Source organism: Mucilaginibacter sp. NFR10 (genome assembly GCF_900100445.1).
Classification (GTDB): Bacteria; Bacteroidota; Bacteroidia; order Sphingobacteriales; family Sphingobacteriaceae; genus Mucilaginibacter; species Mucilaginibacter rubeus.
The window spans coordinates 1-115,343 of sequence record NZ_FMTV01000006.1; the positions used below are offsets into that span (position 1 = coordinate 1).

General features: G+C 42.6%; 103 protein-coding genes, 1 tRNA gene and 1 riboswitch. Of the genes, 60 read left to right on the top strand and 44 right to left on the bottom strand.

Annotated features, from left to right (window positions below; all coding sequences use genetic code 11):
• The first annotated feature begins 333 nt into the window (after nucleotides 1-333).
• Nucleotides 334-1,452, top strand: a complete 1,119-nt coding sequence (dinB, locus tag BLP33_RS19015; RefSeq protein WP_090532825.1) for a DNA polymerase IV — start codon at nucleotides 334-336, stop codon at nucleotides 1,450-1,452.
• Nucleotides 1,453-2,251: 799 nt separating this feature from the next.
• On the opposite strand, the gene BLP33_RS19020 is transcribed toward dinB, so the two are convergent.
• Nucleotides 2,252-4,081 (bottom strand): FAD-dependent oxidoreductase, encoded by a 1,830-nt coding sequence (locus tag BLP33_RS19020; RefSeq protein ID WP_090532078.1) that lies wholly within the window; start codon nucleotides 4,079-4,081, stop codon nucleotides 2,252-2,254.
• A gap of 90 nt (nucleotides 4,082-4,171) precedes the next feature.
• Between BLP33_RS19020 and BLP33_RS19025 the strand changes: the two genes are divergently transcribed.
• Nucleotides 4,172-4,708, top strand: a complete 537-nt coding sequence (locus BLP33_RS19025) for a YfiT family bacillithiol transferase (protein WP_090532080.1) — start codon at nucleotides 4,172-4,174, stop codon at nucleotides 4,706-4,708.
• A gap of 325 nt (nucleotides 4,709-5,033) precedes the next feature.
• On the opposite strand, the gene BLP33_RS19030 is transcribed toward BLP33_RS19025, so the two are convergent.
• The 3 genes from BLP33_RS19030 to BLP33_RS19040 form a co-directional block, all read right to left on the bottom strand.
• Nucleotides 5,034-6,125: an acyl-CoA dehydrogenase family protein gene (locus tag BLP33_RS19030; RefSeq protein WP_090532082.1), complete on the bottom strand. Its 1,092-nt coding sequence runs from the start codon at nucleotides 6,123-6,125 to the stop codon at nucleotides 5,034-5,036.
• Nucleotides 6,126-6,448: 323 nt separating this feature from the next.
• A complete protein-coding gene (gene pnuC, locus BLP33_RS19035; protein ID WP_090532084.1) occupies nucleotides 6,449-7,081 on the bottom strand; it encodes a nicotinamide riboside transporter PnuC in 633 nt (210 codons plus the stop codon).
• 69 nt (nucleotides 7,082-7,150) lie between these two features.
• The gene (locus BLP33_RS19040; RefSeq protein ID WP_354484617.1) at nucleotides 7,151-9,604 is read right to left on the bottom strand and encodes a TonB-dependent receptor; all 2,454 of its coding nucleotides are present in this window, start codon (nucleotides 9,602-9,604) and stop codon (nucleotides 7,151-7,153) included.
• A gap of 60 nt (nucleotides 9,605-9,664) precedes the next feature.
• Nucleotides 9,665-9,883: riboswitch (TPP riboswitch) on the bottom strand.
• Between the two features lie 190 nt (nucleotides 9,884-10,073).
• Here BLP33_RS19040 and aspS point away from each other — a divergent pair.
• The 6 genes from aspS to BLP33_RS19070 all read left to right on the top strand — a co-directional run bounded on the left by aspS (nucleotide 10,074) and on the right by BLP33_RS19070 (nucleotide 15,766).
• Complete coding sequence (aspS, locus tag BLP33_RS19045) at nucleotides 10,074-11,819, top strand: aspartate--tRNA ligase (RefSeq protein WP_090532086.1); 1,746 nt, start codon at nucleotides 10,074-10,076, stop codon at nucleotides 11,817-11,819.
• Nucleotides 11,820-11,882: 63 nt separating this feature from the next.
• Nucleotides 11,883-12,347, top strand: coding sequence for an FKBP-type peptidyl-prolyl cis-trans isomerase (locus BLP33_RS19050; RefSeq protein WP_090532088.1), 465 nt, complete (start codon nucleotides 11,883-11,885; stop codon nucleotides 12,345-12,347).
• A gap of 79 nt (nucleotides 12,348-12,426) precedes the next feature.
• Nucleotides 12,427-12,882 (top strand): FKBP-type peptidyl-prolyl cis-trans isomerase, encoded by a 456-nt coding sequence (locus tag BLP33_RS19055; protein ID WP_090532090.1) that lies wholly within the window; start codon nucleotides 12,427-12,429, stop codon nucleotides 12,880-12,882.
• Between the two features lie 207 nt (nucleotides 12,883-13,089).
• On the top strand, nucleotides 13,090-13,689 hold the full coding sequence (locus tag BLP33_RS19060; protein ID WP_208057661.1) for a MiaE family protein: 600 nt from the start codon (nucleotides 13,090-13,092) through the stop codon (nucleotides 13,687-13,689).
• A gap of 373 nt (nucleotides 13,690-14,062) precedes the next feature.
• Entirely contained in the window at nucleotides 14,063-14,764 is a 702-nt protein-coding gene (locus BLP33_RS19065) for a LytR/AlgR family response regulator transcription factor (RefSeq protein WP_090532092.1), read from the top strand.
• Nucleotides 14,765-14,824: 60 nt separating this feature from the next.
• On the top strand, nucleotides 14,825-15,766 hold the full coding sequence (locus BLP33_RS19070) for an acyltransferase family protein (RefSeq protein ID WP_090532094.1): 942 nt from the start codon (nucleotides 14,825-14,827) through the stop codon (nucleotides 15,764-15,766).
• 517 nt (nucleotides 15,767-16,283) lie between these two features.
• Here BLP33_RS19070 and BLP33_RS19080 read toward each other — a convergent pair.
• Nucleotides 16,284-17,894, bottom strand: a complete 1,611-nt coding sequence (locus BLP33_RS19080; RefSeq protein WP_090532099.1) for an FAD-dependent oxidoreductase — start codon at nucleotides 17,892-17,894, stop codon at nucleotides 16,284-16,286.
• Nucleotides 17,891-18,607 carry an SAM-dependent methyltransferase gene (locus tag BLP33_RS19085; RefSeq protein WP_090532101.1) on the bottom strand — a complete coding sequence of 239 codons (717 nt, stop codon included), beginning with the start codon at nucleotides 18,605-18,607 and terminating at the stop codon, nucleotides 17,891-17,893. Before BLP33_RS19085 ends, BLP33_RS19080 begins: the two co-directional genes overlap by 4 nt.
• A gap of 54 nt (nucleotides 18,608-18,661) precedes the next feature.
• On the opposite strand from BLP33_RS19085, the gene BLP33_RS19090 reads away from it, so the two are divergent.
• The 6 genes from BLP33_RS19090 (at nucleotide 18,662) to BLP33_RS19110 (ending at nucleotide 25,734) form a co-directional block, all read left to right on the top strand.
• Nucleotides 18,662-19,378 carry a hypothetical protein gene (locus BLP33_RS19090; protein ID WP_090532103.1) on the top strand — a complete coding sequence of 239 codons (717 nt, stop codon included), beginning with the start codon at nucleotides 18,662-18,664 and terminating at the stop codon, nucleotides 19,376-19,378.
• Between the two features lie 439 nt (nucleotides 19,379-19,817).
• Entirely contained in the window at nucleotides 19,818-21,722 is a 1,905-nt protein-coding gene (locus BLP33_RS19095) for a glycoside hydrolase family 97 protein (RefSeq protein WP_090532105.1), read from the top strand.
• Between the two features lie 21 nt (nucleotides 21,723-21,743).
• A complete protein-coding gene (locus tag BLP33_RS19100; RefSeq protein WP_090532107.1) occupies nucleotides 21,744-22,667 on the top strand; it encodes an ROK family protein in 924 nt (307 codons plus the stop codon).
• A gap of 13 nt (nucleotides 22,668-22,680) precedes the next feature.
• Nucleotides 22,681-23,913: an L-fucose:H+ symporter permease gene (fucP, locus tag BLP33_RS19105; RefSeq protein WP_090532109.1), complete on the top strand. Its 1,233-nt coding sequence runs from the start codon at nucleotides 22,681-22,683 to the stop codon at nucleotides 23,911-23,913.
• Complete coding sequence (locus tag BLP33_RS27495) at nucleotides 23,913-24,077, top strand: hypothetical protein (RefSeq protein WP_175490065.1); 165 nt, start codon at nucleotides 23,913-23,915, stop codon at nucleotides 24,075-24,077. The genes fucP and BLP33_RS27495 overlap by 1 nt, the downstream gene beginning before the upstream one ends.
• A 4-nt stretch (nucleotides 24,078-24,081) precedes the next feature.
• On the top strand, nucleotides 24,082-25,734 hold the full coding sequence (locus tag BLP33_RS19110) for a hypothetical protein (RefSeq protein ID WP_217633191.1): 1,653 nt from the start codon (nucleotides 24,082-24,084) through the stop codon (nucleotides 25,732-25,734).
• A 212-nt stretch (nucleotides 25,735-25,946) separates the two neighbouring features.
• Here BLP33_RS19110 and BLP33_RS19115 read toward each other — a convergent pair whose 3' ends face one another.
• A complete protein-coding gene (locus BLP33_RS19115; RefSeq protein WP_090532112.1) occupies nucleotides 25,947-27,926 on the bottom strand; it encodes an alpha-ketoacid dehydrogenase subunit alpha/beta in 1,980 nt (659 codons plus the stop codon).
• A gap of 59 nt (nucleotides 27,927-27,985) precedes the next feature.
• On the opposite strand from BLP33_RS19115, the gene BLP33_RS19120 reads away from it, so the two are divergent.
• Complete coding sequence (locus tag BLP33_RS19120) at nucleotides 27,986-28,837, top strand: DUF4198 domain-containing protein (protein WP_090532114.1); 852 nt, start codon at nucleotides 27,986-27,988, stop codon at nucleotides 28,835-28,837.
• A 106-nt stretch (nucleotides 28,838-28,943) separates the two neighbouring features.
• On the opposite strand, the gene rsmA is transcribed toward BLP33_RS19120, so the two are convergent.
• Nucleotides 28,944-29,723 carry a 16S rRNA (adenine(1518)-N(6)/adenine(1519)-N(6))-dimethyltransferase RsmA gene (gene rsmA / locus BLP33_RS19125; protein WP_090532116.1) on the bottom strand — a complete coding sequence of 260 codons (780 nt, stop codon included), beginning with the start codon at nucleotides 29,721-29,723 and terminating at the stop codon, nucleotides 28,944-28,946.
• A gap of 272 nt (nucleotides 29,724-29,995) precedes the next feature.
• Here rsmA and pdxA point away from each other — a divergent pair, with 272 nt between their 5' ends.
• Together pdxA and BLP33_RS19135 are read left to right on the top strand one after the other, a co-directional pair.
• The gene (gene pdxA, locus BLP33_RS19130) at nucleotides 29,996-31,051 is read left to right on the top strand and encodes a 4-hydroxythreonine-4-phosphate dehydrogenase PdxA (protein ID WP_090532117.1); all 1,056 of its coding nucleotides are present in this window, start codon (nucleotides 29,996-29,998) and stop codon (nucleotides 31,049-31,051) included.
• Between the two features lie 82 nt (nucleotides 31,052-31,133).
• Nucleotides 31,134-32,321 carry a DUF5009 domain-containing protein gene (locus tag BLP33_RS19135; RefSeq protein ID WP_090532119.1) on the top strand — a complete coding sequence of 396 codons (1,188 nt, stop codon included), beginning with the start codon at nucleotides 31,134-31,136 and terminating at the stop codon, nucleotides 32,319-32,321.
• Nucleotides 32,322-32,331: 10 nt separating this feature from the next.
• Here the strand turns inward: BLP33_RS19135 and BLP33_RS19140 are convergent, their stop codons facing one another.
• Nucleotides 32,332-34,239, bottom strand: a complete 1,908-nt coding sequence (locus BLP33_RS19140) for a DUF4153 domain-containing protein (RefSeq protein ID WP_090532121.1) — start codon at nucleotides 34,237-34,239, stop codon at nucleotides 32,332-32,334.
• Between the two features lie 188 nt (nucleotides 34,240-34,427).
• Here BLP33_RS19140 and BLP33_RS19145 point away from each other — a divergent pair, with 188 nt between their 5' ends.
• Together BLP33_RS19145 and BLP33_RS19150 are read left to right on the top strand one after the other, a co-directional pair.
• Entirely contained in the window at nucleotides 34,428-35,411 is a 984-nt protein-coding gene (locus BLP33_RS19145; RefSeq protein WP_090532123.1) for a pyruvate dehydrogenase complex E1 component subunit beta, read from the top strand.
• 168 nt (nucleotides 35,412-35,579) lie between these two features.
• Nucleotides 35,580-36,068: a hypothetical protein gene (locus BLP33_RS19150; protein WP_090532125.1), complete on the top strand. Its 489-nt coding sequence runs from the start codon at nucleotides 35,580-35,582 to the stop codon at nucleotides 36,066-36,068.
• 86 nt (nucleotides 36,069-36,154) lie between these two features.
• On the opposite strand, the gene BLP33_RS19155 is transcribed toward BLP33_RS19150, so the two are convergent.
• On the bottom strand, nucleotides 36,155-36,811 hold the full coding sequence (locus tag BLP33_RS19155; protein ID WP_090532127.1) for a metal-dependent transcriptional regulator: 657 nt from the start codon (nucleotides 36,809-36,811) through the stop codon (nucleotides 36,155-36,157).
• Nucleotides 36,812-36,948: 137 nt separating this feature from the next.
• Between BLP33_RS19155 and BLP33_RS19160 the strand changes: the two genes are divergently transcribed.
• Complete coding sequence (locus tag BLP33_RS19160; protein WP_090532129.1) at nucleotides 36,949-37,386, top strand: DUF5990 family protein; 438 nt, start codon at nucleotides 36,949-36,951, stop codon at nucleotides 37,384-37,386.
• 87 nt (nucleotides 37,387-37,473) lie between these two features.
• Here BLP33_RS19160 and BLP33_RS19165 read toward each other — a convergent pair whose 3' ends face one another.
• The 5 genes from BLP33_RS19165 to BLP33_RS19185 form a co-directional block, all read right to left on the bottom strand.
• On the bottom strand, nucleotides 37,474-38,016 hold the full coding sequence (locus BLP33_RS19165) for a hypothetical protein (protein WP_217633192.1): 543 nt from the start codon (nucleotides 38,014-38,016) through the stop codon (nucleotides 37,474-37,476).
• Nucleotides 38,017-38,389: 373 nt separating this feature from the next.
• The gene (locus BLP33_RS19170) at nucleotides 38,390-39,265 is read right to left on the bottom strand and encodes an OmpA/MotB family protein (protein WP_090532131.1); all 876 of its coding nucleotides are present in this window, start codon (nucleotides 39,263-39,265) and stop codon (nucleotides 38,390-38,392) included.
• A 252-nt stretch (nucleotides 39,266-39,517) separates the two neighbouring features.
• A complete protein-coding gene (locus BLP33_RS19175; protein WP_090532132.1) occupies nucleotides 39,518-40,024 on the bottom strand; it encodes a hypothetical protein in 507 nt (168 codons plus the stop codon).
• A gap of 127 nt (nucleotides 40,025-40,151) precedes the next feature.
• Complete coding sequence (locus tag BLP33_RS19180) at nucleotides 40,152-41,900, bottom strand: S41 family peptidase (RefSeq protein ID WP_090532833.1); 1,749 nt, start codon at nucleotides 41,898-41,900, stop codon at nucleotides 40,152-40,154.
• Between the two features lie 66 nt (nucleotides 41,901-41,966).
• On the bottom strand, nucleotides 41,967-42,182 hold the full coding sequence (locus tag BLP33_RS19185; protein ID WP_090532134.1) for a hypothetical protein: 216 nt from the start codon (nucleotides 42,180-42,182) through the stop codon (nucleotides 41,967-41,969).
• Nucleotides 42,183-42,374: 192 nt separating this feature from the next.
• Here BLP33_RS19185 and BLP33_RS19190 point away from each other — a divergent pair, with 192 nt between their 5' ends.
• Nucleotides 42,375-42,947 (top strand): porin family protein, encoded by a 573-nt coding sequence (locus BLP33_RS19190; protein ID WP_090532136.1) that lies wholly within the window; start codon nucleotides 42,375-42,377, stop codon nucleotides 42,945-42,947.
• A gap of 155 nt (nucleotides 42,948-43,102) precedes the next feature.
• On the opposite strand, the gene BLP33_RS19195 is transcribed toward BLP33_RS19190, so the two are convergent.
• Nucleotides 43,103-46,525, bottom strand: a complete 3,423-nt coding sequence (locus tag BLP33_RS19195) for a ThuA domain-containing protein (protein WP_090532138.1) — start codon at nucleotides 46,523-46,525, stop codon at nucleotides 43,103-43,105.
• A 583-nt stretch (nucleotides 46,526-47,108) separates the two neighbouring features.
• Nucleotides 47,109-47,220: transfer RNA gene (locus BLP33_RS27500), tRNA-Asp, on the bottom strand.
• Nucleotides 47,221-47,371: 151 nt separating this feature from the next.
• On the opposite strand from BLP33_RS27500, the gene BLP33_RS19200 reads away from it, so the two are divergent.
• Entirely contained in the window at nucleotides 47,372-47,848 is a 477-nt protein-coding gene (locus tag BLP33_RS19200) for an Lrp/AsnC ligand binding domain-containing protein (protein ID WP_090532141.1), read from the top strand.
• Nucleotides 47,849-47,981: 133 nt separating this feature from the next.
• On the opposite strand, the gene BLP33_RS19205 is transcribed toward BLP33_RS19200, so the two are convergent.
• On the bottom strand, nucleotides 47,982-49,427 hold the full coding sequence (locus BLP33_RS19205) for a glycoside hydrolase (RefSeq protein WP_175490066.1): 1,446 nt from the start codon (nucleotides 49,425-49,427) through the stop codon (nucleotides 47,982-47,984).
• A 411-nt stretch (nucleotides 49,428-49,838) separates the two neighbouring features.
• On the opposite strand from BLP33_RS19205, the gene BLP33_RS19210 reads away from it, so the two are divergent.
• The 10 genes from BLP33_RS19210 (at nucleotide 49,839) to BLP33_RS19255 (ending at nucleotide 58,529) form a co-directional block, all read left to right on the top strand.
• Nucleotides 49,839-50,777, top strand: coding sequence for an FAD:protein FMN transferase (locus BLP33_RS19210; RefSeq protein ID WP_090532145.1), 939 nt, complete (start codon nucleotides 49,839-49,841; stop codon nucleotides 50,775-50,777).
• A 185-nt stretch (nucleotides 50,778-50,962) separates the two neighbouring features.
• On the top strand, nucleotides 50,963-51,304 hold the full coding sequence (locus BLP33_RS19215) for a hypothetical protein (protein WP_090532147.1): 342 nt from the start codon (nucleotides 50,963-50,965) through the stop codon (nucleotides 51,302-51,304).
• Complete coding sequence (locus BLP33_RS19220) at nucleotides 51,294-52,202, top strand: hypothetical protein (protein ID WP_139160022.1); 909 nt, start codon at nucleotides 51,294-51,296, stop codon at nucleotides 52,200-52,202. The genes BLP33_RS19215 and BLP33_RS19220 overlap by 11 nt, the downstream gene beginning before the upstream one ends.
• Before the next feature lie 9 nt (nucleotides 52,203-52,211).
• Nucleotides 52,212-52,895 (top strand): response regulator transcription factor, encoded by a 684-nt coding sequence (locus BLP33_RS19225; protein ID WP_090532151.1) that lies wholly within the window; start codon nucleotides 52,212-52,214, stop codon nucleotides 52,893-52,895.
• 4 nt (nucleotides 52,896-52,899) lie between these two features.
• Nucleotides 52,900-54,234 (top strand): sensor histidine kinase, encoded by a 1,335-nt coding sequence (locus BLP33_RS19230; RefSeq protein ID WP_090532153.1) that lies wholly within the window; start codon nucleotides 52,900-52,902, stop codon nucleotides 54,232-54,234.
• A gap of 256 nt (nucleotides 54,235-54,490) precedes the next feature.
• Nucleotides 54,491-55,171 carry a YiaD family glycine zipper/OmpA-like lipoprotein gene (locus BLP33_RS19235; RefSeq protein WP_090532155.1) on the top strand — a complete coding sequence of 227 codons (681 nt, stop codon included), beginning with the start codon at nucleotides 54,491-54,493 and terminating at the stop codon, nucleotides 55,169-55,171.
• Nucleotides 55,172-55,341: 170 nt separating this feature from the next.
• Entirely contained in the window at nucleotides 55,342-55,731 is a 390-nt protein-coding gene (locus tag BLP33_RS19240; RefSeq protein ID WP_090532157.1) for an HYC_CC_PP family protein, read from the top strand.
• A 69-nt stretch (nucleotides 55,732-55,800) separates the two neighbouring features.
• Complete coding sequence (locus BLP33_RS19245; RefSeq protein ID WP_090532159.1) at nucleotides 55,801-56,301, top strand: heavy-metal-associated domain-containing protein; 501 nt, start codon at nucleotides 55,801-55,803, stop codon at nucleotides 56,299-56,301.
• 24 nt (nucleotides 56,302-56,325) lie between these two features.
• Nucleotides 56,326-57,126, top strand: a complete 801-nt coding sequence (locus BLP33_RS19250; RefSeq protein WP_090532161.1) for a hypothetical protein — start codon at nucleotides 56,326-56,328, stop codon at nucleotides 57,124-57,126.
• Nucleotides 57,127-57,137: 11 nt separating this feature from the next.
• Nucleotides 57,138-58,529 carry a hypothetical protein gene (locus BLP33_RS19255; RefSeq protein WP_090532163.1) on the top strand — a complete coding sequence of 464 codons (1,392 nt, stop codon included), beginning with the start codon at nucleotides 57,138-57,140 and terminating at the stop codon, nucleotides 58,527-58,529.
• Nucleotides 58,530-58,700: 171 nt separating this feature from the next.
• Here BLP33_RS19255 and BLP33_RS19260 read toward each other — a convergent pair whose 3' ends face one another.
• The gene (locus BLP33_RS19260) at nucleotides 58,701-59,618 is read right to left on the bottom strand and encodes a hypothetical protein (protein ID WP_090532165.1); all 918 of its coding nucleotides are present in this window, start codon (nucleotides 59,616-59,618) and stop codon (nucleotides 58,701-58,703) included.
• Between the two features lie 337 nt (nucleotides 59,619-59,955).
• Here BLP33_RS19260 and BLP33_RS19265 point away from each other — a divergent pair, with 337 nt between their 5' ends.
• Nucleotides 59,956-61,518, top strand: a complete 1,563-nt coding sequence (locus BLP33_RS19265) for a glycoside hydrolase family 10-like protein (protein ID WP_090532167.1) — start codon at nucleotides 59,956-59,958, stop codon at nucleotides 61,516-61,518.
• Nucleotides 61,519-61,675: 157 nt separating this feature from the next.
• Here the strand turns inward: BLP33_RS19265 and BLP33_RS19270 are convergent, their stop codons facing one another.
• The 3 genes from BLP33_RS19270 to BLP33_RS19280 form a co-directional block, all read right to left on the bottom strand.
• A complete protein-coding gene (locus BLP33_RS19270; protein WP_090532169.1) occupies nucleotides 61,676-62,464 on the bottom strand; it encodes a DUF1835 domain-containing protein in 789 nt (262 codons plus the stop codon).
• Nucleotides 62,465-62,574: 110 nt separating this feature from the next.
• Entirely contained in the window at nucleotides 62,575-63,081 is a 507-nt protein-coding gene (locus tag BLP33_RS19275) for a Cif family virulence factor (protein ID WP_112656106.1), read from the bottom strand.
• A 129-nt stretch (nucleotides 63,082-63,210) separates the two neighbouring features.
• Entirely contained in the window at nucleotides 63,211-64,509 is a 1,299-nt protein-coding gene (locus BLP33_RS19280; RefSeq protein ID WP_090532173.1) for an amidohydrolase, read from the bottom strand.
• A 628-nt stretch (nucleotides 64,510-65,137) separates the two neighbouring features.
• Between BLP33_RS19280 and BLP33_RS19290 the strand changes: the two genes are divergently transcribed.
• Nucleotides 65,138-65,545 carry a DoxX family protein gene (locus BLP33_RS19290; RefSeq protein ID WP_090532177.1) on the top strand — a complete coding sequence of 136 codons (408 nt, stop codon included), beginning with the start codon at nucleotides 65,138-65,140 and terminating at the stop codon, nucleotides 65,543-65,545.
• Between the two features lie 155 nt (nucleotides 65,546-65,700).
• Nucleotides 65,701-66,513, top strand: coding sequence for a hypothetical protein (locus BLP33_RS19300; RefSeq protein ID WP_139160023.1), 813 nt, complete (start codon nucleotides 65,701-65,703; stop codon nucleotides 66,511-66,513).
• A gap of 78 nt (nucleotides 66,514-66,591) precedes the next feature.
• Here the strand turns inward: BLP33_RS19300 and BLP33_RS19305 are convergent, their stop codons facing one another.
• From BLP33_RS19305 to BLP33_RS19320, 4 genes are all read right to left on the bottom strand, one after another.
• Nucleotides 66,592-67,566 (bottom strand): hypothetical protein, encoded by a 975-nt coding sequence (locus BLP33_RS19305; protein ID WP_090532182.1) that lies wholly within the window; start codon nucleotides 67,564-67,566, stop codon nucleotides 66,592-66,594.
• Nucleotides 67,567-67,694: 128 nt separating this feature from the next.
• Nucleotides 67,695-68,723: a DUF1735 domain-containing protein gene (locus BLP33_RS19310; RefSeq protein ID WP_090532184.1), complete on the bottom strand. Its 1,029-nt coding sequence runs from the start codon at nucleotides 68,721-68,723 to the stop codon at nucleotides 67,695-67,697.
• A gap of 23 nt (nucleotides 68,724-68,746) precedes the next feature.
• The gene (locus BLP33_RS19315) at nucleotides 68,747-70,246 is read right to left on the bottom strand and encodes a SusD/RagB family nutrient-binding outer membrane lipoprotein (RefSeq protein ID WP_090532186.1); all 1,500 of its coding nucleotides are present in this window, start codon (nucleotides 70,244-70,246) and stop codon (nucleotides 68,747-68,749) included.
• Nucleotides 70,247-70,257: 11 nt separating this feature from the next.
• Nucleotides 70,258-73,419, bottom strand: a complete 3,162-nt coding sequence (locus BLP33_RS19320; RefSeq protein WP_090532188.1) for a SusC/RagA family TonB-linked outer membrane protein — start codon at nucleotides 73,417-73,419, stop codon at nucleotides 70,258-70,260.
• Between the two features lie 183 nt (nucleotides 73,420-73,602).
• On the opposite strand from BLP33_RS19320, the gene BLP33_RS19325 reads away from it, so the two are divergent.
• The 3 genes from BLP33_RS19325 (at nucleotide 73,603) to BLP33_RS19340 (ending at nucleotide 78,625) form a co-directional block, all read left to right on the top strand.
• A complete protein-coding gene (locus BLP33_RS19325; protein WP_090532189.1) occupies nucleotides 73,603-73,935 on the top strand; it encodes a PadR family transcriptional regulator in 333 nt (110 codons plus the stop codon).
• A 25-nt stretch (nucleotides 73,936-73,960) separates the two neighbouring features.
• Nucleotides 73,961-75,643, top strand: a complete 1,683-nt coding sequence (locus BLP33_RS19330) for a PspC domain-containing protein (RefSeq protein WP_090532191.1) — start codon at nucleotides 73,961-73,963, stop codon at nucleotides 75,641-75,643.
• 534 nt (nucleotides 75,644-76,177) lie between these two features.
• Entirely contained in the window at nucleotides 76,178-78,625 is a 2,448-nt protein-coding gene (locus tag BLP33_RS19340) for an outer membrane beta-barrel family protein (RefSeq protein ID WP_090532194.1), read from the top strand.
• Between the two features lie 134 nt (nucleotides 78,626-78,759).
• Here the strand turns inward: BLP33_RS19340 and BLP33_RS19345 are convergent, their stop codons facing one another.
• Entirely contained in the window at nucleotides 78,760-81,267 is a 2,508-nt protein-coding gene (locus tag BLP33_RS19345) for a M14 metallopeptidase family protein (protein ID WP_090532196.1), read from the bottom strand.
• A gap of 236 nt (nucleotides 81,268-81,503) precedes the next feature.
• Between BLP33_RS19345 and recQ the strand changes: the two genes are divergently transcribed.
• Nucleotides 81,504-83,681: a DNA helicase RecQ gene (recQ, locus tag BLP33_RS19350; protein WP_090532197.1), complete on the top strand. Its 2,178-nt coding sequence runs from the start codon at nucleotides 81,504-81,506 to the stop codon at nucleotides 83,679-83,681.
• A gap of 173 nt (nucleotides 83,682-83,854) precedes the next feature.
• Nucleotides 83,855-85,210: a UDP-N-acetylmuramoyl-tripeptide--D-alanyl-D-alanine ligase gene (murF, locus tag BLP33_RS19355; RefSeq protein WP_090532199.1), complete on the top strand. Its 1,356-nt coding sequence runs from the start codon at nucleotides 83,855-83,857 to the stop codon at nucleotides 85,208-85,210.
• 208 nt (nucleotides 85,211-85,418) lie between these two features.
• Here murF and BLP33_RS19360 read toward each other — a convergent pair whose 3' ends face one another.
• The 4 genes from BLP33_RS19360 to BLP33_RS19375 all read right to left on the bottom strand — a co-directional run bounded on the left by BLP33_RS19360 (nucleotide 85,419) and on the right by BLP33_RS19375 (nucleotide 90,002).
• On the bottom strand, nucleotides 85,419-87,779 hold the full coding sequence (locus BLP33_RS19360) for an ABC transporter permease (RefSeq protein WP_090532835.1): 2,361 nt from the start codon (nucleotides 87,777-87,779) through the stop codon (nucleotides 85,419-85,421).
• Nucleotides 87,780-87,943: 164 nt separating this feature from the next.
• A complete protein-coding gene (locus BLP33_RS19365) occupies nucleotides 87,944-88,219 on the bottom strand; it encodes a hypothetical protein (protein ID WP_090532201.1) in 276 nt (91 codons plus the stop codon).
• Between the two features lie 4 nt (nucleotides 88,220-88,223).
• Nucleotides 88,224-89,015 (bottom strand): SDR family NAD(P)-dependent oxidoreductase, encoded by a 792-nt coding sequence (locus BLP33_RS19370; RefSeq protein WP_090532203.1) that lies wholly within the window; start codon nucleotides 89,013-89,015, stop codon nucleotides 88,224-88,226.
• A 3-nt stretch (nucleotides 89,016-89,018) separates the two neighbouring features.
• Entirely contained in the window at nucleotides 89,019-90,002 is a 984-nt protein-coding gene (locus BLP33_RS19375; RefSeq protein ID WP_090532204.1) for an NAD-dependent epimerase/dehydratase family protein, read from the bottom strand.
• 130 nt (nucleotides 90,003-90,132) lie between these two features.
• Between BLP33_RS19375 and BLP33_RS19380 the strand changes: the two genes are divergently transcribed.
• From BLP33_RS19380 to BLP33_RS19395, 4 genes are all read left to right on the top strand, one after another.
• The gene (locus tag BLP33_RS19380) at nucleotides 90,133-90,495 is read left to right on the top strand and encodes a TM2 domain-containing protein (RefSeq protein ID WP_090532206.1); all 363 of its coding nucleotides are present in this window, start codon (nucleotides 90,133-90,135) and stop codon (nucleotides 90,493-90,495) included.
• 32 nt (nucleotides 90,496-90,527) lie between these two features.
• On the top strand, nucleotides 90,528-91,625 hold the full coding sequence (locus BLP33_RS19385; protein WP_090532208.1) for a Nif3-like dinuclear metal center hexameric protein: 1,098 nt from the start codon (nucleotides 90,528-90,530) through the stop codon (nucleotides 91,623-91,625).
• On the top strand, nucleotides 91,625-92,368 hold the full coding sequence (locus tag BLP33_RS19390) for a zinc ribbon domain-containing protein (RefSeq protein WP_090532210.1): 744 nt from the start codon (nucleotides 91,625-91,627) through the stop codon (nucleotides 92,366-92,368). The genes BLP33_RS19385 and BLP33_RS19390 overlap by 1 nt, the downstream gene beginning before the upstream one ends.
• Before the next feature lie 82 nt (nucleotides 92,369-92,450).
• Complete coding sequence (locus BLP33_RS19395) at nucleotides 92,451-92,834, top strand: ribosomal maturation YjgA family protein (RefSeq protein WP_090532212.1); 384 nt, start codon at nucleotides 92,451-92,453, stop codon at nucleotides 92,832-92,834.
• Here the strand turns inward: BLP33_RS19395 and BLP33_RS27890 are convergent.
• From BLP33_RS27890 to BLP33_RS19430, 6 genes are all read right to left on the bottom strand, one after another.
• On the bottom strand, nucleotides 92,815-93,108 hold the full coding sequence (locus tag BLP33_RS27890; protein ID WP_175490067.1) for a PIN domain-containing protein: 294 nt from the start codon (nucleotides 93,106-93,108) through the stop codon (nucleotides 92,815-92,817). The genes BLP33_RS19395 and BLP33_RS27890 overlap by 20 nt on opposite strands.
• Nucleotides 93,109-93,147: 39 nt before the next feature.
• Nucleotides 93,148-93,333: a hypothetical protein gene (locus tag BLP33_RS19405; RefSeq protein ID WP_090532215.1), complete on the bottom strand. Its 186-nt coding sequence runs from the start codon at nucleotides 93,331-93,333 to the stop codon at nucleotides 93,148-93,150.
• A gap of 48 nt (nucleotides 93,334-93,381) precedes the next feature.
• A complete protein-coding gene (locus tag BLP33_RS19410) occupies nucleotides 93,382-94,452 on the bottom strand; it encodes a PA0069 family radical SAM protein (RefSeq protein ID WP_090532217.1) in 1,071 nt (356 codons plus the stop codon).
• 29 nt (nucleotides 94,453-94,481) lie between these two features.
• Nucleotides 94,482-95,123, bottom strand: a complete 642-nt coding sequence (locus BLP33_RS19415) for a response regulator transcription factor (RefSeq protein ID WP_090532219.1) — start codon at nucleotides 95,121-95,123, stop codon at nucleotides 94,482-94,484.
• Nucleotides 95,089-95,919 (bottom strand): sensor histidine kinase, encoded by an 831-nt coding sequence (locus BLP33_RS19420; protein WP_090532220.1) that lies wholly within the window; start codon nucleotides 95,917-95,919, stop codon nucleotides 95,089-95,091. Before BLP33_RS19420 ends, BLP33_RS19415 begins: the two co-directional genes overlap by 35 nt.
• A 673-nt stretch (nucleotides 95,920-96,592) precedes the next feature.
• On the bottom strand, nucleotides 96,593-96,964 hold the full coding sequence (locus tag BLP33_RS19430; RefSeq protein ID WP_090532224.1) for a hypothetical protein: 372 nt from the start codon (nucleotides 96,962-96,964) through the stop codon (nucleotides 96,593-96,595).
• Nucleotides 96,965-97,112: 148 nt separating this feature from the next.
• On the opposite strand from BLP33_RS19430, the gene BLP33_RS19435 reads away from it, so the two are divergent.
• Nucleotides 97,113-98,198 (top strand): metallophosphoesterase, encoded by a 1,086-nt coding sequence (locus tag BLP33_RS19435; protein ID WP_090532226.1) that lies wholly within the window; start codon nucleotides 97,113-97,115, stop codon nucleotides 98,196-98,198.
• 116 nt (nucleotides 98,199-98,314) lie between these two features.
• Here the strand turns inward: BLP33_RS19435 and BLP33_RS19440 are convergent, their stop codons facing one another.
• From BLP33_RS19440 to rsfS, 3 genes are all read right to left on the bottom strand, one after another.
• Nucleotides 98,315-98,953: a LutC/YkgG family protein gene (locus BLP33_RS19440; RefSeq protein ID WP_090532228.1), complete on the bottom strand. Its 639-nt coding sequence runs from the start codon at nucleotides 98,951-98,953 to the stop codon at nucleotides 98,315-98,317.
• 56 nt (nucleotides 98,954-99,009) lie between these two features.
• A complete protein-coding gene (gene ftsH / locus BLP33_RS19445; RefSeq protein WP_090532230.1) occupies nucleotides 99,010-101,121 on the bottom strand; it encodes an ATP-dependent zinc metalloprotease FtsH in 2,112 nt (703 codons plus the stop codon).
• A 90-nt stretch (nucleotides 101,122-101,211) separates the two neighbouring features.
• Nucleotides 101,212-101,586 (bottom strand): ribosome silencing factor, encoded by a 375-nt coding sequence (gene rsfS, locus BLP33_RS19450; RefSeq protein WP_090532232.1) that lies wholly within the window; start codon nucleotides 101,584-101,586, stop codon nucleotides 101,212-101,214.
• A 47-nt stretch (nucleotides 101,587-101,633) separates the two neighbouring features.
• Between rsfS and BLP33_RS19455 the strand changes: the two genes are divergently transcribed.
• From BLP33_RS19455 to pfkA, 4 genes are all read left to right on the top strand, one after another.
• On the top strand, nucleotides 101,634-102,407 hold the full coding sequence (locus BLP33_RS19455; protein WP_090532234.1) for a biotin--[acetyl-CoA-carboxylase] ligase: 774 nt from the start codon (nucleotides 101,634-101,636) through the stop codon (nucleotides 102,405-102,407).
• Nucleotides 102,408-102,423: 16 nt separating this feature from the next.
• Nucleotides 102,424-102,876, top strand: coding sequence for a protein-disulfide reductase DsbD domain-containing protein (locus tag BLP33_RS19460; protein ID WP_090532236.1), 453 nt, complete (start codon nucleotides 102,424-102,426; stop codon nucleotides 102,874-102,876).
• Between the two features lie 23 nt (nucleotides 102,877-102,899).
• The gene (locus tag BLP33_RS19465; RefSeq protein ID WP_090532238.1) at nucleotides 102,900-104,657 is read left to right on the top strand and encodes a protein-disulfide reductase DsbD family protein; all 1,758 of its coding nucleotides are present in this window, start codon (nucleotides 102,900-102,902) and stop codon (nucleotides 104,655-104,657) included.
• 145 nt (nucleotides 104,658-104,802) lie between these two features.
• Nucleotides 104,803-105,780, top strand: a complete 978-nt coding sequence (pfkA, locus tag BLP33_RS19470; protein WP_090532241.1) for a 6-phosphofructokinase — start codon at nucleotides 104,803-104,805, stop codon at nucleotides 105,778-105,780.
• 55 nt (nucleotides 105,781-105,835) lie between these two features.
• On the opposite strand, the gene BLP33_RS19475 is transcribed toward pfkA, so the two are convergent.
• On the bottom strand, nucleotides 105,836-107,188 hold the full coding sequence (locus BLP33_RS19475) for a PAS domain S-box protein (protein WP_139160024.1): 1,353 nt from the start codon (nucleotides 107,186-107,188) through the stop codon (nucleotides 105,836-105,838).
• A gap of 54 nt (nucleotides 107,189-107,242) precedes the next feature.
• Nucleotides 107,243-107,779, bottom strand: coding sequence for a 5' nucleotidase, NT5C type (locus tag BLP33_RS19480; protein WP_090532244.1), 537 nt, complete (start codon nucleotides 107,777-107,779; stop codon nucleotides 107,243-107,245).
• Nucleotides 107,780-108,010: 231 nt separating this feature from the next.
• On the opposite strand from BLP33_RS19480, the gene BLP33_RS19485 reads away from it, so the two are divergent.
• The 8 genes from BLP33_RS19485 to trmD all read left to right on the top strand — a co-directional run bounded on the left by BLP33_RS19485 (nucleotide 108,011) and on the right by trmD (nucleotide 112,093).
• A complete protein-coding gene (locus BLP33_RS19485) occupies nucleotides 108,011-108,532 on the top strand; it encodes a 30S ribosomal protein S16 (RefSeq protein WP_090532249.1) in 522 nt (173 codons plus the stop codon).
• Nucleotides 108,533-108,655: 123 nt separating this feature from the next.
• Entirely contained in the window at nucleotides 108,656-109,183 is a 528-nt protein-coding gene (gene rimM / locus BLP33_RS19490; protein WP_090532251.1) for a ribosome maturation factor RimM, read from the top strand.
• A 154-nt stretch (nucleotides 109,184-109,337) separates the two neighbouring features.
• Nucleotides 109,338-109,772 carry a hypothetical protein gene (locus tag BLP33_RS19495; protein WP_090532254.1) on the top strand — a complete coding sequence of 145 codons (435 nt, stop codon included), beginning with the start codon at nucleotides 109,338-109,340 and terminating at the stop codon, nucleotides 109,770-109,772.
• A gap of 68 nt (nucleotides 109,773-109,840) precedes the next feature.
• Nucleotides 109,841-110,278 (top strand): hypothetical protein, encoded by a 438-nt coding sequence (locus BLP33_RS19500; protein WP_090532257.1) that lies wholly within the window; start codon nucleotides 109,841-109,843, stop codon nucleotides 110,276-110,278.
• Nucleotides 110,275-110,475, top strand: a complete 201-nt coding sequence (locus BLP33_RS19505; RefSeq protein ID WP_090532259.1) for a helix-turn-helix transcriptional regulator — start codon at nucleotides 110,275-110,277, stop codon at nucleotides 110,473-110,475. Before BLP33_RS19500 ends, BLP33_RS19505 begins: the two co-directional genes overlap by 4 nt.
• Before the next feature lie 16 nt (nucleotides 110,476-110,491).
• Nucleotides 110,492-110,881, top strand: a complete 390-nt coding sequence (locus tag BLP33_RS19510) for a VOC family protein (protein ID WP_090532262.1) — start codon at nucleotides 110,492-110,494, stop codon at nucleotides 110,879-110,881.
• A gap of 52 nt (nucleotides 110,882-110,933) precedes the next feature.
• Nucleotides 110,934-111,305 carry a VOC family protein gene (locus BLP33_RS19515; protein ID WP_090532264.1) on the top strand — a complete coding sequence of 124 codons (372 nt, stop codon included), beginning with the start codon at nucleotides 110,934-110,936 and terminating at the stop codon, nucleotides 111,303-111,305.
• A gap of 107 nt (nucleotides 111,306-111,412) precedes the next feature.
• Nucleotides 111,413-112,093 (top strand): tRNA (guanosine(37)-N1)-methyltransferase TrmD, encoded by a 681-nt coding sequence (trmD, locus tag BLP33_RS19520; RefSeq protein ID WP_090532266.1) that lies wholly within the window; start codon nucleotides 111,413-111,415, stop codon nucleotides 112,091-112,093.
• Here the strand turns inward: trmD and BLP33_RS19525 are convergent.
• Nucleotides 112,090-113,385: a hypothetical protein gene (locus BLP33_RS19525; protein WP_139160025.1), complete on the bottom strand. Its 1,296-nt coding sequence runs from the start codon at nucleotides 113,383-113,385 to the stop codon at nucleotides 112,090-112,092. The genes trmD and BLP33_RS19525 overlap by 4 nt on opposite strands.
• A 153-nt stretch (nucleotides 113,386-113,538) precedes the next feature.
• On the opposite strand from BLP33_RS19525, the gene BLP33_RS19530 reads away from it, so the two are divergent.
• Genes BLP33_RS19530 through BLP33_RS19540 form a run of 3 tightly spaced genes read left to right on the top strand, consistent with a single transcriptional unit; the run spans nucleotide 113,539 to nucleotide 114,892 of the window.
• A complete protein-coding gene (locus tag BLP33_RS19530; protein WP_090532270.1) occupies nucleotides 113,539-114,105 on the top strand; it encodes an RNA polymerase sigma factor in 567 nt (188 codons plus the stop codon).
• A gap of 44 nt (nucleotides 114,106-114,149) precedes the next feature.
• Nucleotides 114,150-114,641: a hypothetical protein gene (locus BLP33_RS19535; protein ID WP_139160026.1), complete on the top strand. Its 492-nt coding sequence runs from the start codon at nucleotides 114,150-114,152 to the stop codon at nucleotides 114,639-114,641.
• 5 nt (nucleotides 114,642-114,646) lie between these two features.
• Nucleotides 114,647-114,892: a hypothetical protein gene (locus tag BLP33_RS19540; protein ID WP_090532274.1), complete on the top strand. Its 246-nt coding sequence runs from the start codon at nucleotides 114,647-114,649 to the stop codon at nucleotides 114,890-114,892.
• 15 nt (nucleotides 114,893-114,907) lie between these two features.
• Here the strand turns inward: BLP33_RS19540 and BLP33_RS19545 are convergent, their stop codons facing one another.
• A complete protein-coding gene (locus BLP33_RS19545) occupies nucleotides 114,908-115,324 on the bottom strand; it encodes a hypothetical protein (RefSeq protein ID WP_090532277.1) in 417 nt (138 codons plus the stop codon).
• Between the last annotated feature and the right edge of the window lie 19 nt (nucleotides 115,325-115,343).

The window sequence follows — 115,343 nt, forward strand, 5'->3', positions numbered from 1 at the left end:
TTTTTTTGAGATTGAGGGCAGAACGTAGTTTGCCCGTAAAGGCAAACTTTATGTATTTTTGCTCTCATAGTTTTATTTCTATTTTTTTGAAAGGCAGACCGGTGAAGGGTTCTGCCTTTCTTTTTATTTACACCTAAAGATAGCATTTAATATATTGATTATCAAATAATTATAATTTTCCTGTTTTGGACCTTCCTTTTTTCTGCTCTTTAAGCGGTTTATAAAATGGAAGCTGTTCGAGCATATCCAGCCACTTTCTGCTCAATCCCCACAATTGCAGCCTTAGCTCAATTGCAGCAAACCTGCAACCCGCCTATATTTGTTCTTATCACCATGACCGAGCAATCACCCAATACCCATCGTAAAATTATCCATATTGATATGGATGCGTTTTACGCGTCGGTTGAGCAGCGGGATTTTCCGGAATACCGGGGTAAACCTTTGGTGGTGGGCGGTTTGCCCGAAGGCCGGGGAGGTGTGGTGGCTACCGCCAGTTACGAGGCCCGAAAATTTGGCATCCGTTCGGCAATGTCATCGAAAAAGGCATTACAGCTTTGCCCGCATGCTTTGTTTGTAAGGCCAAGGTTTAATGTATACCGGGAGGTATCACAGCATATCCGGGAGATCTTTAGCCGTTATACCGACCTGATAGAACCGCTCTCTTTAGATGAAGCTTTCCTGGATGTAACCAACGATAAGCAGGACATCGGCTCAGCCATTGAAATAGCCAAACTTATCAAACAGGCTATTAAGGACGAACTGCAGCTCACCGCATCGGCAGGAGTGTCTATCAATAAATTTGTAGCCAAAATAGCATCTGACATCAATAAGCCCGATGGCCTGAAGTTTATCGGACCATCAAGCATCGAAAACTTTATGGAGCAGCTGCCCGTCGAAAAATTCTTTGGTGTAGGTAAGGTGACCGCTCAAAAAATGAAACAGATGGGCCTGCACACCGGAGCCGATCTGAAACGAATGGAAGAAAGTGACCTTGTAAAACACTTTGGCAAGGTTGGCAAATTTTACTACCAGATAGTGCGCGGCATTGATAACCGCGAAGTGCAACCCCACCGCGAAACCAAATCACTGGGCGCCGAAGATACTTTCGCTTATGACCTGACAACTCTTGAGGAAATGGAGGCTGAACTGGATAAAATAGCGATCACGGTACATAACCGGCTGCTTAAATATGAATTGAAAGGCCGCACCATTACCCTCAAGGTAAAATACCACGATTTTAAACAGATCACCCGCAATCAATCCTTCCCCACACCGGTAAACGATCTGGAAACAATCAGCCATACGGCCAAACAATTGATGGCTGCCACAGGTGTTGATGATGTAAAAGTGCGGCTGTTGGGCATTTCGCTTTCAAACTTTGGCGAATTGCCGGTTAAGCAGCGGGATGATAAAGAGCTTGGGCCGGGAGATCAGTTGGAATTGGAGTTATAAAAACTTGGTTCTGCAGGGGCATGTTAACGATTGCCGAGACAGGTTTATCATTACCTGTTTTTTGTCATGAGTAGCGTTTAAATCCGGCGGGCTCTCAAAGCGAAATGACAAAAGAGGGCCTGTCACCCTGAGCCTGTCGAAGGGTCGCGCACAGAGGCCCAGCCCGCTATGCTTCGACAGGCTACCCATGACATAATAAATAAAGAATGTTCCCGTCAGCAGGTAAGCTTCGGATGAAAGCGGGCAGAACAATGGTGACCTTGAGCGCTGGAAGGGGCATAGCAAGTTTTTGCAGAAGCATTGGGAAAGCGCGAGCGTAGCGGGCAAAATAATTGCAGCCCGTGGTTCTGCCCGTTTTGCAGGGCAAAGGCCGGCGCGACGGGTTGTGGGGTGGGTGAGCGCAAAGAAGCCTATCTGCTGACTTGACTTTTTGGATACTTTTGTGTCAAGACAAAAGTATCTGGCCCCGCGCGGCCAAGAGCGCGACGATGTAAGTTCAATACCACTAAGCACCTTGTCTGCCTATAAGAGATTGCTTCGTAACTCAGCAATGACGTGGAGGAGATGTCATTGCTCCTTCAGAATCCAACGGATTTAAATCACTCAGCATGACACCCGTTTTTAATCATGTCACCCCTACTGCCCGAAGTCTTTGACTTTGGACCATTATATTTGTAGTTTGTAACTACAGGAAATGTTTTGGGTTCTGTCGTCTCAGACTGCAGGCATACTTAATTCGAAGTCAGAGACTTCGAACAGCACTTCTCTTTTTAGGTCAAAATGATATTTTAAATGATCGTCAATTCACCATCCTCCCCGCAATATCCACCGACCGCGCAAAAGGATTAAAAAACCTGTTGGCCAGTATAGCAAATTCACGACGGGTTACCGGCCGTTTCATATCAAAAGCAGAACTGAATTTATATTGATCTTTCCAGACCTTTTGCATGGCAATCTCCAAAGTATGCGGATCGGTTAGCGTAGTTTCGCTGATAAACGATAATAGGTTTCCTACCGTGAACACCGGGCCGGGCTTCTCTTTATTGAACCATAAAAAGCCCCGAGTATAAATCTCTTCCAGCGTTGGTTTGATTTCGGCTGTGGCAACTAAGGAATCAGGCTGAAATAACAAACGCGCGGTATTGCCATCTGCTTTTTGTACACCTTTTAATAACCCTGAAGCTCCTATCTGTTGCATGGCCCGGAAATACGGGTCGGTTGGTTTAATATCGGCAAAGGGCATGATCCAGGCTTTAAAGTCGAGCAGCTCGCCCTGGATTATCCGCACATTTAAGTTTTGCGTAGTGGTTTTAAAAAAGGCGCAATAGGCTGCGGTTGCACCGGCACCCTGTCCAATGGCCATTTGTACGGATGGGTACATGGTACTGGCATTTACCAGGTGCGTTACCGACATGGCTTTTTCCGTTACCAGTAAATTATCCAGATCTTTCAATACGATAGCTCCTAACGGCACTCCATAAGCAGGGAAAGGCGGGTAAATAACTTTCGGAGCATTGGCATCTGTATAATGCTGCCCCGGCGAGGCATCGCCAACGGCAATGGCTGTACGGTAAAGTTTTGATTCGCGGTCGTAAGGTTTGTACACATCATCCAGCATCATCCTCACCAAACCTTTTGTCGCGCGACCTGCCTCGCGCAAATATGGAAGATATGGCAAATGATCGGGGGTAGTAAAGTCTTCGTCCAAACCGAGGTTTTTGTAGCCCAGTTCGGTTTGCAGATAGTAGATCAATCCTAAAGTATGCAAGCGTGCTTTGGCATAAAAAGCTTCCCGGTTTTCCGGCTTTAAATTATCAGGGGCAACTGGGAACTGGTTTCCGCATTCGGCCCATTTGATCATGTATTTATCATTGGGCAGCCTGCCATCATCAAGCATTTTTTTAATATTCTTACCCTTAAGGCAAGTGTACGCCGCGGCATCATAGCCTTCGGGCCTGGCAATGGTCTTATCTGCCGCGGCACCAAAATCTTTCAAAATAACAATCCAGCTAAGGTCCTGCAACTGTGCCGATTCATTATCAGGCGCCAGGGCTTCGTTAGTTTGCTTTTTAGCCTCAAAACCATAAACGTAGGTTTCGCCTGCTTTGGCGGCCACATCACCGGTTTCGGTAGCATCAATAACTACTTTAGCTTTTACGGTAGCGGTTTTCCCGTCGAGGGTGATAGTTACATCCCAACCGGTGCCATCTCTTTTAATGCCTGTAAATGGGGTATTTAGTTTTACAGTGAGGTTTTTTACCGTATCGGTTATTTTTTTGAGGATAGCGGCCCCGGTATATGGTTCAAATCTTAGCGTAGCATTGTAAGCCGTATCATAACCCGGGGTTTTGCTATAAAAATCCCGCACCCTGCGCCTGAACTCGCCCCAGATGCCTGTTGGTAAATTGCGGTTACCTTCAACTATGCTCATCCCGCCAGCTGTCATGCTGCCGCCAAGCCAGGGGCTTTGTTCAACTAGCATGGTTTTCAGTTTGCTTCGTGCACCTTGTATTGCGGCTGCTGTTCCGCTTGCGCTTCCGCCTACAACTAATATGTCGGTTTTAATGGTTTGCGCAAAGGATAGCGTACAGTTAAAAACTAAAAGTACCGCCAGTAACTTTTTTATCATTAGTTAAATTAACAATCTACAGAACGCTAAAATAGGCCAAAAGCTTGTGGTAGTATAAAATAATGCCTAATTTAAATTTTTTTAACATTTATGATGACAGACGAACAAATGAAATACCCTATTGGGAAGTTTGCGCCCCCGGCTTCATACACTACCGAAGATATGCGCGGCTGGATTGAAGATATTGCTACCCTGCCGGGGAAGCTGCGTCATGCAATTGCCGGCCTTAATTACCAGGAACTGGATACGCCATACCGCACCGGCGGCTGGACACTACGCCAGGTGATTCACCATTTGGCCGATAGCCACATGAATTCCATTACCCGCTTTAAGCTTGCCCTTACTGAAAATAACCCAACTATAAAGCCATATGAAGAGGCCGACTGGGCATTGCTGCCAGATTACCGCCTGCCGGTTGAGCCATCATTAAAAATGCTGGAAGGCATCCATCAGCATTTTGTAGCCCTGTTTGAAAGTTTCACCGAAAACGAATGGGCACGCACATTTGTACATCCGGCCTCGGGCGAAACGATATCGCTGAAAAAAGGACTGGCCCTGTACGCATGGCACAGCAACCACCATTTGGCACATGTAACCGAAACGGTGAAGAAGTTTGCGAAGGTTTGATTTGAGGTGAAAGGATAAAGGTAAAAGGCGAAAGGTGTGTTTTACCGGAATCAAGTTTATGTTCCCTCAGGGTCTCTCTGCGAGAGGCTCTGAAGGGACGTTATGACGTAAATGTAAGTTATTGATTATCGGATGCGTTTTTTAATTGATTTATAAATATGGGCGTTGCCTGCGGCCCGGGCTGTACGCTCATACTGCACAAGGCCTTAGCCACAGGCCGGTATCCGCTCCCATCCCTAACGCAGCTCCATGCACCATCTTTAAATAAATTTCAAACGTCATTCCGATTTTTTACGGGGTTACGAACGAGCTAACTGAATATCTTTTAATCAATCGATTCAAAGGTTAACAGCGAATGCTGACCTGCGGTATGCAGGTCCCGCCATACCTGGTTAATTTCCGTATCGGGGTTGGCGGCAGATAAACCACAGTAGGTATAAAGCCTATCCACACTTTCGCGCGAAACTTTGGCCAGCTTCCGGCTCATTAAACTTACTTCCGGTAAGCCATTATTATCATCCGAGTCAAAGTTGTTCCATGAGTTATCAACAACCTCGTAAAATTCCGCACGGATTTCATTGAGTAAGGTGGTTTGATCGGCCAGTAATTGTTTAATGTATCTTTTTTGAGGGTTGGTTAAACGCGGGTTTTTCATCCGTTCATCAAACGCCGGTCCGCAGAGGTCAAGAAAATGAACAGCTAATCCCGAAAGGTTAGCGGCCAGCGTTGCTTCGGCTAATTGCAGAAAGGGGTAGCGATATAAAGGTTCGTTTACAACCGTATACTGCGGGTCGATCTTAAAACAACGATTTTTATCAACGTACAGGTCTTTTACTTCATAGGCATCACTTCCGGTGGCCATCATGCCAACGTACCTCCAGGCCGGTAAAACGCGTACATCTTTTTTATCAAAAATAAAAGGTAATATCAGTGGCTCACCATCATCATTCAAAACAGTTTCATCGCCTTTTTTAATGATGCAATTTGCAGTGATATGTGTGGCATGATGTGCACCGCTGGCATATTTCCAGGTACCGTTGATGATATAGCCATCTCCGCTAATGGTAGCTGTACCTGTTGATGCACCGCTACCTGCCAGGCACAATTGCGGATTGGTCATGATCTCTGCAGCTAAAGCCGGATCCAGAAATCCACCAAACCAACCTGCACCGGCACAAAGGGTCACAACCCAACCCAAACTGCCATTGGCCCAGGCCAAACTTTCTTCCAGTCGTACCATTTGCGGCAAGGCCAATTGCAAACCGGAATAAGCTTTCGGCACTAAAAATTTAAACCAGCCCTGTTCATAAATAAGCGCCAGCTGATCGGGCTGCAGCTTGCCGGCCTGCTCAGCTGCAGGAGCTGCTTTCCGGATGATATCTACCCATTCGGGTTTTAAATTTTGTGATGGATGCATTTTTTATTTAGCTTAAAGCTGAAAGCAAAAGGCTTAAAGCGTAACAGACAATACTCAATTTACCATCAGGATAACAAAAGATACTGACAGTATTTTGTCAGTGTTCAATTTTTGAAAAACGGGTGTTCAATGATTCGGCTCCTTAAAAACACAAAGTACTGATTACCAGAACCAAGGCGTTCAATTTGATTAAAATTGAATTTTAATCAATTCGTAAAGCATTGGTTATCAACCATGTTTATTTTTCAAAAAACGCCGGGTGTTTACACTTTTTAAAATTGAACACCTGGTACAACCTGGCCATTGAACATTCTTCCTAACCTCTAATCTCCAACCACCAACCGCTCTGCCTCGACTTGTTTCTTCCATTCAAAATAGCCCCATATCGCTATAATAAACAGGAAGATGGTGAGCATGGCAAACATAGGCAGCTTTTTGTAAAACAGAAGCGGCACCGCGAAGAAGTTGGAAATGTTCAAAAAAATCCAATTCTCCATTTTACGGCGTGCCAGCAACCACATACCTGCCCAGGCGGTAGAGGATACCAAAGCATCCCAGCCGGGCACGTTTGACGGTGTAAAATACTTAGCAGGTAGGTTTTTGATCATGTAATAAAATACCACCCCACCCACAATGCTGATCGCCAAACTTATTATCCATTCATTTTTGGTGGAGTAGGTAATTTTTACCGGAGGCTCGTTACGCTTCTTTATCCAGTAGATCCAGCCATAAACGCTCATTACAATGTAGTAGCCGTTCAGTACCGATTCGGCATATAAATGAACTTCCATCAGCAGAAATATCGAGATGGCCGTACCCAATATTCCTGCCGGGTACAACAATATGTTATTTACGCGGGCCAGCAGCACCTCGGTAACACCCAGCGCAACAGCAAGCCATTGCAGCCAGGTAGTTTCCTTTATTTGTTCAATGAACAGGTCGAGCCAGTGTTGCATATCCTAATTTTCAATTCGTGAAATTCGATCCAATTCGTAAAATTTGTTTCGATATAAAATTAGTGCCCATTAAAATCCCAGACTCAACGATGCCATAAAGTTCCGGGGCGCCTGCGGGAAGTAATAGTTGTAGTTAATTACATGTCCTCCTTCAATATCCGGGTAGGTAGCCCCATTATTTTCATACTTCTCGCTGAAGATATTATTAACCTGCAAGCCTATAGTTATGTTTTTAACTGAGCGAACACTGAAGCTGTACCTCAGCCTCACATCGTTCACAAAAAAGCTGTTCAGCAAACGGTTGGCGGCATAAGGATTAGCGGCATTATCGGGTGCTATGCCAAAACCTTCGGGATTATGGTTCATGGTATTATCTAAATATTGCTTACCCACATATTTGCTGATGAAGGCAATTTCTCCGCCTTTAACAGGACTGTAACTGATTACGCTTGAACCTGTGAAAGACGGCGAATAGGCAATATCTGTTTTGGCAAAAGTTTCTTCAACCAGCGAGCCATCGTCATAATTAGAGAAAAACTGGTGATAGTTTTTAATCTTGTTAGTACTGAGCGTTGCGGTAGCGCTCCAGTTTAACTGATCAGTGATTTTCACTTTTCCGCTGAATTCCAAACCCGCGCGGTAGCTGTCCTTTACGTTGGTACGCACCGGGCTGCCTACATCATTCAATGAGCCGGTTAATACCAGTTGATTTTTATATAGCATGTAGAAACCATTCAACTCCCCGCTAAAAACAGGTGAGCTGAAGCGGTAGCCGGCCTCAAAATCTTTCAGGTTTTCTGGTTTCGGCCGGTTTTGCGGAGGCGAGTCGACATAATCATCGCGGTTGGGCTCATGGTTGCCCACCGCAAAGGAGGCATACACATTACTGTGCTCATTAAACTGGTAAGTAACACCTGCTTTAGGGTTAAAGAAGTTTAACTGCGCTGTTTGCTGCGCATTGTTAAGGTTTTTGTCGATACCGAAGAACGAATAATTAATGTGGCGGTATTGCATATCGGCATACAACAAAAATTTATCTACATGCCATTCGGCACGGCCAAAAATGTTAAAATCTTTCTTTTTGGCATCATCCCGATAGTATTGATAGTTAGGACCAACGCCTATACTTTCTTCGGCAGAAATAATATTACCATAATGCGCACCTTTATATTCATTGTAGGCGCCACCAAGATTGAAGTTCAGTTTGGTAGTAGGCTGATATTTTAAGGCATAAGTAACACCATAAAAATCATTATTAAGCCACAGCCTGCGAACAAGATTAGTGGTTGAAATAGTATCGGTACCATAAATAACAGGTGATAAACCATAATTACTTACCGCATCACCTTTCCTGTACTCTTCGTAATAACCTTCGCCATGAGTGTAATGCAGGGCCCCGCTGAACGACAGTTTATCCGAAAACTTTTTATCGTACAGTAACTGGTAATGGTTTTGCAGGTAATCGTCAACCTGGTCTTTATAAAAGGTTCCGTTACCCATATCTCCCAATTCGTTATAAGTGCGGTTATCCGGGCGGGTATCATCACCTATTACATAATCGGCCACGCCGTTCCAGGCCTGGTAGGTACGCTCATGGCCCGAGAATACATTAAGCCTCAAGGTGCTGTTATCACCATAGTAAGCACCGCTCACAAAAAAAGATTTCAGACGGGATGATGCACGGGCGATGTACCCATCAGATCGAATGCGCGATAACCTCCCGTCGATACTAAACCTGCCGCCAAGCAGACCTGTCCCTACACTTACGGTGTTTTTTAGTGAACCGTATGAACCTGCTGAGTTATCGAGCTGAGCATAGGCGGTGTCCCTGCGGGTAGCGGTTTGTACATTGATACTACCGCCAAAGGCACCTGCGCCATTGGTTGAAGTACCCACACCACGCTGGATTTGCAGGGTGTTGATAGATGATGCAAAATCGGGCAGATCGACAAAATATGCGCCCTGGCTTTCAGCATCATTTAAAGGAATGCCGTTAACGGTTACGTTAATACGCGATGCGTCCGACCCGCGGATCCGGATCCCTGTATAACCTATACCTGTACCTGCATCCGAGTTGATTACCACTGATGGCGTTTGATTTAACAAATAAGGCAGGTCCTGACCAAAGTTGTTTTTTTCGAGATCTTTTTTGCTGAGGTTAGTGAATGCTGTAGGTGAGTTTTTACCTGCACGGGTAGCTGTTACAGTAACCTCATCAGCAGTAAATGTACTGCCGCCCAATAAAAAGTTGATTGATTGATTAGCAGCAAGTGTAACACTTTTGGTTAAAGGTTGATAGCCGATATAGCTGACTTTAACGGTATAATTGCCTTTTTTCAGATCGTTAAAACTATACTTACCTGCAGCGTCTGTAATAGTGCTTTGCTGCGGGTTTAAAATAGTGATAGTTGCGCCGGGCAATGCTTCGCCGGATTGATTGGTTACTTTCCCCGAAATGGAAAGCTGGGCCGATGCCATAACAGGCAACAACAGGGCCATAACAGCCACAAATAAATTTTTCAAAATGTTGTAACAAAAATTGAGTTAAACCATCTGCGCGCCAGGGTAACGCGGCAGTACACTTAACTTATTTACCTTTATCCCTCCGCCGGCATTATCCGGATCAGGTGTGGGGGGAAGTCGTGAGCCGGAAGTCGTTAGTCCAAAGTCGCTTTGACTTAAGGCTTAAAACTTAGTACTTATTGACTTACTCCCTGGGTATGATCTCAGCCCGTCTTTCAGTTTGGTAAAACAATCTGCAGTTTGTTTTGCAACCAAAGCAAGGCACCCCTTGAGAATTATTGAGGCAAAGATAGGATTTAAGTCCGAAAGTCAATGGTCAGGAAGTCCGAAAGCTGAATATCTGCACTCAAAAGCCAGTAAGCCTATAGATTATGCAGAAAGAATACTGTTACTTTCGGACTTTCCGACTTTCGGACTTCCAGACTTCCAACTAAAACCCTACTTTTGCAGACTTTTATAAAACATTGTTATGCTTAGAACTCATACCTGCGGCGAATTAAATATCAGCCATTTAGGCCAAACCGTTACTTTATGCGGTTGGGTACAAAAATCGCGCGATTTGGGCGGTACCACTTTTATCGATGTGCGCGACCGTTATGGTTTAACCCAATTGATATTTAACACAGATACAGATGCTACCCTGCGCGAAAAAAGCCGCGGGCTTGGTCGTGAGTTTGTGATCAAAGTTACCGGTGATGTAATTGAACGGGCCAGCAAGAATACCAAAATCCCAACCGGCGAAATTGAAATTGCCGTTACTGATATTGAAGTGCTTAATGCCGCCAAGCTGCCGCCGTTCCTGATTGAGGACGAAACCGATGGCGGCGAGGAACTGCGTGCCAAATATCGCTACCTCGACCTGCGCCGTAACCCTATCCGCAACAACCTGGTACTTCGCCATAAGATGGCGCAGGAAGTGCGTAAATATTTAGATAAGCTTGATTTCATCGAAGTTGAAACCCCGGTACTGATCAAATCGACTCCAGAAGGCGCGCGTGACTTTGTGGTGCCAAGCCGCATGAACGCAGGTGAATTTTACGCCCTCCCGCAATCGCCCCAAACTTTTAAGCAATTATTGATGGTAAGCGGCTTTGACCGTTATTTCCAGATCGTAAAATGTTTCAGGGATGAGGACTTACGTGCCGACCGCCAACCTGAATTTACGCAGATCGACTGTGAACTTTCATTTGTAAGCCAGGAAGATATTCTGAATATATTTGAAGGCCTTACCCGTCACCTGTTCAAAACTGTAAAAGGTATTGATTTGGTTGAACTGCCGCGCATGTTGTATTCAGATGCTATGCGTTTATACGGATCTGACAAACCCGACCTGCGGTTTGGGATGGAGTTTGTTGAGCTGAATGACATTGTTAAAGGCAAAGGATTTAGCATTTTTGACAATGCAGAACTGGTTGTTGGCGTCAACGCCAAAGGCTGCGCAGGTTATACCCGTAAACAGGTTGATGAGCTTACCGAGTGGTTAAAACGCCCGCAAATCGGTGTAACCGGCATGATATACTGCCGTTACAATGAGGATGGTACTCTGAAGTCATCAGTCGATAAATTCTATAATGAAGATGAGCTGACCAACTGGGCCGCTGCTTTCAATGCCGAAAAAGGCGATTTAATGCTGATCCTGGCCGGTGGTGCCGATAAAGTACGCAAACAACTGAATGAGCTACGTTTGGAAATGGGCAACCGTTTAGGCCTGCGCGATAAAAATACTTTTGCACCACTATGGGTTGTTGACTTCCCGTTGCTGGAGTGGGACGAAGAAAGTGGCCGTTATCATGCTATGCACCATCCGTTCACCTCGCCAAAACCCGAAGACATTGCCATGCTGGATACCGAACCGGGAGCTGTACGTGCCAATGCTTATGATTTGGTGATCAACGGTACCGAAATTGGTGGTGGCTCTATCCGGATCCACGACCGCGGCTTGCAATCATTGATGTTCAAGCACCTTGGTTTCTCGCCGGAGGAAGCACAAAAACAGTTTGGCTTTTTGATGGATGCTTTTGAATATGGAGCACCTCCGCATGGTGGTATTGCTTTTGGTTTCGATCGTTTGGCATCGATATTTGCAGGTTTGGATTCAATTCGCGATGTGATCGCATTTCCTAAAAATAATTCGGGCCGCGATGTGATGATCGATTCACCATCAACCATTGCCGAAGCACAAATGACCGAACTAAAAATAAAAACAACGGTTTAACCAACCCAAAACATACACTGAGCCTCCTTTATTGCAAAGGGGGCTTTTATTTGGCCAACCCTCATGAAAAAATACGTTCTATTGCTAAGCGCGGTTATTATTACACTGATGATGTCATGTGATAACTCAGCGAAATTAAACCGTGCTAAACAAGCCCAAACAGATGATTCGCTGATACGCGTTTACCTGAAGGCCAACCCGCAGATCAAAGTGCAGAAACACCCCTCCGGTATTTATTACCAGGTTTTATCCGAAGGCAAGGGGAGAAATCCTAACGAAAATTCGTTGGTCACTGTAAATTATACCGCAGCGCTGTTAAATGATATGGTGGTTGATAAAGCAAGCGGTTTTTCAAGCTCGTTAGACCGTTTGATTAAAGGCTGGCAAATAGGCATCCCGTTGGTAAAAGCGGGCGGCACCGTATTGCTCATTGTACCCTCGGGCCTCGCCTATGGTGCCAATGGCGTAGGCCGCATCCCCGAAAATTCGGTATTGGTGTTCACCGTCGATTTAACAGAATTTAACTAATCTTCCCAAAATAAGTTCAATTATTGTAGCGTTCTGTAGCTTTTGCGCGTCAAATTAATCCAAACAGAACTATTAACTAATGAAGAAATTTCTATTATTCGTATTCGCCCCATTGGTGATCCTCACCTCGTGCTCAAAAGACAAATTCGATGCCTCAAAACAGGCAGCCACGGATGATGCCGCTATTAAAGCTTATATCGGTACTGACACTGCTTTTCATACTACTGCTGATGGCTCTGGTGTTTATTACAAGATAGTAATCCAGGGAACAGGTGCAAATCCAACCATTAAATCGACTGTTAAAGTAACTTATACCGGCAAACTATTGGATGGAACTACATTTGACTCGGGCACCATTAACCAAAGCCTGCAGGGCCTTATCAAGGGTTGGCAATCGGGCCTGCCGTATGTAAAAACCGGCGGTCGGATTATTTTGGTGATCCCCTCAAGAGAAGGCTACGGCAATAGTGCGGCCGGAAGCATCCCCGCAAATTCGGTTTTGGTATTTACAATTGATCTGCTTAGTTTTAGTTGATTTAACTAATGCTATAGAAAAACCTTGCTGGTATGGTTTTTACTGCCGGCATGATGTGCTAAACACGGCAACCGGTACTCATACCGGATCAAGCGCCAATAACGAAGGCTATCCCATAAAGATGGTCTTCATTTTTTAATTTCCACGGTAAAAATACCTTTTACCTTTCGCCTTTAACCTTTCACCTCCAAAAACTATCTTTGTACTGTGAGTGAGAAAACCATCCTAAAACTGCAGTTGCCTACCGATCCGCTTTGGGTTAAAAACGTGGTAGAGAGCAATATTGAAGAAATTTTGACCGATCATGCTTTTTGTGAACAAAAGGCTGCCAGCAATGCCATTACCCTTATTGTTCAAAACCCAAACCTGAGCGAATTGGTACAGGAAATGGCCCTGCTGGTGCAGGAAGAAATGGATCATTTTAAACGCGTACATGATATTATATTGGAACGCGGTTATATTCTCGGCCGCGAGCGGAAGGACAACTATGTGAACGAGCTCAGAAAATTTATCATCACCGGCGGAGGCCGCGAAGCCCAGCTAATTGACAGGCTGCTGTTTTCGGCCATGATAGAGGCCAGGAGCTGCGAACGCTTCAAAGTGCTGTCCGAAAATATTAATGATGAACAACTGGCAACTTTTTACCACGAACTAATGGTAAGCGAAGCAACCCACTACTCTATGTTTATTCGGCTGGCCAAAAAATACGCTGAAGAAATTGATGTTGAAGCCCGCTGGAAACAATTTCTGGAGTATGAAGCCCAGGTAATTCAGAACTACGGTAAAGGTGAAACTATTCATGGGTAAGTTTTGAGTCTGAATCGAAGCTTTGACGTGTTGACCTGTACGCTTTACTTACTACTTAAACTACAGACTTTTAAGTTAAGACTGTTCATGGCCTTTCCGCTGTTTTTTTAAATACCCGGGGCCAGTGCAAATATGGCGTAAGCAAGCGCGAACCTGCTGCTATTGATATTAGAATTAATATTAATGAGCGCAATATTTCATTTTACTGCAAAAACCGGGTTTTTGGTTTACGGAAAAGTGATTACCAGCATACCGGCATCGGCATAAACAACACCAAACAGCGCCTGGACATTGATATCCTGGCAGGCATTTGTTCAATATAAGCAGCCTGAATAATGAGTATATTGTTCAACTTACTTTACAAACTTAAATTATGGTGCTTAAATGTATAGCCATTGATGATGAACCGCTGGCCTTAAGGCTTATAAGCGAATATGTATCACGCTTCCCGGCATTGCAAATGGTTAATACTTTTGAAGATGCTATAACCGGCGCCGAATTTTTAAAAAACACCCCAATAGATCTTCTTTTTGTTGATATCAACATGCCCGATGTTACCGGCATTGACCTTGTGCGCTCTTTGCAGACTAAACCCATGGTAATATTTACTACCGCCTATAAAAAGTTTGCGTATGAGGGTTTTGAACTGGAAGCGATTGATTATATTTTAAAACCGATAGATATTAAACGCTTCACCAAAGCTGTTGAAAAGGCGTTTGATTACTACAAGTACAAAAACAAGCCCACCGACGACGAAACTGACGAAAGCCTGTATGTATACTCCGAATACCGCATGGTTAAAATAGATCTGGATACTATTGAATATATTGAAAGTATGGAGGATTATATCAAGATCCATATCACTAATGATAAAACCATCCTTACGCTGATACCCATGAAAAAGGTATTGGAGAAATTGCCCTCCGCCAAATTTCAGCGCATTCACCGCAGCTATATCGTACCTGTCAACAAGATCCGGTCTATTCAAAATCGTAAGGTGCGGCTTACAAATGTTGAGCTGCCGGTAAGCGAAAGCTATAATGATTTTGCACGCAACTGGTCGAAACAGAAGTAAAATGAATGCAATTATCATGATTGGCTTATCAATAACAATTAATCAACTGGCTTTTATATAATGACTTTAACAGAGAATAAAACCAGGCAACATATCCAGCAGGTTGATTATATCAGGGCAATAGCTTCATTGGCGGTAGCTTTGTTTCATCTTGGCGGCAAATCATTACCCGGCCTGCACTACGGCTGGCTGGGCGTTCAAATGTTTTTCCTGTTGTCAGGCTTTATAATTTGCTGGGCTATTCCTGAAAATTATAGCTGGGCCTTATTCCCCAAGTACATTTTAAAAAGAATAGCACGCATTGAGCCGCCTTACATAGCCTCCATATTATTAACCATTTTGGCCGGGTATTTATTAAACACAAATTATCGGCCCGATATCAGTAACATATTAACCCACTTAGCTTATATCAACAATTTTACTGGTCGCCCATACCTAAACCCCGTTTACTGGACGCTGGGGATTGAGTTGCAATATTACCTGTTCATCGGCGTTTTCTTTCCAATTATTATAAAAAAATGGGGCGCCATCTCCCTGCCCCTGATTTGCTTATTGCCTTTATTTATACCCGTACCCGGATCAACACTGTTAAACGTTTTTCCTTTTTTTGCTCTTGGGATATTATATTACCTGTACCTGACAGGTAAAAAGGGGGTAGCTGAGGTTTTGATATATGGCGTAGCTGTAACTGCCATTGGTTTATATGGTGCGGGGTGGCTTCCTATGGCTGCCGGCCTTCTGGCACTTGTCCTTTTAATACTGCCGTTAAAACGCTATCCGGTTATTGCGTTTTTTTCCAAAATCTCTTTTTCGCTATACCTTACCCATGATGTTGTTGGGAGCAGTCTTGTAGCTTTTATGGGTATGCACCTGCCAAAAACATTTGGATTCAGGGCGTTTGAATTTTTAACAGGCATTGCTGTGAGTATCAGTTTTGCTTACCTGTTTTATCGCCTGGTGGAGCTGCCCTGTTTACGGTTATCCAAACGGATCAGATACTGATTAACTGGTTATTTACAGGCGTTTAAACTATTTTCCACTCCTTTTACATTCACCAATACAAAAGCGCTATTCATCGATACATTATTGATAAAAACCGGCTTTGCCCCCATATTTATATCATAAACCAATTATAACCCCATAAATGGTTTATTAATACCCCTTTTCATAATAGTTGCGATAGTAGCGTCTGTATGTTAGTAGTTACATGCAGGCGCTTTTTTAAAAACAGTATTCCGTTGGAAGCAAAAAAGTTACTCCCCCTAATCAGCCTTTTTTTTTTCTTTTTATCAGTTCGCAAAACAAACGCGCAAAGCCTTGGCGATCCTGTGGTGAGCATTACCGAGATATTCCGTCAGGAATATATTACTATATAATAGATTTAAAGAATTGGAATTTAATGAGCGGCTGGGTGATGGTGGTTTATTAGTCCATGGCCAATAGTCGATAGTCCATGGTAAATGTGACAGAAATGAGGCTTTGACTTCTACAGGTGACTTTTAACTTCAAGAGCTATGGACTATTGACCATCGTCTATGGACTTCATCCCCGCTACATTCAGCAAATAATTATCCATCATATCAATATCCACCACATCATTTAAAAAACCGATATGCATATCCGGGCGTATGATGAGGGCTTTCTTTTGGTTTTCTTTGATGGCGAAAGCATCGAAAATGTGTTGATTTTTTGTTGAAGGCGGCAGGTAAAAAAAGTTGAGACTGGCCCCATAGTTTTGGGTTATCCATTTGGCGATGGTAAACAGGTCGAGCTCTTTGAGCTTGCCTAAACAGATGAGCGTAAAACCCGGTTTACTGCACCATTCATGCAGGTCGGTTTCCACCTCCCGTTTTTCGTCGAACACTTTGAGATAAGGAAGCCTGTCGCCTGCTTTGATCTGGCTGGCATGGCTTAAGTTAAGGTTTATGGCGCTATCGCGATAGGAGATACCGGTTTGCGATACCCGTTTAAAAAAGGCTTCGCGAAGGCTGGGCTTCCTCCATACCCATTTTAAAACAACAGGCAGCAAATATTTCTTTAATAAGTTAATGAACCAGTTACGCGACAGGATCATTTTAAAGATCCGGTCGGTAGTATTGAGCAATTCTTTTGCTACAGGCATCCTTTCCTGCGCATAGCTATCTAACACCGATACCTTAAGCTGGTTATTAACCACACCTGCCAGTTTCCAGGCCAGGTTATAGGCGTCCTGCAAACCGGTATTCATCCCCTGGCCGCCAACCGGCGAGTGGATATGCGCGGCATCGCCAATTAAAAAGCAGCGCTGCTTCCTGAATTTATCGGCCATGCGGTGATGCAGGCGGTAGGTAGTGAACCAGTTGGTATGTTCAACAATGATCTGTTGTTGGGTTACATCCCGCAAATGCGGTAACACCTCTTCAATTTGAAGCTCGTCTTTTTTATCAAACTCATCGGGCAGGTTGCCTACCACACGATAGCTCCGTTCATCGGGCATGGGGAAAAAGCCCGCGAAACCTTTTTTTGAGAGGAACAGGTTAACCTTATCGCCAAAGTCGGAGTCTATTTTTATATCGGCCAAATAAAATTGGTGCTGGTAGGTATCCCCATTAAAAGGAATATTCAGTTGCTTGCGCACAGTGCTATGGGCACCATCTGCCGCAACCAGCCAATCGCAGGTAATGGTTTCTTTATCCTCGCCGCTTTGCAGTTTCAGTGTTACCTTATCAGCATCCTGGCTTAGTGACAGCAACGATGTGTTCCAGTATACCGGGCAGCAGTTGAGGGTAATAAAATCCAGCAATAACCGCTCGTTTTTGCTCTGCGGGTACATCTGGATAAATGGAAAAGCCGTTTGCATTTCGCCAACATTGGCAAGCGAAAGACTGGCAACCTCTTCACCGTCCTGGTTAAACTGTACACCTCCTCCCCGTTTACCATCATTGAGCACTTTATCGACAATGCCCATCTGCCGATAAATCTCCATAGACCGTGCCTGAACTGCAAGCGCCTTTGAATGGGTGGTTGGTCCCTGCTTGCTATCAACAATTACCGGCTGCACACCATAGCGCAAAAGCTGGGCGGCCATCATCAAACCTGACGGACCGGCGCCTACTATTACAACCGGGGTATGCTGCTGGCTTATGGTCATTTATTGCCGTGATAGAGTAAAAAGATGGTTGGGCGCTTGTGCAGGTCAGGCACTTTCTTTTGCCATTCGGCAATGGTTTTAGTTTGCACAAACTCAGTTGCGGAGGTCAGGTCGCGGGCTATACAAAGCTTGGTTTTGGGATTGCCTGTTTTCAGGATCTCCTCAAGCATGGGGTTATTGCGGAAAGGTGTTTCGATAAATAGCTGGGTTTGATCAAGCTTTATGGCTGTGCTTTCCAGCTCTTTGATCTTTTTAGCACGAAGCACTTTATCAATAGGCAGATAGCCGTGAAATGCAAAACTTTGTCCGCTGAAGCCTGAAGCCATCAGCGCCAGCAAAATAGAACTTGGGCCAACCAGGGGTACAACCTTAATGCCCATGCGGTGGGCTTTATCCACAATCTCGGCACCGGGATCAGCAACACCGGGACAGCCGGCTTCACTCATCAAACCCACATCATTACCTGCTTGCAGGCCTTTAAAAAAGTCAGCCTTACCCATGTCGCGGTTATGCTTGCCATAATCATGGATCAAAAGCTCGCTTTGCGGGGTTTTCAAGCCGGCCTCTTTTAAAAAGCGACGGGCGGTTTTTTCATTCTCCACGATGTACTCCTTGATACTGTTTATGGTATCAGTAAGGTATGGTGTAAATGATTTTGCAGCCGCGTCATCGGCCAGCGGTACGGGAATTAAATAAAGGGTTCCATAGGGCATATTGCAAAGTTGGTGTTTTTTGTTTAATTTAAGCTATCAAAAGGAGGCTGAAAAATGAGGCAATTAGGCGCAAACTGGTTTATTGAAGGTCATATTGATTTTGAATACAAAAAATATATCCTGTTAAGCTACCTGCAGGAAATTAACAGTCACTTTGATAACAGCCGGTTATATCCCAACCTGGCCGACCTGATATTTCATTATAACAACCTCATCGATTTTAAAAAGAATAAATCGCTGTTACAGCAGGCTTTTCCGCAACGCTTAACACAGGCTGATATCGACGCCGTAAAGCTTACCTATCAAAAGATCATTATGGATGATCAAAGCATGCAGGAGATAGAGCAGATCATTACCTATGCCTTAGGCAAAATGGACCCGGCTATAAAAACCGGCAGGGACATTTATGATTTTGTAGAAAGCCATGTGAATATTGATCCGGTGGGCATTATCCCTTTAATGCCCTATCACGGTTATTTTTCGTTACAGAATGGCAAAGAACGCACCAACCGGGTCTACGAGTACCAGATCACTATTTTTGAAGGTAAGGATGATAAATACCGGGGCATTAACGTAGCTTTTGTTGATGCCTACGAACAAAGTATCACCAATACCCCCGAAAGTATTAAACTGCATCTCATAAACCGGAACAAGTTTATGCCCAACCCCGCGGTTTACTATGTACACAGCGATATCACTTTTCCGCTTGAGCAAACACTGCTGCCGGTGGCCAAAAGAAGCCTGGTGAAGTATATTTCGAATGCTGCGTAAGTGCTTATCAAATTATTTTTATTCAGGAAGCAAGGGTGGCACTGTTGCCTATTACGTTTACCTATCGGGCAAACCCTGAATCGCGCATGAAACAACGCTCCTCCCGGTTAGGCTTTTGCAACGTTGAAGAGCTTATGGCAAGCCCGGGCATTTAAGATGAGAGTTTGATGAACTCTCCGGAAGGAGAATCATACCCTGGGCCGAAAATTCAACCATGAAGGCTGCCAACGGGCGGTTAAAAGTGGCCGGTTCAATTGGCACATACTCGCACATGTCAGGCTCTCACTTTTTTAGCTCCTATTTATCTACCCTTACCTATCTGTAATATACTATCTCTCAAGAAGATCGGAATCAACTTTATAATTATTACTGCTAATTGCTTTTCATATGATTATAAATCGTGAAATTATTTGTCTTACCTGGATAAATACTATCTGACATGAAAAAAAACGCAATAATATTGATTACCGGTTTATGGTTAAGCTGCTTTATCAGTGTGGTTCGGGGACAGGGAATAAAAGATTCTGTACTTAGCCTTCGGTCGCCGGATAAAAATATAACATTCAGGTTTCGTCAAAAAGTTGAGGCCGGGAAACGTGCCATGTACTATAGCGTGGATTATAAAAACAAACCGGTAATTCTGCAGTCGGTTCTCGATCTGCAACTGGATAATGACCTTTCAGAAAAAGCAATGGCGCTGAAGGTAGATCAGCATAGAAACTGGTGCGAAAACCTGTTGATCACCGGCGTTGATTCATCCCGGCATGATACCACATGGGCACCAGTTACCGGAGAGCGGGCTATGATCCGGGATCATTACAACGCAATCAATATTACGCTGGTAAAGGATGACAATCCCATTTATGTAATGCAGGTGCAGGTAAGGGTTTATAACGAGGGGGTTGCATTCCGGTATTATTTCCCCGAAAACCCTAAAGGAACCTACTACAACATCACTGCGGAAAACACCGAGTTTCACCTGCCTGAAGGCACCCAGGCCTGGTTTGCCAATTGGGCACAAGCGCCGTATTACAAACTGTCGCTAAAAAACTGGCCCGGCGAAAGCGAACGGCCGTTAACCATCGAATTGCCTAACGGCCTTTTTGCAGCGCTGGGGGAAGCACAACTAATTGATTATGCACGCACTAAATTTAAGCTGAGTGCCGATAAACCATCCACCCTGGTAACCTCTATGTTTGGCGGGGCGCAGCTTATCTCGCCGGTAGGCACGCCATGGCGGGCAATCATGATAGCTGAAAAACCGGGCGACCTGATTGAACATAATTACATGATGTTAAATCTTAATGAGCCATCGGCAATAGCCAACACTAATTGGATTAAACCCGGTAAAATCATGCGGGTAATGGCCATGACAACAAATGATGCAAAAACCAATATTGATTTCGCGGTAAAGCATAACCTGCAATATATTCTGTTTGATTGGAAATGGTACGGACCGGCATTTAGCTTTAGCTCGGATGCTACCAAGGTTGCTATACCTGATTTTGACCTGCCTGGTATAATCAAATATGGCAATGATAAGGGTGTTGGTGTTTGGTTATATGTTAATCAGCAGGGTTTATTAGCCCAAAGTGATAGTTTATTTGCTATTTATCATAAATGGGGTGTAAAAGGCGTAAAATTTGGTTTTGTGCAGCAGGGCTCGCACCGCTGGACAACCTGGGTGGAAAAAGCAATTCAACAGGCGGCCGCTGCCCAGATCATGGTAAATATTCATGACGACTGGCGGCCAACCGGCGAGCAGCGTACCTGGCCAAACCTGATGTCGGCCGAAGGGATCCGTGGCAACGAGGAAATGCCCGATGCTACGCACAATACCGTGCTGCCTTTTACGCGGTATATTGCCGGAGCAGCCGATTATACCTTCTGTTATTTTGATAAACGTATTAAAACTACCCATGCCCATCAATTGGCGCTGGCAGCAATTTACTACAGCCCGCTGCAAACGCTGTATTGGTATGATAAGCCTTCGGCGGCGCATAATGAGCCCGAGCTGGAATTTTGGGACAAAATCCCAACCATATGGGACGAAACGAAAATAGTGCAGGGAACACCGGGCGAATACATTTCTACAGCCCGCAGGAGCGGAAAAGATTGGTTTGTAGGTACTGTCACCAACAATGATGCACGTGAAATCAAACTTGACCTAAGTTTTTTAGAACCCGGTAAAAAGTATAAAGCGACTATTTATAGCGATGACTCATCGGTTAACACTGAAACGCATGTTAGGGTCAGCAGTAAAACTGTTAATAGTAAAACAGTATTAAAATTTGCCCTGCTGCCATCGGGCGGCGAGGCGGTTTATCTTACTCCCGAAAAATAATCCATAATATATATAGCATACATGAGCCAACAGCGTAAAAATAATTATGTAATCAGTGCAGATATCGGCGGTACGCATATTACGGCAGCGGTCGTTGATCTGGAAAAAAAGATGATCATTGAAGATACCCGTACCAGGTTAACTGTGGACTCGCTTGGAACGGCAACTGAAATACTTAAAACCTGGGCGGAAGCATTAACACAGGCTTATGAAAAATTCGGATCTCCGGCTCAGCAGGTTGCCCTGGCCATGCCTGGTCCATTTGATTATGAAAATGGGATTTCACTGATCAAAGACCTGCATAAGTATGAGGCCATTTATGGTTTAAATATTAAGTTATACCTGTCTGAAGAGCTCAGGATAGATGCTGCAGATATCCTGTTCCGAAATGATGCCGAAGCATTTTTACAAGGGGAAGTTGTGGCGGGAGCAGGCACCGGCTCCCGTAAGGTTCTTGGGCTTACGCTGGGCACAGGGTTTGGTTCAGCTTTGTGCGTTGATGGTATTGTGAACGATTTAAACCTGGGCGGCGAACCTTATAAAGATAGCATTGCAGATGATTATTTCTCTACAAGATGGTTCTTACGGCGATATCATGAAACAACCGGACTGTCCGCTACCGGAGTGAGCTCGTTGATATCAATGTCCAAACACAGCGCTGTAGTCAGGAACATCTTTGATGAGTTTACGGTCAACCTGTCTTTATTCCTTCGGGATATTATCCAAACCGAAGGTCCTGATGTAATTGTTATCGGTGGCAATATTGCAAAAGCGTCGGGCATGTTTCTGGATGAACTTACCGCCAGGTTAACAGCATATGCTGAAAGTTTAAAAATAAAATTAGCTTTATTGGGAGAAGACGCGGCGCTGATGGGTGCTGCTGCGGCTTTTGATAGCAGGCGGGGACTTAATATCTTATTTAACGCCAATCATCCGGGTAATTAATTTTAATAACAATATGACCAATAAACCAGCTTTTACCGAGAAAAAATTCATCGTAACCTTTGTATTTGTAACCTCACTATTTTTAATGTGGGGCTTACTGCATTCCATGAGCGATATCCTGAACAAGCATTTTCAAAATGTGCTTAATCTCTCCAAATCCCAATCCGGCTTAATCCAGTTCTCCGTGTTTGGGGCTTATTTTATTATGAGTATCCCCGCAGGATATTTTTTAAAGAAGTTTGGCTATAAACCGGGCGTAATCCTGGGACTGATTTTATTTGCCTCGGGCTTATTCCTGTTTGTGCCTGCGGCCAACGCGGCTTCATTTACTTTTTTCAGGATAGCTTTATTTATTATGGGCTGTGGTATGGCTACTTTAGAAACTGTTGCGCATCCATTTGCGGCTGCCCTGGGCGATCAGCGCCGGAGCGACCAGCGGGTAAATTTTGCGCAAACCTTTAATGCATTGGGTACTATGATTGGTCCCGGTATTGGCACGTATTTTTTATTCGGACCTAAAGCTATCCACACAACCGACCTAAGCTCAGTAAAAGCGCTGTATGTGGCCATCGGCTGCGTGATTATACTTATAGCAGTTGCTTTTATGTTTTTGAAAATTCCGGTTTTAACAGATCCGCATGCAGAAACTTCGGCCGTCGATCCTGATGTGGTTAATGTAGACGTGGAGCCATCAAAAAAACTATATCAGCATTCGCATTTCGTATGGGCAGTTGCGGCACAGTTTTTTAACGTGGCGGCGCAAGCCGGCACATGGGCATATTTTATCAACTACGGTGTGGATATTATGCATTTCAGTAATAAAAAGGCCGGCTACTTTATGATTATTTTTATGGGGATGATGGCACTGGGGCGTATTGTGGGCACTTCGTTAATGACCTATATCGCACCCAATAAATTATTAGCGGCATTTGCCTGCGGCAGCATCTTAATGTGCCTGATAGTTGCACAGAGCCTGGGCTGGACGTCATACATCGCCCTGCTCATGATCAACTTCTTTTTTAGCATTATGTTCCCCACCATTTTTAGTTTGGGGATCAAAAACCTGGGCAGTCATACACAACAGGCTTCATCTTTTATAGCGATGGGGGTAGTGGGCGGCGCGGTATTTCCAATGATAATGGGGCAGATAGCCAATCATAGTGTCGCTCACGCTTATTACCTTCCGATCATCTGCTACGCGGTGATCTTTTTATTCGGCGCTAAATTTTATAAAGTTAAACACTAATGAAAAGTGCCCGGAGAAACATATCAACCCACATATTGCCTGCACACCATACTATCACACTCAATAATGTAACGATAAAAGCCGAGCCGGTAAACCAGGGCTTCAATAAACAATGGTGTTTTAATATGCCGGCAAGCGCCGATGCTGAAATTGTATTGAATTAAAATTATGAGAAGGTATTGTCTCTATTTTATTTTTTTAAGCTCGCTGATGTTGGTAGATCTGCCGGTAGCACAAGCGGCTGTTTGGCAATGGTCGGTGGCGGTTAAGCCTGCTGGTACCAAGCGGGATCCGTCAAGGGCTTTTTTATGGATATCGCCGAATTGTAAGCAAGTGAAGGCGGTCATATTCGCCCAGAACAATATGGAGGAGCAATCCATATTGGAAGATCCTCAATTCAGAAAGGAAATGGGCAAGTTGGGTGTTGCGGAGATTTGGGTTAGCCCGGCTTTCAATCTTAAGTTTTTGTTTAATGCGGGCGCCGGAGATCAGTTTAACACGTTGATCAATGACCTCGCTGATATTTCAGGTTATAGCGAATTGAAAACAGCGCCGGTGATCCCTATCGGGCATTCGGCAGCGGCAAGCGCACCTTATTATTTTGGTGCATGGAACCCTTCGCGTACGCTTGCTTGCATCTCGGTAAGCGGGCAATGGCCATATGTAAGAAACGTTTTTGCTCCCGATATCTGGCGTAAAGATCAAAGCCTGGACTATATCCCTTGTTTGGAAACAATGGGCGAATACGAAGCTGCCAACACCTGGAGCGATGAGGGATTAAAAGAAAGACAGGAACATCCGTTGCTGCCGTTGAGTATGCTATCCAACCCTGCACAAGGGCATTTCGCTGCCACGCTTGAAAAAACCGGTTACCTGGCCTTCTACATTAAAAAAGCCATGCAGTACCGCTTGCCAAAAAATGTACCGCCGGGTACTGTTCCGAAATTGATTGATATCGATCCGACAAAAACCGGCTGGCTGGTTGATAAATGGCGTTATAATGAATTGCCCGCTGCGGATGCAGCACCTGTAGGAAGGTATAAGGGGGATGCTTCAAAAGCCTTTTGGTATTTTGATGAAGAAACAGCTCGGGCAACAATAACCTACCAGGCAAAACATCGCAATCAAAAACCACAGCTCATAGGTTGTGTACAGCATGGCGGGGTGGTTGAACAGCGTAGTACGCACCAGCAGGTAAACCTGAAATTTGAACCTGAAGCCGATGGCATCACTTTTAAACTCCATGCTGCATTTTATGATACGGTACCCGGGGGCAGTCCCCGCTTACCTGTTTGGGCTGGCATGCCGGTTGGTTCCGCTATAGGGCATGCTGCCGGGAATATTCCTATTGCTATTAACCGCATTACAGGCCCGGTTATCAAGATAAATGATTCCACTTTCAGATTGAGCCCGCAGGCCGGTTTTTGGGAGAACCCGCATAGTTATGAGTTGTGGTTTGCTGCTACCCATCCTGGAGATGCTGAGTATAAACCGGCCGTACAGCAATCACAAATGCTTGTGCCACCACACAATACAGCGGGGAAGGAGCAGCATATTACATTTTTTCCGGTCCCCAACCAAAAGGCACATGCAAAGGGAATAAAATTGGATGCCAGCTCAGATGCACAGGTGTCTGTGGGGTTTTATGTATTAGAAGGCCCGGCGGAGCTATCAGGCAATACATTAAATATTACAGCTATTCCGCCGAGAAGCCGTTTCCCGGTAAAAGTTACCGTGGTAGCCTGGCAATATGGTAATAGCCATGAGCCTAAACTGCAAACGGCAATGCCCGTTGAACAATCCTTTTTTATTGAAAAATAATTGAAACACTTTTAATATTAACCGTAGTTATGCTTCTTCTAAAAACTCAATGTGTTTCACCTAAAAGGCAATGAAATAAGCAGTATAGTCTTTTATTATACCCGAATTGATCGCCAATAATCAGTTAAGATCAAGAGTTAACGAAATATTTAACGGTGCTGCCCAGCGCTACATGAAACCTAAAGGAATAGAAGTATAGCTCGGGGGCCCTGCTAATAAGCCAGCAGCCGTTCCATGCTTTCTTCCAATCGCGCCTTGGCCAAAAACTGATCTTCCAAAGCTTTGTTCATGGGGATGGCTGTATCGAGGCTACCACAACGCATTACGGGGGCATCAAGATATTTAAAGCAATGTTCGGCCAAATGGGCCGCAATTTCGGCGCCGAAACCATTGGTGAGTGTATCTTCATGCAAAATCAGCACCCGGCCTGTTTTTTTAACACTGGTTTCCACCGCTTCCTGATCCCAGGGTTGCAGACTGCGCAGGTCGATGATCTCTATGGATTGATCGGGATGTTTGTCTGCATACTCCAATGCCCAGTGTACACCAAGACCAAATGTAATTATACTGGCCTTTTCGCCTTGCTTAATCATATTAGCCTTGCCTATCTCTATCATTACATCATTATCGGGCACATCGGCGCTGATACTGCGGTACAGGTATTTGTGTTCGAAATAAATTACCGGGTTAGGATCGTCAATGGCAGCAAGCAGCAGCGCTTTGGCATCTGCCGGGAAAGCCGGATAAACCACTTTTAAGCCAGGAGTTTTGGTAAACCAGGCTTCATTGCTTTGCGAGTGGAAGGGGCCTGCCCCGGTACCTGCACCCGCGGGCATCCGTATTACCACATCAACGCCCTGCCCCCAGCGATAATGCGTTTTTGCCAGGTTATTAATAACCTGGTTAAAGCCACAGGTAACAAAATCTGCAAATTGCATTTCAACAACGGCTTTGTAGCCGTTAAGGGCAAGCCCCATGCCTGCACCAACAATTGCCGATTCGCAAATGGGGGTGTTACGTACACGGGCCTTACCAAACTCCTCAACAAAGCCCCGGGTAATTTTAAATGCGCCGCCGTATTCGGCAATGTCCTGTCCCATGATCACCAGGTTGGGGTGTTTGTGCATAGCTTGTTTAAGCCCGTCGCTAATGGCATCTATATAGCGCTTACTGGCAACCGGCGATGATTTTGGCTGTACAGCAGGAAAGCTGTAAGGCTTGTACATATCCTGCACCTCGGTGGCCACATCCGGTATAATATCTGTTTCGGCATAAGCCTTTTCAATTTCGGTTTCAATAAGGGCGGCGAACTCCTTACGGATAACAGAGATCATGTCTTTAAACAAAACCCCTTCGGTAATCAGGTACTTTTCAAAGTTTGTAACCGGGTCCTTTCCTGCCCACCACTCAAATAAATTAGTGGGAACATATTTGGTGCCTGATGCTTCCTCATGGCCACGCATCCTGAAGGTCATACATTCCAGCAAAACAGGGCGCGGATTTTCACGAATAGCTTTATTAAGTGAGGTTATGGTGTTATAAACTTCAAGCAGGTTATTGCCGTCAATACGGCGGCCTTCAATACCGTAGCCTACGGCTTTATCAACCAGTTCGCGGCAATTATATTGTTCGTTGGTTGGGGTTGAAAGGGCATAGCCATTATTTTCGATCAGAAATATTACCGGCAGTTTCCAAACAGAAGCTATGTTAAGTGCTTCGTGAAAGTCCCCTTCACTGGTGGCACCCTCGCCGGTAAAAACGAGGGTTGATTTTTTTTTAGCCGATAATACATCCGCTAAGGCAATGCCATCGGCCAGGGCAAGCTGCGGACCGAGATGGGATATCATCCCAATGATCTTATACTCCTGGGTACCGAAGTGGAAGGAGCGGTCACGCCCTTTAGTAAAGCCCGAGGGTTTGCCCTGCCATTGCGCCATTAACCGCGACAAAGGGATATTTCTCGATGTAAAAACACCGAGGTTGCGGTGCATAGGCAAAATATATTCGTCGGCATTCATAGCAAGGGCGCTGCCAACTGCTATGGCTTCCTGGCCAATACCCGAAAACCATTTGCCAATGCGGCCCTGCCTCAGCAGGATCAGCATCTTCTCTTCAACCATGCGCGGAAACAGCATTTTTTTATAAAATTCCAGCAAAGTATCATTATCGAGGTTTTTCCTGTCAAAAATCATAACGTAAAACTACTGAAGTTTTTAAAACTTTGTATGTTTGGTGATACTATCCAAAAACTATGAAGCGCACCTCTATTTTCATCATTATATTACTGCTCATGATCGGCTTTGCGGCCAGTTCGCAGGATTTTTTCTTATTGCCACATAATTTTTACGTTCACAAAGGCGATAAGCTTAACCTGCATTTGTTGAGCGGCAACGAGTTTAAACCCGAAAATGAATTTAAACTTGCCACAGCAAAGGCAACTAAATTTATGCTGTATGAAGGCTCAAAGAAAACGGACCTTTCAAAAGTCAGTAACTCTGCCGATAGCAGTCTGCTTGTCTATGAGCTGCAAAACTCCGGTCTTGCACTTTTTGAACTGGTAAGGGATGATGAAACAGAATCGGAAAGGAATAAATTTATCAGGGCGCTTGAAAGTGAAGGCCTCGATAAAATGGCCGAAGAAGCCCGGGCCAGTAGTCAGCAATACTTTGTTGAAAAGTATCACCAGTCAAGCAAAACCCTTATTTCTGTTGATAAAGCTAACGGTAAGGACTTTGATAAACCCCTGGGTGAGGAATATGAAATTGTAATACAACAAAACCCCTATAAATCAAGCTATGGCGATGATGTTACCGCCCAGGTGCTTTTTAGAGGTAAACCTATGAAGGATGCTGTGGTGATGCAATATGTACGTACTTTGAACGGCACCATCGTTCCGCAAAAATTATTGAGCGACAGCAATGGCCTGGTATTTTTTAAACTGAGCCGTGAGGGGGTATATATGGTCAGCTCAACCCATGTTGAACCATCGCAGGATAAAAAAGCCGACTATGAAAACTGGAGCACTACTTTCACCTTTGCCTTCAGCAATACCGATGACGTACCAAATTCATACAGGGAGTTTGGATTTGGAAATAAGCATTGATTTTTTAGCAGCAGTTGCAGGTTTAGTAGCGGGTTAAAAATATGGCGACATCATTGTGAGTCTTCCCTTTTTGGGGGAGATTTAGAGGGCGCAAAACCTTAATTACCTATCTGCTCGCTGAAACCGCGTTAGTAAGTTTAACAAAATCCTCCACACTCAATCTTTCCGCACGCAGGTCGAGGACAGGCTCATCAGTCAATTTTTCTTTGTTGATGAGTGATGATATGGCGTTGCGCAGGGTTTTGCGGCGCTGATTAAACCCGGCTTTTACAATTTGCCAAAACAGTTTCTCGTCGCAATCAAGTGTTTGTTTATCGTTGCGTGTAAGCCTGATCACTGCCGAAAGCACCTTGGGCGGAGGATTAAATACACCGGCCTTCACCGTAAACAGGTATTCCACTTTATAATAGGCTTGTAAAAACACGCTGAGTATACCATATTCCTTGCTGCCTGGTTTGGCGGCACAGCGTTCAGCAACCTCTTTCTGGAACATGCCCACTACCTCAACCACCTGCTGGCGGTTGTCAAGCACCTTAAAAAGTATTTGCGATGAGATGTTATAGGGGAAATTACCGATAATGGCAAAGTTTTCGGGAAAAATGCTTTTAAAATCAAGCTCCAAAAAATCGGCATTGATAAGGCGGGCACCTAATTGCGGGTATTTTTTTTTCAGAAAATCGTACGATTCGGTATCAATATCAATGAGTGATGTTTCGTACTCGCTTTTTTGCAGCAGGAAATCAGACAGTACTCCCATGCCCGGTCCCACCTCAAGCACATGGCCGAAACGCCCTTCGGGTTTCAGGCTGTCCACTATCTTTGCTGCTATGTTTTTATCAGTAAGAAAATGTTGCCCTAAATGTTTTTTTGCCCTTACCAATGTCATTATTAATCAAATATTTGAGCAAATTAAATCATATTTGTGCTTTTATCAGGAACTATAAGCTTAAAATCTTTTATTTGCAGGTGTAAAGATAGGTTAAAGGCGAAAGGTTAAAGGTAAAAGGTTTGCCTAAGTTGAAGGTTAAAGGCGAAAGGCAAAAGGCAAAAGGTCGTTTAGCTTTATAAACCATTAATAATCATCACTGTTAAAATATTGAAATCACCGCTTAAAAAAATCGGTGAAATCATAAAACTCAGTGAAATCATAAAAAAATAATGAGCGATAAATTAAAAATTGGAATCAGCATTGGCGATGTAAACGGCATCGGTTTAGAGATAATTATTAAAACTTTGGCCGATAGTAAGATTTATGATTATTGTACGCCTATTGTTTACGGGCATACCAAAGTGGCTTCGTTCCACCGCCGTGCAACCCAGGTTAATGAGCTTAATTTTTTGGTGATCAATGATCCTTCACAAACTCATTTCCGCAAACCTAACATGATCAACTGTTGGGAAGAGGATGTAAAGATTGATATCGGGCAGGTTACGGAAGCAGGAGGCAAGTACGCTTTTAAATCATTGGAGCGCGCTGTTTATGACCTGAAGGAAGGTTATATAGATGCATTGGTTACCGCTCCTATTAACAAGGATAATATACAGAACGATAAATTCCACTTTCCCGGCCATACCGAATATTTACAGCAATACGATGGTGCTGCCGAATCGCTGATGTTTTTAGTGAGCGATACTTTACGCGTTGGCGTGGTTACAGGTCATATCCCGGTATCAAAAATTGCCGAAAGCATTACCGCCGAAAAAATATTGGCCAAACTGAAGCTAATGAACCATAGTTTGCAAAATGATTTCTGGGTGCGCAAGCCAAAAATAGCCGTATTGGGGCTTAACCCCCACGCCGGCGATAACGGCCTCATCGGCAGCGAAGAAAAAGATATCATTATACCTGCTATTGAAGAAGCCCGCTCAAATAATATACTGGCATTTGGCCCATACTCGGCCGATGGTTTTTTTGCCAATGGCACTTACCTGCAGTTCGATGCTGTACTGGCTATGTATCACGACCAGGGCCTGATCCCTTTTAAACAGATCGCCTTTGAAACAGGTGTTAATTTTACAGCCGGGCTAAACTTTGTGCGCACCTCGCCCGATCACGGAACTGCGTATGATATAGCAGGAAAAAACCAGGCTTCTGAGGTCTCCTTCCGCGAAGCGCTGTTTACAGCTATCCACATTGTCAAAAACCGCAGGGAAGGACTCGAACTTAATGAAAATCCACTTTTATTCAGCAAGCTAAGCCGCGACAGAGATTAAAAAAGCCTTGTAATAGTAATGTTTCAATTTAATTACCGTTAAATTAAAACATTTACGCTGCTTGTTGCATTTACATGACTGAATGAATAATTTTCTTAGCCGCATACGTTCAATAGATGCATTCCGCGCTGTAACAATGTTCCTCATGATATTTGTGAATGACCTGGATGGCATTCCGAATACCCCAACATGGCTTAAACACGCGGGCTCAAATGTTGATGCGCTGGGTTTGGCAGATACTATTTTCCCCGCGTTTTTATTTATAGTCGGGCTTTCAATTCCCTTTGCTTTTCAAAACAGGTTAAAGCAGGGCGACAATTTCAAGCTACTATCACGGATAGTGAGCCGCTCGTTCGCGCTCATTTTTATAGGTTTCTTTCATGCCAACATGGAAACCTACAATGAAGCTACCACCCTGTTACCCAAACCCGTTTGGGAAAGCCTGGTTACATTCAGCTTCTTCTTTATTTTTTTAGATTACGGTAAGGATACGTCAGCCACTAAACGCTATATGCTGCAGGGCTTCGGTATATTGTTACTTGCAGGCATGGCGTTGCTATATCGTACCAGCGACCCTGGGCATACCTGGCTTCACTTTACCTGGTGGGGTATTTTAGGCCTGATAGGCTGGTCATACATGCTTTGCGCACTTATCTATTACTATTCCGACGGGCATTTATGGGTACAGCTGGCGGCCTGGATGTTCTTCATTTTCTTTAACCTGGATGTGCACTTCGGCTTTCTCGATTTTATCGACAAGCTGCAGGGCTATATCTGGATTGCGGGTAATGGCGCCATGCAATCGTTCACAATGGCAGGGGTATTTATTTCTGTATTGTACATGCGCCTCAAGGCCAATAACGAAATGAAGATGCTTTGGGTGGCCATGATCCTGATTGCAATAATTTTGTTTAACCTTGGTTTTATAGTGCGGTATTTCAGCGGCGGCATCTCTAAAGAGCGCGATACCCCTTCATGGGTGCTTATTTGTACCGGGATAAGTTTGGTGGTGTATGCCTTTTTTATTTTCCTGGTTGATGTTAAAAACAAATACAACTGGTTTAAGGTGATAGAGCCCGCCGGTACCAATACTTTTACCTGTTATATAGTTCCCTTCCTGTTTTACCCTATATATGAAATGAGCAGGATTGGCTATCCCGAATACCTGAGCCAGGGCACCGGGGGCTTAATCAAATGTATTGTATTTGCTTTTGTAATGGTATGGCTTACGGGTTTGTTGGATAAGATTAATATTAGGATTAAGATATAAGCAGACAGTTTTACTTTATTTTGATGAGATACTGCCCTCTTCCGCCTCTTATAATAGGGCCGCCTTTCTTAGGAAGATCAAAGTAGATCTCATTAAACTGAAATGTCACAGTATAGGCCGGCGTTTCTTTTGTTATTCGTATTAAGTTTCCTGGTAGTTCATATTTCCGTGAGGTCTCTGAATCTTCTTTTACAAAATAGGTTTTCATCTTCGTCGTATCGGCAACTATCTTATTTACGACATCAAGAGGATCGAATTTAAATGTCTCATTATTGAGCCCTAATGTATAGATGAATTTTGATGTGCGAATATTAGCGGTTTGAGTTGAAATAATCTTTATCCCATTAAAATTATAAACAACGCTATCAGCCGTACGATCATTTGCGAAAACAATATCATAGCCGGTTACAACCGTGATGTAATTTTTTTGTGTAAAAACATAGCCTATCTGCCCGTCCGTTACCATTTCACTTTCAAAGTAAAGATAATCGGTAAAGCGATTGAGGCCAAGTTGTTTCTTTGCCCATTGGTATTTTAGTGTGCGTAAGCCTTCCCTGTCAACAAGAAGGTTATCATAGTCGTTTTTTTGTTTAGCTAAAGAATCGCTAACTATGCTGAGATTTTTATTAAAATAAGGTTGCAGGCCCATAAGGTCATAATGGTAAATGAAATAATTGAGCCTGCTTGCGCCAAGACTTCCCTCCAGCATGTCGATTTTCATACCGTCAACAGGCACCAGTTTACCTTCTTTAAATCCATTATGCTTTTTAAAAAATTTAATCACCATACCCCTTTGCGAATACATACTCATGGTAAACGCGCTTTGTGGCCCGTAGATACTAAGCAGGGTTAGCATGCAGAGTGAGATGGGAATGATCTTAATATTCTGTTTTTTAAACAGTAAAAAATAAAGCGAGATGAACAGCAGCCACAAAGCAAGTGCTATCAAAAAATACCTGAATTCGGTAACGCCATAGCTAAATACCCTTGTGCCAACGGCAACAAACAGCAATATCTGCAATGGGATTAATAAAAAGTAAAAGCTGCGGGTATAGGTTTTGAGCCATTTGTTTTCGTTTTGCTCGCGGATGGGGTATACCAACAGGAGCGATAATATGCCAAATACGGCATAACCTAATATCAGGTTTGATACAAGGCCTTTGGGCAGCTTCCATTCAATGAGTATTTTGATTTCATAAGCCAGTAAAATGAGCACATATACTGTTGATAGCGGGATGAGTACATATTGGGTGAAGATCTTTAGGCCTTTGGGGTAGCTTTCATCTTCATTAAGCGCGCGAGTGTTTGTTGGTACTCCCGCTAAAAAGAAGGTAGTAGTGAACATCCCTGTGATCCATACCCATAAAATCTGATAAGTATCCCACTCAAACTTAAAATTAAACAGAAAGTTGGTAGCTCCTATTGCTGCGGCCAGCCCAGCAAACAATACTACGCCATACAGCATACATGCCAAAAAGCGTAAAAAAAGAGTTTTATTAAACTGCCAAAATCCTCGTATCTGGCCTTTGCCGGTAAAGGCAGCAAAAGAAACCATTAAATGAAAAGCCAGGCTAAGCAAAAAGAACCGGGTATAATCTGCCTGTCGTTCGGGGGGATTAATAATAAATATGAACAGTACAGCTATCACAGCCGCTGCAATTTTTGCTAATACTATTTTGGTTGTTTTCCATCCTTTGCTTTGCGTGTACAGCGTAGCTGAAAGACTAAGCAGGAAACCAAGGTTGGCTATCATGATAGTGCGCATGCACCAGTTTTCGCTTATACGGTTAAGGTGATTAAGTTCGATCTCTATAGTAGCTGCTATGGTGCCAGCTAAGGCAAAAAGTGTTTCAAACGGATAACGTTTAATGGTATTTACCGCGCTTTGTAACAGGTTTTTTAATGACGGGAATTTCATTTGTGTGAGGTTTAGGAACTAATGTAGTATTTATTTGTGTTTTTGAGGTTCGGTTTGAGGTTTTACTTCTTGCAGAATGATGAAAATGTAAAATATATGTATTAAAAATCAAACCAATACCACGGTTAATTGCATTTAACACATTAGTGTTTATATTTGCGTTCGCAAAAAAACATCATTTTACGATAATGAGAGAAATACAATTCAGAGAAGCGCTAAGAGAGGCCATGGTCGAAGAAATGCGCAGCGACGAGAATATATACCTGATGGGTGAAGAGGTTGCCGAATATAACGGCGCGTACAAAGTAAGCCAGGGAATGCTGGACGAATTTGGCGCAAAGCGTGTTATAGATACGCCCATCTCTGAATTGGGTTTCGCCGGTATCGGCATCGGCTCGGCAATGAACGGCTTACGCCCTATCATCGAGTTCATGACTTTCAACTTTTCACTGGTAGCTATCGACCAGATCATCAATGGCGCTGCCAAAATGATGTCAATGAGCGGCGGCCAGTTTTCGGTGCCGATTGTTTTCCGCGGCCCTACCGGTAATGCAGGTATGCTTAGCTCACAGCACAGCCAGTGCTTTGAAAACTGGTATGCCAACTGCCCTGGCTTAAAAGTGGTTGTACCATCAAACCCATACGATGCTAAAGGTTTATTAAAATCAGCCATCCTTGATCCTGATCCGGTTATTTTTATGGAGTCGGAATTAATGTATGGCGATAAAGGTGAAGTGCCTGAAGAAACTTACTATATCCCATTGGGTAAAGCAAAAGTTGTTAAAGAAGGTACTGACGTTACTTTAGTTGGCTTTGGCAAGATCATGAAAGTGGTTATCGCTGCTGCTGCCGAACTTGAAAAAGAAGGTATCCACGCTGAGGTGATCGACCTGCGTACTGTACGCCCTATCGATTATGCTACAGTTATTGAATCGGTAAAGAAAACAAACCGCCTGGTAATTATTGAAGAAAGCTGGCCGTTAGGTTCAATTGCTACCGAGGTTGCTTTCAAAGTTCAAAAAGATGCGTTCGATTACCTTGACGCTCCTATCCTGCGTATCATGGGTGGCGATGTTCCGCTTCCTTACGCTCCAACTTTGATCCAGGAGTACCTGCCAAACCCTGAAAGGGTGATCAAAGCGGTTAAAGAAGTAATGTACGTTACCAAGTAATTGTTTTCTTAAACAAAATATTCAATTGGGCCCGGTATTTCATACCGGGCTCTTTGTTTTTAGAAACTTTATTTTAGTTGCCCGCTTTGCCACATTTCAATCATCTTAATAGCTATTATTGGGGGATTTGTAAAAAATGCCTACTTTTAAAAATTAACATTTTTGAACATGCGATACACCTACTTTAAAGCATTTAAACCCTTATTTTTTATTGTATCGGCGCTGGTATTCACCGGCAATGTTGCCTTGGCACAAACCCAGGCGGCAACTCCGGCCGCGGCTCCGGTAACCGGGGTACAAACCTTTATTGATAAGTTTTTTAAAGAATACGACAAGCAAGGCACGGCCCGTGCAGTGATTGACATTTTTAAAAGCAACAAGCAGATGGATTCAACCCGGCTTACCGGGATTATTGTCAAAATAGATTCCATGCGAAGTGTAATAGGCAAATATCTCGGCAAGGACCTGATCATGCAACGCAAGGCTTCAAATAGCCTGGTTCTGTACAGCTATCTGCTTAAACACGAAGGCCAACCGGCCCGCATGACGTTTATGTTTTACAAACCCAAAAATGAATGGGAGATCTACCGCCTCTACTTTGATATAGACGTTGATGGTGAACTTGCCGAATCATCAAGAGTAACGGGGAAACCATAAAAGAGGTAAAAGGCGAAAGGCAAAAGGCTTTTTTTGTAAAGATTAACTGAACCTTTCATCTTTATCCTTTCGCCTTTAACCTAAAATTAGTCCACCAATATATTCTCGCCAAACTTTTGCGAAACCGTGGTATCCCCGCGGTTTTCAATTTTTATCACCAGCGAACTGTCGTACGGAATTTTTTCAATCAACTGAATTTTTGTTCCTATCCCTATGTTCAGCCGTTGAAGGTATTGCAAAAATGAACTGCTGGTGTCACGCACGGCGGCAACATGGCTTTGGGCACCAGGTTTAAGCTCAGAAAGGCTTACGGAATAGGATTTAGGCACTTTACCGTTCGCCTTTGGTATAGGGTCGCCATGCGGGTCATATTCAGGAAATCCCAGGAATTTATCCAGCCTGTCGGCAAGGGTGGCGTCGTTAATGTGTTCCAGTTCTTCGGCAATATCGTGGATCTCATCCCAGTGATAGCCTAATTTCTCCAGTAAAAAAACTTCCCAAAGGCGATGGCGGCGTACAATTAATGTAGCATCCTTTAAGCCCTGCTGGGTTAACCTTACACCATTCTTTTTATCATATTCTATCAATTGTTTTTCGGTAAGCTTACGGATCATATCTACCACCGAGGCCGGGTTATTGCTGAGCGATTCGGCAATGGCGGTGGGCGTTATTTTAAAATCCTTCCCTTGTAATGCAAGGCGATAAATAGCTTTTAAATAGTTTTCTTCCGAAAGCGTATACATCAGTAATCAATTTGATAAAACACAAACATAAGCAAAAGTAAAGCGCTTATTACATCCTGAACGTTAGGTAGTGCCTCAGCTTAAAAGAAAATACTCCGGATAAAACTTTTGAAGATTGGTTTTAATTATAATTGTATATGGATATTCAACTTTGTATTATTCTGCAAAATCCTCCGGCGGGGGTAGATTTCGGAATTCAAAAGGGCAGCGGAAACAGATATGAAACCATTCAGACACAACGATCCGATGGGCTGGATATCCAATTTAATCTGACGATCCAATTAAAAAGCGATCCGCAGAAGATCAATGATCCTCGATTTTCGGGGCCGTTTGTACAGGGACAGCCCGCAAGTCAATTCCTTTATATTGACGTTGGTGAATATGCAGGCCAGGTGGGAGGCTGGAGCCGCAGAGTTAAAGTTCCGCTTTCCGGAGTAACCTGGGACATGATAACCCAGCTTGGCCACCATTCGACTGCATTCCTTATAACGAGCTTTCCGGGAACAGCAAAAGACGGCAGTCCCATTTGTGCTACGGTAAAACCATTTGAAGGCTGGAAGGTAAATATGCCTTAAACTGAGCCTCAATGACCTTATAGATATGCCTTAGAAACAAAATAGGCCTCCTTGTCAGGAAGCCTATTTGCTATATAATAATGTTTATTAGTGATGCCCGTGACCACCACCGTGACCATGTCCGCCGTCACCACCGTGCCCGCCACCATGACCATGATCACCGCCGCCGTGCCATCCGCCTCTGTTTGGGTTACCGCCATGCCATCCGCGATCGCCGCCGCGCCAGTGATTGGCATATCTTACATCACGGCTGTTACGGATGATCACCTGATCATGACGGCCGCGATAGCCGGAATAATGATCCCTGTAGTATGCGTTGCGTATCCATGGGTTACGCTCATTTACCACAACTTTATATCCATTGTAAACATTATAGTTACGATACCTTACAGGTAAATACCTGCGGTGTACCCATACGTTGTTTTCATAGTAAATATAATTATGGGTTGGCACATCGTAGTAAGCATCAATATCAGGCATGTAATAATAGTCAACATGATCATAGCCTACAGGCCCCCAATCGGGCTGGCTGCCTATGTTGATCCCTAAACCAATACTAACCTGTGCAGAAGCTATTTTTGCAGTAAAGCAGCTTAACAAAATAACTGCCGATAAAATCATCTTTTTCATAACGCGTGTAATAAGTTATATTTATATGACTACGGTTAAAGCCCATGGTTTAACCTGTCTCAATATCTGTTGCTCCATTTATTCAAAACAAATGCCATTGTAATGGCAACCTTAGTGTAATGAAGCAAGCTCAATTAATTGTAACACAGCAAATGTTAGTTATTTTCCATCTTAATTAAATGAGCAATATTCCAAATTAAAAAAATTGCATTTTGTTATCATTCGGTTAATAATTGTATGGAAAATAAAAGCTTTCCGGCCCTCCCGGCGCCCTGCTTCAGCCCTTGCAATACTGTCTGCAAAAACATACGAAAATAGCCGCACAAAAAAGCCACCCCAACCGGGTGGCTTGAAATTGATAGCTAAACTACAATTATTGTTTAGGCGGCGCGGGCTGATCGGCCGGTGCTTTGCCTATCAGGTCCATAAATTGATCCAATTTTGGTGTTATGATAATTTGAGTACGCCTGTTTTGTGCTTTACCACTCGGGGTTGAGTTATCCGCGATAGGATTATACTCACCACGGCCACCGGCAGTTAAACGTTTAGGATCAACCTGGTAAGTGGTTTGCAGGGCCTGCACTACTGATGAGGCACGTAAAGCACTTAAATCCCAGTTGTTGCGGATGTTTTTCTGCGAGATAGGAACATTATCCGTATTACCTTCAATCAGCACATCATAATTGCTATAGTCCATAATGATCTTGGCTATCTTGCTTAAAGTAGCGCCAGCCTTATCAGATATTTCATAACTACCTGATTTATATAACATATTATCAGATAATGAAATGTAAACCACTCCCTTCAATACCTTTACATCAACATCCTGGGTTTCCTGCGGAGTTAATGAGCGGGTAAGGTTGTTGGTCAACACCATGTTAAGCGAATCGCTTTTGTTTTTAGCGTTAACCAACTGCTGTATATAGCGGTTTGAAGCATTGATCTCATCAACCAGCTTTGATATATTCACATTGCCCTGGCTGCTTGAGTTTAAACATTTGTTCAAGGCATCCTGCAAAGCGGTTACATTTGTTTTTTGCTGCTCAATTTGCTCTTCAAGGCTTTTGTTACGGCCACGTGCCACGGCAAGGGCCTGTTCGCTGGTTTGGTATTTAATGCTCAGGTCTTTGGTGCTGTTCTGCAATTGTGTGTAATTAGCATCCAGCTCTTTGTATTTTTTGCTGCTTACACAGCTTTGGCCTAATACTGCTGTTACAAGCAGGGCCAAAATGGATATTCGATATTTCATAGTGTAATTTGATTTAAATCGTTTAACAATAAATCGGTTAGCTAAGTAACGAATATAATGTCCGTTTATAGCTAACCTATACAGGTAAACTATTAAAGTTAACCGGAATGTGACATAAAGGGGCAACTTTTGTGCCGAAGGCCAACTATGCCCCTTAAGGGAAGATATAAGGGGAATTGCAAGAAAAAAGGACTGTCCCCCAAAAAGGACAGTCCTTTATAAAAACAATCAAAATTATAACAATATAAAAACTTAATCGCGGTGGCCATTGCCGTGATTGTCATGACCATCATGTCCGCGTTTATTACCATTTGATTTTTGTTTTACGTCAACCCTGCGCACGGTTTTACGTTCAACCCAATGGTTACGGTATTTTTCATCGTGGCTATCACGAATTACAACCTGATCATGACGGCCTTTGTACGAGGCATATTTACGTTTGTAAACATCGTTCCTAACCCAAGGGGTGCGCTCGTTAACTACTACCTTGTAGCTGCGATATACATCATAGTTACCAAAACGTGGCGGCAACATAGCCCCATGAACCCAAACATTATTATCAAAATAAACATACTGGTGGGCATTGATATCGTAATAAGAATCAATATCGGGCAGGTAATAATAATCTACATGGTCATAACCTACGGGGCCCCAGGCAGGTTGGCTACCGATATTAATATTTAAGCTTATTTGGGCACTGGCTATTTTTACAGTTAAGCTGCTTAATAAAATAGCAGCTGTTAAAATTATCTTTTTCATGTTGTGTTATTGTTTTGTTTGTAGGTATGACAATAACCGTGCATAAAAGTTTAACCCGCTACATGTTGCAACGGGTAACTAATTAGATACAATGTGTATTTTGAACTGAAACAGACTGGTGTTCAGCCTATTCGTCGTCGTTATCTTTATCGGCTGCTTTTTTAGCTGCCATGGCCAATACAGGTTTCCCGATAACTTTATATGTGCCTTCGCCTTTTAGTATTGACGCCAGCTGAGCCTTGTCCTGCATGGTTTTTACGCTCTGCGCAAGTTCCTTATCGTATTTAAAGTTGGTTTCGTAGCGTCCTTTTTCGTAGTAATAGCGTGACGCTATTTCGTTTTCAAGTACTTGTTTTATTTCGTCCTTGTGTTGAATGAGGTCATTCTTTTTGCTGGCAATAAGTTTGGTTTTCAAGCCTTCATACTCGGCCTGGATATCGTTGAACTGTTTATCCTTGGTGGCTTCAACTTTTAAGGAGCTTAACAATTTTTCGGATGCGGTGGTGTAGCTATAGTTTTTATCGGCCAGGTATTTTATAAAGTCATTGTATTCACCGTCAGATAGCGTAAACGAACGGGCATCGGCAATTTTAACGTGCTTATCGTGGTAAACGGTGGCATAATCAAATATCAGCAGTTTGCCCACCAATGCCTGGGTAACATTGGCAAATTTTTCCTGTTTGATAAACAGGTCCGGGTAAATACCGCTGCCGTCATAAACAGAACGGCCGTTTTTTGTTTTAAATTCATGGATCAGCGAATCGGCCACTTTTACCACACTGCCATCATCCTTACGGTGGGTATAATCCAGCTCCTGGATACAACGGCCCGAAGGCACATAGTATTTGGCAATGGTAATTTTTACCAGGCTATTGTATGGTAAATTGAAAGTTTGCTGTACCAGGCCTTTGCCATAACTGCGCTGCCCGATAATCACCGCGCGGTCGAGGTCCTGCAGGGCGCCGGCAACAATTTCACTTGCCGATGCCGAATGGCTGTTTACCAATACCACCAAAGGCAAATCGGGTTCGAGCGGTGCGCTGATGGTGCTGTAAGTAAAGTTCTTTTCCTTTATCTTCCCTTTTTGCGATACGATCTCCACATCTTTCTGCACAAAAAGGTTCACTATTTTTACGGCTTCCTGTAATATGCCGCCGCCGTTTGAGCGAAGATCAAGAATGATACCGTTGGGATTTTTCTTTTTTAGCTCGACGAGCGCATTGGTAACTTCGGCAGCGGAATTTTCAAGGAATTTATCCAGTTTAATATACCCCATGTTGCCATCAACCATGCCAAAGTACGATACATTGGGCTGTTTGATCTCGTCACGAACCAGGTTCTTTTCAAATGGCTGAGGTGTATTATCCCGTTTTATGAACAATTTTATGGCCGCGCCCTTTGAGCCTTTCAGCAGCTGGCTCACCTGGTCATTATTTTTGCCGTTAAGGTCAACATCGTTTATCTTCAGGAGCTGATCTCCGGGGTGTACATCTCCTTTTTGGGCCGGGAAGCCCGCAAACACTTCCGATACAAATACTTTACCGTTACGCAAAAAAATACTGGCGCCAATGCCGCCATACTGGGTACTTACGTAATGCAGCTTATAATCTTCAATTTCCGATTCGGGCACAAACTCAGTATAAGGGTCAAGACCATCGAGCATGGCATCAACACCGGTTTTTACCAGCTTGGCCGAATTGATGTCATCAACGTAATTGATATTAACCTCTTTATAAACAGAGGCAAAAACATCAAGGTTCTTCGAGATCTGGAACAGGTCGTCATTAAAACCCACTATGCCCGCGGCCAGCAATGCAATACCTGCAAATAAGCCTGCTCTTTTGTATCCTTTTTTGAACACTAACCCCTGTTTCATCATTTATCCTCGAAAAAAATAAAAATACAAAAAAGCTATCCAGTTTGTATAACCGCAGTGTCTATTTTACAGTCGGTTGGTATCAATATTCACCAGCGCCTTTTTTAGGGTGAAAACCACATATTTGCGATCGCGGTTTACCAGATCCATCAGTTTGGTAATCAAGCTTTCTTCCTGCCCTTCGCTGTATTTTAACTGCTCGTCTGTAAGGTGGTTGTATTTACGTTGAATCTTAATTTTTACGCGTTCCCAATCCTTGTTGGTAATACTGATTTCAGCCATGTTCAATTTATTTTCAGCAAAAATATAAAAAATACCAAGTTGCTACTGTTAATTGTTTGGCTCGTGTATTGATAATACCTGATACGGCTCAAAAATGGGCCGGGTTATAACCAAAGTAAATTAATAGCGTAGAGCCGTATACAATTTAAAGGATAACGTGCGTTTATGGCTTTACATTTAACATCGAAAATCATGAAAAAGTATCTATTAAGTGCAGTATTGCTGATAGCTGTAAGCATCAGTGCAAAAGCACAATTTTCTTTAGGCGTAAAAGGAGGTGTCAATTTTTCAAAAATTGGCTCCGATAATTTTAACGACAAAAACCTGACCGGTTACCAGGCTGGTTTATTTGCCCGCGTGGGCAACGGCGTTTACTTACAGCCAGAGCTTTATCTGAGCGGCACCGGCGGTAAATTTGAATCAAATGATAATAATACCGTATTTAGTGGCAAGGTAAGGTTCACTAACCTCAATGTGCCGTTATTGGTAGGTAAGTCATTTGGCCAAAAAGATCTGAACTTCCGCATTATGGCAGGTCCTATTTATACTTACACGCTTGATCAAAGCACCAGCGTAAGTAATAACGTAGGTAATGCATTCAATGATTTTAACAAAAGCAATATTGGTTTCCAGGCCGGAGCCGGTGTTGATATAGGTTCAATCACTGCCGATTTGCGTTACGAAGGCGGTTTAACCAAAGTTAGCGATAGCTTTGCTAAACGCCAAAACCTTTGGGCACTGAGTGTGGGCTTTAAGATTTTTTAAAGATTATCGAGAGTTCGTGGGAACACGAACTTTGGGAATGTAAAACGGCCCGGCAGGTTAACCTGCCGGGCCGTTTTGTTTTATAAGGCTCTCTCCGAAAAAAGAGTTGCATTCTTTAAAGTCTCCCCTTTTAGGGGGAGATTTAGAGGGGGCATCTACTTTGCACTAAACACAACTGATGTTACCCCTGCTGTCATAGCGGCTTTACTTGCCGGTTTGTATATGAAGAACAGCTTATGCGTTTTACCGTCAGTTACCGGCGTAAGTACCAGGTGAACAGCACCGCCTTTAGCATCCTTAGCAGGCACAGGCATACTTCCTTTACCTGCAAGGGTTCCTGTTTCCGAATCGAGCCTTAATTCAAAATTAAGCGGAGCAGTAGGTGGTGCTTGCCAGAAATTGGTTAGGTTAATAGAGCGTACGCCTGTTAAATCGATATTCTCCAATGCAAACCAACCGTCGGTTCCCGGATAGATCATCAGGTTAATGCCATTGTATTTAAAGGCGGTAAACCCGTTGAATTTTTCGGTGCCTTTAAACTGGTAAGTACTGCTGTTTAATGATACAATGGCGCTTCCGGTCAACTTCTTAATGTCATTACCGCCGTCATCTGTGTATTTGGCCGATAGTACCAGCGCCGCCGCTTGTTGTTTTTCAGGCGGAGCAGGCATAATAGTGCCAGATGCAGCTAACGAAGGCTTCTGATTGCTGTTATCGAGGGAAAGCACCCAGTTAATGATCTGATCAAGGTCGCCCTGCTTAATGTTTGGATGGGCAGACATTGCGGTTTCACCCCAAACACCGGCACCACCTTTAATTACCTTTTGGGTGAGTTTGGCCATGGCATTAGGATCTTTTTTGTACCTGGCCGCAACCTGAACAAATGACGGGCCTATGGATTTGCCATCTTCTTTGTGGCAGCTTTTGCAATCCATAGTGAGCATGAGGGTTTTGCCACGATTTTCGGGCTCGCCCTGCTCATGCTGTGTGGCTGATTGTGCTTTATCGAAGCCTTCGATATAATCAAGCCCAACATAAATGCGTTTTGGATCTATCGCTTTGGTGTCAGGTCCATCGGTTACGTTAACCGTGTATTTGAACGGCACACCAGGCAGGTAAAATGACTTATTGCCGCCTGTAATAGCGATAGTAACAGTTGGTTGCTCATTACCCGCGTAAATACTAACCGGCGCGCTTTTGCTTGCCGCTCCTTTATCGTCTTTTGCTTCAACAGTAATTTTGTAATCGCCAACTGTTGTGTAAGTATAGCTAAGCGACGGGGTGGTTGTTTCTTTAGTTACACCATTACCCAGGTTCCAGGTGTAAGAAATATTATCTTTTTCCGGATCAGTGGCTTTGGCAGTCAGCTTAACAGTAAAAGGCAGCACGCCAGATGTTTTATCAGCTTTGAAAGATGAAATTTCGGGAGGACGGTTGCCTGAAATATAGTCAATGCGGAACAGGCCTGCATCCGGGTTATGCGAGAACCAGCCACTGCCGTACTCCAACCCATAAAGCCTGCCATCTGGACCAACTTCCATATCAATCATGGAGTTTACCTTCAGCTTAGGGAAGAAAGGTTCCATTTTGTCAAAATCACCTTCAGGAGTTAGCGTGATGGCCTTTATCCAGCCGCGCATCCAGTCGTATGCTAAAAACTTGCCGTTATAATAATCAGGCAGGCGGGTTTCTTCGGGGAACATATCGGTATAATAAACCGGACCAGCCATAGCGTTCCTGCCACCTGCGCCAACCTGCGGAAAATCTGCCGATGGACCATAAGGGTACCAGATAAATGCAGGTTGCGCCGGCGGCAGATCGGTTAAACCTGTGTTATTACGCGAGTTGTTAACCGGGTGCTTAGGATCAAACGCCGGGCCCGATTTGCCTGTGGCATAATCATAAAGATGGTACGGTTTGTTATCGCCCACAAAATATGGCCAGCCAAAGTTACCCGCTTTTTTAGCCTGGTTAACCTCGTCGTACCCCATGGGGCCACGGTTGTCAAGGCTGTCATTATGCGCATCCGGACCCACTTCGCCCCAGTACAGGTAGCCGTTTTTCTGATCTACCGAAATCCGGTATGGGTTCCTGTCGCCCATTACATAAATCTCCGGGCGGGTTTTTGGCGTACCTTTCGGGAACAGGTTGCCTTCGGGGATTTCATATGTACCATCATCCTTAAGGTTGATACGCATAATTTTACCGCGAAGGTCATTGGTATTACCGGCCGAGCGGCGTGCATCAAATTGCAGGTGACCCGGCCTGTCATCAAGCGGAGCATAACCACTGCTTACATATTTCTGTCCTTTTTCATTAAACGGAGTTGAATTATCCCCGGCCGAGAAGAACAGGGTTTTATCAGGCCCCGGACCAAAGGCTATTGAGCCCCCTGTGTGGCAGCAGATCTCGCGCTGTGCTTTTACCTCCAAAATAACTTTCTCGGTTTTTTTATCCAGTGTGTCGTTTTTAAACGTAAACCTTGAAAGGCGGTTTACCGAACTATCGGCAGGACTGTAATAAATGTAAATCCAGTTGTTTTTTTCAAACTCAGGGTCTTTGGCCAGGCCAAGCATCCCTTCTTCGGCATTTACATTGGGCACATGGGCTTTCCAATACACGTCAAAAAAACCAACCTGCTTTACCTTCTGGGTATCGTGCTTGTACAGCATGATCTCGCCGCGGCGCTGGATCACCATAATATCCAGGTTCGGCAATATGGTCATCTCGGTTGGCTCAAAAAATTCGCCGGTTGATAATTGTGTCTTTTTAAAGCGATCCTCATCGGGTGGCAGTTGGGTTTTAGCCTTGCTGTAATCCAATTCCTTATTTTCGCCTATGGCATATTTAATACCGGCAAGCAGCATTTTCAGGTAGCCTGTTTCTTTATAACTTTCGTCGGTATGGCCCATGGCTGTATAAAATGCACGGCCCCCGTCAAAATCATGATACCAGGTGGCAGGGTGGTTACCCATACGCTTCCCTCCTTTGTAACTGTTTTCATCAAGGGTAATGAGTACATGTACATCTGTGGCTAATGGCTTGCGGAAACTATAAAACTCATCGGTGCGTTTCCATACTTTAGGCAGATCTTTAGTTGCATCGTTGTTGGCATCAACTATATTATAAGTGCCGGGCTGTACATTCGGGTTTTTATCATGGATACCCGGGTGGTCATAAAACCAGGCGCCAACCAGGCGACCATACCACCCCCAGTCATATTCTGTATCGGCGGCGGCGTGAATGCCTACATAACCGCCTCCCGCCTGAATATAACGTTCAAAGGCCGCTTCCTGCCTGTAATCAAGTACATCGGCGGTGGTGCTCAAGAAAATAACAGTTGAATACTTTTTGAGGGTATCCTCGTTAAACATGGCCGAGTTTTTTGTAGTGTCTACCTCAAAGCCATTTTCGGCGCCAAGCTTTTTGATAGCGGCTATGCCTGCATCGATGGATGCATGGTGAAAGCCCATGGTTTTTGAAAAGATAAGCACGCGCGGTTTATTGGGGCGTGTTTTGTTACAGGATAAGTAAATGCAGCTGAATGCCACAAGAACCATCAGGACGATTTTTTTCATATCGACTTAATTGCAGATTGGGTTAATTGGTGTTCGGATCGGTTTCAGGACTTAAGGCAGCAATATACCACAATCGATTGCAATAAATTGTTGCCAACCAAATTTATAACTAAATCTTTACGAAACAATATCCAATGTGTAAAACTGACACATTATTTTTACTGTAATTTTGACGGTTTTTGCTGCGTCCGGTCATATATAGAAAGGTTATTTCCTTTCCTGCTTTTTTCGGCAGGTGCCCGTGAAGCTATCCGGATGATGTTATGCGAATTGGCTTAGGCTGATTACAATATTTTGGAGAGTGCAAAATAAAAAAGCTGTAAAAACAGCAAAGCCCCTGATGGGCAGGGGCCTTTACTAACCAATTATAAACCTAAATTATGAGAAGAGCTGTAGGAGAAGGAGTCGAACCTTCACGGAGTGGTTATTTTTATTGCTAAAAGTTTCCCAATTTCTCCGCCACCGCGACAAGGAGGTGTGTCTGCCAAAAATTTCACCATCCTACAGTGTTGTAAGTCTTAAGTCGTTAGTCTGAAGTTCTAAGTCTTTTGACTTAAGACTTCTGACTTTGTACTTAAACTCGCTGTTGGGGAAGGATTCGAACCTTCACAGAGTGGTTAGCCCGCTTCGGGTTTTCCATGATCTCCGCCACCGGGACAAGGAGGTGTGTCTGCCAAAAATTTCACCACCCAACATTGTTTTTACTTTAAAGAACATTAAGCATTTCCCTTTTGCTTGATACAAATTTAATAGGACTATCTATTTCTTGCAAATATTTCAACAAAAATATTTTATTTTTAATCGAATTTTAATTAAACTTGTATTTCAATATAGATATTCAAATTTATGTCCCACAGAAAAGCTCAAAATTTAGAAATTGATAATCTTGACATCCAGATTTTATCAATATTAATGAAAAATGCTACCACTCCATACACCGAGATAGCTAAAGAGTTGATTGTTTCTGGCGGAACCATACACGTGCGGATGAAAAAGTTAGAGGAGATGGGTGTAATAAAAGGGGCCAGCCTTGAGGTAGATCCGCAAAAGTTAGGATATGACATCACTGCATTCCTGGGTATTTACCTCGAAAAAGGATCACAGTATAATGAAGCTGTAAAGCAATTAAAAACAATTAAAGAAATTGTCGAGTTGCATTACACTACCGGCGAATGGAGCATTTTTGCTAAAATTGTATGTCATGATACCACTCACCTGCGTGAAGTTTTGAACGAGCAGATCCAGGGTGTAAGAGGCATTCAACGTACCGAAACCTTCATTTCGCTTGAAGAAAGTATCAGGAGGCAAATAACGCTGGAATAAATTTTACTCAAATTATTGAAACGCCTACAGCCTGGTTTTTACCGGGCTATAGGCGTTTGTTTTATGAAAACCTTAAATTGAATTACCCAAAAAACGGACTATCGAGCGTTAAAAGGGAATATTCATGACCCGATTACCATGTCACCCTAACTGTAGTGAAAGATTTTCCGGCATAATCAACATCATAATAATTTTGATTCACATTATCCTGGCTCCAAATCAACGCGTTATTTTCCGTTGCACTGGTCCTGTAAATCCTTATTGTACTTATATTGCCGCCAAAGTACAGCCTAACCCTGTTTTGGGGATCGGTATTCCAGTTAACTACATTAATATCGGCCTTGTTTGAGGTTGTAAAAGCGCTTACGTTATCCGCTCCAAAGTTCGTTATGCCGGTTAAGGTTGTAGGAATATAATTTTCGTTAAGCAGGTTAGCCGTATATTGTTGAAAAACGTAGTAATTTTTCTTTCGTACCGCCGGCGCTCCCCAGGGAGTATACAGCAGCCCGCCAAAATTAGTTTCAGGATTACCCCATTCAAAATACAGCCAGCCTTTCGCTCCGCCCCTAAAGGCATCGTGAAATTTATTAACAAGGTCAAGGGCAGCCGTTAATTCATCCGGTGTAGTTCCCATACCAAAGCCAGCGTGCCACTCCGTCATATACAGGCCCTTGGCACCCGCTGATGAAGAGGCCGCTGAAAAGTTAGCAGCCGAACTATTTAAATATTGATGAGTGGTGAAAAGACTTACGTTCCCCGAGGCATTAAGCCCCGAAACATATGATCCGGTATGGGTTACATCAATACAATCCGGAGATGCAAAAACAGGTGCAGAGATACTCAATGACTGTAATTTAGTTTTAAGCCATCCGGCAGTGCTTGTATATACACTTTGGGCTTGCGCTGTGGTAAACTCCGCCGATTCATATGCTATACCCGAAGACGGGTAATCGGGCTCATTCATTAAGCTCAAATAATTAACAGTTATTCCATTGTCTTTTAGATTTTTAATATGAGCATACAAAAATTCGCCGAACTCGCTATAAGCATTGGTTACACTAGCATTAAGCGTTCCTCCATTATTAACGCTATTGTTAGTTTTCAAATATTTAGGCGGAGATAATACAATAGCCCAAACTTTAATAGCCGGATTTGTAAGCTGCGCTTTTTTTAACGCTGTTATCTGGTCAACCAGGTTAGAATTGCCGGTAAAATTAAATTTAGAAAAATCTGTGTTATTCGGGTCTGTGTTATCATTCACATCCTCCACTCCATCAGCTCTAAGTACAATTTTAAAAACATTTACATTAAGGTCATGCCAAAGCCAGTTGCTTGCATCAGTAAAATTAGTTATCCCGTTTACCAGGTGCCCACTATAAAAATAGCAGCCCGCTCCTATAAGGTCAATCTTCTGGAGGGGGCTTCCTATTCCTACAGTTATGCTTCCCCCGCTTTGAACGGAATTTATAACTGGCTGATTCACGCGTTGCTGTGCAGGAGGGACAGCATTTTTACGACAGGACAAAACAGCGCAAGCCAGTGTAACAGCTATCGCTGAAAGGATTTGATTCTTTCTCATAAACTTTTCTTTGATTGATAATTGGTCCGTAATTTTCGATAATAAAACAAGCTGATAAATGGACATAATCAGGTTTTATATGGACTATATTACTTTCAGGATCTTCAACACCATATCCTGCTGAAGATTTATAAAAGCAGAGGAAAAAAGATATTTTATTTCGATGTTGCTTCAACACTGCCCTCTTCAGTTAGCGCTTCTGTCCGCTTTAACTCTTTTTATCATTTAAGTGTTAAAAAATGTCAAAATCAGTTAATTATATTAATTAAAAAGCCTTTTTCATCTCAATTTCATAAAGCGCCGCTACTTTAGTTTTTGTAAAGGAGTGATGTAGCGTAATTGATCAAACTCGCGTAAGGTAATTTACGGTGCATTGTGTGTTCATTTTTAGATACTTAAAAGATTATTATTATGCTGGCTATAAAAACTTTAACCGATAATTTAACAGTCTACAAACGCAACATACGTTTAATGGGCGATAAATTTGAGATTAGTGTAGTGGGCAATAACCCCCTGTTGGCCGATGAGCAAATTGACATTGCCATTGATGAAATTAACAGGGTTGAAAAATTGCTTTCGGCTTTTAGCGATGACAGCAGCATCAACCACATAAACCGTAATGCCGGTGTTGCCCCGGTTAAAGCCGATGGTGAAACATTCAGGCTCATTAACAGGGCACTGCAAATATCAGAACTTACTTACGGCGCTTTTGATATTACTTACCTGGCTGATAACGCGTTTAACGAAACCACAGCCGAAAACAATTCGGTAAAAACTGCCAAACGTACGCTTCCACTGGCCAGCTATAAAAACATAGTGCTTGATGCTGTAAAACAAACTGTTTTTCTAAAAGAAAAAGGGATGCGCATAGGTTTTGGCGCAAACGGCAAAGGTTACGCCGCCGACAGGGCCAAATATGTATTGCAAATGAACGGTGTAAGCAGCGGCGTGATCAATTTTGGTGGTGACCTGCTTGCATGGGGCTTACAGCCAAACCTGCAGCCCTGGACTGTTGCCGATGCCGACATTAGCCAGCTAAACCAACCCTTTGCTGATTTGGAGATCAGTAATCTTGCTTTTGCAACATCGGTTAATGCCGAAAAATATGCAAGTATCAGCAATAAAAAATTCACCAACGTATTTAACCCTAAAAAAGGGTTTCCGGTTAGCGGTATTACAAGCGTAAGCATCCTTAGCCCTACCGCCGAATTTGCCGACGCTTTGGCCACACCAATACTCACCATAGGTGTTAACGCCGGCCTATACATGATCAATCAGCTTAACCAGGTGGCCTGCGTTATTATTGATGATCAAAACCGGGTTTATCCGTCAAAAGACATCGCTCTCTGACTTTCAAACATTAAAGTACACTCATAAACCTTTCATCATAATTGTGATTCGGATAATTCATTTGCATCGGCATTTTTACAAGTGCTCCTGCAAATGAATTGTTATTTGTTGTACCTTTCTCATTTTGGTGTAAACATTTAAATTGTCCTTTATTTGAGCCTTATTTTTACCTTTTCTTCTCCTCAATGATAAAGTGGTTTGCGTATATTGTCCTGTTATTGATATTTGCAACACGTATATCATTTGCCAATGCCCTTACAAAAAACATTGATGCGCTTGCTCATGCCGGTAACAAAAAACCGGGTGCGTTGTCGTATACTTTATTAGCGGCTGATACTACTACCAAAACCAAAAAGCAACTGGAGGATGAAAAGAAAAAAATCAAAGAAATAGCCAAAGCAAAGCGGCAGGCTAAGCCGGCTACTGTTGACGATGATGCCGTACCGCCTAAGCCCAAACCCAAAAGGCAGCGCCGCCCCGAAGGCATGGAGCGCCCGCCCGAAATACCGAGGAGAAATGGCAGTTAAACCGGTTAAACAATTTACCATATTGATGAAATACCTTTGCTTACTTTTTTTTATGGCTGCAAGCGGTACCGTATTTGGTGCGGATACTGATTTGCGCCTTTTTGCCGGTAAGCACCCCTTAGTAGCCGATTCTGATACCATTATTCGTAAGCGGTCAATTTCGGCCGGGGTAAGTTATGGCAGCGACGTGCTGTTTTTTGGTCGTACCGGCCCGGTAAAATATCCTTTTGTTACTGCCGATCTGATTTATAATACCAAGTCGGGTATCTTTTTATATGGCTCGGCCTTTAAAGTTTTGGGTTATGCCCCTGTTGATGAGGTTGATTTGGGCGGAGGGTATTTTTACAAATTTTCGAAAGCCTTTTCCGGCTCAGTAAGTTATACGCGGTTCTTTTTTGCCAGGGATGCAGCACAGGTTATCAAGTCGGCCTCCTCAAATGATATCAATTTTAAAAATTCATACGATTGGCATTACCTGAAAACAAGTGCCGTGCTTGATTATCTTTTCGGCAAATCGAACGATATTTTTTTAACAATAAGCAATTCAAAATACTGGGAAAGCAGCTGGAGCATTTTTGACGACCAGGATTTTCTTTCCTTTAACCCTTCCTTTAATTTTATCCTGGGCACGCAGAATTTTGTTCAGCGCTATTCACTTGATCATCATTTCAGGGACGAGGCCGCCAATATTTCTATACAATATGACCCGCGTTATGCGAGCCGTAACCGCCGGTTCAACATGCTTAATTACAGCTTCAAAATCCCGGTGGCTTATAACCGGCCACATTATACGTTTGAATTTTCGTACAAATATTCTATCCCGGTTAACGTAGAAGGAGTATTGCTTAACCGGCGCGAGTCATTTTATAATTTAACTTTTTACTACGTTTTTTATTAATCATAATACATGAATGTTTTAATAATAGAAGACGAAACAGCACTTGCCCACGAACTTGAAATTTTTCTTTCAAACTATAACTATATCTGCGAGGTTTGTTTTGACGGCACTTCGGCATCCGAAAAAATTGCCACAAACCTGTATGATTTTATATTGATAGACCTGGGCCTGCCCGATTATGACGGCCTTGATCTGCTCAGGGAATCAAAAAAGACTAATTCGGAGGCGGCATGTATTATACTCACCGCCCGTGCAGAGATCAACGACCGGATCAAAGGCCTCGACCTTGGCGCCGACGATTATCTGCCTAAGCCTTTTTCGTTGCTTGAGCTGCAAAGCCGTATGCAGGCCATCATCAGGCGTAAGTTTGGGGTTAAAAATAACATTGTTGAACTGGGTGGTTTCCTGATCGACCTTACCGCACGTACTATATCCTATTATAACAGCGTTGTTAATACCATTACCAAAAAAGAATTTGACCTCATAGCCTATTTAATTTTACATAAAAACCGTACGCTTACCCGCATGCAGCTGAGCGAGCATATTTGGGGCAGCGTGGTGAATAATGACTATGACAGCAATTATATTGACGCGCATATTAAAAATATCCGTAAAAAATTAAATGCCTATGCCCCGCCCGACTGGCTGGAAACGGTACGTGGTTTGGGTTATAAAATAAAGATCAACGCCTGAGTATTTGAAATTAGGAACAAAACTTACACTTTTTAACGCCATCTCCAAGCTGGTTATCGTGATACTGTTTGTATTGCTTGTTCCTGTATTGATCAAAAATATCAGCCGTAATTATGTCGACAGCAAGCTTATCAAACAAAAAAACAAGCTGCTGCAAATTGTAAAAAGCAAGGGCATTGAAACCTACATCGAAAACGGCGAAGGCTACGGCAGCTACCTCCCGCTTAAGGAAGAATATATCAGCCTGGACGAAGTTGATCCCGATTATTTCCTGGATACTATAAAAAGAGGCAAGCGGCTTTTTAGTGAAGGGGATACTTTAGAGTATCGCATATTAAGTCACACTTTTAAGGTTAAGAACAAAAATTACCTGCTGGAAATTGGCAAAAGTGTGGATACTTTGGATGAAACCAGCGTTCCCCTGCAAAATATAGCTTTCCAGGTATTGCTGGGAATGATCTTGCTGACCGTACTGGCCGACCAGGTATATTCAACCTATGTACTTAAACCTTTACGGCTTATTATTAAAACCAAGCTTATAGGGCAAAAATTCCCTAATTTTCATACCTACCGGCAGGTACGTACTACCACATCAGATTTTCAGCATCTGGATATCAGTATCCATAACATGATCGAAACCATTGCCGATAAGTTTCATAAAGAGCGGGAGTTTATTTCCAACGCATCGCATGAGCTTATGACACCCATCTCTATTCTTCAGTCAAAAATCGAGAATATGTTTGAGGAGGAGGATATCAACGATGAGCTTAAAGGCAGGTTATTGGAAATGCAAAAGATCCTGAACCGGTTGAAGAGCATTACGAAAACGCTGCTACTCATTTCCCAGATAGAGAACGAACAGTTTTTAAAAGAAGACAAGGTATCGGTATCCGAACTATTGCAGGAGGTTTATGACGAGATCTCCATTCGTCTGCAGGATAAAAACATCAGCTATGAAATGTTGATGCCAGAGAACTGGCATTTTGTCAACATCAATAAATTTTTACTCTTTAACCTGTTCTTTAATCTTATCAACAATGCCATTAAATACAATCATGAGGGCGGCAGCATTAAGGTAACAGGCATTGCTGTAAATGATAAGTATATGATCAGTATAGCTGATACCGGCATCGGTATAGATGAAGACGCCATCCCGCTGATCTTTAACCGCTTTAAAAAATTCAGACAGTCATTACAACAAGACAGCTTTGGATTGGGCCTGCCTATTGTAAAATCAATAGCGGCCTTTCATGATATTGAAATCAATGTAATTTCTGAAAAAGATAAAGGAAGTACCTTTAAACTTATTTTCCCGGCTACACTGATAGTAATTTCCTAAAACTGCAAAAAGGCATGCCAAATTGTACTGTAGCAAAAATTTTACTGCTGCTTTGTACTAAAAATCGGGCAGTGTTGCAAAAATCAATAATCCCGTATTCTTTACTTCATTGAAATTAACTTTACTTATCATTAAAAAAATGTTGCTATGATTGATGGGAGATGTTCTTTTGATAGAAGCGGCGCATAATACTGCCATCCGCTTTTTTTGGCATCTGCTTTGTAAAAAGTACGGTATAACATAATATACAAGTACGATGAGAACGCTTAAATTAAAAGTAGCCACCCTTGGTATAGCATTAGCTACAGCAGGCATATTAGGCTCAGGATGTAATTCACTTACAAAAACGCAAAAAGGTGCTGCTATTGGCGCGGGTGCCGGTGGTACAGTAGGTGCTTTTATTGGTAAAGCTGCCGGTAATACCGCTTTAGGTGCTATTATAGGTGGTGCTGTAGGTGGTACCGCGGGTGCTTTTATCGGCCGTAATATGGACAGGCAAGCTGCCGAAATTAAACAAACAGTGCCTGGCGCCACAGTAACCCGCGAAGGTGAAGGCATTTTGGTTAAATTTGATTCAGGTATTTTATTTGATACTGATAAATCAGATTTAAAATCTGCCGCTCAAACTAACCTGCAAAACCTTGCAGCGTCGTTACAAAAAAACCCTGAAACTAACATTACCATCATCGGCCATACCGATAATACCGGATCTGACAGTTATAATCAAACACTTTCAGTAAAGAGGGCGGATGCTGTAAAATCATATTTAGTTGCGGGTAATGTAGCTTCATCACGTATGACAGTGACCGGTAAAGGCGAAAGCGAACCAATTGCCGATAATACCACTGCCGATGGCCGCGCACAAAACCGCAGGGTTGAGATCACCATTGTGGCAAACGAAAAAATGAAGGAGCAAGCTAAACAAGCTGCCCAGTAACATAGCGTAATAATAAGATCAGTTAATAGTTTAAAGAGGAAGCCCCCGGCACAAAACCGGGGCTTTTTGGTATATGCCAAAATCACTATTCGCACATTTGTTAAACAATGTGTTATCCCAACTGATAAAAACATTTTGTAATCAACAAGTTAATCACCTACTTTTGCAGTATGGTAAAAAGATCAGGAGCGATATTACTCACTATGCTGTACACAGTTACGGTATTGGGCTTTGCTCTTAATTTCCATATTTGCGGCGACTATGTTGCATCTGTAAAAATTGATGCCCCGGCGGTTAACTGCAAAATGGACCAAAAAGGCGGCAAAATGAAATGCTGCAAGGATAAACAGCTTGAAGTAAAAGTAAAAGACGCTCACCAGGGCGAATCAACTTCGTTTTTAGCAAAGATGTTTGGCTTTGAACTGCCAAGCTGGTCGTTCGACAACCTATTTCCGGCCTTGCCATCTTCTTCTTCCGACAAATTTTATGACCGCAGCCCTCCCGATCCATCGGTTCAGGGCATCGCCACATTTATCCGCAACTGTATCTTCCGCATTTGATCTGTTAATTGTTAAACCCGGTAAACCTCATCAATAGTTTATTCTCTAACAATTAATTACACGATCAACATGAAAACTTTAAAAATATTCATCATCATATTTGCGCTTTCAGTAACAGCAGCTAAAGCCCAATTTACCAAAGCCGAACTCCAGGTTAGCGGCCTTACCTGCGCCCTGTGCGCCAAATCAACCGAAAAAGCATTACGCACACTGCCGTTTATTGGCGAGATCAAAACTGATCTGATCCGTAACACTTACCTCATTACCTTTAAAAATGACGTGCCGGTAAATTTCGAGCAGATCAGCAAAAAGGTTCAGGGCTCGGGATTTTCGGTTAACAGTTTAAAAGCCACTTATAATTTTGCCAATACCAAAGTTGCCGAGAATACATTTAACTACGGGGGCGATACTTACCGCCTGCTTAACGCTGCCGATAAATCATTTACCGGCGATGTGAGCTTTACCGTGGTTGACAATGGTTTCGCACCCAAATCGGTATCAAAAAAATACCTTGGCCAGGTTACCGATACTGCCCCTGCAAGTGGCCGCGTTTATCATTTAGCTATCTAAATTCTTCATTTAACATCGTTTTTTATGAAGAGGATATTATTGGCTGCTTGCCTTATGGCAATGGCACGCCCTGTATTGGCGCAGGAACTGTATGTAAATACGGAACCGGCCAGCAATATGGCAACCGGCTCATTGGGCATCCGCGTGGAAAACCAGGGATACTTTAAGCCATCGTACAAAAACCGCAGTACTATTGAGGCCATGTATGGTGTTAGCCGGCATTTGATGGTGCATGGCTCGGTTTACATGTCTGATTATTATAATTCAAGCCAGCACTTTGAAGGTGGCAGCGTGTACGCCAAGTACCGGTTCCTATCTATCGATACCGTTCAGCGGCATTTAAGGGGGGCATTTTTTGCCAAACTGGCAAGCATCAACAACCCCATAGTAAACCGTGAAATTACTTTGGAAGGGGATAACAGCGGAGCACAAGGCGGGGTGGTTTTCACCCAGTTGCTGCATAAACTGGCGCTTTCAGGTTCGGCAAGCTATTTGCGGGCGTTTAATAACAGTGGTAACTATGAAATTTCAACCCATAGAGTACGTAATGCCGCGGCTTATACCTTATCTGGCGGCTATTTGCTTTTGCCACGTAATTATCGCGACTACAAGCAGGTAAATTTAAACTTGTATTGTGAACTGCTGGGCAAAATCAACCCAGGGCATAGCGAAAGTTATCTGGATGTTGCACCCGCTTTGCAACTGATCTTTAACAGTACCTGCCGGCTTGATTTCTCGTACCGTACGCCTATCTATAATGAGATGCAACGGAATACTAAAAACATGTACCTCATCAGGCTGGAGTACAACTTTTTTAATCTTTAACCTACACTGCTATGAAAGCATATATTGTGTTCGTTGCCCTAAGCCTGGCTGCCGTGGGCGCATCCGCCCAGCACCATCATGATATGAAGATGGGTGATACCACAAAAAAGAATATGCGCATGAACAGCACCAAACCCATGATTATGGATGGTATGGATATGGGCAATATGAAAATGGATACGCCCATGCACCATATGATGATGACGAGCCAGTTCTCGCGCGATCTCCCCATGAACCGCGATGGTTCAGGTACTTCGTGGGTGCCTGATGAAACTCCGATGTATGCCTACATGATCCATGGTAAAAAATGGATGAGCATGGTACATGGTAGCTTTTTTGCGCGGTATAACAACCAGGACCTGTTTAATTCGGGCAAGAGAGGTGGCAGTAACAGGATTGATGTACCCAACTGGCTTATGTTCATGACCCAGCGAAAAGTAGGCAATAATGGGCTGTTCTCCATTAATACCATGTTCTCGTTCGATCCCTTTTTGGTGGGCAACGGCGGTTATCCCCTCCTGTATCAAACCGGCGAATCATACAAAGGACAAAAATTGGTCGACAAACAGCACCCGCATGATCTCTTTGCTGAGTTGAGTATAGCTTATACCCAACGCGTGGCTAAGGATGCTGACCTCTATCTCTCATTCGGTTACCCGGGAGAGCCAGCTTTAGGTCCGCCGGTGTTTATGCACCGCCTTTCGGCCATCAATGATCCCGATGCGCCGCTTGGTCACCATTATCAGGATGCTACACATATCACTTTTGGTGTCGCAACATTGGGCTTCCGCTTAAAAAATGTAAAGCTGGAAGGATCCATATTTACCGGCCGTGAGCCGGATGAGCACCGCTATGATTTTGATAAAATGCGGTTTGACTCATACTCGGCCCGTTTATCCTATAATCCATCCAAAGAGTGGGCCCTGCAGGTATCAGACGGATGGATCCACAGCGCGGAAGAAGCTGAGCCGGGGCAAAACATAAACAGGTTCACTGCATCAGCCGTCCATACCAAAATGTTAAGCAAAAACAGTTATGTAGCAACTACACTGGTTTACGGACAAAACCATTACTCGGACAATCATAAAACGCAGCCGTCTGTTTTATTGGAGAATACTTTACAGCTCAACAAAACCGCTGTTTATGGCCGATATGAATTTGTGCAAAAAGACGCCGAAGAACTGGACATGCACGATGCCTATCCGCTTAACCCCAACTTTAATATCAATGCTTTAACCTTGGGCGTAAACCGTATTTTAAGCAGCTTCAAAAACACCAATGTTACCGGCGGTGTACAGGCTACGCTCAATGTTTCACCATCGGCGTTAAAGCCGCTTTATGGTAGTACGCCTATTGGCTTTGAAGTTTATTTAAGGATAAGCCCGGCGCTGATGAAGATGTAATGATCACTAATTTTTCGAATTAGGGCGAATTACACGAATTGGAGTAATGCCATCATTGCAATAACGGTTCATTGGGACATCAAACACAAAGAGGCCAGGTTTGCTATGCAAACCTGGCCTCTTCTTTTTATTCGTGAAATTCGTCCTAATTCGAAAAAATTGGTGTCAATATTATTTAAGTGTAATACCTGTTTTTCCCATGGTGCCGCCATCAGCATATAGCATAATGGTATAGGTTCCTTTTTGGAATGGCAGGGCTGGATTTATCCAGTCGATGGTGTATTGTGTGCCATCATCCTTAAAATCAATTGATGTTTTGTAGGTGTATTGCAGGTCCTGGCCATCGGCGCTGAAAGTTCCTGAATCAGGAGCTGTGATCAGGTTGCCGGTTGGATCAATCACGCGTACATAAATATCATGCATAGTTTTTGTAGCCAAAGTATTGCTGGCCACAGTGAAGTTGATCTTCAGTTTTTTTGCTGGGTTTGCACGGGTTACGTCAACCTCTTTTCCGCTCCCTTTTATTTTATAGGCCACCACATCGGATGTTGCCAACTTGAGTGCCTGGGCTACTTTAACTTTAGCACCAAGATCCTCATTTTGTTTTGATAGCGTATCCACCTTTTTAGCAACCGTTGCCAAATTAGTTTTTAAAGTATCCCTTTCGGTGGTGAGCGATGTATTTTGTTTTTTGAGCTCATCAATGTCGGCAGTATACTTGGTTACAAAATAACGGAGTTGTTTTACATCCTCCTGTACTTTGGCAAGTTCCTGTGCGGTAAGTTTACCTTTAGCCAGTTTAGCCCTCAGAACTTTAATGGTCGACTTCAACGAGTCGTTTTTTGCGGTTAGTGCCGCGGTCATTTTGGCTTTGCCTGCAGTGACCTGTTCAACCTGCGATTCAAGACTGTCGAGCTCGGTTTGCAGCCTTGTTTGCTCATCATGCTGATAAACTATTTTTTTATCGGAGTTGTTTTTTTGCAGGTACAGATACACGTCGGTACCCAATAAAGCAAGCACTACTACAATAAGAAAATAAATGACGTTTGAGTTTTTCTTAGGTTGTTGTTGCCCAGATTGGTTTTCCATAGCAATTAAATGTTAAGTTTTAGCATAGTTAAGCAAGTGGTATAACAAAAGCTTAGCTATAGTGTTTAGTTTTTAACGAAATATCAACTGTTAATTGATGTAAAGCGCTTTCCTGCAAGTATATACAGATGCGTTTATCCTTAATGGTTAACATATTGAACGTTAAAACACTAAAAATATGATTTTTTAAAAAATTATTACATCAATTGTTTTAGGCGTTGAGCTAAAATAACTACAAAATGTTTAAAACACAATAAGGCTTCAATTTTTATACTTCATAATAAACCTGCTACGTTATGAGTTTATATCTTTGCAACTTTCAATTTAATTCTATTTGATGCATATATACCAACGGTTCATACTTCTGATTATAATCCTGTTTACAAGTTTAACAGTTAATGCGCAGCCGGCCGATCTTGTACCGGCACCGGTTGATGTAAAAATGCAGCCCAAACGCGAATTCAGGGGAGTATGGATAGCCACAGTGGTTAACATCGACTGGCCAACCAACTCCAAATCTCCTTCAGAAAAGCAGAAACAAGAGCTTATCGATATATTAAACTCGCACCAGGAAACCGGGATCAATGCAGTTATGCTGCAGGTGCGGCCCGCTGCCGATGCATTTTATGCCAAAAGCCGTGAGCCCTGGTCGAAATATTTAACCGGTAAACAGGGCCAGGCCCCCAGCCCTAATTATGACCCGCTTGAATTTGCCATCACCGAAGCACATAAACGCGGCATGGAGCTGCACGCCTGGTTTAACCCTTACCGCGCTACTTTTGACGGCAACTTTGCAGCGCTTAGTCCGCAGCATATTACCAAAATAAAGCCTGAATGGTTCTTTACTTACGGCGGTATTAAAACTTTTAACCCCGGCCTGCCCGAAGTGCGCGATTATATTGTACAGGTAATACTGGATGTTGTAGACAATTACGACATAGACGGCGTACACATGGACGATTATTTTTATCCATATCCCATTGCCGGTCAAAAAATAAACGACGAGGAAACATTTAGAAAGTACGGTGAGGGTTACGATAATATTAAAGACTGGCGCCGCCATAATGTGGACCTGCTGATACATATGATTGCCGACAGCGTTCATGCGCATGATCCTAACATGAAATTTGGCGTGAGCCCTTTTGGCATCTGGGCTAATAAAGCGCAAAATGAGGAAGGTTCCGAAACCAATGGCGGTTCCTCATATTATGAAAACTACGCCGATACCCGCAAGTGGGTAAAAGAAGGCTGGATAGATTATATCAATCCGCAGCTTTACTGGCAGATAGGCAACCGTGCTGCCGATTTTCAAAAGCTGCTCGACTGGTGGGGCGACAATACTTATGGCAGGCATTTGTATGTAGGCCAGGCGGCTTACCGCATCAATGAGCGCAAAGTTCAGGCTTTCAGAAACCCGGCTCAGCTACCTCAGCAAATAGAACTTATTCGCAACAACCCAAGGGTTCAGGGCAGTGTTTACTTTAGTTCCAATTCGCTCACCAGCAACCCGCTTGGCTTTACCGACTCGCTCCGCGACAATTATTACCAATACCCTGCACTGCCGCCGGTAATGCTATGGCGCGATTCGATACCGCCTAACGCCCCTCAACAGGTTACGGCCAAAGCCGTAGGTAAAAGTGTAGCAGTGAGGTGGCTTACTCCAACTTTAGCTAAAGACGAAGAGCCGGTTTACGGCTATGTGATCTACCGCTTTAACGATGGCGAAAAGATAGACATCGACAATCCTAAAAACATTCTCAAAATCAAATATGATCCCACGCTTGGATACGACGATAATACTGTTATTAGGGGTAAAACCTATTTCTATGTAATCACAGCATTAGATAGGATGAAGAATGAGAGTGAAAGGTCGCCAACAATAGCGGTCACGGTTCCATAATACGTTAATATCCCGTTGTCATTTCGAAACGAGGAACGAGTGAGAAATCTCCTATGCACTATATCAAGCGGCTATGCAAGGCGTTTAAGCCGGGTATATAATTTCTCTTTCACCCCAATGTTCAGCCCCTCTCTGCTCAGTCAGGAAATGACACAACTTATAACTCAATCAACCCTTTTTCTTTCAGTTTATTGAGGTAGATATCGATCTCACTATCGCCCATGCCAAAAATACTTTCATTTTTCCAAAAGGCGTGGTAAATGGCCGTCTTGGTTGTAGCGCCACCATTATAAATATCCAGTAGTTTTTGTTCGATATAGCTCAACCCATCCGCATTGGTTTGCATCCGTTTAAGGTGTGCCTGTAGTGCGGGCTTAAGCAGCGGGAGGCCGCCCCAAAAGGTATTTTCGTTTAGCCATTTTTCTAACCCGGCGAGGTCATTATTAACATATAGCCTCCAGGCATCGGCGGCCAGGCCGAGCTCCCATTCGTTCAGGCGCTCGCGGGCATCATACAATTCTTCAAATTGTTCGCCGGTTAATTCACCCAGGCCTTTCTTATTATCAAACTGAACACAATCGGCCAGGCAAATGAGATAAATGGCCGGGGCCGACATATCGGTTTTCAGCGAAAGCATTTCCAATACGCCCAGCAGGTTTACCTGGCAATGCAAATCAAATTCAAACCACAGGTTAATCTCGGTATACCGGCTGTTTAGTTTGCCAAGCTCATCTATCACTTTATGCTGATATTCATCTGCCGGGGCATCGAATGTTCTCTCAATCCAATCGCGGCGCGCGGTCCAGAAACTTCCTGAAAGGATATTTTCCTGTAAAGGGCCTTCAGAAAACACCTCGCGCCAAACCATAACATCGCCATCGAGACCGGTTTGATCAAAACCATCTAACGCGGCATCGCCATTTAATATATGTAGGATAGCGTTCATAAAAGCTAAGTTATAAATAAAACCGGGGCCATCTCTAAAGGGGAATTTGTCAATCTTAATTTTAAATTCAGATTGCAAAAGTAGCCCGGCTTATGATACAGACTGGTGTTTTACATGCCGTTGCGCGGTACCCAGGCCTGGCTTTTAATGAGCCATTTGCCGCTCACTATCCTTAATACGAACGAAAAAGCCCCCTGTTCTTCAAAATGTTCGCCATTCACAAGGCCTGTATATTCAACAGGAGCTATGAGGTAAACTATTTCGTCGGTTTGCTGAAAAGTTTTGATGCGCTGCAAATCCACTTTAAAATCCCTTATCTTAAAATCCTTAACCGCTTTTTGTACCGAATTTATCCATTGCACACCGGCCAGTTGCCCGTTCCACGAAAAGGGAGGCTGTTCATCGGCCACTACGGCATTAGGAGCATAAAGATCAGATACCGCTTCGATACTGAAAGTGCCGGAAGCTTTTATTACCGTTTCAACAACCTGGCGTACCTCGGGCTTTAATTTAGCTACCGTATCGGCAGGCAGCATCATTTTTGCCGAAGCTGCAATACCAGGCAAACTGCTCATAAACATGCACAGGCATAAAAGGGGTAGTAAATGCTTTTTCATGATCTTAACGATTTCACACTATGCTATTAAAGCCGTTCAATATACGAATAAGCCGTTGTAAAAATACTTTTTGATCGCTATTGTTTCAGCTGCAATTAAAAAGAACTATCGGATACTGAATACTTATTTCTAGTTGTTCATGTAATCAATGGTCATATTACACAAGGCTTTTACACCTAAACTAAAGCCGCTTTCATCAATATAAAAATCGGGTGTATGGTGCGATGGTGCTTTCAGCGGATCGCCCCCCTTTGGCATACCGCCCAAAAATATGAACAAGCCCGGTACCTTTTCCTGGTAAAAGCTAAAATCTTCGGCACCGGTTACCGGCGGGCGTAATAGTACGTTAGCAACGCCGGCAGTTTGCTGCAGGCTTGGCAGCATTTTTTGAGTGAGCTCAGGGTCGTTATAAGTTACAGGATAGTGGTTGCTGTAGGGTATTTTTACCGTAGCTGTTGCTCCCTGCGCTTCGGCTGTTTTGGTGGCAATTTCGGTTACCCTGGTAACCAGCATTTTTTCGTCAGCAGGGGTGAAGGAGCGGAGGGTACCCAGCATTTCAACCGATTCGGGGATGATGTTTGAGCGGTTACCGCCTTTTATAGCACCTATAGTTACCACTGCCGGGTTTTCGGTTACATTGATATTGCGGCTCACTATGGTTTGCAGGTTATTGATGATCTGGGCCGAGGTTACGATAGGGTCAACGCTCGACCATGGATAAGCCCCGTGGGCCGACCGCCCTTTTACGATGATCTGCATATCATTAACCCCGGCCATTGTACCGCCCGGCCGGTAGGTTATTTTGCCAACCTCCGTTTGCGAATTAATGTGCAGCCCGAAAACCACGTCAACTTTGGGGTTTTCCAGCACGCCCTCTTTTACCATTTGCTCTGCCCCGCCTTTTTGACCGGGTTCAACGCCCTCTTCGGCGGGTTGAAAAATGAATTTTACGGTTCCGTGCAAGTCTGCTTTCATTGACGATAGCACCTGCGCAACCGCCATCAGTATGGCCATGTGCGAATCGTGCCCGCAGGCATGCATCACGCCAACCTCCTGTCCGTTATAAGTAGTTTTTACTTTAGATGCAAACGGCACAGGCGTACGCTCAATAACCGGCAACCCGTCCATATCCGCCCTCAAAGCCACAACCGGGCCCGGATGCCCGCCTTTCAACACCCCAACCACACCGGTAGTGGCTATGCCGGTTTTTACCTCAATACCTAATGATTGTAAATGTTTGGCGATAATGGCCGAAGTGCGTACCTCATGGTTACCCAGTTCGGGATGTTCATGAAAATCACGCCGCCAGGTTGTTACCTGCTCCTGCAAGGCATCGGCTTTAGCATTTACATGCTGGCGCAGCGGGTTTTTTTGCGCCAATGCTTGTAACGAAAAAACACATAAGGATAAAATAAGGCTTGCTTTCATACGGGTTGTTTAGTGATAGTAATATAAGCACAATAGTTTGAATATGGTAGATTGAGAAGCACCGGCTATGAGCCACAATCAAAAAAGCAGGGAAGCACGATTCTTTTTATGCGAGTACATAGCCGTTAACTCGGGGGCTAAAAGGGGGTTAACAGAGTTAACACAATTTCGATTTTTAATATACAAATCATTAAAAATCAACCTTTTAACAAGCCAACAAGGGTTACCTAATTCGTTGATAAACCGGAGCCGGGTAGCCGTTAACTTAAGGAAGAAAAAGCGCAGAATTGCGTAGCTCCCATTAAGAAGCTTATGTCCGTTCAAAAACGGAATTAAGTCAGGGAAATCGCTTTTAACCACATGTGGATTGAAAAACAATAACTGAGAAATTTTGACACTAATTTTTACGTATTAATCAAATTACACGAATTGAATTAAGTTAAGATTCGTGTAATTCGATTAATTGTAGAGAACTTGCAATGCATTAGTGTAAAAATTTCTCAGTATGAGATTAGTAAAACAGATCGAATTATTTTAAACGCGATTTCCCTGGGAATTAAGTCCCATATTTTACTACCCTCCAACATTTTTATTACCTTAAGCCCTCATATCAACAAAATATCTTTAAATGGCACTTTTAGGCAATTTAAGCAATTACAAAAATCTTGGACTTCTGGTCATCCGCATCGGGTTGGGTATTATGTTTATCTATCATGGCTATCCCAAACTGATGGGTGGTACCCAAAACTGGAAAGATATTGGCGAATCAATGAAATATGTAGGAATCCATTTCTGGCCGGTGGTTTGGGGATTACTTGCAGCTGTTACAGAATGTTTTGGAGGTTTCCTGCTTATCATCGGGCTGGCATTCAGGCCGGTTTGTATCCTGATGCTTATCAACCTTATAGTTGCGGCCTTAATGCACCTGGGTACCGGCGACGGGCTGGGCGGTGCCGCTCATGCCATTGAAGATGCTGTTACGTTTGCCGGTTTAATATTTATTGGGCCGGGGAAATATAGTGTTGATAAAAAATAATTACATTAATTTAATATTAAAGCAACCATCTCCGCTATTATCAATTAAATATTTATCAAATACCGTTAAAACACCTATTGCTACGAAATATATTGATTTATATATTTATAGAAATATATCACAAATCAATATGAGAAAAACAATTATTATGGGGCATGCTGCTGTTCATGGCAGGTTTTAGCTCATGCAAAAAGGATTCTTTTAAACCTGTTAATGATGAAAGCGGTAAAGGTAAAAGCACAAAGGTAAATGTGGTGCAACACTCTTATGCTGATTTTATATTACTCCCCCGTCAACCAGGAGAAACATTAGATACATACAAATGTGTATTTTCGGGGGCAGAGGTAGTAATGAGGGGGACACCGTCTTGGAACACTGCATTATATCCAACTTTACAAAATGGAGTACCTGCGTTATGGGGATCTTATTCTGTTACGGAGGGAAGCAACTCAATCAACAGTTACATCTCGGGAGGAGAAGACTTTGTTTTATTAACCGTAGGTTCAACAAACGGAATAAACTTAATAGCCTTCCAAAACGCATTGGATAAATACAGCAATGCAGTAAGCCAATGGAGTTCCGGCTCCTCTGGCGGCTACCCTGCACCTTCCGATTACATTCAAAGTAGTTATACAGCGGCTCCAATATCTGTAACAGGGAAGTTAATCAGAGTAACTACAGGTTCACATTGGGCATTAGCCACCATTGATTATCCTTTGCCTACTGCCGCGCCAATAACGATCCCTAATGCTACATTTCAGGTTGTTGACCCTGACCATACCACCGACACCTATTTTCTAAGCGGATCAAAAGGTGTTATTGCATCCGGAACATTACGGGGAACAAGCATACAAGCGACCGGAAATTATACACATACAGACGGAACAGGGATATTTCACTATCATGGACGCGTTTATCGTGCAGATGGTACTTATTTTGATTTTGACATTACTCAGGATCTGTCATAACAAAGTGACAACAAGATTTAAAACAAGAAATGCCCAATAACGGGCATTCCTTGTTTATTAATTTGGTGTTTTTATCCGTTATTTATTCATCGCCTCCCCCAACTGTTTCAGATAAACTTCATCAATATCTCCTGAACCTGCTACCGACATAAACTTGTTCAATTTATCGGCATCAGCCGCAAAGGCTTCTTTAAGCGCCTTCTTTTTCAATTGAAGTTTAACAGGTTGTCCGCCATCTTTAATAACATAATAAAAATTCTGATCAATATACTCATCATAGTTATTACCTGTTGAGGCAATACCATTAGTCGAAAAATCAGCCTTATGGAACTTAGTAGCTATATCTTTATATATTTTATATTTAGGCCCATCGGCAATTACTTCAACATAACGTTGTGGCGAAATAGCAGGCACCTTCACAAAAACATGGTTGCTAACCTGTTTATCAAACAATACGAATGATTTAAAGCTGTTACCGTCTATCTGAAGCACGGTGTTATTGTCTTTGTTCACCATTAAGCTGCCATTCATCTTGTCGTAGTTAAACAGGTAATGCGTGTTTTGCACTATTGAGTCAGCAGCACTGATCACATAACCGTGTACCCAATAATCATATAAATACCTGCTGCCCTGAGTAGCTTCCTGACGCGTAGTCACTGATACAGTACCATTTCCGGTCGCGTTCATGGTGTTAACCCGTGAATTGAACGTATCAAAATTTTGAACTATAGACCTTTTGATTTTTGTATCGCTATTTGCTCCCTCATTTTTTCCTTCTAAAACAATGTTATAATTGGCTTTATTGTCCGGACTAAACGTATATTCTTTATGGCCACCGGCAATTACAACGATTTTTGCCTCAGGAGCGACCTGCATGTTGAACGCTCCGGTTGAGTCAGCATAAGTAGCATTCTTATGTTCCACGTCAACCAAAAAAGCATAGGGCACATGTTCACCCTGCTGATCATTTACTACACCTTTAATGTTTTGTGATTGTGCAAAGCTGTTAGCGCCAATAAATAAGGCCAGCGTTGAGGTTAGGATTGCTTTCATATTTTATTTTAGTTATAGATGCTTTAAAATAGGATGATATTATCAAATATAAAAATTCAATTGTTGTTGTTTAAACAAACAAGCCCCACAAAATGTGAGGCTTGTAAAAGTTTGAAATAATAATATTCTTACGGTCTTGCGCCTGTGTATTTCCAAGTTTCGGTTATAGTTGTTCTTGGACTACCACCTTGTACCATAATATATTTAACAGTGAAAGAAAATCCGGTAGTTCCAGGAGTACCTGTTGCTGTTGGAGTGCTTCCGGTTGCAAGTTGAGCAGCTCTTGATGAAGAGTTAGTACCCTGCCCATAATAATTTGTTACGGTAGTAATTACATCATTAGCACCAAATGTGAAAATAGGGGCAAAATTACCGTAGTAACTTCCGGCACCATTGTTCAGTATCTGGTGTCCGTAAGTACCACCGTTCAATCCTGGATCAAACATCACCGCGGTTGTAGCGCTTTGTGTCTTCAGATACACGCCTGTCAATGGATATTTACCCGTAATAGTTCCGACGTTAGCATCACTCAACGTACCGGTAACGGTGTATACACCATCATATTTATTTTTTGCCTGTACGTTAAATAAGATTGTTTTATAGTTGCTGATTTTTTGACCGCTTGCGTCAGTAATACTAATAGGCAAAACATAATTAGCAGATAAGTCAAAATCTTTAGTAACAACATTTGCAGTGATTGAAGCAGTATTTTGATTAGCTGGAATCACCGCGGTAAGAGCGCTCAACGTAAAAAAAGTTGATGGCAGCATTGTATAAATTGTAGGATAAGTTGGCTCTGCAGTACCGCCTGTAGCATCGTTAGCTGCTGCAGTACTATCAGCTTTGTATTGAGCTATATTCTTATCGTTGTAAGCTTTCAATGCAGCCGGATCTAATGCTAAAGTTACCGTTAGATTGCTTTTAAGTGGTTGTGGCGCCGCAAGGTTAACAACTATAGAAATAGGTTGTGCCGCGGCTTGTATAGGCAATGCTACAGGTGTAAGTTTTCCAGCACCCGTGTATGCAGATAATGGCAACTCCACTAAAGCTCCTACTTTACTAAAATCTGTGTAGTTAGCTTCATTTTTCAGACATGAGCTAAAAAGCACAGTCAGAAAAGCCAGTACCGAGTATAGGGTTATATATTTCTTTTTCATTTCTTTTTAGATTAAAAGTCAGTTTAATATTTCGCCCAAAATATTTTCGACGTAAATTGATTTATACTTCCCTGCGCCTGAACATTAACAGCGTTTTGAGAATACTCAGAAGAAGGATAAAGGATTCTGCTTGGTATAACTTTAGTAGTTACACCTGTATAAATTGAAACCGGAGGGTTAGGAAAACCAGTTCTTCTATATTCGTTGTAAGCTTCAAGGTTACCATAACCATTTAATGAAACCCATTTTTGAACAATGATTGCCTGAATTTTATCGGTTGACGAATTCCATCCAACGTTTGTAGTAGCCTGTTGATAATAGGTAGTAGCCTGAGCTGCGGTCAAACCTGCATAAACAAATGATGCGGTGATACCTGCCTCGTAAAGAGCCTGAGCGCTAAGGCTGGAAGTAATAATTCCTCGTTGAACCCCTTCTGCCTGTAAAAATAAGGCTTCAGCAGCAGAAAGAACCACGGCGTTCATAGATGGGTTTTTCAACAAACCTATATTATTAGAGGCATTGCTTCCATAAAGATCAACCCTACCAATATTACTTGCGGTGACTGGAACAAGTGTACCAAACACGTTACCCACTACACTACCATTTGAAAGTGGCTGGTAAAATGCAGTAGCTCTTGGGTCATTATTGTTGTTAAGGAATTTAACGGCAAAATCTCCGGCAGTAATATTCGGTGCAGCGTTAGAGCCAGCCTGGTTAGCGCCATATCGTTCCCAGAAAGGGCTTTGCTTAGAATCAATATTAGTGTAACCTGGGTTTACAGTAGCATCTTCACCAGCTCCAAGGAACCCTTCTGATAAGTTATTGGCCATCAAAGTTTTGGCTGCCGCCGCATCTATAACATTTGGAACCTGCCTCATTACCAAACGTAGCTTTAAGGTATTGGCAAACTTTTTCCATTTGGTCATATCACCTTTAAACATTACGTCTTCCGAAGCTTTAGGCGTTACTGCAACAGAGGCGTCGGCACCGTTTATAGCGGCAATAGCTGCATCAACTTTTGCGATCAGGCTTTTATAGATATCTGTACCCTTGTCATATTTAGGGGTAAGTCCTTTTGCCCCTTGAAAAGCATCGCTATAAGGAACATTATTATAATTATCAACCAAAATCTGGAAGTTATAGGCCTCCATAACTTGTGCGATAGCTACATAATAAACCTGCGACTTATCTGCAGATGCCTGTTTAATGATATAATCGTAGTTAGCCAGGTTCAGGTAATACGGAGTAAATACCTGGTAATCGGCTGTGGTGTAGTTATAGGTAAGCAATGAGTTGCTTGGAGCGTAACCCGCAGCCGGCGACCAATACCCCATCAAATACCCTTCAAGCGTAAAACCTGTATTGATGTTACGGGCCGTTGTTGTTAATGCACCGGTTAATACTAACGCAGGTGTAGCAACAGTTGGCTGGTTAGGGTTTACGGTTTGGTCAAGAAAACTTTTCTTACAACTGCTAAGCGTGGCAGTAAGTAAAATCAGTGAATATGCTATATATTTTTTCATGATTATACAAATTAAAATTTAACTGTAAGGTTAGCACCGTAGATCCTGGTAGGCGGCGTTTGATTTTCGTTGGTTGTACCTACAGCATTCGAATTATCTATGCTATACTCAGGATCTGTCCATGGGTTGCTCTTAGGCCTGAACAATAACAAGTTACGACCCACTAAGCCAAATTGCAAGCCTTTAATAACCTTTTGACCTTTGATGAAACGGGTTAAATCAAAGTTTAAAGCAACCTCCCTTAATTTCCAGAATGCAGCGCTGTTTACATAAGTACTGGTAGCATTGTAATATGCAGAGCTTGTCCAGAAGCCAGAGTTACCATCAGGAATTGAAATACTGGTATTAGGAACATAAGTATTAGGACCTGTTTGAATAACTGAGTTAGGATAAATAAAACGCTGACGGCCGGCAGTTGCAGATACATAAGAAGTACCTGTAAAGTTTAAGGCCTGACCTACTATGTTATTGATAAAGTAACCACCACGATATTCAGCAACGGCCGATAATGTAATGAATTTATACCTCACTGCTGTATTAACACCCAAAATTGTTTTTGGAGCAGCATTACCCAAAGGCACTACACCTGCGGTTAAACTTGGTAAGCCGGTTGAAGCGTCGATAATAACATGGCCCTGAGGATCACGTACCAGGTCAGAACCTTTAATATAAGGGAATGGCTGACCAACAATAGCATAGCTATTACTTGCAGCACCACTGTTATATAATAACTGGAATTCGGTAGTGCCTTCTTGTAAGGATAATACTTTGTTACGCAATAAAGCTAAGTTACCACCTAAATCCCATGAAAAGTCAGTTGATTTGATCAACGAGCCTTTTACTTCAAACTCAAAGCCTTTGTTTTGTACTTCACCTAAGTTTTGTACTGCTGATGAATAACCAGAAGCAGGAGAAATAGCTACAGGGAATGTTTGGTTTTTAGTGTGTGTATTATAGTAAGTTGACGCAAGGTAAAAACGGTTGTCGAGGAAGCCTAACTCCAAACCATATTCCTGCTCGTATGAAAGCTCTGGTTTAAGGTTAGGGTTATTCAATTTTGAGCTTAATGAAAGCGCCGGTGTTGAACCGAATGGGGCACCTAAAGTACTTGCAAATACATTTTGTAATGAGTATGGATCAATATTTACCTGACCAACTTTACTATAGCTTCCTCTTACTTTGGCATATGATAACCATTTGTTGTCTTTCAATGCAGGGATAGCATCGGTTAAAACAACAGTTAATTTAGCTGATGGATAGAAGAATGAGCGATTTGCACTTGAAAGTAAAGAGCTCCAGTCATTACGACCGGTTACCTCTAAAAATGCCCAATCTTTGTAAGATAAGTTCAAATCAGCAAATAAACCGATAAGGTTTTTCCTGAATTCGCCTTCCCCCGCCAATGGCTCACCTGTTCTGTAGCTTAAGTTATAGAAATCTTTAATAAGCAAGTTGTTGGAGCCGTTTGATACGTACTTAACATATTGCGTATTGATTGAATTTCCTAATAATAAGTTGCCGGCAAAATCACCGATTTTGTGTTTAAAGGTTAAGAAAAAGTCACCTTGTAAACGAGAGTAACCATTACCACCATCGCCAAAATAATCAGCATCGGCTACGCTACCTGGTTTAAATTTAACCTGAGAAGCGATATTGTGGGTACCTCCCGGATCGCTTAATGCATACGGACTAAAATCAACTTCGGCGTTGGTAGCCCTATATTGTTGCCATCCGTAAGATGCAGACACTTTATAAGAAGCATCAAACCATTTGGTTGGAGAAACCGAGAAAGTAACGTTACCTACTAACGCGTCTTTCCTGGTTACCTGGCGTGAGTTTACTGTTTGCCAGTAAGGGTTTGGATAATAAGAGTTATAGTAACCGTTTACATCAGAATATTTATCAGTAAGGTTTTGATATTTCCTTAAGTCAACGTTAGCTTGCTGGTTAAGTACGTTCCAATAAACACCTCTTCCCTGGAAAAAGTCGGGACCTGCTACGTTAGTATTTGTACGGGTGTAACCAATTGAATAATCGGTTTTGAAGATACCGAATTTTCTCATAGCCGCCACTCTAAGACCTGTTCTACGATTCCTATCATTCGGAACTACACCTTTAGTATAAACATCCTGAGCAGACATGTAAAAACTACTATTTGCATCACCTGTTGAATACGAAATATCATTTTGCTCGGTTAAACCGGTATCAAAAAAAGCCATACGAGGATCTTTGCCTGTTGAAGCATAAACACCTTTTTGCTGGCTGCCATCTGCTGTTGGTAAACCGATATCTACAGTAGAGCCATCGTATTTAGGACCGTAAGACTGGTTTTCGTAAGGAACATAACCGTAGAAACCAGTGTTAGGATCGATCACCTCACCTGCGCCACCACCAAATTGCCTTTGTAATTTAGGGAAGTAAGAGAAGTTTTCGATTTGAGTAGTGTTACTGTAAGTAATGGTTGGAACACCAGAACCACGTTTGGTAGTTACCAAAAGCACACCGTTTGAACCTTCAGAACCATAGATTGCTGACGCGCCTGCACCTTTCAGTACAGTAACGTTATCAATATCGTTAGGGTTGATCTGGTTAAGGAAGTTGCTTGATACCGGCGTACCGTCAACAACAACCAAAGCCTGGTTGTTACCGTTGATACTTCTGTTACCACGTAACACGATACGAACGTCGGGGTTAACACCGTTATTCACAGTGTTGATCTGCAAACCGGCTACTTTACCGGTTAAGCCGTTAGCAATGTTGGTTACTTTTGATTCGGTTAATAATTTGCTGTCAACAGTAGTTGAAGCATAACCAACCGCACGTGCTTGCTTTTGAACGCCGTAAGCCGCCTGCACAACAACCTCACCTAACTGCCTGCTGGCGCTAACCAACACAACATTGAAAGTAGAACGCTGAACTGAAGAGATTTCCTGGCTTTCGTAGCTGATAAAAGAGAAAACAAGGACCGCATTTTCCGGGATACTTAGAGAAAATTTACCGGCTGCGTTGGTTTGGGTCCCGATTGTTGAACCCTTTACTTTTACTGTTACCCCAGGGATGGGAAGGCCGTCATCTTTGGCCGTAACTGTACCAGTAACTGTACGATTTTGCGCGAATACTTGCGTCATGGACAACACAAGTAAGCACAAACTTACGAGTAGAAGTTTTTTCATTTCGTTAATAATAAGATCAGTTAATAGTTAATTAATCATAAAAGTAATGTTACGTTATCAAAAAGTCAAGTAATTTCTTTGAAAACGTCATTTTTTTTTCAAAAAGCCAAGTTTCAGCTAAAAGAATAATAATTATAGTACTATGTATTGCATAATACAATCTAAAACATATATCTTTGTATTATGATCGTCGAAAACACCCAAACCCAAATGAGGAAAGGCATACTGGAGTATTGCATCCTCTCCATCATAGCTAAGGGCGAAACATATGCATCAGACATAATTGCTGAACTTAAGAAAGCCCAACTGCTTGTAGTTGAGGGTACTCTGTATCCTCTTTTAACCCGTTTAAAAAATAACGGACTGCTCACCTATAACTGGGTGGAGTCAATTTCAGGGCCGCCCCGAAAGTACTATGTGCTCTCGGACGAAGGCCGTGCCGTACTTGAACAATTAGATAAAACCTGGCAGGAGCTGGTATTTGCTGTTCAAACAGCTATCGGCGATAGAAAATAGAAAAACCTACAAACTCACTATAATCATGAACAAAACAATTATCATAAATATAAACGGCATGGTTTTTCACATTGAAGAAGATGCCTACGAAGTGTTGAAGAACTATATGACGGATGTAAAGCGTCATTTTTCTACTTCGGCCGATAGCCTGGAGATCACAACCGACATTGAAAACCGCATTGCCGAAATGTTTAACGAGATCCTGGCACGAGACGCCAAACAAGTTATTGTTGAGACCGACGTTAAGGAAGTTACAGAACAAATGGGCAGCGTACAGGATTTTGAAACCGCCGAAACCGACGCCAAAACTGCAGGTGGCAATCCGTTTGAGTACAATACCGAACGCCGCAGGCTTTTCCGCGATCCGGACGATCACCTCATCAGTGGTGTATGCGCCGGCATTGCCAATTATTTTGACATTAACCCGGCCTGGGTAAGGTTGGCCTTTGTTATCCTAGTGCCTTTTGCCGCCATGGGCCTTGTTATATATATTATATTATGGATGGTTGTGCCGAAAGCCATAACCCGTGCCGACCGTATGGCTATGAAGGGTGAAAAGCAGGATTTGAAGGGTTTTAAAAAGAACTTTGAAGAAGAGTTGAGCACTGTACGCGAAAACCTTCAAAACTTTAAGCATGAAGCCAAACCGTTCATTTACCAGGTGCGCGATCTGATCAGCGATATCTTTGAACATCTTGGCGCCTTTTTAAGAGGTACGGGCAGTTTACTGGGTAAACTATTAGCCGCAGCCATTTTATTAACCTGCCTTGGCATGACCATAGCGCTCATAGTTTCGCTTATCGGTTTATTTGCCGCAGGTAATATGGGAATCTATAACCTGTTCCCATTCAACATCACTAATCACCAGGCTAATGGTATTTTCATGGCGAGCGGCTTTTTAGTGTTATCTATACCTTTATTAGCTATTATTTTATCAACGATAGGCTTCCTGTTTAAAAAAGCTTCATTTAACCGTTCAATTGGTACTACCTTATTATGTATCTGGTTGGCCTCGCTGGGCGCGGTTTCATACTATGGCGTAAAAACAGCGGCCAGCTTCCGTGAGGGTGGTAAGTTTACGCAAACAGTTAAACTTAAGCCAACTACAAACAACACGTATTACCTACAGCTGAATGACACCAAGTATTTAAGCAATGAGGATAGCACCCGCCTTAAAATAAATGAACGCTTTAAAGGCATGATCATTTTAGATGACGATTTTAATGGCAATGATATGCCAAACCGTAATGTTACTATCGATATCGAAAAAAGCGATGTGCCGCAACCTGTACTGGTCGAAACCTTCAGCGCCCGTGGCAGCAACCTTGAGGAAGCCTTGATCAACGCCCGCAGCGCTTCCTATCGTTTTGAGCAAAAAGATTCTGTTTTAAATTTCGATCGTCACCTGGAAATGCCTAAAGGCTTTTTATGGCGCGGGCAGGAATTACATCTAACCCTAAAAGTACCGCTTAACGCTAAGATCATCATTGATCAAAAACTCGACCGTAACATCAACTTTAACATATATGAGTGCAAAAGCGATGGTGATGGCATTACCACAGCCACCTATATCATGACCACCAATGGGCTGGAATGCAAAGTTGACCCGATAAAGGCAGCCAAATTCAAAGCAGATAGCCTAAAGGCGCTCAAACAGGAACAGGATACCTTACCGGCAAGCCCCGCCGATACAGCAAAAGCACAATAAACCATTTCCCTGTGAAAACACTTTTTAAATATATAAGCCTGCTAATTTTTAGCGGGCTTATTATACCCTTCTATTTCCTGCTTCAAACAAGCGGTAACCCGCTTTTAAACAGCAGGGTAACAAACCTCAAATCAAAGATTATTCGCCAAAATGAAATGCCAATTACCTTCCGGATTATTAAGAATATGGCAAAAAATTTAATGCCTGCATTAAAAAGTGAAAATAATCTGTAACCAACACCCCTGTTTTTGCATCTTACTATAAAAAGCAACACAGTTACCATTTCCGGGTGATCCGGCAACATAAATTTAATAATCGTTAAAAAATGGCCTAAAAGCCAGGTGGGATTGTTTTGCCAACAATTTAAATCAAAAGCAGGAATACTATGAAAACAATCGCCTATATCTCATAACTACTAAACCCTAAAAACCGGATAAAACACACCGGGTACAACTAACACTTATTTGCAAATTTTAAAAAAGGAGCAATCCTTTAGTGGCATTGTATTGCCCTTAATTTTAAACCGAACTAAAAATGAAAGCTATCATACACAACATATTTTATACACTGCTGCTTGTTGCTATCAGCTGTAGTGTATCCTTTGCCCAGCAGGCCGCGCCTGCCGCCAAGGTATCTGGAGCCTTAGTTAACGAGCAGGGCAAACCACTTGACTATGCAACTGTAAGCCTTTTACGCGCCTCCGATTCAACCGTGGTTAAAGGAGCATTAAGTAACGATGCCGGTGTTTATGTTTTTGACAACATAAAAGCGGGCAACTATATTATTAAAGCCACTGTTGTTGGCTATCAAAAAGCTGTAAGCAAAAGCTTCACCGTGCCTGCAAATACACCGCATGTTACAGCTCCGGCTTTGAACCTGCAGACAGGCAGTACCGAATTAAAGGGAGTAACTATTACTGCTACCAAACCGCTCATTGAACGTAAAATTGACCGTACGGTAATGAACGTTGAAAACAGCGTACTTGCAGCTGGCAACACAGCCATGGAAATTTTGGAACGTGCACCGGGCGTTACTGTTGATAAGGACGATAACATCAGCCTGAAAGGCAAACAAGGCGTAACTGTCATGATCAATGACAAGCTAACCTATCTTACAGCAGCGCAGCTGGCTACTTTACTGCGTTCAACTGATGGCAATACCATTAAATCTATCGAGATCATTACCAACCCATCGGCAAAATATGATGCAGCAGGAAACTCAGGGATCATCAACATCAAATTAAAAAAGAATACACAATCGGGCACAAACGGCAGTATCACTGTAGGTGGTGCCAAAAGCAAATACTGGCGCGATAACAGTAGCCTAAACCTTAATCACAAACAAGGCAATCTCAATGTATTTACCTCATTAAGCAGGGGTGATAACAAACGCGGCCATGATATTGGCATTGACCGTATCATTACTGATTCGCTTGGCAATAAAACTTATTTCAACCAGAAATCAAGCCTGCCAAGCATCAACCATTACAACAACTATCGTTTAGGTGCCGATTATGACCTAACCCCAAAACATACCATAGGTTTTGTGGTAAGCGGCTATTCAAACAGCGAAAAAGACTTGAATGATAACCGCACAATTATCGGCAAACAATTTGGCGTACCCGATTCATCGTTGCGCACTACATCAGATATCAGGCAAACCTATAAAAACTTCGCCCTTAACCTTAACGACAGGCTTAAGCTTGATACCAACGGCCAGGAGCTGAGCATTGATTTGGATTACTCTAAATTCAAAAACAACTCCAATGCCATGTACAATACCGATTATTTTTTACCTGATGGAAGTATACAGCATGAACCACAAATGCTGCGTAACCAAACACCTTCAACCATAAGCATCTACACCGGTAAAGCTGACTACACCAAACCGCTTACCAAAACCATCAAACTGGAAGCCGGGGTAAAATTCAGCAGTGTTAAAACCGATAATGACCTGCAAGCGCAGATCTTCAGCAACGGTGCTTATATTAATGATACTACACGTACCAACCGGTTTATTTATACCGAAAAAATCAACGCCGGATATTTGAACCTGAACAAACAGTTCAAAAAATTCTCGGTACAATTAGGCTTACGTGCCGAGCAAACCCGGTCTACAGGTAACCTGATTGGCAGTACACCTGTTAAGAGGAGTTATTTAAACCTGTTCCCAAGCGTATTTATTAACCAAACCATTAATGATAAAAACGAGATAAGCTTTTCATACAGCCGCCGTATCGACCGTCCGGGCTATGACGATCTGAACCCTTTTGTTTATTACCTTGACCCTTACACTTATTCGCAAGGTAATGCGTTCCTGAACCCGCAATACACTCAAAACTTTGAGCTTAATTATACTTATAATAAAACTATCAATGTAAGCCTTGGTTACAGTCACACAACCGATGCTATTACAGAGCTGATTTTAACAGAAGGCAAGCGTTCATTTGAAACACATCAAAACCTGCAAACACAAACCGGTTACAATGTCAACATCAACACACCATTCACCATTACCAAATGGTGGGAGGGCAATGTTAACGCAACCGCGTTTTACCTGGGCTTTAAGTCGGATACCCTTGCTGGTCAAAAGTTCAATGATGGGCAATGGGCTTTCCAGGGCCGTACAACACAAACATTCAAGTTTGCAGGCTACCGCTTTGAAGTAACCGGCGATTATCAATCATCATTAACCTACGGCATTTACAAGATCAGACCACGCTACTCAGTAGATATGGGTGTCAGTAAATCATTCATGGAAAAGAAATTCAACATCAAAGCTTCATGCGATGACATCTTCAACATCCGCCGCAATGACTTGAGCAGCCAGGTGGTGAACAATAACTTTGTTATCAAACAAAAAAATGATACCCGGGTAATGCGCCTTACTTTTACTTATAACTTTGGTAACAGTTCTATCAAAATGCGTCAGCACCGCAGCGGCGCCGATGATGAAAAAGGAAGGGTAAAGGGGAATAATTAACCCCCCAGCCCCCTGAAGGGGGAGCCTTTGATTAGCATGGCTATAAGTTAAAAGTAAAGGGCTTGTTTCCAAAATGGAACAAGCCCTTTACTTTTAAAGCGATGTCGCTGCTCCCCCTTCAGGGGGCTGGGGGGTTACTGTCCCACCATAAATACGGCATTACTGAATAACAGCTTACCGTTTTCCCAGAAGCTGCGGAACAGCGGGTCATCAACCATATAAACTACCGAACCACGCCCCATGGGTTGTACGCCAAGCAGCAAGCCATTGTTGATCTTCTTTTTTGATTCCGCACCAACAAAGCCCGATACGTAGCCATCCTTTTTTATGGTGCCCACGTTCCAGCCGTCATCGCCCGAAAAAAGATCGTAGATATCGTCATTCAGCTTTAACGAATAGTAATAATCAGGCAAACCGAAGCCAAGCGGATGTGTATTATCAAGGTTCAGTTTATAAATAGCACCGGGGATGGACTCGCTAAGCGCTAACCGGTCGCGATCTCCATATAATTTAACGGTTTTATCCTTGTCCTTTTCTTTATCCTTGTCTTCTTTTTTCTCTTCCTTATGCTTAATCAGGAAGCCTTTTTTATCAACCAGTAATGATACAGCATTATCCACGGCTATCAGCTTACCGCCATCACGGATCCAGTTCTGTAATTTCTCTGAAGGAAAATCTTCATAACGCCCATCGGGACAAATCACTACGTCAAACTCGCCCAGTTTTGTGCGACTTAAATCCTGGTACCTTATTAAAGTGACCGGATATCCAATTTGTGCCTCAAACAAATGCCAAACCTCACCCATTGCTTCGGAGTTTATACCATCTCCGGCAATCAATGCTATTTTAGGCTGATGGATATACCTTACCGCATCCGAACCGATATCCGATCCTTTATCAACAAAGCCTGTTGAAATAGGGGTGATCTCCTGATTAAGTGATGCAGCGGTTTGAGTAACCACCTGGTCAAAATCGGCCAGATCGTTGCCTGCACGGGTAACAATTAATGAACCTGCTGTGAATTGCCTGCCCCCTGCTTCAAATGGCTTTTCGGCATAACGCACTTTAATCTTCTTTTTAAGCAAAGCGGCCAAAAATTTCACATCGTTAACCGATTGCCATGCCGATACATAAGCATAGGCATGGGTATTTACCAGCGGCTTAGGTGCAGCAACACTCCACTCGGTGCTGGCAGGCTTAAATGATTCTTTTAACCCATAGGCCTTTAAACCATAAGCGTATGGAAGCGACCATGCTGTAATATCATATGTATTAGAGTCCGGGATAAAAGTTTTGGGCTCCAAAAGCACATGCAGTAATACTGCTTTAGGCTGATAGGCATTAACTACCAGATCGTTTGCGCCAACATTATATTGCTCCGTTTTTTGGGTAACATAGTTAAAGCCAGTAACGGTTTTATTAGCTAAGCCAAAACCATACTGGATGCCGTTGCGGCCCAGCATTTTTGCCAACGCGTTAATTTTATTATTGTTATCGTTTTTAATAACATAGGTTTTGTAATCGCCCGGGGGATTGGCCCGACTGTTGTCAAAAAACTTTTTATACTCATCCAAAAGCTTTTGAGTATTTAACGCGGCTATTTCAAGCGTGCTTAAACTTGTTGAATGGTGATGGGCCACACGTTGCACCAAGGTAAGGGTATCGCCACTGCGGGTAACCACAGCCAAACCGGCACTGATACCACCTTGCTCATACGTCATGCCGATAGAGCCATTGTATAAAGGATAAGTATCGCCATATGATGGGTACAGTAAATCAAACTCGTATTTTGTAAAATACATCCAGCCGTTCTGGTCAAAGTACTTGGCATTGTTTTTACCAATGGTGATCTGAAACTGGCGTTGCCATTGGGTAATATCTTTATGGTAAGGCTCGGCAGCAGGGGCAAAGTAATAAGGTGCGTTGTAACCCTGCTCATGGTAGTCAACATGAACCTGCGGCAGCCATTGGTTGTATAAGCCTACGCGGGCCTGGGTTTCTTTTTGCTGCTGCCAGGCCCAATCGCGGTTAAGGTCAAAATAAAAATGGTTTACCCTGCCTCCCGGCCATGGTTCAACGTGCTCGCGCGATGTTGGGCTGGGATCTGGCGCAGCGCCAACTACCGAATTATAAAAATTAACATAGCGATCGCGCCCATCGGGGTTTAAACAAGGATCGATAACAACAACCATATTTTTAAGCCAGGCTTTAGTAGCAGCATTTGCCGAATCAACCATGTCAAACAAAGTCCACATCGAAGCTTCGCTTGATGCAGGCTCGTTACCATGTACATTATAGCTTAGCCAGGTAACAACAGGCATGGCAGTGCTGCCGCCACCGCTTTCAATCCCGGCCAGTTTAAGGTTATTATGACGGATCTCTTCCAGCCTGCCAATATTTTCATCAGAAGCGATGAACATCGCCAGTAAAGGCCGGCCCTCGTTGGTAGTACCAAACTGCTGAAGTTTTACATTTTTTGAAACCGACGCAACGTATCTAAAATATTCGGCGATACGATAATGTGGAGTAAAATGCTCACCCAGTTTATAACCCAGGAACTCCTGCGGCGATTGGATCTTTTGCGCAAAGGCCGGGCAAAAAAAACTTACAAATACAAAAAGGAGTAAATGTTTTTTTATCATAAATAAATAATAGATATATAGGAGAAAAGAGATAAGCTAATATGCAGAAAAATATTGGCAAATTGTTAGATGTGCAAATTTCAGATGTGCAGATATGTAAATGATTAGAAAATACACTGAATTTATTTATAAAAACACAAAACAAATAGGATGCGCATTATCTAAAATTTGCACATCTGAAATCCGCACATTTATAATCTGAAATCTGCACATTTGCATATCTGCAATTAACAAACATGACACCTATCCAGGCCCTGCAAAAATACTTTGGTTATAGTACCTTCAGGCATGAGCAGGAGGCTATCATTCAAAATATACTTAAGGGGCAGGATGTAATGGCGCTGATGCCTACCGGTGGCGGCAAATCATTGTGCTACCAGTTACCTGCTGTTCTGCTCGATGGGCTGACCATTGTAATATCACCGCTTATTGCGCTGATGAAAGACCAGGTAGATAGCCTGAACGTTAACGGCATCCCTGCGGCTTTCCTCAATTCGTCGTTAAATCCCGAGGAAACGAGGGTGCTTGTAAACCGGCTCCGAAACAATGAGATCAAACTACTTTACCTTGCCCCCGAACGTTTGTTCAGTGCCGAAAGCAAAGAAAATAAAGAAAGTAAGCTTATTCCTTTTTTAAAAACGCTGAAAGTTGCACAGATAGCTATTGACGAGGCACATTGTATCTCCTCTTGGGGACATGATTTCAGGCCTGAGTATTTAATGCTTGCCGGGCTTAAGGAAGAGTTTCCGTCGGTGCCGGTTATAGCACTTACGGCTACAGCCGATAAGCTTACGCAAAAAGATATCCTTGAAAAGCTCAACCTTCATAAGCCGGCAATATTTGTATCCTCATTTAACAGGGCAAATATTACTTACCGCGTGGCGCCTAAAAAGAACAGCTTTAAACAGCTCATCGCCTTTTTAAATGAACATAAGGATGAGTCGGGGATTATTTATTGCCTATCCCGCAAATCTACCGAGGCATTGGCCGAGGATTTAAAAGATGAAGGCTTTGCTGCAGAAGCCTACCATGCCGGGTTAAGTAACGAAATAAAAGCCCGTAATCAGGAAGCATTTTTGCGAGATGACCTGAAGATCATTGTGGCAACCATCGCTTTCGGCATGGGCATCAACAAATCAAACGTGCGCTATGTGGTGCATGTCGATCTGCCAAAAAACATTGAAGGTTACTATCAGGAAACCGGCAGGGCAGGACGCGATGGGCTTCCGTCGGAAGCATTGTTGCTTTACTCGCCCGGCGATGCAATGAAATTGCAGGCTTTTGCCAAAGTAGAAGGCAATGAGCAGCAAAGCCGCATCATGCTTAATAAGCTTAATGATATGGTTAAATATTGCCAGCTGCTATCGTGCCGCAGGCAATACCTGATGAAATACTTCGACGAAGAATTCCCGGCCAAATGCGGCTCATGCGATGTTTGCTTAACCGAATATAAACGTTTTGATGGCACGCTGATCGCTCAAAAAGCGCTCTCGGCGGTAGCCCGGTTAAATGAACGTTTCGGGGCTAACTATGTAATAGATTTTTTGCGGGGATCAAAAAGCGATAAGATCCGTGAAGAACATAAGCAGTTAAAAACCTACGGTATCGGTGCAGATATCAGCAAGGCCGACTGGCAGCACCACATCCGCGAGTTGATTAGTATGGGCTATCTGCAAACCGCCGGCGATGAATACCCGGTATTAAAACTTACCGCGCAGAGCACCGACGTATTAAAGGGCGGGCAAAAGGTTGAGTTTATTGAGATAGAAAAAGTTGAAGAGGTTCACCATGAAGAAAACCTGCCTTATGAGATTCCGTTATTCAACCGGTTAAGGGAAGTTAGGCGGGGCATTGCCGAGGGTGAAAATGTACCGGCTTATGTTATTGTATCCGATGCTACACTGCAGGAAATGGCTACCTACCTACCGCAAAGTTTGGATGAACTGCGAATGATTTCTGGTTTTGGCGATATTAAACTGGCCCGTTATGGTCGCGAACTGCTTGAACCGGTTAAGATTTATTGTGCTGAAAAAGGCCTCGGCTCAAAAATAAAACAGAAATCGCCTAAACGGGAGCGGAAGGCGAAATCACCGGGGCAAACCAAATCTTCTTCGCGAAGCAATGATACTAAAGCCGAAACGTTTAACCTATATCGCTCCGGAAAAACCGTTGCCGAAATAGCTACTGAGCGCGGGTTCACTACAGCTACCATAGAAACACACCTGAGTTATTATGTACAAAACGGCGATCTGGATATCACCGAAATAGTTCCGCAGAAAAAGATCGCTGTTATTGCCGACGCCGTTGAAAGTTATGGAACTGAAAGACTATCGCCCTTAAAAGAAGTTTTAGGCGATGATTACAGCTACGGTGAAATCAAAGCTGTAATTGGCTGGATGAACAAGGGGGAATAATTTTTGTTAAGTTTGAAAGAACAATCTTGCGCTCGTTTGCAACGAGCGCTTAAAATGGGCTTGCGTTTAAAACGCAAGCCCGGCGATACAATCGCCGAGCCACGTTAAGCACTCATTGCAAACGTGCGCAAGCTAATGATGACATATTTTTGAATTGTATTTGTTCAACACACATGACTACCACAACCCAACTGTACGATATATACCTCAAACACCCCGTAATTAGCACCGACACCCGGAAGATCGTGCCTGGCAGTCTGTTCTTCGCCCTCAAAGGCGATAAGTTTGACGCCAACACTTTTGCACAAAAAGCAGTTGAGGCCGGTGCAGCTTACGCGGTAATTGACAACGCCGAATATCAACTGGGCGAACAGTATTTATTGGTTGAGGATGTTTTAACTACCTTGCAGGATTTAGCGCGTTATCATCGCCGTCAGCTTGACATCCCGGTTATCGGACTTACAGGTACCAACGGCAAAACCACCACCAAAGAACTGATCAATGCCGTATTATCGCAGCATTTTAAAACCCAGGCTACCCAAGGCAATTTAAATAACCATATTGGTGTACCACTTACCATTTTAACCATTGATGCCAGCCACGAGGTGGCCGTTATTGAAATGGGGGCCAATCACCAAAAAGAGATCGAGCTGCTTTGCAGCATTGCTCAACCATCGCTTGGCTTAATTACCAATGTTGGTAAAGCGCATCTGGAAGGTTTTGGCGGAGTTGAAGGTGTAAAGAAGGGTAAAGGAGAGTTGTATGATTATTTTGCCCCCCTGCCCCCTAAAGGGAGAGTAAGCAAAACAGATGGTGCTGTCTTTATCAATAGCGATGATACTGTTTTAATGGAGATGGCTGCGGCCCGTCGTTTGCGTCATGTGGAGTATTATGGTACTGATGCCATTGATAATCTCATTAGCGGTGAACTGTTGGAAAACTCTCCCTTACTTACTTTGGAGTGGACCAATAATAAAACCGGCGACAGCTATCAAGTTAAAACCCAGCTAACTGGTACTTATAACCTGCCCAATATTTTAGTAGCCATATGTATCGGAACATATCTCGGTTTACCGGCTAATGAAATCAACGCCGGTATCGAGGGTTATCAGCCTAAAAACAACCGCTCGCAAATTGTACAAACAGCTACTAATACGCTCATTTGCGATTATTACAATGCCAACCCAAGCAGCATGTTTGTAGCCATTGAAAACGTGGGCAAAATTGAAGCAAAAAGGAAGGTACTTATTTTGGGCGATATGTTTGAAATGGGGCCGGAAGCGGCTGTTGAACATGCATCTGTTATCCGCAAAGCTATGGATACCGCTGTTGATGAACGCATCTTTATCGGAAAGGATTTTTTAGGTGCTTCGCAGTCCGTGGACCATGGACCATGGACCATGGACAAGTTTTATGAAACTGCCGAAGATGCCATTGCTGCTTTGAAAGCACAGCCTATTACCAATTCAACTATCCTGATCAAAGGATCAAGAGGAATGGCTTTAGAGCGGTTGGTGGAATTGTTTTAAGTTTTCAAAGTAAAGACGCATTATATGTGTTTCCCATGAGAACGGGTAAGCAATCAATTTGCAGGTCCTGCATTCGGAAGACGCATATAATGCGTCTCTACATTTCCATATCAATCATTACTGAAGACTTACGAAGTTTTGAAAACTTCGTAAGTCTTCAGTATTCGGGAAACGCATGTGATGAGTCTCTACCAATTTGAACCAACTATTATTCCCTCCGCAAACTATCAACCGGATTAGCCAACGCGGCCTTAACCGATTGAAAACTGATAGTGATAAAGGCAATCAATAGGGCAATCACGGCAGCTAATACAAAGGCTGTCCAGCTTATGCCAACTCGGTAAGCAAATTCATCAAGCCAGTGGCTCATGGCCAGCCAGGCAATCGGGAAAGCCACAACGATAGCAATAAGCACCAGCTTAATAAAATCTTTTGCTAACAAGGCAACAACATTTGTTACGGTAGCACCCAAAACTTTCCGCACACCAATTTCGCGGGTACGTACCTGAGCGGTGTAAGCTGCCAAACCAAGCAGGCCAAGGCAGGAGATTAAAATAGCTATCCCCGCAAAATAGTTAAACAATGTACCTTCCCGCTGTTCGCCCTGGTAAAGTTTGTTGAATATGTCATCCAGGAAAGTGTAACCAAACGGAAATTGCCCATTGTATTGTTTAAACTCTTTTTCGGCAGCTGCTATGGCTTTTGGCGCACCATCGCCGGTTGTTTTAATATACAGTGAAGCATACGTATCCGGGGCGTAGAAAAACACCATCGGCCCAATTTTTTCACGCATACTTGCAAAATGGAAATCCTTTACCACGCCTATGATTGTCCCTTCGGTTTTACGTAACCTGAAACGTTTGCCAATCGGGTCTTTCATGCCCAACTCCTTAATTGCCGCCTCATTCAGTATATAATGAGCCGAATCACTCACCGAGCCATCAAAACCGCGACCTGCAGCCATTTTTATCTTGAAAAAAGAAATAAAATCTTTATCAATTCCTTGGGGATGTACAATAAACGTTTGACCGGTGGCTTTACCATCCCAATCGTTATCGCCGGAAATACCACCATTATTAACAATATTGCCGCTTGAACGCGTTACGGCTTCAACACCCGGTTGTTTCAAAAGTTCGGCTTTAACAGCATCATAATGATCTTTCATATCGCGCATCCAAAAAGCAAACACGTGACTTTTATCATAGCCTAAATTTTTTGACCGGATGTAATTAAGCTGGCTGGTGATCACAATGGTACTGATGATCAATACTACTGAAAAGGTAAACTGCACCACTACCAGGATCTTACGGAAAAGCACATCTCCAATACCATTGGAGATTTTACCCTTGAGTGCTTTTAACGGTTCAAAAGATGAAAGCAGTAGCGCCGGGTAAATACTGGACAATAAAAGTGTAGCAGTAATGGTACCCGCAATAACTAACCAGATATGGTAGTTGGAAAGATTAAATACCAGTTGCTTACCCGCGATTTCATTAAATACAGGAATTACGTTATAAATTACCAACACTGCTAAAACCGACGAAAGGATAAACAGCAAAGCCGTTTCTACCACAAACTGCATAAACAATTGTGTTTTTGCCGCGCCGATGATCTTTCGCATGCTTATTTCCTTGGCGCGCAGCATGGCCCGCGCGGTTGAAAGGTTAACATAGTTGATACAGGCAATCACTAATATTACTAAGGCGATAATGATAAAGATATGTACAGTGCTGATCCCCCGGTCGGTACCGTCTGCATTATAAAGATGCATTTTAGTTGCGGGCAGCAAGAGGTAATCGGCATCAGTATCTTCAGGCTTCCGTTTCAGGTGAACTTTATTCAAATCGGCCGATAGCTTTTTTAAAGAAGTGCCCGGTTTCAACAACAAATAGGTTTCATAAGCGTAATTGCTGAAATCATGGTTCAGATCAACCTTATTGTTGGTAAACATATATTTGATATGATAGCTCATGGGCATGATCATATCATAATGAATGCTTGAGTTAAGCGGGAAATCATCAATAACGCCCGATACAGTAAAATTCTCTTTGTTATCGGCCACAATAACTTTTCCTAAAGCATCTTCATTACCGAAATATTTTTTTGCCGTTCTTTTTGTGATCACTACCGAATTATCGCTGGTAAAAGGTTTTGCCTTGTTACCTTCAATCAGCGGAAAATCAAAAACAGTAAACAGGGAGGGATCAGCAAAGCCTACCGCCTGCTCGTTAAAAATTTTATCCTGGTATTTAAATAATGAGAAAAACCAGTTATTGGTTATGCGCACCTGATCTTGCACAACGGGCAGTTCCTGTTTAGCCAGAGGCCCCATCGGTGCCACTGTTGTTTGCCAGATCTGCTTGCTGGCCCCTGTACCGCCAAAAAGCTCTACCCGGTAAATATTTGATGCGTTTTTATGAAAGCTATCAAAGCTAAATTCGTCCTGCACCCAAAGCAGGATCAGAATCCCAATGGCGAGGCCTACAGTTAACCCGGCAATATTGATCACCGAATAAAACTTATTGCGGACAAGGTTCCGCCAGGCGGTTTTGATATAGTTTTTCAGCATAATAATATCGGCTTTATCAGGCAACACCTAATTAAAATGGTGCCAATATTATAAACAACTAATTATCAGAATTTTATAAAACTACCCAATATACTATCGTTCGGATACGGACAGCCGGGTGTTCATTTATGTTACGGAGATGATGCGGATTTGCTTTCACCTCTTCAGCCTTCCAAAACAGGGGTTATGATATTGTGATTAACCAGGATCCGCATCAGCATATCTACCGAAAAATCGCGGGTTATGTCAATACTGATAAAATCTGTTTCTCCATTTTTCACCTCGCAGGCATCCCGGTCAAAATACAATACCAACCCGCGCATACTGCCCGAAAGGATAACAATGCGTTCGTTGTTAATAAGCTTAAAGCTATTGCGGGTACGCTTAAAAAAGCTGCACAGGTTTTTAATATGCCGATAGGTAAGTAATGAAATGATCATGCTGTCAGCTTTTAATAATGGTGGCCAGTCGCTGCCTTATAATGATTTCTTTAACACCGGCAGGCAGCAAACTGTTTAATAAAACAAGCATCCGGTTTACCACACCCGGGATGATCTCTTTTTTCCCTTTCAGCAAACCATCCACCGCTATACGTGCTACGTGCCCGGGCTCCATAATGGTTGCCTTTGATATGCCTTTGAGTTTATTATTCATTACCAGCAACTCGGGCTTGGTATTGATCCCTCCAGGACTAAGCAAGCTGATCTTCACATTTGAGCCATGAAGTTCCAGCTGCAAACATTTGGTAAAATACCTGATAAATGATTTGGTAGCACCGTAAACCTGCTTTTTAGGCACCACAAACAAGCCGCCCAAACTCCCTACATTCAATATATAAGAGGTAGCAGAGACATCGGCCTGGGCCAGGAACAAGCGTGTAAGCAGTACAGGTGTAATCACGTTCAGTTCAATTTGCTTTTTATAAAACCCAATGTTCAAATCTTCAAACCACGACCAGTTACCTAAACCCGCATTATTGATGAGCAGGTGGGCCGTAATTTGCTCATCACTAAGGTAATTAAAAATTGCAGGGTAACTTTCGGCAAGTGTTAAATCAATTTCCAAATAATTCACTTTAACCTCAAAGTTTTTACGGATAAAGGATGCCAGCTCAGGCAATCCGGTAGCTGGCAATGATACCAGTACCAGGTTTATTTGCCGCGACGCCAGTTCAATGGCAAACGATTTACCCAACCCTTCGCTGGCTCCGGTTATAATGGCTGTCTGATCTATCATGCTTCAGGCTTGTTGAAGGTAATTAATGGTTTTATGCATCCCCTCTGTAAAAGGGGTTATCCGGTAACCAAGCTGCGTTATGGCTTTATTGCTGCTGTATTTTTGATCATACTTTAAACGTTCGGCAAACTCAGGCAAAAAGAAAGGGCGCAGCCCGGTAAGCTGTGATTTAAGCTTTTCAAAATGGCTATAAAATTCAATAGTCTTTAACGGCAGATGAATGAGACGATGTTGTTTACCTGATACCTGATGTACTGTTTTGAAAAAATCATTAAAACTAATATCCTCTCCGCCTAAAATATAGCGTTCGCCGCTGGTTCCATTATTCATAGCCGCCAAATGTCCATCAACCACATCGGTTAAAAAAGCATAATTGGCTACCTGTTCGCCATTGCCAGGAATAAAATGCCATTTGCCGCGTAAATAGGCCGAAACCATTTTACCTACTGTATTACTTTCGGTAACAGGCCCTTCGCCATATACGCGTGATGGATTTACTGTAACGATGTAAATCCCTCCCTGCTTTGCAAAATTTTGCACTTCAAGCTCGGCCAGGTATTTGGTACGCTCGTAAGCAATGGGGAAACCAGCTATTCTTGGATCATTCTCGCTCATGGGATGTTTTACTGTTGGGCCCCAAACACCGCAGGTTGAGGTGTAAACTATTTTCTGTACACCGGCACCTGCCGCAACTTCAAGCACGTTACGGGTACCAACAACATTGGTTTCATGGTAATCATCGGGGTTACGGCACCACATTTTGGCCATGGCGGCTGTATGATACACCTGCTGGCAGCCCTGCATTGCCCTGCCCAGGCTTTGCCGGTACAGGATATTGCCGGTAACCGGTTCGATATTTTTATGCTCTATTAAATAAGGGTGATCGGTATTACGGCATAAGGCTTTAACATCATAGCCCTGCATAGCCAGCGATAACGTGAGCTGCCTGCCAATAAACCCTGTTGCCCCGGTTACTAAAACTTTCATACAGGTATTACAACCTCACTATTGTTTACCCCTATGTATGGAAAAGAATTTTTAAATCATTTTTAACCTATAGTTTTAATGCGGTAAATATTTAAATTTGGCTTATTACTTTTTAATAAGCCTTACCTATATGAACATGTACCAGGACCCGCATAGTACGTTTGCCGGTTTTTCGCCGGAAGAGTTGGGATTTTTACAGCACGCCACCCCCGATCTTACAGAAAGCCAGAAAAAATATTTTTACATGGTTTACAGCAATAAGCGCAAAAACTCGCAGGATATATTGTTGTTTACCTTGCTTGGTTTTGTAGGTTTTGCCGGCATTCAGCGCTTTGTATTAGGCCAGATTGGGATGGGTATTGTTTATTTGCTAACAGTAGGCTTTTGCTGGATTGGCACTATTGTGGATTTGATCAACAATAAGTCGATAACTTTGGAGTATAATAAGAATATGGCTTATGAAAGCTACCAAATGGCTAAAATGAGCAGCTAAACAAAGCGGCTATTTATCTCTAAAAAAACTTAATGAAACTATCTGCCCTAACCGCTTACCTTGAAAGCCTCGCACCGCTCAACTATCAGGAAGATTATGACAATTCTGGCCTGATAGTTGGCAACCCGGAGCAGGAGGTAAGCCAGGCCCTGATCTCTCTTGACTGTACCGAAGCTGTGGTTGATGAGGCTATTGCTACCGGCTGCCAGGTGATCATATCGCACCACCCTATCGTTTTCAAGGGGTTAAAAAAATTCAACGGCAAAACCTATGTGGAACGGGTAGTTGAAAAAGCTATTCGTAAAGGTATTGCCATATACGCTATTCACACCAATTTGGATAGCATCATGACCGGTGTTAATGCCCGTATCTGTGAAACTTTGGGTTTAAAAAACAGCCGAATACTGCTGCCCAAACATAACCTGATCAAAAAACTGGTTACTTACGTTCCGCTAAACCATGCCGACACTGTACGCGATGCTTTGTTTAATGCAGGAGCAGGCAACATTGGCAATTACAGCGAGGTTAGTTTTAATGCACAGGGAACAGGGACATTTAAAGGCAATGATGCCGCAACCCCTTATGTGGGCGAAATTGGCAAACGCCACAAGGAAGATGAGATCCGCATTGAAACGGTGTATCCGGCCAATTTGGAGAGCAAGATCCTGATGGCTTTGATCCTGGCCCATCCGTATGAAGAAGTTGCCTATGATCTTTACAATTTAACCAACCAGCACCAGCAGGTAGGCTCGGGTATGATAGGCGAGTTGGAAATGCCGCTTAATGAAGAAAGTTTCCTGCTTCATGTAAAGGATAAGATGCGCACGCATGTGATACGGCATACTAAATTATTGGGCAAACACGTTAAAAAAGTAGCTGTGTGCGGCGGTTCGGGGGGCTTTTTGCTAAAGCATGCCATAGCCGCAGGAGCCGACGTTTTTATCACGGCCGATTACAAGTATCATGAGTTTTTTGATGCCGAAGGAAAGATAGTTATTGCAGATATCGGACACTTTGAGAGTGAACAATTTACGCAGCAATTATTGTATGAAATAATTAGAAAAAAATTCCCTATCTTTGCCGTCCGTTTAACAGAAGTAAATACAAACCCCGTCAAATATTTTATTTAATGGAACAAACCGTAGAACAAAAGCTTAAAGCTTTATACGAACTACAAACTATCCACACCAAGATTGACAGGATCCGCCAGGTAAGGGGCGAATTGCCAATGGAAGTTGCCGACCTTGAGGACGACGTTGCAGGCCTTGAAACCCGCATCCAAAAGATCAAAGGTGAACTTGACGATGTGGAAGATGACATAGTTACCCGTAAAAACCTGATCAAAGAAGCTCAGGCAAACATCAAAAAATACGAAGGCCAGCTTAACGAGGTTAAAAACAACCGCGAATATGATGCAATCTCAAAAGAAATTGAGATCCAGGGCTTAGATATACAGGTAAGTGAAAAGAAGATTCGCGAATACGGCTTCGAAATCACCAACAAAACCCAGGTTTACGAAAAAGCATTGGCCGATCTGGAAGCCCGCCAGGCCGACCTTGACGCCAAGAAAGAAGAATTAGGCACCATTACTGCCGAAACTGAAAAAGAAGAAACCGAGTTGAATGCCCAGGCTGCAAAAGCTATGGATAACATCGAAGAGCGTTTATTAACTGCTTACACCCGTTTACGTCAAAACGCAAAAAACGGTCTTGCGGTTGTAACTATCCAACGTGATTCATGCTCTGGTTGCTTTAACCAAATCCCGCCTCAGCGCCAGTCAGACATCCGTCAGCGTAAAAAGATCATCGTTTGCGAGCATTGCGGACGTATCCTTGTTGACGAGCAAATGGCTTTAGAAGCTGAAGAAGCATAAGCAACCATTTATAAAGTTAAATATATCAAAGGCGCCCAATGGGTGCCTTTTTTGTTGCATTTATTTAGCCGATATTTATTTTATGCCTAAAACCAGGATAACCTACTTTATATTAACAATAGCAACCATTATCTTCGGCTTGCTATCCCGTCACTTTAAATTTATCCCTTTATTTATTGGCGATATTTTATGGGCTGCCATGGTTTACTTTATTATGCGGTTCCTGTTTATTAGCAAGCCCCGTATGTTTACTGTTGTAGCTGCGTTGGCGTTTTGCTTCGTGATAGAGTTTAGCCAGCTTTATAAAGCGCCCTGGATAAATGACCTGAGGCATACCCTGTTTGGCAGGCTCGTTTTAGGCGAGGGCTTTTTATGGAGCGATTTGTTGTGTTATGTTATTGGGGTGGGGATAGGGGTTGGAATTGACAGCTTAGGGTTAAAAAATTTCAAATCTCATAAGAAATAAGTTTTAGCTTATTTATAGTTCTGAATTGTTTGTCAGATGTTATAAACGGGAGATTGAATGTAATGGCTGTTACTGCTATGATAGCATCTGGTAGTTTTAAACTATATTTTTTTCTTATTGTTACGTATTGTTCTTTCAATTTGTTATTCATCTGAATAATTGAACAATCACTTAATAAGCTGTGTATTTGTTTTTCATCGCGATCTGAAAGGTTTTTAAATCCTATTAATTCCAGCTCGGTTATAAATGAAATATAGATCTGCTTACCCTGCAATAACTTTTCCCATCCAGCAAGTACAATATAATGTTCATATCAACTAATATTTCTTTCCCACTCATCTCTTAATTTAGTTTGAATGGTCAATGGATCTTCTTTTAATGGTACTTTTCCATTGTATTTTTTTGCGTCGAAACCCATAGATGGGGCTTCCTTATAAAGCGCCTTTTCAATAGCCTCTATATCCTTTTTGGATGCTCCCTTTTTTAATACCAATACCATATCAATCCTTTCATAACAAATTTAATGTTTTTTACATAAATATCCTCTTCAAAACATACTCGTCTGTTTCCCTTTCCTTGGTACAAATAAACTATAATCATATTCTGGCATCTGCCTATCGCTCATAAAGCGTTTGCAAGCCATTTTAAACATCTGGTGAATGGATTCGGCTATTTTGCCCTCACCACTCATCCGGCGACCGTAGTCGCTGTCATTAAGCTTGCCGTCATGAGTTGAACGGATCATGTTCAGCACCTTTTCGGCGCGATCTGGAAAAGCTTTGTAGATCCAATCGCTGAAAATTTCGGCAATACTACCGTTCAGGCGTACCATGGTAAAACCAGCGGCCAAAGCGCCCCTATCGGCAGCGGCTTTGATGATGTTGGGGACTTCATTACTATTCAATCCGGGAATAATAGGAGCGGCCATTACACGCACCGGGATGCCTCTTTCTGATAGCTTCTGCACCACCGCCAGCCTGCCTGTTGCAGTTACTGTACGCGGTTCCAGTTTTTGGCGCAACTGCTCGTTAAGCGAGGTAATAGATACGTTTACGTGCACCAGGTTTAACTTAGCCATATCAGCAAGCAGGTCGATATCGCGCAGTATCACATTATTTTTAGTGATAATGCTTACCGGATTTTTATACTTCCAGAAAACTTCCAGCAGGGCCTGAGTTATTTTAAGCTTGCGTTCCACAGGCTGATAGCAATCGGTATTGCCTGAGAGCATAATGCAAACCGGTCTGTAATTTTTTTTGTTGAAATATTGTTCAAGCAGCTCGGGCGCATTGGGTTTAATGATGATCTTCCGTTCAAAATCGAGCCCGGCGCTAAAACCGTAATATTCATGGCTATTGCGGGCATAACAGTAAATACAACCATGCTCGCAACCCTGGTAGGGGTTTATGGAGTACATATGGCTCAGATCGGGACTGTTGGATTCGCTTACTATTTTTTTGGGCGTTTCTTCAAAAAGCTGCGTGTTTGAATTTTCAAGCAAAGGCTCGTCAATGCCTTCGATATGATCAAGTACATACTTGTTTTTCAGAAACTTATTGTGCGTATTTACCTGTGCGCCGCGTCCCTTAAAAAAATCCGGATTTTCCTCATGTGACATTGAACAAATTTGCTAAATTTATTAGCAAATCACAATTCAATCAGTTTATTTTTTATGCTGTATAAAACCAGCCCCACGCGGCTTTTGATCTGGAGCTTTTCAAAAAGCTGGTCGCGGTAACTATCAACCGTACGTACACTGATATTCATAGCTTCAGCAATTTCCTTATAAGTAAGCTCGGTACCGGTAAGGCGCAGAAACTCTATCTCGCGCGGGTTAAGTTTGATATTCTCTAATTTGCTGTTAAAATTGGTGATCAGGTGGCGGGTTACAAATTCAGGATAATAAAGTTCGCCTTGCGAAACTTTCAAAAGTGCATCTTCAACTTCATAAGGCTCCGAATCTTTGAGCAGATAGCCTTTAACACCCATTTTTACCATGAGCAGCACCTTTTCGGCGTCTTCAAACATAGATAATATGATGACCCTGACAGCGGGATATTTAGTCCTGAGCACTTGTGCGGCTTCAACGCCGTCCATAACCGGCATGCTGATATCCAGCAGTATTATATCAGGGACTATGCCTTTGCTTATGGTATCAATTAGTTCCTGCCCGTTTGCGGCTTCAAATAGTATATTGTATCTTTTAAAGTTGGTGACGAGAGCAGCCATACCGCTCCTGAAGAGTTTATGATCATCAACTAAGGCTATTTGAATGGGTTCCTTTAGCATAAATTTGTTGTACCAGGGGATTGAACGACAATTTTATCTGGCAACCCTTACCAGGCGAGCTGGCAATAATTACGTCCGCGCCTACTAAAGCTGCCCTGTTTTCAATGTTCCGCAATCCCGAACCGCCCTTATTATCAACCTTTTCGGTATTGAAACCAGCACCATCATCTTCGATGAGCAAATTAAACATTTGTGCAGTATAATACAAACCGATTTTAAGGTTAGCTGCCTTAGCGTATTTCAAAGTATTATTTACCGCTTCCTGGAAGATCCGGAATATCACCAGTTCGCGCTGCTCGCCTAAACTATATACATCACCGTCAACATCAAAAATAACATTGATGATACCGCTGCGGGTTAAACGTTCGGTTTCGGTTTCGAGGGTTTTTATAAGCCCCTGTGAGCTGATATGCTCAAAGCTCATGCTTTTTGAAAGGTGCCTCAAATCATTAATGGTTTGCGAAACCAGTTCGCGGTTCTCATTTACACGGGCTTTTTTTTCTTCATCAAGGCTATTGTTAAGCAGGCCCAGGTTCAATTTTACAAATGATAAAACCTGTGTAATGTTATCATGGATCTCACGGCTTATATCGTTAAGCGTTTGCTCCTGGATCTCTATCTGCGTTTTAAGCATCTCCTGCTTAAATGAGGCTTTAAGATGTTCTTTTTCAAGCTGGTTCTTATTTTGCTTTTTTTGATACATCAGCATAAAGCCAATGATAAATACGCCAAGCAACAGCATTAGCGCAGAACCCGCTATTATAACGAGGATAACCTGTTCTTCCTGAAAGAGCATATAAAGGCTATTGAAAATAAAAAATTCAATGCAAAAGTTGTTAGGTTAAGCAGCGTTGCCGCTATCAGATAAAAATGATAATTATTTCGATAAACCATATAACTGAAACATGAATAAAAAAACGTTGTAGATAAGTAATAAAAAAAAATGCCTGTTAATGCCAGAAACGGGGGATGAGTTATCAGCTCAATATATTCGTCAGTATCATTGTTCAGAAGGCGGTAATAATAATTACAGATCATCCATATCAAAAACAAATCTTGAATAACTGTGGCTGCGGTTGCTCTTTTAAATACCCCCTGTATAAACAAAATATCAGCAATTGAGAGTAATATAACAATACCGGCAGCAATAAAAACCTTTTTACGCCTTTTGGACCGTTCATCAAATGCCTGTATAAACCTTGTAAAAAAAGCAAACAACAGGATATCTTCAATATTATTACACCATGCGTTTGAATGATGAAGATTTAGCCAGTTAAAAAGGTTTACAAAATCGTAAACAAGGATAAAACTTAACAGCGGCAACAAGGTTCTAAAATTCTTGTCGAGCAACCGGTATGTAAAAAGGCAGCAAAAAAAAGCCACCACATCCGTTACAAAATAAAAACTCTCTAACATGAATGCTAAAATAACGCATCTATTTCAGCATTCATGCAAATGGTTAATTTATTCTATGCCTTGCACATTGGCGGACATTCTTTTCCTGAACTCAAAGCCTGAAGCCCACTGCCTGCCAATGCCTCAACAGCATCCGATTGTATAGCATCAATATGTTCATCCTCCCCTGTTCCGGCCACTGTACCAACAATAGCAACTGATGTTTGGTGCGGCGCATAGCCATGGTCGGCGGCGTGAACACCAAAGTGTAACCTTACCCCGGTAGCATGCGCCGGTAAATTGTCAATAAACGCTTTTAATTTATCAATCGGGATCCATGTAGACTCCGTGTCACGAACGCTATGTTCCTTATCAATAAGGGTTTTACGGGTATTTTTATACCTTTCCACCATTTCGCGGGCTGCTTTTAAGTCAATAATTTCCATATAATTGGGGGATTAAATTTAGCCTCCAATCTATATAATTATTGCTAAATATCACATCCGTCATTTCACCGTTTTTTATCCCGTTTAAACACGGTAAAAGTAACTGTCAACTTACAACACAATACACTATATCATACGTTAAAAAGTCATGCGCAAGTTTTTACAAAAACTGTTAACTAAGCCGGTTGCCCGGTTGGCCGACAGGCTCTCATCACGACCGGATAAGAAGCGGGTTAACAGATCATTGAACCGGTTATACAAAAGCCTGCTAACCGGGTCGGGTAAAAAAGGCCTTTTAATACCCTTTGATGCAGAAAAAGGTAGATTCATTATCTTTTCTGATCAACACAAGGGAGCTCGGGACGATATGGATATCTTCGCCCTTGCCGAGAAGAACTACCTTACAGCACTTGATTATTACTACAGCCAACAATTTTTCTACATCAATCTTGGCGACAGCGAGGAGCTTTGGGAAAACTTATTCATCACCATAAAAAAGCACAACAAAGCCACATTTGAAAGCGAAAAACGGTTCATACAACGTAAAGAATTCATGAAAATATTTGGCAATCATGATCTGTTTTGGGACAATGACCCTTTAGCGGCAGTTGGATTAAAGCAAATTTATGATGAAGTAATTAAGATCTATGAAGGAGCTGTACTACAAACAACAGTTAATGGTAAACCACTAAATATATTCATGACGCATGGCCACCAGGGCGATTTGCAAAGCGATGGCAACTGGTTCAGTAAATGGTTTGTATCCAATGTTTGGGCACCTTTCCAGGCATATCTTAAGGTTAATATTAATACCCCGGCAAATAATGACCTGCTCAAAACAGATCATAACCGCATTATGTATGAATGGAGCCAGAGGCAAAAAAACACGCTGCTTATAACCGGGCACACGCATCAGCCGGTATTCAGGTCATTAACCCACCTCGAAAAACTGTATAACGATATCGCGAAAGCAAGGAAAGCGGGAAACGATAAACTGGCCGATGAACTAAATAAACAGATCGTTAACCGGCAAGTTAAAGGTGACGTGGCCCCCGATTTTAGCGCATGCGACCCAAGCTATTTCAATAGCGGCTGCTGTTGTTACGATGATGGCGATATAACAGGCATTGAAATTGCCGATGGCCAAATCCGCCTCGTAAAATGGGAATATAACGCACAAAACCAAAGTGAAAGAATAATACTGGAGGAGTGCAGGCTGGAAGAGCTATTTTAAGACCGAGGTAAGGCGAAAGACAACAGGCTAACCTCAATCGGAGAAATCAAAAAATCAATCGGTGTAATCCTAAAAAGAAAAAATCAACGAAATCATCGTAATCAAAAAATCAACGGTCAGCCTTCCAGCATAAAAACAAAAAGCTCTTTAGGGCCGTGGGCGCCTAATACCAGTGTTTTCTCAATGTCAGCGGTACGGCTTGGGCCGGTTACCGTGCTGATCATGGATGGCAGTTGGTTGCCATATTTGGTTTTGATGAGTTTAAAACCATCTTTCAAGTCCATAACCATTTGCGAAGTATAAGCCAGTACAATATGCACCGATGGATAGATGCTTAACCTTCTGCCAGCCATGTTACCGTTTGAAAGCAAAATACTGCCGTTACGGGCAATCAAAGCCTCGCAAAGGGTAAACCCAACTTCGGCTTGTTCAAAATCTTTATCAGTTTCGTAGTGCGGGTATTCAAACTGGTTCAGGATCTCCCGCAACTTAGGTTCCCAACAGTAAATTTTGTGCCATTTACGTTCTTCGGCAAGGGTAAGCAGGTTTTCAATAAATTGCAGCTCATCCTCACAAAAAACAAACTGGCCTGCTACGTTGGTAAACTGTTCGGCGAAGACTACCTCGGGCATTTCATCCGTTGCAGGATAAAGGGGCTGGTCTTCCAGTTGAGGGTATGGGTTATCCCTTTTCTCCAAAAGTGCTTTCCTGATTTTTTTAAGCAGTTTTTCTTTTGATGTAGTGATATCCCTCATGGCTAAAAAAGAAAAGCCACCAGCTTTGCCGGTGGCTTTGTATTATAATTTAAAAATTAAAGTTTCGGATCTTCGCTTTCTATTCTTGAAAGTTCAGGATTAGTCAGCGAGTCTGGAATAGCATTGTTATCCACATCCGGATTTAACGCGGCTTCACCGTTTACAAACTTATCATAAGTTGTGCGCTCGTCAAACGGACGCTTACCCAAAATTTCTTCCAGATCACTTTGGAAAAGAACTTCTTTTTCCAATAGTTTCTGAGCTATCTTTTCAAGGCCATCACGTTTAGCATTCAGCAAGTCTTTGGTTTTTTGATAAACCACATCAACCAGCTTTCGTACTTCAGCGTCAATCATTTCGGCAGTAGTATCTGAGTATGGTTTGTTAAACTGGTACTCGCCCTGCGGATCATAGAATGATACATTACCAACACTATCGTTCATACCATAAATTTTGGTCATGGCATAAGCAAGTTTTGTGATACGCTCCAAATCGCTCAGTGCACCGGTAGAAATTTTACCGAAAACGATGTCCTCGGCAACACGACCGCCCATAGATACACTCATTTCGTCAAGCAATTGCTCGGTAGTGTACAAAAACTGCTCTTTTGGCAGATATTGGGCATAACCTAACGCAGCGACGCCACGAGGCACAATTGATACCTTAACCAAAGGATCGGCATGTTCAAGGAACCAGCCTGCAATAGCGTGACCAGCTTCGTGGTAAGCAACAATGCGTTTCTCTTCAGGAGAGATGATTTTGTTTTTCTTCTCTAAACCACCAATAACACGGTCGATAGCATCCTGGAAATCGGTCATATCAACCGCCTCTTTGTTTTTACGGGCAGCAATCAGCGCAGCTTCGTTACAAACGTTGGCAATTTCGGCACCCGCGAAACCCGGGGTTTGTGCCGATAGTTTTTTAGCATCAACACCATCAGATAATTTGATAGGTTTCAGGTGAACTTTGAAGATCTGCTCACGACCAATCAAATCCGGTTTATCGATAGATACCTGCCTGTCAAAACGGCCCGGACGCAATAGCGCTGAATCCAGTACATCCGGACGGTTGGTTGCAGCTAAGATGATAATACCCGAATCGGTACCAAAACCATCCATTTCAACCAGTAACTGGTTCAGGGTGTTTTCGCGCTCATCGTTACCACCTACAATATTGTTTTTACCACGGGCACGACCGATAGCATCAATCTCATCGATAAAGATGATGCATGGCGCTTTATCTTTTGCCTGGCGGAACAGATCACGTACGCGTGATGCACCCACACCTACAAACATCTCCACAAAGTCTGATCCTGAAAGGGAGAAGAAAGGCACCTGAGCTTCGCCTGCAACAGCTTTGGCCAATAAGGTTTTACCGGTACCCGGCGAGCCTACCAACAGCGCGCCTTTAGGAATTTTACCACCCAGGTTAGTATACTTCTTAGGGTTTTTAAGGAAATCGACAATTTCCATTACCTCCTGCTTGGCTTCTTCCAAACCGGCAACATCATTAAATGTAACGGTTACCTGGGCTTCTTTATCAAACAGGGTAGCTTTTGACTTACCGATGTTAAAGATCTGGCCGCCCGGGCCACCGCCCGAACCACCGCTCATCCTGCGCATGATAAAGATCCATACACCGGCAAACAATATCACCATAATAACGCCTTGTACCAACCAGTTTGATAACAGGCTTTCATGGCCCTGCTCAAATTGTAAAGATACTTTTTGGTCATCAGGTACATCTTTTTGAGCATCGGCAATAGACTTTTTCAGGCTCTCATATGAGGCATCTGTAAAAGTAAACTGTGGACCACTGTTGGTACTGGTATTAAAAAAGTTTTTGTCTTTAGATATGTTACTGGCAAAATATGGCTTTGACAAGCTTTGTTGTTTGATGTAAACATCTGCCATTACTAGGTCGCCGCTTTTATAAGCTACAATTTTTTGAACATCATTTGTACGAAGCATGTTTGCCTCAAATTCCTGGAAAGTAACCGGTTTGCCCGATCCGCCGTTTAACAAGGCCGGAATCAATAAAAAGGCCAAAATAACAATACCATATAGCCACATGATATTAAATTTGGGCGGTTTTGGTGAGGGCTTCTTGTTCACAATTTTACGGATAGGTCTTGGATTTTCTGATTTAGAATCTTTAATATCTTTCATTTCTTTTTACGAGCTCAAACTTACAATCTATAATTTAAATTTTACGCGGTAACAGTAAGACTATGCGTTGAGCCTTTTTGTGACGGATGTTTATGCACTTTTATAATATTTAATATCTGCATCGCCCCACAAATCTTCCACTCCATAAAACTCACGTTTATCGGTCCTGAACACGTGGATCACAACATCCACATAATCAAGCAGTATCCACTCGCCATACTCAAAACCCTCTTTGCGCCAGGGCTCGGTTTGGGTGGCTTTGAAAATTTCATCCTCAATGCTATTTGCTATAGCTTTTACCTGTGTCGACGAATCAGCATGACAGATCACGAAATAATCTGATACCGAACTGAATATATTACGAAGGTCTAACCTAATAATATCATTGCCTTTTTTTTCCTGGATACCATGTATTGCCAACTCTGAAATATAGGCAGATTCACTTAACACTTTGTTTTTTACCATCAAAAAGAATTAGTTTTGAACGTTTTTGAGTATAAAATTATTACACTTTGCAAAATAACATATTTTCAGGATTATTTGTTGGTCAAAATTTAGTAACAATTAAACAAGTTGACTCAACAAATAGTTTTCTTAAAAATCTACTGTCAAATTCCAAGCCAGTACCCGAAGGTACGGTCATTATGGCAGAAGAGCAGTACGCCGGCCGGGGCCAGCAGCAAAATACCTGGCATAGCGAACCCGGAAAAAACCTTACTTTCAGCCTTTTATTAAAACCCCATTTTTTACCCGTTGATGCCCAGTTTGATTTAAACCGTGCGGTAAGTTTAGGGGTGTATGACGCCCTGCATCTATTATTAGGTGGTGAGCTAAAAATAAAATGGCCTAATGACATTTACTATGCCGACAGGAAACTGGGTGGCATGCTCATCGAAAATACTATACAGGGCGGGCAGCTCAAAGACTCGGTTATTGGCATTGGTTTAAATATAAACCAGGAAAATTTTCCACCCGGTGCCTCAAATGCCACCTCTGTAAAACAAATCTTACAAAAGGATTATGATTTAACACTGTTATTATCGGAAATTTGCAAATACATTGAGGTATACTATCTTAAACTGAAAGCCGGGCAAATTGATTTTGTAAGGAATACTTACTTAAGCCGGCTGTACTGGTTAAACGAGGCTAAAAGTTTTGAGTCAAAGGGCAGGGTATTCAATGGCATTGTAAAAAATGTACTGCCAAATGGCTTATTGCTTATTGAAGATACTAACGGGCAACAAACGGAGTTTAACCTCAAAGAATTGAAATTTTTAAATAAATAATAACCGTAACAAACAAATGAAGAAACTATTGGTATTGGTAACCGCGCTTATCATCAGCGTTGGCGCTTACGCTCAGATCGAATCGCCGGTGAGGTGGTCATACGCGGCAAAAAAGGTAAATGACAAAGAAGCTGTTGTATTTTTAAAAGCAACCATACAAAACGGCTGGCACATTTATTCACAAACCGTAAAAGACGGCGGCCCAATAAAAACTTCATTTGATTTTACCCCATCAAAATTATATGCTGCCGTTGGCAAAACTACTGAGCCTACCCCGGTAACCAAATACGAAAAAGCATTCAGCATGAATGTTAGCTACTTTGAAAAGGAAGTTGTTTTTAGCCAAAAAATCAGTTTAAAATCACCCAAAACAACAGCAGTTACAGGTAAACTAACCTACATGACCTGTAACGATATGAAATGCCTGCCACCGGAAGATGTTGATTTCACTATCCCTTTAGGTAAATAATTCAACACACCTTAACAGTAGTCATGAAATTATTAAATAAAGGTGCTTACCTGCGCGCCGGGCTTATCACATTAATTTCCCTTATTATCTTTAACATAACCGGAGCAAACCCGGCTTATGCTGTGCAAAAAAAAGCAGCCGACACTTCTGTGTCAGCTGCCGATGTTACATTTACGGATATTCCCACTGCTGCCGATAGCTTAGCTATCAGGAAAAAGCAAGCCGATTCGGTAAAAAAGGCAGAAGCGGCAAAGGCATCAAAAGCGCCTGCTGCTGCTTCAAAAACAGCAGAAAAGCCAAAATCACTTTGGCAAATCTTTATTGAGGGGTTACTTGGCGGTTTCACCGCGGTGATTTTGCCATGTATTTATCCTTTACTGCCCTTAACCGTAAGCTTTTTCACCAAAAAAAGCGGCAGCAAGAGCAAAGCTGTTATGCAATCGCTTATATATGGGGTATCAATCATAGTAATTTATGTTACACTGGGCTTGCTGATCTCCATCATTTTTGGCTCGGATGCACTTAACGAACTGGCAACGAACGGTATATTTAATATTTTCTTCTTTTTGCTGCTCATTGTATTTGGTATTTCCTTTTTGGGCGCATTTGAAATTACACTACCAAGTTCGCTGGCTAATAAGCTGGATGCAAATTCGGATAAAGGCGGTCTTGCAGGTATCTTCTTTATGGCTTCAACATTGGTTGTTGTTTCGTTTTCCTGTACAGGCCCTATTATAGGAACATTGCTGGTTGATGCAGCCTCAAAAGGTGACCGCCTTGGCCCGGCAATGGGCATGTTCGGCTTTTCTCTGGCTTTAGCACTGCCTTTTACCATATTCGCTTTATTCCCTTCAGCACTGAAAACACTTCCGAAATCGGGCGGATGGCTTAACAGCGTTAAAGTTGTATTGGGTTTCCTTGAACTGGCATTTGCTTTGAAGTTTTTATCAAACGTTGATTTGGCTTATCACTGGAACTGGTTTGACCGGGAAATATTTTTATCGTTGTGGATAGCCATTGGCTTACTAATCGGGCTTTACCTGATTGGCAAAATCAAGTTTTCGCATGATAGCGATGTAAAATTCCTTACTATTCCGCGCACGTTCCTGGCTATAATCGTATTTGCGTTTGTTATTTACATGATCCCGGGCTTGTGGGGTGCGCCTTTAAAATCAATTAGCGCGTTTTTACCTCCCGAAGCCACTCAGGATTTCAACCTTTCAAATATTCCGGATGGTTCAGGCTCATCAGCAGCAAGTCCATCAGCGGCCATACCCGCGGGCATTGGCGAACGCAAGTATGCTGCCAACTATACCCGCATCAAAACCAAAGGGTTGGATGCATGGTATGATTATGATCAAGCTTTACAGGTATCAAAGGCCCTGCATAAACCGATACTCATTGACTTTACTGGCTTTAACTGTGTTAACTGCCGTAAAATGGAAGCTAACGTATGGTCAGATCCGCAGGTGTTTAGCCGCTTGAAAAATGATTTTATATTGCTGCAGCTGGTTGTTGACGATAAAGCCGAATTACCTGTTGCCGAACAGTTTGTATCAGATTACAGCGGTAAAAAGATCACAACGCTTGGCGGTAAATGGAGCAACCTGGAGGCACAGCGCTTCAACTCCAATTCGCAGCCATTATATGTTATGCTTAATAGTGATGGTAACTTGCTTAAAGATGCGTCGGGTGCCGAGATCCCTACATCACCTGCAAATTATGACATAGCCAGCTATCTTAAATTTTTGGATAGTGGCATAGCTGCTTACAAAAAATAGGGATCGGGTTAAAAAAATAAGTGTAAATTCGCGCAAAATTCAAATTCCGCGTTTTATTGGTTAGGCGCAGCGTTTGAATAATGAACAATATTTACAACCCTAATTAGTTATGAATAGGTTAGCCTGTTCATAACAAAACAAAAAAATGACTCAGATCAAAAATATCGGCGTTTTTACTTCAGGTGGTGATGCCCCCGGAATGAATGCTGCCATAAGGGCGGTGGTACGTGCCGCCATGTATTACGGAATTGAAGTCACGGGGATCCGCCGTGGTTACGACGGCATGGGCAAAGGTGATTTTTTTACCATGAACCGTAAATCCGTTTCAAACATTATCCAGCGTGGCGGTACAATCCTTAAAACTGCAAGGTGTGATGAGTTCAGAACACCCGAAGGTCGTAAGGCAGCATATGAGCACCTGGTAAAAAATAAAGTTGACGCATTGGTAGCCATTGGCGGCGATGGTACTTTTACCGGCGCTAAAGTTTTTGGCAGCGAGTATGATATTCCGGTGGTTGGTTTACCAGGTACAATTGACAATGACCTTGTAGGCACCGATTTTACCATTGGTTACGATACCGCCATTAATACTGTTGTTGACGCCGTTGACAAGATCAGGGATACTGCAGAATCGCACGACCGTTTATTTATTGTTGAAGTAATGGGCCGCGACTCAGGCCTGATTGCTTTACGTACAGGTATTGCTACCGGTGCCGAGGCTATCCTGATTCCCGAAAGCAAAACCGGGCTCGAAGGTTTGTTAAACCGCCTTGAATTTGGCCGTAAAGATAAAACATCGCGTATAGTAATTGTTGCCGAGGGTGAAGATGCGGGGGGCGCGTTTGAAGTGGGCAGGTTAGTGCAGGAAAAGTTCCCTAATTATGATACCCGGATCTCTATTTTAGGTCACATACAACGCGGCGGTGCGCCAAGCTGTATGGACAGGGTATTGGCAAGCCGTGTCGGCGCTGCCGCAGTTGAAGCTTTAAGAGATGGGCACCGCAACGAAATGATAGGCCTTATCAATGGTGAAATTGCTTATACCCCGTTTGAGCATGCTATTAAACACCACCAGGGCATTGATCCAAACATGATTAAACTGGTTGAAATGCTTTCTATGTAATTTAAGCTAAAACGATAAATAAAAACAGCCCCGTCTTAATCAAGCCGGGGCTATTTTATTTGGCAATAGTACTGTCAACAACAAGCCTTATCGCGGTATCAATTTCAGCACTCACAGTAAACAGGTGCGCTATGATCTCCTTGTTTTCGGGGTTAAAAAAATCTTCATGGTCCATTAAGCTGATAAGCCCAAGCATACTTGCCACAGGCCGGCGCAGCTCGTGCGAGCTTAAAGAAGCAACATTTCTTAAACGATCGTTCTGGCTCACGAGTTCTTTCTGTATTTTGAGCCTTTCGGTAATATCATGACCAAAACAACCTGCACCTATTATGTCGCCTGCAGCGGTGTAAATAGGATTAAAATTAACTTCATAATACAAACGCTGTCCATTTACCGGATCGATGCTTTCACTGATAATATCATACCTTTCTCCGCTTAAAGCACGGTTATAGTAAACAGTCCAATCGTCAATTAATTGCTTGCCAAAGCCCTGATGTTTATAGGAGTATTCACCTTTAAAAGGTTTTTGGCCCGTTAAATGAGTCACCTGCTCAACATAGGCCTGGTTCATGTACAAATAACGCAACTCCTTATCAACCGACCAGATATGGTCACGGGTATTATTGATCAATGCTTCAAGGCTGTCTTTCATATGCAAAGCCTCTTCCCGCATTTGCATTTGAGATGTAATGTCCCTGCCTATGCCCTGTATTTCAACTACCATTCCGTTATCGTCGGCGATGGATACAAACTCCCATTCGGTATCATGCAGGTTCCCATTTTTAGCAGGCTTTTTGTGAGCGAGCCTGACGATCTTGCCGGGATTATTAATACATTCCACAAAAGCCTCCTGGCACAGCTGCGCATCTTCCGGAATGGTTGTTTTTGAAAAGTGATGACCTATTATGTCAGCCTCATCATAACCGAAGGTTTTAAAAAACCTGCGGTTAGCAAAGCTAAATCTGCCATTAATATCTATCCGTACCAGGAAATTTGTTTGCGAATCAATAAGCGAATTGAGGAACTGCTCGCTCAGCCCGGGTTTGATAAAAGGGATCGGGGTACGCACACCTTCCAGGGCAGAGGTGATGTTACTTAATATGATTTTATGACCGGTGAGCCCATCAGTAGCAAATGTCCGTTTTTCGGTTAGCTGCTTTTGGCTGGCCTCCAGGTGATAAGTTATTTGGATCGACTCGTTCATAGCAAGTCCTTCAGTAAGCTGCTTTACACCGGCAAACGTTTCGGGCTTTACCAATCCAATCAAAAAATCAACATTTTGACGAAGGTGATCAGCGCCTACTTCAAAAAGGCTGTAAAAGCTTTCACTTACAAACAGGTATTTCTGTTCATCGATATCAAAAACAATTGTACAATTTCCGGTTGCAGCCGGGTTTGGGTTAAACATATAAACAAGCTGTGAATACTTAAAGATATGGCTATTTACATGATAAACAAACAACTACAATAATTTCGCTGCGACTTCCTTCCAGGTATTTACCCGCTCATAGTCGGTAAGCAGCATGTTATGCGGTGAGGTATACAGGATCTTCCGGCCATTAAACGTGGTGAAGTTTTTGATCCGGTCATCTATCATGATATCCGCGTCCAAAATCTTGTGCCCGCAAAAAATAATGTTTGTCCACGAAATAAATGGAAAATGTTCTTCCAGCCATTCCTGCTTATCCTCCAGCGAGTACTTGAACTCCATAGCGGCCGATGCTATGTACACATCGTACTTTTCGTGCAGGGCCTTCACTACTTCCTGCGCATCCGGCATTACCGGGATATCCCTGAAAAAGCCCCGTTCATTAATATAAACCCGCAAGGTTTCGCTTAAGTGCGGTGGCAGGATTTCCCTAAACTCCTTACCTTCCATATTGCCCAGGCTTATTTCTTCGCCATGCCTTTCTTTATACATGCTGATGAATTTGCCAATGGTATCGGCAATAACTTCATCCATATCAATAGCTATCCGTATTTTTCTGTTAATGCTCATGGCGGGTAAGTTCCGATTTTTTTAAATTATTGCAATGTTAAGTTTAAAAAACAGCTAAATAAACCAAACTATGTCCTACAAAAACAACCATTCACCAGTCAACCCAATCAGCCATTCACTTCAACCATAAATAATTAATTATCAACCATTTTTAATTATGATAAAAATTAATACCTTTGCATCCCCGCAGAAAGAACTCCGGGGATAATGTTGAATACATAAAAATTTACAATGGCAACTAAGATCAGACTACAAAGACACGGTAAAAAAGGCAAACCTTTTTATTATATCGTAGTAGCAGACTCACGCGCTCCACGTGATGGACGCTTCATTGAGCGTTTAGGTTCATACAACCCAAACACCAACCCCGCAACTATTGACATCAATTTCGACAAAACTTTGGATTGGGTTAACAACGGTGCCCAGCCTACCGATACTTGTCGTGCTATCCTTTCATACAAAGGTGTGCTGTACAAAAAACACTTACAAGGCGGTGTTAAAAAAGGCGCTTTAACCGAAGAGCAACTTGAAACCAAATTTGCTGAGTGGCTTGACCAGAAAGACAGCAAAATCACCGGTAAAAAAACCAGCCTTAATGTTGCTAAAGACGAAGCCCGCAAAGCTGCTTTAGCTGCTGAAGCTAAAAAGAGCGAAGAAAAAGCTGCTGCTATTGCTGCTAAAAACGCTCCTGTTGCCGAAGAAGAAGCTCCTGCAGAAGATGCAGCAACTGAAGAAACTGAAAGCGCAGAATAATTTTGAAAAAAGCGTACAGAACGCAGGAAAAGTAATTTATCTTGAATCTATACGTTTGATTTCTTAAATCCGAATAATGGCGAGGCAAACAGCTTCGCCATTATTGTTTAATTATATTTTTAAATGAAAACCGAAGAGCATTTCAGGATAGGCAGCGTCCTAAAAACCAAAGGCTTAAAGGGCGAGCTACAGATCTACGTTGATTTTGATGGCATTGAAGCCATTAAATTTAACGCGGTGTTTATTGACATTGCGGGTAAAATGATCCCTTATTTTGTATCATCAATAAAGTACCTGCAAAAAAACAACGCCTACTTAAACCTGGAAGATGTTGATACCATTGAAAAAGCATCAACCCTGGTAAAGCGGGATATCTACCTGCCAGGTAAGCTAAAACCTAAAAAGAAAAAGAGCGAATTTACCCTGAATGACGTGGAAGGCTTTATTGCTATAGATGAAACCCACGGTGAACTGGGCGAAATATTATCGGTGCAGGAATATCCCCAGCAATTGATAGCCACAGTTCAATACAAAAATAAGGAAGTACTTTTCCCGCTTAACTTAGAGATCATTAAAGGTATTGATGTTGAAGGCGGTGAGATTTACATTGACCTGCCCGAAGGGTTGCTGGATATTTACCTGGACGGTTAAGTTTGAGAGTAAAGGCTTTTAGATTAAAGAAATAAGATTCCCTCATGCCCGTCTCACGGGCATTTTTTTTTAACGGAATTTTAAAAAATACTTGTCAAAAATATTTGACATTTGTAAAGTTTATTTTACTTTTGGTAAGCCAAACTTTACAATTATGAAATCACGCTTTTTATTTCCGCATTATTGTCGGCTAATCGGTTACTTGTGTTTTGTCATAGATATATTAAAAGCCGTTGCTTTAAAATTTATTTATCCCCAGGGCTTCGCCCAAACAGGAGATACTCCCAATATCTGGATGAATATCACAAACGACTTTAATATTATCATCGTTATCATCGGATTATTGCTTATAGCTTTCTCCAAAGAAAAAGATGAAGATGAGCATATTTCACAGCTGCGATTGGACTCATTACAATGGGCGATATATGTAAACTATTGCCTTTTTCTGATCTTAGTCGTTTTGATACATGGCTTTAAATTTCTCGAAATTGTAGCCTACAATGTCATTACTCCTTTGATATTCTTTATCATCCGGTTTAGATGGAAGGTTTTTTTATTAAATAGAAGCCTCGCAAAAGAATCAAATTAAACTATACTTGATTCAATAAGAAAAATTCAGAATACAGCCATCCTGTGTTTCGAGCAAACTTTACAATCATGAAATCACACTTCTTATTTCCGCACTGGTTTAGATATTTGGGACTTGCACTTTTCCTGATCCATATCCCCATCGTAATGTTTAAAAAAGAGATGGGCTTTAGCATGCATGAAGAACCTGTAAGCGACGACCTGTTTAACAGCCATCATATCTTTTTCATGACTACCACACTGCTCATGGCCATAGGTTTATTCTTTATCGCTTTCGCAAAAGAACGCATTGAAGACGAACAGATCTTTAAACTCCGGCTCGACTCATTGCAATGGGCCATTTATGTAAATTATATACTTTTGGTTGTGAGTTTAATATTAAGTAAAGACACCGAACATATTTTGTTTTTAAATTTATTGGTACCGCTTGTGTTTTTCATTGTGCGTTTCAGGTGGAAAATTTTTCAGAACAACCGCCTCATCAATAAGGAAGAGGGGCAGGCATGAAAAATAACATTAGGGTTGAGCGCGCCATCAAAAACATAACCCAGGCCGAGCTTGCAGAGCTTATCGGGGTGTCGCGGCAAACCATCAATACCATCGAAAGCAACAGGTACGTGCCATCTACCGTGCTGGCTTTAAAAATAGCCCGTGTATTTGGCAAACCTGTTGAAGATATTTTTTCGTTAGACGAAGAGGATTAATTAAACCAATATAACCATGGCAACAAAACCAAGCTTCGCACCGCAGTTAGCCATTCCGCATGGTGTAACCGATATCAGCTTTTACATTAAAGCTTTGGGCGCGGTAGAACTCAGGCGTTTTAGCAATGATGATGGCAGCATCCATGTATCGGAGCTTTCGATAGACGGAACTATTTTTCACCTGCATGAAGAAACCGAACGAACGGCTGTGCTTTGCCCCGATACTACAAAGGCTACCACTGTAACCATCGGTCTTTTTGTTGATGATGTGCATGCTGTGATGGAAGCTGCGAGGCAGGCAGGCGCAACAATAGCTTCGGAAGTAACAGATTGGGACTATGGTTACCGCCAGGGTGACTTTATTGACCCTTTCGGGCATCGGTGGATGATTGAGAAGGTGATATAGTTGATATAGAAGCAAGCAACAAGAATCAAGAGACAAGATAAAAAGCACCATTATGGCAAAGCAACCCACCTGCGGCAACGGCAAAATATGCTATATCGAAATCCCAGCCATCGATATCAAGATATCGTCAAAATTTTTTGCAACTGTTTTCGGCTGGCATATCCGTACGGATAATCACGGCTCCGCCTCGTTTGATGACGGCGTAGGCGAAGTAAGCGGCATGTGGGTAACTGGCCGCGAACCGATGGGCAAAGCTGGGTTATTGATCTCCATTATGGTTGATGATGCAGAAGCAACACTTAAACTGATAGAGGCCAATGGGGGTATCATTGTTCAACCCATTGGTAAGGATTTTCCGGAAATTACCGCACATTTTACTGATCCGGCGGGTAATTTATGGGGAATTTATCAGCATAGAGGATAACTCATAGAAGCAAGACTGCAAGACTCAGGAATCAAGACAATTTCGGAGAGAGGACATTTTTCAGTAATCTTGCATCCTGATTCTTTTATCCTGAGTCTGAAGAAAATATGCGTTTCGATATCATCTCTGTATTGCCCAGTTTGCTTGAAAGCCCTTTTGCACATTCTATTTTACAGCGTGCACAGAAAAAGGGGATTTCTGAAATTGTTGTTCATAACCTGAGGGATTATGCCACCAATAAGCAAAAAAGCGTGGATGATTATCCTTACGGTGGAGGCAGCGGTATGGTGATGACCATTCCACCTTTTGCGGCATGCATCGAAAAGCTAAAATCAGAGCGTGATTATGACGAGATCATCTTCATGTCGCCCGATGGCGAAACCCTCAATCAGGCTATCGCTAACCAGCTTTCCATCAAAAAAAATATCATTATCCTTTGCGGTCATTACAAAGGTATCGATCAACGCATCCGCGACATTTACGTTACCCGTGAGATCTCGATAGGCGATTATGTACTTTCGGGCGGCGAACTGCCCGCCGCCGTACTGGTTGATGCCGTAGTAAGGCTAATCCCCGGCGTGTTGAGTGATGAAACATCCGCATTATCTGATTCATTCCAGGATGACCTGCTGGATGCCCCTGTTTATACCCGTCCGGCCGACTGGAACGGCCACAAGGTCCCCGAAATACTTTTAGGAGGCAACACACCCGAAATAGAAAAATGGCGCCACGAGCAGGCATTAGAGCGTACGAAAGCACGACGGCCGGATCTTTTGGATAAAGATTAAACAGCCGTTTCTTTAAACTTAAGGCTCATTTTTGGAAGTTTATCAATAGTACAGGCTATCCAAAAAAGCAGTATCGGCACCACAACATCCAATTGCCTCACGTAAGCACTTGCAAAGCCGCTAAGCAAAAAGTAAACCGTAAAAAGCAGCATTGTTAGTTTAACCGGATAGATGATCTGCTTTCGGTTAATTACACTTATGACTAAACAAATAACGGAAGCCCACAAAAGCAAGGATCCTGTAATAATGTTGCTTATTGTTTGAGTAACCTGGTAGGTATATGAATAAGGAAAATCAAAAAGCATTCGCGAGATGTTGTAGAAGTAATTTTTTACAAATTTTTTAGGTGCGGATTTAATATTCCTGATTGCCGCTTTTTTAAAAAGCTCATCCTGCTCAACACCTTGATGCGCCATGATAAAAGATATTTCTTTGGCATGATTTGCTTGCAGCAGCGAATCGCCTTCGGTTGATTTAAACGGCATCGGGAGTATGGAGTTAGACAGATAGGGAGCCTTCCAGTCGCCATATTCCAAATCATAAGGCGAACTCATCCAGTACAAACTCATCCCTCCGGAATTTCCCCAGTAAAAAATCTTTCCGGTAAGGTGTTGGGTATAGGAAAGATAGGGCACTGTAGTAAGCAAGGCTATAGCGAAGATATATACCGCATTAATACAAGATATTCTTATCGCCTTTATGATACTTAACAGCAAACAGATAATCAAACAAAGCAATATTACATAACCGAAAATGATTTTGGTTAAGGCCAGGAAACCAATCAGAAAACCTGAAAGTACAAGGTATATTGTTTTATGCTTCACAAAATACAAGGTGACGCTGTATACAATACTTACTATTAAAAATGAAGTAAAAACTTCAGTATAAATAGCGGGTAAAAACTGGTAAAGATTAATATAAAATGCCCATATAACGGCAAATAGCATCGCCAGTTTTTCCTTGACCATATACCGCAGGGCCTGATAAAAAAACACTACCGACAGATAAAAGAAAAGCGCGTTTAATAAGGGATACCAAATAACCGGCAAATGCAACGCGGCACAAGGCATAAGTACAACAGGATAACCCGGGCCACTCCATAAATTGATATCAGGCGCGGGGGGCGAATAAAAACCATGAATTAAGTTAGATGCAAAACCTACGTACCTGGGCTCATCGCCATACAACACAGGATATTTAAATTTCAATACACGATAAACGTAATAAACAAGGAACGGTGAAAACAGGAAATAGGGGTTTTGCTTTACATTAAAACGCATATGATATGGCATGTATCAATGATACCAATTTATAGCCTATCTCCGGATATAATTATTCAAAATTCAACGCTTTGTTAAAACATAGCGGTTATATTAACACTGTGTTTTTCCTTAAATTAGATTGCAACCAAATAATGCTCACTGCATTATAATGGCGTTGCAGCTATGAACCCTAACCACACCGAAGCCCAGCTTATTGAACAATGCCGAACCAGCCCGACTGCTTTCGGGCAGGTGTTCGACCGTTGGTATAAACCGGTATTCGGCTACATTATGCGTCGCTGTGGGGATTATGACCTGGCAAGGGATATCGCAGCCGAAACTTTCCTAAAAGCTTTTTTGAAGATAGGTTCATTTAAATGGAGGGGGATAGGCCTGTCGTCATGGCTTTACCGCATTGCCACCAATGAGCTTAATCAGTATTACCGCAGCAGTAAATACAAACCGGAATCGTTACAGCAACTGCTGGAAAACCCGCAGATGGAAAAGCTGCTGCATGACCATGCCGGCAACGAGCGCGAGATGATGGAGCAGGAACTGAAAGCTTACAATGATTACAACCAGATCCGTCAAAACCTGCTTAAGCTTGATATTAAATACCAGGAAGTTATTTCCTTAAGATATTTTGAACAGAAAACAAATACCGAGATCAGCGAGATCCTGGATAAAAATGAAGGCACGGTAAAATCGTTGCTTTCGCGCGGGCTGGAGAAATTAAGAAACATGCTTTAAGCACTGCAACCAAAACCAATTAATGCATTATAAGGGTAATTAACATGAAAGATCAAGAAGAATTTTTAAAGCGAATGGAAAATTTAAAAGTACCCGATGTAAACCCATCCCAACACCAGGACATGGTGAAAATGGCCATCATGAACGCCGGGCGTTCGGCAGCCCTGGGATTATGGCTGGTGATAGTGCCCTGCTACTTTTTGCTGTGCGTATTCATGTATTATCACTTCCACATTAATGCAAACTGGTTTAGTTCCATGTTCAGCGTGATGGTACAGCTGGAACAGGTGCCCTATATCGATTATATCGGCCCGTTGGTATTATTCATCCTGCCTGTTGTTTGCATAGTTATCAACCTGCTTTCCATTATTCATGTACAGGTTCGGCCAATAGATCCCGACAGGCGCAAAATAAAAGAGCTCAATATCAGTATCAGGTTAAAACTGTGGAACATTGTATTGATCCTCATCAGCCTTGCCATCGTGTTCGCGTTCATCAATTTCGCCATGACAGAAAACATCTCCATCAAAAACTAATCATCATGAAATTAAACTGGTTTACCCGCAAAGGGATCGTCTACCTGCCTGTATCCATCATTGGCTGGATCATATTGATCATTGCACTTGCTTATGCTGTTTTTACGTTTATTGATATCGATAAACGCTCGCATTCGGTGAGTGATACGCTCATTAATTTTGTATTTAACCTGCTTTTGATTGGACTGGTATATACACTAATTGCTTATTTCACGGAGAAGAAGCCGGTGCCGGAAGCCATCAAAAAATAAAAACCTATCTGAGCATTACGAAATGGATGAAGCCTCGGAATGTCTTATCAATTTTAATCCCTTGATGCTAATAGCAAGAAAAATGGCAGGGTAAACAACCATCAGTATTACCAATGAAGGATTTCTAATAAAGTTTGCCAAATGTCCTATTATAAAAAATATGTTGATAATTATCGAGTATTTCCACCCCGACGGGTTAATGACATGATCAGTATTCGTCATCTGCTGATAGTAAATATATTGAGCCATCAGTCCAAGCAATAACAAAGCGATAAGAACCCAATCGTAAATACTTTTAAAACGGCTTAAAACAAGGTTGGTAAATGTAAGAATTGTAACAACGCCGGCTAAAAGGGCAGGAACGAGGTTAATAAAAAACAACCATTTAGCAATTATTGTGGCTTGGGAAACTGGATGAATTGATTGGCGCATGAGAAGTCTGATAAATAGT

Excerpts from the sequence above, each read along its gene's own strand:
- dinB (WP_090532825.1), top strand. The coding sequence starts at position 334 with ATGACCGAGCAATCACCCAATACCCATCGTAAAATTATCCATATTGAT.
- BLP33_RS19020 (WP_090532078.1), bottom strand. The coding sequence starts at position 4,081 with ATGATAAAAAAGTTACTGGCGGTACTTTTAGTTTTTAACTGTACGCTA.
- BLP33_RS19025 (WP_090532080.1), top strand. The coding sequence starts at position 4,172 with ATGATGACAGACGAACAAATGAAATACCCTATTGGGAAGTTTGCGCCC.
- BLP33_RS19030 (WP_090532082.1), bottom strand. The coding sequence starts at position 6,125 with ATGCATCCATCACAAAATTTAAAACCCGAATGGGTAGATATCATCCGG.
- pnuC (WP_090532084.1), bottom strand. The coding sequence starts at position 7,081 with ATGCAACACTGGCTCGACCTGTTCATTGAACAAATAAAGGAAACTACC.
- aspS (WP_090532086.1), top strand. The coding sequence starts at position 10,074 with ATGCTTAGAACTCATACCTGCGGCGAATTAAATATCAGCCATTTAGGC.
- BLP33_RS19050 (WP_090532088.1), top strand. The coding sequence starts at position 11,883 with ATGAAAAAATACGTTCTATTGCTAAGCGCGGTTATTATTACACTGATG.
- BLP33_RS19055 (WP_090532090.1), top strand. The coding sequence starts at position 12,427 with ATGAAGAAATTTCTATTATTCGTATTCGCCCCATTGGTGATCCTCACC.
- BLP33_RS19065 (WP_090532092.1), top strand. The coding sequence starts at position 14,063 with ATGGTGCTTAAATGTATAGCCATTGATGATGAACCGCTGGCCTTAAGG.
- BLP33_RS19070 (WP_090532094.1), top strand. The coding sequence starts at position 14,825 with ATGACTTTAACAGAGAATAAAACCAGGCAACATATCCAGCAGGTTGAT.
- BLP33_RS19080 (WP_090532099.1), bottom strand. The coding sequence starts at position 17,894 with ATGACCATAAGCCAGCAGCATACCCCGGTTGTAATAGTAGGCGCCGGT.
- BLP33_RS19085 (WP_090532101.1), bottom strand. The coding sequence starts at position 18,607 with ATGCCCTATGGAACCCTTTATTTAATTCCCGTACCGCTGGCCGATGAC.
- BLP33_RS19090 (WP_090532103.1), top strand. The coding sequence starts at position 18,662 with ATGAGGCAATTAGGCGCAAACTGGTTTATTGAAGGTCATATTGATTTT.
- BLP33_RS19095 (WP_090532105.1), top strand. The coding sequence starts at position 19,818 with ATGAAAAAAAACGCAATAATATTGATTACCGGTTTATGGTTAAGCTGC.
- BLP33_RS19100 (WP_090532107.1), top strand. The coding sequence starts at position 21,744 with ATGAGCCAACAGCGTAAAAATAATTATGTAATCAGTGCAGATATCGGC.
- fucP (WP_090532109.1), top strand. The coding sequence starts at position 22,681 with ATGACCAATAAACCAGCTTTTACCGAGAAAAAATTCATCGTAACCTTT.
- BLP33_RS27495 (WP_175490065.1), top strand. The coding sequence starts at position 23,913 with ATGAAAAGTGCCCGGAGAAACATATCAACCCACATATTGCCTGCACAC.
- BLP33_RS19110 (WP_217633191.1), top strand. The coding sequence starts at position 24,082 with ATGAGAAGGTATTGTCTCTATTTTATTTTTTTAAGCTCGCTGATGTTG.
- BLP33_RS19115 (WP_090532112.1), bottom strand. The coding sequence starts at position 27,926 with ATGATTTTTGACAGGAAAAACCTCGATAATGATACTTTGCTGGAATTT.
- BLP33_RS19120 (WP_090532114.1), top strand. The coding sequence starts at position 27,986 with ATGAAGCGCACCTCTATTTTCATCATTATATTACTGCTCATGATCGGC.
- rsmA (WP_090532116.1), bottom strand. The coding sequence starts at position 29,723 with ATGACATTGGTAAGGGCAAAAAAACATTTAGGGCAACATTTTCTTACT.
- pdxA (WP_090532117.1), top strand. The coding sequence starts at position 29,996 with ATGAGCGATAAATTAAAAATTGGAATCAGCATTGGCGATGTAAACGGC.
- BLP33_RS19135 (WP_090532119.1), top strand. The coding sequence starts at position 31,134 with ATGAATAATTTTCTTAGCCGCATACGTTCAATAGATGCATTCCGCGCT.
- BLP33_RS19140 (WP_090532121.1), bottom strand. The coding sequence starts at position 34,239 with ATGAAATTCCCGTCATTAAAAAACCTGTTACAAAGCGCGGTAAATACC.
- BLP33_RS19145 (WP_090532123.1), top strand. The coding sequence starts at position 34,428 with ATGAGAGAAATACAATTCAGAGAAGCGCTAAGAGAGGCCATGGTCGAA.
- BLP33_RS19150 (WP_090532125.1), top strand. The coding sequence starts at position 35,580 with ATGCGATACACCTACTTTAAAGCATTTAAACCCTTATTTTTTATTGTA.
- BLP33_RS19155 (WP_090532127.1), bottom strand. The coding sequence starts at position 36,811 with ATGTATACGCTTTCGGAAGAAAACTATTTAAAAGCTATTTATCGCCTT.
- BLP33_RS19160 (WP_090532129.1), top strand. The coding sequence starts at position 36,949 with ATGGATATTCAACTTTGTATTATTCTGCAAAATCCTCCGGCGGGGGTA.
- BLP33_RS19165 (WP_217633192.1), bottom strand. The coding sequence starts at position 38,016 with ATGAAAAAGATGATTTTATCGGCAGTTATTTTGTTAAGCTGCTTTACT.
- BLP33_RS19170 (WP_090532131.1), bottom strand. The coding sequence starts at position 39,265 with ATGAAATATCGAATATCCATTTTGGCCCTGCTTGTAACAGCAGTATTA.
- BLP33_RS19175 (WP_090532132.1), bottom strand. The coding sequence starts at position 40,024 with ATGAAAAAGATAATTTTAACAGCTGCTATTTTATTAAGCAGCTTAACT.
- BLP33_RS19180 (WP_090532833.1), bottom strand. The coding sequence starts at position 41,900 with ATGAAACAGGGGTTAGTGTTCAAAAAAGGATACAAAAGAGCAGGCTTA.
- BLP33_RS19185 (WP_090532134.1), bottom strand. The coding sequence starts at position 42,182 with ATGGCTGAAATCAGTATTACCAACAAGGATTGGGAACGCGTAAAAATT.
- BLP33_RS19190 (WP_090532136.1), top strand. The coding sequence starts at position 42,375 with ATGAAAAAGTATCTATTAAGTGCAGTATTGCTGATAGCTGTAAGCATC.
- BLP33_RS19195 (WP_090532138.1), bottom strand. The coding sequence starts at position 46,525 with ATGAAAAAAATCGTCCTGATGGTTCTTGTGGCATTCAGCTGCATTTAC.
- BLP33_RS19200 (WP_090532141.1), top strand. The coding sequence starts at position 47,372 with ATGTCCCACAGAAAAGCTCAAAATTTAGAAATTGATAATCTTGACATC.
- BLP33_RS19205 (WP_175490066.1), bottom strand. The coding sequence starts at position 49,427 with ATGAGAAAGAATCAAATCCTTTCAGCGATAGCTGTTACACTGGCTTGC.
- BLP33_RS19210 (WP_090532145.1), top strand. The coding sequence starts at position 49,839 with ATGCTGGCTATAAAAACTTTAACCGATAATTTAACAGTCTACAAACGC.
- BLP33_RS19215 (WP_090532147.1), top strand. The coding sequence starts at position 50,963 with ATGATAAAGTGGTTTGCGTATATTGTCCTGTTATTGATATTTGCAACA.
- BLP33_RS19220 (WP_139160022.1), top strand. The coding sequence starts at position 51,294 with ATGGCAGTTAAACCGGTTAAACAATTTACCATATTGATGAAATACCTT.
- BLP33_RS19225 (WP_090532151.1), top strand. The coding sequence starts at position 52,212 with ATGAATGTTTTAATAATAGAAGACGAAACAGCACTTGCCCACGAACTT.
- BLP33_RS19235 (WP_090532155.1), top strand. The coding sequence starts at position 54,491 with ATGAGAACGCTTAAATTAAAAGTAGCCACCCTTGGTATAGCATTAGCT.
- BLP33_RS19240 (WP_090532157.1), top strand. The coding sequence starts at position 55,342 with ATGGTAAAAAGATCAGGAGCGATATTACTCACTATGCTGTACACAGTT.
- BLP33_RS19245 (WP_090532159.1), top strand. The coding sequence starts at position 55,801 with ATGAAAACTTTAAAAATATTCATCATCATATTTGCGCTTTCAGTAACA.
- BLP33_RS19250 (WP_090532161.1), top strand. The coding sequence starts at position 56,326 with ATGAAGAGGATATTATTGGCTGCTTGCCTTATGGCAATGGCACGCCCT.
- BLP33_RS19255 (WP_090532163.1), top strand. The coding sequence starts at position 57,138 with ATGAAAGCATATATTGTGTTCGTTGCCCTAAGCCTGGCTGCCGTGGGC.
- BLP33_RS19260 (WP_090532165.1), bottom strand. The coding sequence starts at position 59,618 with ATGGAAAACCAATCTGGGCAACAACAACCTAAGAAAAACTCAAACGTC.
- BLP33_RS19265 (WP_090532167.1), top strand. The coding sequence starts at position 59,956 with ATGCATATATACCAACGGTTCATACTTCTGATTATAATCCTGTTTACA.
- BLP33_RS19270 (WP_090532169.1), bottom strand. The coding sequence starts at position 62,464 with ATGAACGCTATCCTACATATATTAAATGGCGATGCCGCGTTAGATGGT.
- BLP33_RS19275 (WP_112656106.1), bottom strand. The coding sequence starts at position 63,081 with ATGAAAAAGCATTTACTACCCCTTTTATGCCTGTGCATGTTTATGAGC.
- BLP33_RS19280 (WP_090532173.1), bottom strand. The coding sequence starts at position 64,509 with ATGAAAGCAAGCCTTATTTTATCCTTATGTGTTTTTTCGTTACAAGCA.
- BLP33_RS19290 (WP_090532177.1), top strand. The coding sequence starts at position 65,138 with ATGGCACTTTTAGGCAATTTAAGCAATTACAAAAATCTTGGACTTCTG.
- BLP33_RS19300 (WP_139160023.1), top strand. The coding sequence starts at position 65,701 with ATGCTGCTGTTCATGGCAGGTTTTAGCTCATGCAAAAAGGATTCTTTT.
- BLP33_RS19305 (WP_090532182.1), bottom strand. The coding sequence starts at position 67,566 with ATGAAAGCAATCCTAACCTCAACGCTGGCCTTATTTATTGGCGCTAAC.
- BLP33_RS19310 (WP_090532184.1), bottom strand. The coding sequence starts at position 68,723 with ATGAAAAAGAAATATATAACCCTATACTCGGTACTGGCTTTTCTGACT.
- BLP33_RS19315 (WP_090532186.1), bottom strand. The coding sequence starts at position 70,246 with ATGAAAAAATATATAGCATATTCACTGATTTTACTTACTGCCACGCTT.
- BLP33_RS19320 (WP_090532188.1), bottom strand. The coding sequence starts at position 73,419 with ATGAAAAAACTTCTACTCGTAAGTTTGTGCTTACTTGTGTTGTCCATG.
- BLP33_RS19325 (WP_090532189.1), top strand. The coding sequence starts at position 73,603 with ATGATCGTCGAAAACACCCAAACCCAAATGAGGAAAGGCATACTGGAG.
- BLP33_RS19330 (WP_090532191.1), top strand. The coding sequence starts at position 73,961 with ATGAACAAAACAATTATCATAAATATAAACGGCATGGTTTTTCACATT.
- BLP33_RS19340 (WP_090532194.1), top strand. The coding sequence starts at position 76,178 with ATGAAAGCTATCATACACAACATATTTTATACACTGCTGCTTGTTGCT.
- BLP33_RS19345 (WP_090532196.1), bottom strand. The coding sequence starts at position 81,267 with ATGATAAAAAAACATTTACTCCTTTTTGTATTTGTAAGTTTTTTTTGC.
- recQ (WP_090532197.1), top strand. The coding sequence starts at position 81,504 with ATGACACCTATCCAGGCCCTGCAAAAATACTTTGGTTATAGTACCTTC.
- murF (WP_090532199.1), top strand. The coding sequence starts at position 83,855 with ATGACTACCACAACCCAACTGTACGATATATACCTCAAACACCCCGTA.
- BLP33_RS19360 (WP_090532835.1), bottom strand. The coding sequence starts at position 87,779 with ATGCTGAAAAACTATATCAAAACCGCCTGGCGGAACCTTGTCCGCAAT.
- BLP33_RS19365 (WP_090532201.1), bottom strand. The coding sequence starts at position 88,219 with ATGATCATTTCATTACTTACCTATCGGCATATTAAAAACCTGTGCAGC.
- BLP33_RS19370 (WP_090532203.1), bottom strand. The coding sequence starts at position 89,015 with ATGATAGATCAGACAGCCATTATAACCGGAGCCAGCGAAGGGTTGGGT.
- BLP33_RS19375 (WP_090532204.1), bottom strand. The coding sequence starts at position 90,002 with ATGAAAGTTTTAGTAACCGGGGCAACAGGGTTTATTGGCAGGCAGCTC.
- BLP33_RS19380 (WP_090532206.1), top strand. The coding sequence starts at position 90,133 with ATGAACATGTACCAGGACCCGCATAGTACGTTTGCCGGTTTTTCGCCG.
- BLP33_RS19385 (WP_090532208.1), top strand. The coding sequence starts at position 90,528 with ATGAAACTATCTGCCCTAACCGCTTACCTTGAAAGCCTCGCACCGCTC.
- BLP33_RS19390 (WP_090532210.1), top strand. The coding sequence starts at position 91,625 with ATGGAACAAACCGTAGAACAAAAGCTTAAAGCTTTATACGAACTACAA.
- BLP33_RS19395 (WP_090532212.1), top strand. The coding sequence starts at position 92,451 with ATGCCTAAAACCAGGATAACCTACTTTATATTAACAATAGCAACCATT.
- BLP33_RS19405 (WP_090532215.1), bottom strand. The coding sequence starts at position 93,333 with ATGGTATTGGTATTAAAAAAGGGAGCATCCAAAAAGGATATAGAGGCT.
- BLP33_RS19410 (WP_090532217.1), bottom strand. The coding sequence starts at position 94,452 with ATGTCACATGAGGAAAATCCGGATTTTTTTAAGGGACGCGGCGCACAG.
- BLP33_RS19415 (WP_090532219.1), bottom strand. The coding sequence starts at position 95,123 with ATGCTAAAGGAACCCATTCAAATAGCCTTAGTTGATGATCATAAACTC.
- BLP33_RS19420 (WP_090532220.1), bottom strand. The coding sequence starts at position 95,919 with ATGCTCTTTCAGGAAGAACAGGTTATCCTCGTTATAATAGCGGGTTCT.
- BLP33_RS19430 (WP_090532224.1), bottom strand. The coding sequence starts at position 96,964 with ATGGAAATTATTGACTTAAAAGCAGCCCGCGAAATGGTGGAAAGGTAT.
- BLP33_RS19435 (WP_090532226.1), top strand. The coding sequence starts at position 97,113 with ATGCGCAAGTTTTTACAAAAACTGTTAACTAAGCCGGTTGCCCGGTTG.
- BLP33_RS19440 (WP_090532228.1), bottom strand. The coding sequence starts at position 98,953 with ATGAGGGATATCACTACATCAAAAGAAAAACTGCTTAAAAAAATCAGG.
- ftsH (WP_090532230.1), bottom strand. The coding sequence starts at position 101,121 with ATGAAAGATATTAAAGATTCTAAATCAGAAAATCCAAGACCTATCCGT.
- rsfS (WP_090532232.1), bottom strand. The coding sequence starts at position 101,586 with ATGGTAAAAAACAAAGTGTTAAGTGAATCTGCCTATATTTCAGAGTTG.
- BLP33_RS19460 (WP_090532236.1), top strand. The coding sequence starts at position 102,424 with ATGAAGAAACTATTGGTATTGGTAACCGCGCTTATCATCAGCGTTGGC.
- BLP33_RS19465 (WP_090532238.1), top strand. The coding sequence starts at position 102,900 with ATGAAATTATTAAATAAAGGTGCTTACCTGCGCGCCGGGCTTATCACA.
- pfkA (WP_090532241.1), top strand. The coding sequence starts at position 104,803 with ATGACTCAGATCAAAAATATCGGCGTTTTTACTTCAGGTGGTGATGCC.
- BLP33_RS19475 (WP_139160024.1), bottom strand. The coding sequence starts at position 107,188 with ATGTTTAACCCAAACCCGGCTGCAACCGGAAATTGTACAATTGTTTTT.
- BLP33_RS19480 (WP_090532244.1), bottom strand. The coding sequence starts at position 107,779 with ATGAGCATTAACAGAAAAATACGGATAGCTATTGATATGGATGAAGTT.
- BLP33_RS19485 (WP_090532249.1), top strand. The coding sequence starts at position 108,011 with ATGGCAACTAAGATCAGACTACAAAGACACGGTAAAAAAGGCAAACCT.
- rimM (WP_090532251.1), top strand. The coding sequence starts at position 108,656 with ATGAAAACCGAAGAGCATTTCAGGATAGGCAGCGTCCTAAAAACCAAA.
- BLP33_RS19495 (WP_090532254.1), top strand. The coding sequence starts at position 109,338 with ATGAAATCACGCTTTTTATTTCCGCATTATTGTCGGCTAATCGGTTAC.
- BLP33_RS19500 (WP_090532257.1), top strand. The coding sequence starts at position 109,841 with ATGAAATCACACTTCTTATTTCCGCACTGGTTTAGATATTTGGGACTT.
- BLP33_RS19505 (WP_090532259.1), top strand. The coding sequence starts at position 110,275 with ATGAAAAATAACATTAGGGTTGAGCGCGCCATCAAAAACATAACCCAG.
- BLP33_RS19510 (WP_090532262.1), top strand. The coding sequence starts at position 110,492 with ATGGCAACAAAACCAAGCTTCGCACCGCAGTTAGCCATTCCGCATGGT.
- BLP33_RS19515 (WP_090532264.1), top strand. The coding sequence starts at position 110,934 with ATGGCAAAGCAACCCACCTGCGGCAACGGCAAAATATGCTATATCGAA.
- trmD (WP_090532266.1), top strand. The coding sequence starts at position 111,413 with ATGCGTTTCGATATCATCTCTGTATTGCCCAGTTTGCTTGAAAGCCCT.
- BLP33_RS19525 (WP_139160025.1), bottom strand. The coding sequence starts at position 113,385 with ATGCCATATCATATGCGTTTTAATGTAAAGCAAAACCCCTATTTCCTG.
- BLP33_RS19530 (WP_090532270.1), top strand. The coding sequence starts at position 113,539 with ATGAACCCTAACCACACCGAAGCCCAGCTTATTGAACAATGCCGAACC.
- BLP33_RS19535 (WP_139160026.1), top strand. The coding sequence starts at position 114,150 with ATGAAAGATCAAGAAGAATTTTTAAAGCGAATGGAAAATTTAAAAGTA.
- BLP33_RS19540 (WP_090532274.1), top strand. The coding sequence starts at position 114,647 with ATGAAATTAAACTGGTTTACCCGCAAAGGGATCGTCTACCTGCCTGTA.
- BLP33_RS19545 (WP_090532277.1), bottom strand. The coding sequence starts at position 115,324 with ATGCGCCAATCAATTCATCCAGTTTCCCAAGCCACAATAATTGCTAAA.